The organism is uncultured Ruminococcus sp. (assembly GCF_934476685.1).
In the GTDB taxonomy this organism is placed as follows: domain Bacteria; phylum Bacillota; class Clostridia; order Oscillospirales; family Ruminococcaceae; genus Hominimerdicola.
In genome coordinates this window covers 57,672-173,014 of the sequence record NZ_CAKSNX010000002.1, presented here as the reverse complement: position 1 = coordinate 173,014, position 115,343 = coordinate 57,672, and the positions used below count along the sequence as shown (strand labels likewise).

Annotated in this window: 94 protein-coding genes, 3 tRNA genes, 1 other RNA gene, 1 pseudogene and 1 CRISPR repeat array (2 of these 100 cut by a window edge); of the genes and pseudogenes, 44 read left to right on the top strand and 55 right to left on the bottom strand. The window is 42.3% G+C overall.

The window, feature by feature from the left end:
- Together dapA and dapB are read left to right on the top strand one after the other, a co-directional pair.
- A protein-coding gene (gene dapA, locus Q0E19_RS03305; RefSeq protein WP_294407407.1) for a 4-hydroxy-tetrahydrodipicolinate synthase crosses the window boundary here: on the top strand, positions 1–118 show its end. The gene continues 773 nt to the left of window position 1, outside the view; the window shows 118 of its 891 coding nt (coding positions 774–891); its start codon lies beyond the left edge, outside the window; the stop codon is at positions 116–118.
- A 65-nt stretch (positions 119–183) separates the two neighbouring features.
- Positions 184–942 carry a 4-hydroxy-tetrahydrodipicolinate reductase gene (gene dapB / locus Q0E19_RS03300; RefSeq protein WP_294407405.1) on the top strand — a complete coding sequence of 253 codons (759 nt, stop codon included), beginning with the start codon at positions 184–186 and terminating at the stop codon, positions 940–942.
- Positions 943–1,005: 63 nt separating this feature from the next.
- On the opposite strand, the gene Q0E19_RS03295 is transcribed toward dapB, so the two are convergent.
- Positions 1,006–2,304 (bottom strand): hypothetical protein, encoded by a 1,299-nt coding sequence (locus Q0E19_RS03295; RefSeq protein WP_294407402.1) that lies wholly within the window; start codon positions 2,302–2,304, stop codon positions 1,006–1,008.
- Between the two features lie 226 nt (positions 2,305–2,530).
- Between Q0E19_RS03295 and Q0E19_RS03290 the strand changes: the two genes are divergently transcribed.
- From Q0E19_RS03290 to Q0E19_RS03260, 7 genes are all read left to right on the top strand, one after another.
- Entirely contained in the window at positions 2,531–3,502 is a 972-nt protein-coding gene (locus tag Q0E19_RS03290) for a PhoH family protein (protein WP_294407398.1), read from the top strand.
- A complete protein-coding gene (gene ybeY / locus Q0E19_RS03285; protein ID WP_294407396.1) occupies positions 3,495–4,007 on the top strand; it encodes an rRNA maturation RNase YbeY in 513 nt (170 codons plus the stop codon). The genes Q0E19_RS03290 and ybeY overlap by 8 nt, the downstream gene beginning before the upstream one ends.
- Entirely contained in the window at positions 3,979–4,482 is a 504-nt protein-coding gene (locus Q0E19_RS03280) for a diacylglycerol kinase family protein (RefSeq protein ID WP_294407394.1), read from the top strand. The genes ybeY and Q0E19_RS03280 overlap by 29 nt, the downstream gene beginning before the upstream one ends.
- A gap of 28 nt (positions 4,483–4,510) precedes the next feature.
- On the top strand, positions 4,511–5,416 hold the full coding sequence (era, locus tag Q0E19_RS03275) for a GTPase Era (protein ID WP_294407392.1): 906 nt from the start codon (positions 4,511–4,513) through the stop codon (positions 5,414–5,416).
- Between the two features lie 79 nt (positions 5,417–5,495).
- Positions 5,496–5,654 carry a hypothetical protein gene (locus tag Q0E19_RS03270; protein WP_294407389.1) on the top strand — a complete coding sequence of 53 codons (159 nt, stop codon included), beginning with the start codon at positions 5,496–5,498 and terminating at the stop codon, positions 5,652–5,654.
- A complete protein-coding gene (gene recO, locus Q0E19_RS03265) occupies positions 5,617–6,369 on the top strand; it encodes a DNA repair protein RecO (protein ID WP_294407386.1) in 753 nt (250 codons plus the stop codon). The genes Q0E19_RS03270 and recO overlap by 38 nt, the downstream gene beginning before the upstream one ends.
- Before the next feature lie 40 nt (positions 6,370–6,409).
- On the top strand, positions 6,410–8,809 hold the full coding sequence (locus tag Q0E19_RS03260) for an endonuclease MutS2 (protein WP_294407383.1): 2,400 nt from the start codon (positions 6,410–6,412) through the stop codon (positions 8,807–8,809).
- Between the two features lie 139 nt (positions 8,810–8,948).
- On the opposite strand, the gene gatB is transcribed toward Q0E19_RS03260, so the two are convergent.
- From gatB to ligA, 4 genes are read right to left on the bottom strand one after another with little or no spacing between them, the layout of a single operon-like run.
- Entirely contained in the window at positions 8,949–10,388 is a 1,440-nt protein-coding gene (gene gatB / locus Q0E19_RS03255) for an Asp-tRNA(Asn)/Glu-tRNA(Gln) amidotransferase subunit GatB (protein ID WP_294407380.1), read from the bottom strand.
- Between the two features lie 17 nt (positions 10,389–10,405).
- Positions 10,406–11,863, bottom strand: a complete 1,458-nt coding sequence (gene gatA / locus Q0E19_RS03250; protein WP_294407375.1) for an Asp-tRNA(Asn)/Glu-tRNA(Gln) amidotransferase subunit GatA — start codon at positions 11,861–11,863, stop codon at positions 10,406–10,408.
- 12 nt (positions 11,864–11,875) lie between these two features.
- Complete coding sequence (gene gatC / locus Q0E19_RS03245; RefSeq protein WP_294407372.1) at positions 11,876–12,145, bottom strand: Asp-tRNA(Asn)/Glu-tRNA(Gln) amidotransferase subunit GatC; 270 nt, start codon at positions 12,143–12,145, stop codon at positions 11,876–11,878.
- Positions 12,146–12,167: 22 nt separating this feature from the next.
- Positions 12,168–14,147 carry an NAD-dependent DNA ligase LigA gene (gene ligA / locus Q0E19_RS03240; protein ID WP_294407368.1) on the bottom strand — a complete coding sequence of 660 codons (1,980 nt, stop codon included), beginning with the start codon at positions 14,145–14,147 and terminating at the stop codon, positions 12,168–12,170.
- Positions 14,148–14,542: 395 nt separating this feature from the next.
- On the opposite strand from ligA, the gene mgtE reads away from it, so the two are divergent.
- Positions 14,543–15,907: a magnesium transporter gene (gene mgtE / locus Q0E19_RS03235; RefSeq protein ID WP_294407366.1), complete on the top strand. Its 1,365-nt coding sequence runs from the start codon at positions 14,543–14,545 to the stop codon at positions 15,905–15,907.
- A gap of 64 nt (positions 15,908–15,971) precedes the next feature.
- Here mgtE and Q0E19_RS03230 read toward each other — a convergent pair whose 3' ends face one another.
- Together Q0E19_RS03230 and Q0E19_RS03225 are read right to left on the bottom strand one after the other, a co-directional pair.
- Complete coding sequence (locus tag Q0E19_RS03230; protein WP_294407365.1) at positions 15,972–16,973, bottom strand: helix-turn-helix transcriptional regulator; 1,002 nt, start codon at positions 16,971–16,973, stop codon at positions 15,972–15,974.
- 220 nt (positions 16,974–17,193) lie between these two features.
- Positions 17,194–18,258 carry a branched-chain amino acid aminotransferase gene (locus Q0E19_RS03225; protein WP_294407360.1) on the bottom strand — a complete coding sequence of 355 codons (1,065 nt, stop codon included), beginning with the start codon at positions 18,256–18,258 and terminating at the stop codon, positions 17,194–17,196.
- A gap of 239 nt (positions 18,259–18,497) precedes the next feature.
- On the opposite strand from Q0E19_RS03225, the gene Q0E19_RS03220 reads away from it, so the two are divergent.
- Positions 18,498–19,808, top strand: a complete 1,311-nt coding sequence (locus tag Q0E19_RS03220; RefSeq protein WP_294407355.1) for a fibronectin type III domain-containing protein — start codon at positions 18,498–18,500, stop codon at positions 19,806–19,808.
- 59 nt (positions 19,809–19,867) lie between these two features.
- Here Q0E19_RS03220 and recR read toward each other — a convergent pair whose 3' ends face one another.
- From recR to Q0E19_RS03190, 6 genes are all read right to left on the bottom strand, one after another.
- Positions 19,868–20,470: a recombination mediator RecR gene (gene recR / locus Q0E19_RS03215; protein ID WP_294407352.1), complete on the bottom strand. Its 603-nt coding sequence runs from the start codon at positions 20,468–20,470 to the stop codon at positions 19,868–19,870.
- The gene (locus Q0E19_RS03210) at positions 20,470–20,820 is read right to left on the bottom strand and encodes a YbaB/EbfC family nucleoid-associated protein (protein ID WP_294407349.1); all 351 of its coding nucleotides are present in this window, start codon (positions 20,818–20,820) and stop codon (positions 20,470–20,472) included. Before Q0E19_RS03210 ends, recR begins: the two co-directional genes overlap by 1 nt.
- Before the next feature lie 19 nt (positions 20,821–20,839).
- Complete coding sequence (gene dnaX, locus Q0E19_RS03205; RefSeq protein ID WP_294407345.1) at positions 20,840–22,432, bottom strand: DNA polymerase III subunit gamma/tau; 1,593 nt, start codon at positions 22,430–22,432, stop codon at positions 20,840–20,842.
- Between the two features lie 40 nt (positions 22,433–22,472).
- Positions 22,473–22,572, bottom strand: an RNA gene (gene ffs, locus Q0E19_RS03200) — signal recognition particle sRNA small type.
- 292 nt (positions 22,573–22,864) lie between these two features.
- The gene (locus Q0E19_RS03195) at positions 22,865–23,749 is read right to left on the bottom strand and encodes a chemotaxis protein CheX (protein ID WP_294407343.1); all 885 of its coding nucleotides are present in this window, start codon (positions 23,747–23,749) and stop codon (positions 22,865–22,867) included.
- The gene (locus Q0E19_RS03190; protein ID WP_294407340.1) at positions 23,750–24,130 is read right to left on the bottom strand and encodes a response regulator; all 381 of its coding nucleotides are present in this window, start codon (positions 24,128–24,130) and stop codon (positions 23,750–23,752) included. It abuts the gene before it with no gap.
- 203 nt (positions 24,131–24,333) lie between these two features.
- Between Q0E19_RS03190 and Q0E19_RS03185 the strand changes: the two genes are divergently transcribed.
- Positions 24,334–24,420, top strand: a tRNA-Leu gene (locus Q0E19_RS03185).
- A 440-nt stretch (positions 24,421–24,860) separates the two neighbouring features.
- Here Q0E19_RS03185 and tadA read toward each other — a convergent pair.
- From tadA to Q0E19_RS03120, 13 genes are all read right to left on the bottom strand, one after another.
- Positions 24,861–25,355, bottom strand: a complete 495-nt coding sequence (gene tadA, locus Q0E19_RS03180) for a tRNA adenosine(34) deaminase TadA (RefSeq protein ID WP_294407337.1) — start codon at positions 25,353–25,355, stop codon at positions 24,861–24,863.
- Positions 25,355–26,512, bottom strand: coding sequence for a type II CAAX endopeptidase family protein (locus Q0E19_RS03175; protein WP_294407334.1), 1,158 nt, complete (start codon positions 26,510–26,512; stop codon positions 25,355–25,357). The genes tadA and Q0E19_RS03175 overlap by 1 nt, the downstream gene beginning before the upstream one ends.
- 139 nt (positions 26,513–26,651) lie before the next feature.
- On the bottom strand, positions 26,652–27,851 hold the full coding sequence (gene tuf / locus Q0E19_RS03170; RefSeq protein ID WP_294407332.1) for an elongation factor Tu: 1,200 nt from the start codon (positions 27,849–27,851) through the stop codon (positions 26,652–26,654).
- Between the two features lie 110 nt (positions 27,852–27,961).
- Positions 27,962–30,043 (bottom strand): elongation factor G, encoded by a 2,082-nt coding sequence (fusA, locus tag Q0E19_RS03165; protein WP_294407329.1) that lies wholly within the window; start codon positions 30,041–30,043, stop codon positions 27,962–27,964.
- A gap of 21 nt (positions 30,044–30,064) precedes the next feature.
- Positions 30,065–30,535: a 30S ribosomal protein S7 gene (gene rpsG / locus Q0E19_RS03160; protein ID WP_294407328.1), complete on the bottom strand. Its 471-nt coding sequence runs from the start codon at positions 30,533–30,535 to the stop codon at positions 30,065–30,067.
- 185 nt (positions 30,536–30,720) lie between these two features.
- A complete protein-coding gene (gene rpsL, locus Q0E19_RS03155; protein WP_294407327.1) occupies positions 30,721–31,146 on the bottom strand; it encodes a 30S ribosomal protein S12 in 426 nt (141 codons plus the stop codon).
- A gap of 143 nt (positions 31,147–31,289) precedes the next feature.
- Positions 31,290–32,885, bottom strand: coding sequence for a hypothetical protein (locus tag Q0E19_RS03150; RefSeq protein ID WP_294407326.1), 1,596 nt, complete (start codon positions 32,883–32,885; stop codon positions 31,290–31,292).
- A gap of 12 nt (positions 32,886–32,897) precedes the next feature.
- Positions 32,898–33,365 carry a sigma-70 family RNA polymerase sigma factor gene (locus tag Q0E19_RS03145; RefSeq protein ID WP_294407324.1) on the bottom strand — a complete coding sequence of 156 codons (468 nt, stop codon included), beginning with the start codon at positions 33,363–33,365 and terminating at the stop codon, positions 32,898–32,900.
- A 119-nt stretch (positions 33,366–33,484) separates the two neighbouring features.
- Positions 33,485–37,063, bottom strand: a complete 3,579-nt coding sequence (gene rpoC, locus Q0E19_RS03140; protein ID WP_294407321.1) for a DNA-directed RNA polymerase subunit beta' — start codon at positions 37,061–37,063, stop codon at positions 33,485–33,487.
- Positions 37,064–37,154: 91 nt separating this feature from the next.
- Positions 37,155–41,000, bottom strand: a complete 3,846-nt coding sequence (gene rpoB, locus Q0E19_RS03135) for a DNA-directed RNA polymerase subunit beta (protein ID WP_294407319.1) — start codon at positions 40,998–41,000, stop codon at positions 37,155–37,157.
- Positions 41,001–41,296: 296 nt separating this feature from the next.
- Positions 41,297–41,812, bottom strand: a complete 516-nt coding sequence (locus Q0E19_RS03130) for a hypothetical protein (protein WP_294407316.1) — start codon at positions 41,810–41,812, stop codon at positions 41,297–41,299.
- Positions 41,813–41,966: 154 nt separating this feature from the next.
- Positions 41,967–43,496: a YifB family Mg chelatase-like AAA ATPase gene (locus tag Q0E19_RS03125; RefSeq protein ID WP_294407314.1), complete on the bottom strand. Its 1,530-nt coding sequence runs from the start codon at positions 43,494–43,496 to the stop codon at positions 41,967–41,969.
- The gene (locus Q0E19_RS03120; protein ID WP_294407312.1) at positions 43,496–44,458 is read right to left on the bottom strand and encodes an alpha/beta fold hydrolase; all 963 of its coding nucleotides are present in this window, start codon (positions 44,456–44,458) and stop codon (positions 43,496–43,498) included. Before Q0E19_RS03120 ends, Q0E19_RS03125 begins: the two co-directional genes overlap by 1 nt.
- Before the next feature lie 223 nt (positions 44,459–44,681).
- Between Q0E19_RS03120 and Q0E19_RS03115 the strand changes: the two genes are divergently transcribed.
- Positions 44,682–46,397, top strand: coding sequence for a phospho-sugar mutase (locus Q0E19_RS03115; protein ID WP_294407310.1), 1,716 nt, complete (start codon positions 44,682–44,684; stop codon positions 46,395–46,397).
- Positions 46,398–46,457: 60 nt separating this feature from the next.
- Here Q0E19_RS03115 and Q0E19_RS03110 read toward each other — a convergent pair whose 3' ends face one another.
- A complete protein-coding gene (locus Q0E19_RS03110; RefSeq protein WP_294407308.1) occupies positions 46,458–47,114 on the bottom strand; it encodes an HAD family phosphatase in 657 nt (218 codons plus the stop codon).
- Between the two features lie 144 nt (positions 47,115–47,258).
- Here Q0E19_RS03110 and Q0E19_RS03105 point away from each other — a divergent pair, with 144 nt between their 5' ends.
- Positions 47,259–48,284 (top strand): PP2C family serine/threonine-protein phosphatase, encoded by a 1,026-nt coding sequence (locus Q0E19_RS03105; protein ID WP_294407306.1) that lies wholly within the window; start codon positions 47,259–47,261, stop codon positions 48,282–48,284.
- Positions 48,285–48,354: 70 nt separating this feature from the next.
- On the opposite strand, the gene Q0E19_RS03100 is transcribed toward Q0E19_RS03105, so the two are convergent.
- The 3 genes from Q0E19_RS03100 to Q0E19_RS03090 all read right to left on the bottom strand — a co-directional run bounded on the left by Q0E19_RS03100 (position 48,355) and on the right by Q0E19_RS03090 (position 51,744).
- Positions 48,355–49,503: a hypothetical protein gene (locus Q0E19_RS03100; RefSeq protein WP_294407302.1), complete on the bottom strand. Its 1,149-nt coding sequence runs from the start codon at positions 49,501–49,503 to the stop codon at positions 48,355–48,357.
- Between the two features lie 58 nt (positions 49,504–49,561).
- Positions 49,562–50,131: a sigma-70 family RNA polymerase sigma factor gene (locus Q0E19_RS03095; protein ID WP_294407299.1), complete on the bottom strand. Its 570-nt coding sequence runs from the start codon at positions 50,129–50,131 to the stop codon at positions 49,562–49,564.
- Between the two features lie 125 nt (positions 50,132–50,256).
- Positions 50,257–51,744, bottom strand: a complete 1,488-nt coding sequence (locus tag Q0E19_RS03090) for a sodium-dependent transporter (protein ID WP_294407297.1) — start codon at positions 51,742–51,744, stop codon at positions 50,257–50,259.
- A gap of 190 nt (positions 51,745–51,934) precedes the next feature.
- Between Q0E19_RS03090 and Q0E19_RS03085 the strand changes: the two genes are divergently transcribed.
- Both Q0E19_RS03085 and Q0E19_RS03080 read left to right on the top strand, forming a co-directional pair.
- Positions 51,935–52,585, top strand: a complete 651-nt coding sequence (locus Q0E19_RS03085) for a hypothetical protein (RefSeq protein WP_294407293.1) — start codon at positions 51,935–51,937, stop codon at positions 52,583–52,585.
- A gap of 311 nt (positions 52,586–52,896) precedes the next feature.
- Positions 52,897–53,766 carry a radical SAM protein gene (locus Q0E19_RS03080; RefSeq protein WP_294407291.1) on the top strand — a complete coding sequence of 290 codons (870 nt, stop codon included), beginning with the start codon at positions 52,897–52,899 and terminating at the stop codon, positions 53,764–53,766.
- Positions 53,767–53,771: 5 nt separating this feature from the next.
- On the opposite strand, the gene Q0E19_RS03075 is transcribed toward Q0E19_RS03080, so the two are convergent.
- Entirely contained in the window at positions 53,772–55,115 is a 1,344-nt protein-coding gene (locus Q0E19_RS03075) for an MATE family efflux transporter (protein WP_294407289.1), read from the bottom strand.
- Positions 55,116–55,418: 303 nt separating this feature from the next.
- On the opposite strand from Q0E19_RS03075, the gene Q0E19_RS03070 reads away from it, so the two are divergent.
- The gene (locus Q0E19_RS03070; RefSeq protein ID WP_294407287.1) at positions 55,419–57,779 is read left to right on the top strand and encodes a phosphoketolase family protein; all 2,361 of its coding nucleotides are present in this window, start codon (positions 55,419–55,421) and stop codon (positions 57,777–57,779) included.
- A 100-nt stretch (positions 57,780–57,879) separates the two neighbouring features.
- Here Q0E19_RS03070 and Q0E19_RS03065 read toward each other — a convergent pair whose 3' ends face one another.
- The 5 genes from Q0E19_RS03065 to Q0E19_RS03045 all read right to left on the bottom strand — a co-directional run bounded on the left by Q0E19_RS03065 (position 57,880) and on the right by Q0E19_RS03045 (position 61,838).
- On the bottom strand, positions 57,880–58,509 hold the full coding sequence (locus tag Q0E19_RS03065; RefSeq protein ID WP_294407285.1) for a sugar O-acetyltransferase: 630 nt from the start codon (positions 58,507–58,509) through the stop codon (positions 57,880–57,882).
- 108 nt (positions 58,510–58,617) lie between these two features.
- Complete coding sequence (locus tag Q0E19_RS03060) at positions 58,618–59,391, bottom strand: sulfite exporter TauE/SafE family protein (protein ID WP_365904566.1); 774 nt, start codon at positions 59,389–59,391, stop codon at positions 58,618–58,620.
- 149 nt (positions 59,392–59,540) lie between these two features.
- Positions 59,541–60,296: a tRNA threonylcarbamoyladenosine dehydratase gene (locus Q0E19_RS03055; RefSeq protein WP_294407280.1), complete on the bottom strand. Its 756-nt coding sequence runs from the start codon at positions 60,294–60,296 to the stop codon at positions 59,541–59,543.
- Between the two features lie 134 nt (positions 60,297–60,430).
- Positions 60,431–60,628 (bottom strand): hypothetical protein, encoded by a 198-nt coding sequence (locus Q0E19_RS03050; RefSeq protein WP_294407278.1) that lies wholly within the window; start codon positions 60,626–60,628, stop codon positions 60,431–60,433.
- Between the two features lies 1 nt (position 60,629).
- A complete protein-coding gene (locus Q0E19_RS03045; RefSeq protein ID WP_294407274.1) occupies positions 60,630–61,838 on the bottom strand; it encodes an RtcB family protein in 1,209 nt (402 codons plus the stop codon).
- A gap of 570 nt (positions 61,839–62,408) precedes the next feature.
- Between Q0E19_RS03045 and pdxS the strand changes: the two genes are divergently transcribed.
- The 5 genes from pdxS (at position 62,409) to bsh (ending at position 67,619) form a co-directional block, all read left to right on the top strand.
- Complete coding sequence (gene pdxS / locus Q0E19_RS03040; protein WP_294407272.1) at positions 62,409–63,284, top strand: pyridoxal 5'-phosphate synthase lyase subunit PdxS; 876 nt, start codon at positions 62,409–62,411, stop codon at positions 63,282–63,284.
- A gap of 1 nt (position 63,285) precedes the next feature.
- A complete protein-coding gene (gene pdxT, locus Q0E19_RS03035; protein ID WP_294407270.1) occupies positions 63,286–63,852 on the top strand; it encodes a pyridoxal 5'-phosphate synthase glutaminase subunit PdxT in 567 nt (188 codons plus the stop codon).
- Positions 63,853–64,146: 294 nt separating this feature from the next.
- A complete protein-coding gene (locus Q0E19_RS03030) occupies positions 64,147–65,478 on the top strand; it encodes an MATE family efflux transporter (RefSeq protein ID WP_294407268.1) in 1,332 nt (443 codons plus the stop codon).
- Positions 65,479–65,490: 12 nt separating this feature from the next.
- Positions 65,491–66,609 carry a metallophosphoesterase gene (locus Q0E19_RS03025; protein WP_294407266.1) on the top strand — a complete coding sequence of 373 codons (1,119 nt, stop codon included), beginning with the start codon at positions 65,491–65,493 and terminating at the stop codon, positions 66,607–66,609.
- A 35-nt stretch (positions 66,610–66,644) separates the two neighbouring features.
- Positions 66,645–67,619, top strand: a complete 975-nt coding sequence (gene bsh / locus Q0E19_RS03020; protein WP_294407262.1) for a choloylglycine hydrolase — start codon at positions 66,645–66,647, stop codon at positions 67,617–67,619.
- Positions 67,620–67,659: 40 nt separating this feature from the next.
- Here bsh and Q0E19_RS03015 read toward each other — a convergent pair whose 3' ends face one another.
- Complete coding sequence (locus Q0E19_RS03015) at positions 67,660–69,006, bottom strand: MATE family efflux transporter (protein WP_294407260.1); 1,347 nt, start codon at positions 69,004–69,006, stop codon at positions 67,660–67,662.
- A 632-nt stretch (positions 69,007–69,638) separates the two neighbouring features.
- Between Q0E19_RS03015 and Q0E19_RS03010 the strand changes: the two genes are divergently transcribed.
- Positions 69,639–72,188, top strand: coding sequence for an EAL domain-containing protein (locus Q0E19_RS03010; protein ID WP_294407257.1), 2,550 nt, complete (start codon positions 69,639–69,641; stop codon positions 72,186–72,188).
- Between the two features lie 70 nt (positions 72,189–72,258).
- Here the strand turns inward: Q0E19_RS03010 and Q0E19_RS03005 are convergent, their stop codons facing one another.
- Positions 72,259–73,440, bottom strand: a complete 1,182-nt coding sequence (locus Q0E19_RS03005) for an iron-containing alcohol dehydrogenase (RefSeq protein WP_294407254.1) — start codon at positions 73,438–73,440, stop codon at positions 72,259–72,261.
- A gap of 244 nt (positions 73,441–73,684) precedes the next feature.
- On the opposite strand from Q0E19_RS03005, the gene potA reads away from it, so the two are divergent.
- The 7 genes from potA to Q0E19_RS02970 all read left to right on the top strand — a co-directional run bounded on the left by potA (position 73,685) and on the right by Q0E19_RS02970 (position 81,884).
- Positions 73,685–74,728 carry a spermidine/putrescine ABC transporter ATP-binding protein gene (gene potA / locus Q0E19_RS03000; protein ID WP_294407250.1) on the top strand — a complete coding sequence of 348 codons (1,044 nt, stop codon included), beginning with the start codon at positions 73,685–73,687 and terminating at the stop codon, positions 74,726–74,728.
- A gap of 4 nt (positions 74,729–74,732) precedes the next feature.
- Positions 74,733–75,539 (top strand): ABC transporter permease, encoded by an 807-nt coding sequence (locus Q0E19_RS02995; RefSeq protein ID WP_294407248.1) that lies wholly within the window; start codon positions 74,733–74,735, stop codon positions 75,537–75,539.
- Positions 75,540–75,551: 12 nt separating this feature from the next.
- On the top strand, positions 75,552–76,352 hold the full coding sequence (locus Q0E19_RS02990; protein ID WP_294407245.1) for an ABC transporter permease: 801 nt from the start codon (positions 75,552–75,554) through the stop codon (positions 76,350–76,352).
- 3 nt (positions 76,353–76,355) lie between these two features.
- The gene (locus tag Q0E19_RS02985; protein ID WP_294407243.1) at positions 76,356–77,639 is read left to right on the top strand and encodes a spermidine/putrescine ABC transporter substrate-binding protein; all 1,284 of its coding nucleotides are present in this window, start codon (positions 76,356–76,358) and stop codon (positions 77,637–77,639) included.
- 373 nt (positions 77,640–78,012) lie between these two features.
- On the top strand, positions 78,013–79,956 hold the full coding sequence (locus Q0E19_RS02980; protein ID WP_294407241.1) for a cellulase family glycosylhydrolase: 1,944 nt from the start codon (positions 78,013–78,015) through the stop codon (positions 79,954–79,956).
- A 137-nt stretch (positions 79,957–80,093) separates the two neighbouring features.
- Entirely contained in the window at positions 80,094–80,549 is a 456-nt protein-coding gene (locus Q0E19_RS02975; protein WP_294407239.1) for an HIRAN domain-containing protein, read from the top strand.
- Between the two features lie 237 nt (positions 80,550–80,786).
- Entirely contained in the window at positions 80,787–81,884 is a 1,098-nt protein-coding gene (locus tag Q0E19_RS02970) for a glycerol dehydrogenase (RefSeq protein ID WP_365904460.1), read from the top strand.
- Positions 81,885–81,954: 70 nt separating this feature from the next.
- Here the strand turns inward: Q0E19_RS02970 and Q0E19_RS02965 are convergent, their stop codons facing one another.
- Positions 81,955–82,569, bottom strand: a complete 615-nt coding sequence (locus Q0E19_RS02965; RefSeq protein ID WP_294407236.1) for a DUF6796 family protein — start codon at positions 82,567–82,569, stop codon at positions 81,955–81,957.
- Positions 82,570–82,755: 186 nt separating this feature from the next.
- On the bottom strand, positions 82,756–83,079 hold the full coding sequence (locus Q0E19_RS02960) for a helix-turn-helix domain-containing protein (RefSeq protein ID WP_294407234.1): 324 nt from the start codon (positions 83,077–83,079) through the stop codon (positions 82,756–82,758).
- 267 nt (positions 83,080–83,346) lie between these two features.
- Here Q0E19_RS02960 and Q0E19_RS02955 point away from each other — a divergent pair, with 267 nt between their 5' ends.
- The 7 genes from Q0E19_RS02955 to Q0E19_RS02925 all read left to right on the top strand — a co-directional run bounded on the left by Q0E19_RS02955 (position 83,347) and on the right by Q0E19_RS02925 (position 89,007).
- Complete coding sequence (locus Q0E19_RS02955; RefSeq protein ID WP_294407231.1) at positions 83,347–84,138, top strand: hypothetical protein; 792 nt, start codon at positions 83,347–83,349, stop codon at positions 84,136–84,138.
- 145 nt (positions 84,139–84,283) lie between these two features.
- A complete protein-coding gene (locus Q0E19_RS02950) occupies positions 84,284–85,207 on the top strand; it encodes a DUF1848 domain-containing protein (RefSeq protein ID WP_294407229.1) in 924 nt (307 codons plus the stop codon).
- A gap of 21 nt (positions 85,208–85,228) precedes the next feature.
- Positions 85,229–85,978, top strand: a complete 750-nt coding sequence (locus Q0E19_RS02945) for a protein-ADP-ribose hydrolase (RefSeq protein WP_294407227.1) — start codon at positions 85,229–85,231, stop codon at positions 85,976–85,978.
- Complete coding sequence (locus Q0E19_RS02940; RefSeq protein WP_294407224.1) at positions 85,929–86,795, top strand: Sir2 silent information regulator family NAD-dependent deacetylase; 867 nt, start codon at positions 85,929–85,931, stop codon at positions 86,793–86,795. The genes Q0E19_RS02945 and Q0E19_RS02940 overlap by 50 nt, the downstream gene beginning before the upstream one ends.
- Before the next feature lie 213 nt (positions 86,796–87,008).
- Entirely contained in the window at positions 87,009–87,464 is a 456-nt protein-coding gene (locus Q0E19_RS02935) for a flavodoxin (protein ID WP_294407779.1), read from the top strand.
- A gap of 42 nt (positions 87,465–87,506) precedes the next feature.
- Positions 87,507–88,379: a LysR family transcriptional regulator gene (locus Q0E19_RS02930; RefSeq protein WP_294407222.1), complete on the top strand. Its 873-nt coding sequence runs from the start codon at positions 87,507–87,509 to the stop codon at positions 88,377–88,379.
- Positions 88,380–88,389: 10 nt separating this feature from the next.
- Positions 88,390–89,007: a hypothetical protein gene (locus Q0E19_RS02925; RefSeq protein WP_294407220.1), complete on the top strand. Its 618-nt coding sequence runs from the start codon at positions 88,390–88,392 to the stop codon at positions 89,005–89,007.
- A 504-nt stretch (positions 89,008–89,511) separates the two neighbouring features.
- Here Q0E19_RS02925 and Q0E19_RS02920 read toward each other — a convergent pair.
- From Q0E19_RS02920 to rsmA, 15 genes and pseudogenes are all read right to left on the bottom strand, one after another.
- Complete coding sequence (locus Q0E19_RS02920) at positions 89,512–91,416, bottom strand: ABC transporter ATP-binding protein (RefSeq protein WP_294407218.1); 1,905 nt, start codon at positions 91,414–91,416, stop codon at positions 89,512–89,514.
- Positions 91,409–93,283, bottom strand: a complete 1,875-nt coding sequence (locus tag Q0E19_RS02915; protein WP_294407215.1) for an ABC transporter ATP-binding protein — start codon at positions 93,281–93,283, stop codon at positions 91,409–91,411. Before Q0E19_RS02915 ends, Q0E19_RS02920 begins: the two co-directional genes overlap by 8 nt.
- 100 nt (positions 93,284–93,383) lie before the next feature.
- Entirely contained in the window at positions 93,384–94,109 is a 726-nt protein-coding gene (locus Q0E19_RS02910; RefSeq protein WP_294407211.1) for a GHKL domain-containing protein, read from the bottom strand.
- On the bottom strand, positions 94,106–94,681 hold the full coding sequence (locus Q0E19_RS02905) for a hypothetical protein (RefSeq protein ID WP_294407208.1): 576 nt from the start codon (positions 94,679–94,681) through the stop codon (positions 94,106–94,108). The genes Q0E19_RS02910 and Q0E19_RS02905 overlap by 4 nt, the downstream gene beginning before the upstream one ends.
- A gap of 5 nt (positions 94,682–94,686) precedes the next feature.
- Positions 94,687–95,391, bottom strand: a complete 705-nt coding sequence (locus Q0E19_RS02900) for a LytTR family DNA-binding domain-containing protein (RefSeq protein ID WP_294407205.1) — start codon at positions 95,389–95,391, stop codon at positions 94,687–94,689.
- A 333-nt stretch (positions 95,392–95,724) separates the two neighbouring features.
- Positions 95,725–96,622: direct repeats of the CRISPR family, unit length 32 nt; unit sequence CTCGTATTTTACACCTATGAGTAAGTTGCAAT.
- A 164-nt stretch (positions 96,623–96,786) separates the two neighbouring features.
- The gene (locus Q0E19_RS02895) at positions 96,787–98,007 is read right to left on the bottom strand and encodes a transposase (protein WP_294407778.1); all 1,221 of its coding nucleotides are present in this window, start codon (positions 98,005–98,007) and stop codon (positions 96,787–96,789) included.
- Positions 98,008–98,595: 588 nt separating this feature from the next.
- Positions 98,596–98,760, bottom strand: a pseudogene (locus Q0E19_RS02890) (transposase); the annotation flags it as partial.
- Between the two features lie 276 nt (positions 98,761–99,036).
- Positions 99,037–99,120 (bottom strand) — tRNA-Leu (locus tag Q0E19_RS02885).
- Positions 99,121–99,162: 42 nt separating this feature from the next.
- Positions 99,163–99,238, bottom strand: a tRNA-Lys gene (locus Q0E19_RS02880).
- A gap of 242 nt (positions 99,239–99,480) precedes the next feature.
- Positions 99,481–100,893 (bottom strand): glycogen/starch synthase, encoded by a 1,413-nt coding sequence (locus Q0E19_RS02875; protein WP_294407203.1) that lies wholly within the window; start codon positions 100,891–100,893, stop codon positions 99,481–99,483.
- A gap of 102 nt (positions 100,894–100,995) precedes the next feature.
- The gene (gene glgD, locus Q0E19_RS02870) at positions 100,996–102,123 is read right to left on the bottom strand and encodes a glucose-1-phosphate adenylyltransferase subunit GlgD (protein ID WP_294407201.1); all 1,128 of its coding nucleotides are present in this window, start codon (positions 102,121–102,123) and stop codon (positions 100,996–100,998) included.
- Positions 102,124–102,140: 17 nt separating this feature from the next.
- Positions 102,141–103,343 (bottom strand): glucose-1-phosphate adenylyltransferase, encoded by a 1,203-nt coding sequence (locus tag Q0E19_RS02865; RefSeq protein ID WP_294407198.1) that lies wholly within the window; start codon positions 103,341–103,343, stop codon positions 102,141–102,143.
- Positions 103,344–103,380: 37 nt separating this feature from the next.
- On the bottom strand, positions 103,381–105,426 hold the full coding sequence (gene glgB, locus Q0E19_RS02860; protein WP_294407194.1) for a 1,4-alpha-glucan branching protein GlgB: 2,046 nt from the start codon (positions 105,424–105,426) through the stop codon (positions 103,381–103,383).
- A 181-nt stretch (positions 105,427–105,607) separates the two neighbouring features.
- Entirely contained in the window at positions 105,608–107,929 is a 2,322-nt protein-coding gene (locus tag Q0E19_RS02855) for a SpoIIE family protein phosphatase (RefSeq protein WP_294407192.1), read from the bottom strand.
- Positions 107,930–108,033: 104 nt separating this feature from the next.
- On the bottom strand, positions 108,034–108,912 hold the full coding sequence (gene rsmA, locus Q0E19_RS02850) for a 16S rRNA (adenine(1518)-N(6)/adenine(1519)-N(6))-dimethyltransferase RsmA (protein WP_294407189.1): 879 nt from the start codon (positions 108,910–108,912) through the stop codon (positions 108,034–108,036).
- Between the two features lie 252 nt (positions 108,913–109,164).
- On the opposite strand from rsmA, the gene Q0E19_RS02845 reads away from it, so the two are divergent.
- From Q0E19_RS02845 to purN, 7 genes are all read left to right on the top strand, one after another.
- Positions 109,165–109,395: a hypothetical protein gene (locus tag Q0E19_RS02845; RefSeq protein WP_294407187.1), complete on the top strand. Its 231-nt coding sequence runs from the start codon at positions 109,165–109,167 to the stop codon at positions 109,393–109,395.
- A 437-nt stretch (positions 109,396–109,832) separates the two neighbouring features.
- On the top strand, positions 109,833–110,330 hold the full coding sequence (purE, locus tag Q0E19_RS02840) for a 5-(carboxyamino)imidazole ribonucleotide mutase (RefSeq protein WP_294407185.1): 498 nt from the start codon (positions 109,833–109,835) through the stop codon (positions 110,328–110,330).
- A gap of 53 nt (positions 110,331–110,383) precedes the next feature.
- Positions 110,384–111,100, top strand: a complete 717-nt coding sequence (purC, locus tag Q0E19_RS02835; RefSeq protein WP_294407183.1) for a phosphoribosylaminoimidazolesuccinocarboxamide synthase — start codon at positions 110,384–110,386, stop codon at positions 111,098–111,100.
- A 3-nt stretch (positions 111,101–111,103) separates the two neighbouring features.
- Positions 111,104–112,525 carry an amidophosphoribosyltransferase gene (locus Q0E19_RS02830; RefSeq protein ID WP_294407181.1) on the top strand — a complete coding sequence of 474 codons (1,422 nt, stop codon included), beginning with the start codon at positions 111,104–111,106 and terminating at the stop codon, positions 112,523–112,525.
- 6 nt (positions 112,526–112,531) lie between these two features.
- Positions 112,532–113,962 carry an amidophosphoribosyltransferase gene (gene purF, locus Q0E19_RS02825; protein ID WP_294407178.1) on the top strand — a complete coding sequence of 477 codons (1,431 nt, stop codon included), beginning with the start codon at positions 112,532–112,534 and terminating at the stop codon, positions 113,960–113,962.
- Between the two features lie 82 nt (positions 113,963–114,044).
- Positions 114,045–115,085, top strand: a complete 1,041-nt coding sequence (purM, locus tag Q0E19_RS02820) for a phosphoribosylformylglycinamidine cyclo-ligase (RefSeq protein ID WP_294407176.1) — start codon at positions 114,045–114,047, stop codon at positions 115,083–115,085.
- Positions 115,086–115,327: 242 nt separating this feature from the next.
- On the top strand, positions 115,328–115,343 hold the 5' portion of the coding sequence (purN, locus tag Q0E19_RS02815) for a phosphoribosylglycinamide formyltransferase (RefSeq protein WP_294407174.1). It continues 617 nt past the right edge of the window; only the first 16 of its 633 coding nucleotides appear in the window; it begins with the start codon at positions 115,328–115,330; the stop codon falls past the right edge of the window.

Below are 115,343 nucleotides of genomic sequence, written 5' to 3'. Positions count from 1 at the left end.
AGCACTTAATCTTATGGGATTTGAAGTTGGCGAATGCAGACTCCCGCTTATCAAGATGAGCGACGAGAAGATCGCTGCGCTGAAAGATACAATGACACAGATAGGTCTTGTAAAGTAAAAAATAGCAAAAGGGCGGAGAAATTCGCCCTTTTATAAATTTTGATCGCAAAGGAATGATTAAAAATGACAGATATAGCTATATGCGGAGCAGGCGGAAAAATGGGCAGAGTTATTGCCGATGTTATAAGCGGCAGAGATGACTGCACAGTAGTAGCAGGCATTGATAAATTTGCCGAGCAGTACGCAGAGTTCCCTATTTACAAAAATATAGCTGATATGAAGGAAAAGCCACAGGTAATCATCGACTTTTCTCATCCGTCAGCTCTTGACGATCTGCTTAACTACTGCCTTTCAAACGGCACAGCTCTTGTTGCAGCAACAACAGGCTATAATGATGAACAGATCGAGCAGATACACAAGGCAGCAGAGCAGATACCTCTGTTCTTCACCTTCAATATGTCTTTGGGCATAAATCTTATGGCTGATCTTGCAAAGAAAGCCGTTAAGGTACTTGGCGGACAGTACGACATCGAGATCATTGAAAAGCACCACAATCAAAAGATCGACGCTCCGTCAGGCACAGCTATAATGCTTGCTGACGCTATCAATGAAGAGCTTGATGAAAAGTACAATTACGTTTATGACAGACATTCAGTAAGAGCGAAGAGAAGCCAGACTGAGATAGGCATACACTCTGTAAGAGGTGGAACTATCGTAGGTGAGCATGAAATAATTTTCGCAGGACGTGACGAAGTTATCTCACTAAAGCATGAGGCACACTCAAAGCAGGTATTTGCAGTAGGTTCTGTAAATGCGGCTGTGTTCCTTGCAGGCAAGCAGGCAGGTCTTTACGCTATGAGCGATCTGCTTAAAGAACTTTGATTTAATATTTATAAAAAAAATTCCGCAGAAAGATCTGCGGAATTTTTTGTTTATCTTGATATATTATTTTGACTTTGAAGTGTACTCTGTCTGTAAGTCATAAACAGCAGTAGGAGTATATCTCTTTATAGCGTCCTTGTTTTCTGATATCTTTAACTTTTCTACCCAGCCGTCGATAAGAGTCTGGAAATCGTCGGACTTCATAGTCTGAACCATGCTGTCATGATTTTCAGTTGCATACTCTGCACTTCTTTCAGTGATATCGCCCTTTATAACAACATAGTAGTTATTATCGTCCTCATAAGCCTCAGCAACACCAATTTCAAGTCCGTTAGCTTCCTTGGCAAGCTTTATGCTGTCAGTTTCCTCAGCGTCCTCATCTATCTGTCCTACATTGTAAAGAACTTCGTTCTTGTATGGATCTTCTGAGGTAGTTCCAGATGTGCTTTCTGAGTCAGCTGATGAAGAATCAACTGCTGAACTGTCAGTTTCAGACTCTGTACCTGCGACACTGCTGTCTGCTGCTGAATCAACACTGCTCTCATTTGATGCCTGACTGTCGTCAGATGATACAGAAGATGAACTGTCATCTGAAGCTGCGCTGTCTGTACTGCTGTCAGCTGATGAGCTATCGTCAGCGGTAGAATTCTGACTTGCAACATAGTCATTATACTCATTGATTATTTCATCGAACTCGTCAAATGAAACACCCTCTGCCTTTGCAAGGTACTCATCTCTGAGAGCCTCGTTTTCCTTATCCTCTTCGGCAGCTGCGCTTTCATCTTCATTTGTGCTTTTGGCAATGGTGATGGTCTTGTACCTTACATAATTATCATTAAGATACTGCTCGATATCAGAATCCTTGACTTCCTCGATACCGCCCTCGGCATAGTAGTAATCAAATATCTTGTCACGCATCTTTGAAGCCTTATTGACAAGCTTTACTGAATCTCTTGAGATACCCTCTTTTTCAAGCAGCTCGCTGCTGTTCTCCCAAAGATCTCTTACAGTATCGTTTATGTCGCTGAGTTCATCATCTGTAAGCTCCAGTCCAAGCTTCTCAAACTCAGAAACGATAGCACAGTATTCCTTAGTAGCCGTCATAGCTCTGTCGGAAAGATAATCAGCAAACTTCTTGCCGTCAACTTCCTGATCGAAATACTTTTCTTTAATGCCCTGAGTGTAGTACATCATAGTCATCTGATAAGACATCTCGCTGTACATATTGTAAATATAAACACCGGCAGGGATCTTATTTCCGTCGTATGTCATAACATAGCTGGTATCAGTACAGCCTGCAAGGCTCAGTGTCATTGCCGCAGCAGCTGAACACGCCGCAATTTTCTTTTTAATATCTGCCATATTTAAAAGTTCCTTTCTGAATTGATCGGATAATTCCGTCTTTGGCGAAAGATAACGCACAAAGTTCAAAATACATCTTAACCAATTTATTATACACTAATTTTTGTATTAAGTCAAGTCCTGCGGCGCAGAGATGAGCATATAAAAATTTTTTAATCGGTTGCAATTTCTGTGAAAATGTGCTATACTACTCTTATATAGGATTTTAAGACAGGACGGTAGTTAAATGGCTGAAAAAATTATCAATGTCGAAAGAATGGACGCTGTGTTGAGTCTGTTCGGGAATTATGATGAAAACATCAATCTTATCCAGCGTGAATACAATGTTGTCATACTCGGCAGGGGCGAGGATATAAAGATCACAGGCGACGAAGAGGCTGTTTACAAGGCGTCTGAGGCGATAAAAAGTCTTATTGCCCTTATAAACAAGGGTGAACAGATCAATGAGCAGGTCATCAGATATGTTTTCTCGCTTGTCAGAGAGGATAAGCAGTACGAGATAAAGAATATGTCCGACGGCGGGATATGCGTCACAATGAGCGGCAAGGTTGTAAAGCCTAAAACTCTGGGACAGAAAAGATATATCGACTCCATACGCAAAAATACTATCGTACTTGGCGTTGGTCCTGCCGGTACAGGAAAGACGTATCTTGCGGTAGCTATGGCGGTAAAGGCATTCAAGGCTCATGAGGTCGAGAAGATAATCCTTACAAGACCTGCGGTGGAGGCTGGCGAAAAGCTGGGATTTCTTCCCGGCGATCTTCAGAACAAGGTCGATCCTTATTTAAGGCCGCTGTATGACGCACTTTTCGAGATGCTTGGTCCTGAATCTTTTGCAAGACAGCAGGAACGTGGCTGTATCGAGGTCGCTCCTCTTGCGTATATGAGAGGAAGAACACTTGATGATGCGTTTATCATACTGGACGAAGCGCAGAACACAACTCATGAACAGATGAAAATGTTCCTCACCCGTCTGGGATTTAATTCAAAAATAGTTATTACAGGTGACATAACGCAGATAGACCTGCCCGATCACAGAAAATCGGGACTTGTTCAGGCAATGAATATTCTTAAAGACATTGACGGTATCGCCATTAACCGTTTTTCAGAAAAAGATGTTGTTCGGCATAAGCTTGTGCAGGATATCATAATGGCTTACGAAAAAAACAATAGAAGGAATGGAAAAAGCAATGGGTAAAGCAAAAGTAATGATCGTGAACAATCAGACAGAACTTAAGATCCCAGTGGGGATAAGAATGCTTGTCAGACGCTGCTGCCATGCAGTTACCGAATATGAAAAGTTTGAAGGCGATTTTGAAGTTTCGGTATCCTTTGTGAACGATAAGGATATCCACGAGCTTAATCTTGAGCATAGAGGGATAGACCGTTCGACCGATGTGCTGAGCTTTCCTTTAGGTGAGAACGGCGAATATGACATAAACTACGAAACGGGAGCATACCTTTTGGGCGACATAGTGATAAGCCTTGAAACTGCTTTCAGACAGGCTCAGATATATGGTCACTCGCTGGAGCGTGAGGTAGGCTTTCTTACGGTACATTCCATGCTGCACCTTCTCGGATACGATCATGAGGAAAGCAGTCTTCAGGAGCGCATAATGAGAGAAAAGGAAGAAGCGATACTTGGAAACCTCGGTATTTCAAGGGACGCTACATTTGTGGGCGAGCATGCACATAAGGACTAATTTAAAAAAGTTTTTCAAAGGATTTACTTATGCAGGCAAGGGACTTTTGTACTGCGTCAGAACTCAGCGCAATATGCGTTTTCATGTGGGATTTGCTGTTCTGGTAATGATGCTTGCTCTCATATGCGGGGTCAGCACAACAGAAAGCTGTCTGCTGTTCATTTCGATAGGCGGAGTGTTTGCGCTTGAATGTATAAACACAGCAATAGAAAGCGCTGTGGATCTTATAACGGACGGCAGGAGGCACAAGCTTGCAGGGATAGCAAAGGACTGCGCTGCGGGTGCTGTACTGGTGTTCTGCATTTTTACAATATGCACAGGAGCGGCTGTATTTTTCAGCAGAGAGCGTATCGACATCATACTGGGATATTTTAAGGGCAAGCCATATTCTGCTGTATTGACAGGAATATTTATCGTTCTGTGGATAATATGGGTGCTGACGGCAGACGCAAAAGAGAATAAAAAAGATAAATAACTTAATAAGATAGGAAACAGGGAAAATTATGAAAGAAGTTTCAAAGAACATATTTGTTACAATAGCAGGGCGTGCCAACGCAGGAAAATCATCTCTGCTCAACGCTCTTGTGGGAGAAAAAATAGCCGCAGTAAGTGATAAGCCGCAGACTACAAGAACAAAGATCACAGGAGTTCTTACAGAGGGCGGTACTCAGTTCGTATTTATGGACACACCGGGTATGCACAAAGCAAAGAACAAGCTTTCTGAGCATATGATAAACACAGTAAACGAGTCTGTGACAGGTGTTGATGTGATAATTCTTATGTGCGACTGCACAAAGAAGATATCTGACAATGAAAAAAATCTTATCAATGAATTCCGTTCGACAAAGAGCAAGGTCATACTTCTGCTCAACAAGATAGATCTTATTGATAAAAAAGAACAGCTTATCGGAAAGCTTGCAGAGTATTCTGCGCTGTACGATTTTGCTGAGGTCATACCTGTCAGCGTACTTACAGGCGAGGGACTTGATGTGCTTATGAACGTGCTGAGAGATAATGCGGCGGAAGGTCCGCATTACTTCCCTGATGATAAGTTTACGGACCAGCCTGAAAAAGTGATAATGGCTGAGATAATCAGAGAAAAGGCTCTTAGAAATCTTAACGAGGAAGTTCCCCATGGTATTGCTGTAACTATTGAACAGCTTAACGAGCGTGAGGACAGGAACGGCGAACCGATACTTGACGTAACGGCTACTATCTTCTGCGAGAGGGAGTCACACAAGGGCATAATCATCGGAAAAGGTGGTTCAATGCTTAGAAAGATCGGTCAGGAAGCAAGAGCTGATCTGGAAGAATTTTTTATGATAAAAGTCAATCTGCAATGCTGGGTAAAGGTAAAAGAGGGCTGGAGAAACCGTGAGGGCATGATAAAGAACTTCGGTCTGTCCTGATACAAGCTGCGCTGAAAAAATTTCCGCTCATAATTTAAAGGCTGCTGAAAACACTAATCGCTGAAAGGCGGCGGTCAAAATGGAGCAACCGGATATAACCTGCTTATGGGAAAAATTCTGTTCAAGCGGAAAGATCGAGGACTACCTTAACTACTCACATTATTCACACTACGACGTATCTGAGAAAGAGGTAACGGCAGATGAAAACCATAAAGGGACTTATACTCAGAGAGGCTGATCGAGGCGAGGCAAGCAAGTCGATATGCGTACTTACGGCGGAGCTGGGTGTGATATATGTTTATGTGCGGGGCGGAAAGAAAAGCTCAAAGACATCATCGTCAACGCAGGCTTTCACCTACTCTGCACTCTGCCTTGAAGAAAAGAAAAATGCTAAAGGACAGGTAAGCTACTTTTTAAACAGCAGCGAGCCTGTCAAGCTGTTTTATAATATAAGGCTTGACGCAAAAAGGCTTGCGCTTGCGTCGTACTTTTCAGAACTCATCATATACACAGGAACGGAAAGTGCGGGTATAGATGAGGTAATGCGGCTGGCACTGAATACATTTTATTTTCTCAACGAAGGGAAAAAGGATATGGAGCTGTTAAGATCCATATTTGAATTCAGGCTGCTGTGCGAGATAGGGTTAAGACCTGACCTTATCGGCTGCAAAAAATGTTTCTGCTACGAATCTGACAAAATGCATTTTAACTTTATGTCAAACAATCTTGAATGTGATGACTGCTGCTATAATCCCGACAGCATTTACGATCATGTTATGGACAGGACGATGCTTTACATAGTGCGCTTTATTGCGCTGACGGAATATGAAAGGCTGTTCGCATTTACAATAAGTCCGAGATATCAGCAGCTTTTGACAGAGTTTACGGAACGTTTTGTGAGATATCACCTAAAAAGCAATTTCCCTACACTTGAATTCTACAAAATGCTTTGATCGAAAGGAGAATGCCGCAGATCGGCGGCTTATATAGAAAATGGAGAATAAAAACTACGAAACACTTGAGCTTGACAAAGTGCTGGATATGCTGGCAAACAAATGCTCAAATGATGACAGTAAAAAAATTGCGCTTTCCACTGTGCCAAGCTGTGATCTTTTCACGGTGAAACAGGAGGTAAAAAAGACAGCAGAGGCTCTGGAGATGTCGGTAAAATACGGCACACCCGGGTTTTACAGCATACACAATGTATCGGCTTCACTTAACAGGGCAAAGGCGGGAGGAATACTTTCGCTGTCGGAACTGCTGGAAATAAAAAAGGTTCTGGGACAGACGTATGAGCTTTACCGCTGGTATGAGCAGGCAGAAAACAAGGACACTTCCCTTTCATACCTTTTCGACAGCCTGTTTCCAAACAAATATCTGTGGCAGAGGTTAGAAACAGCCATTATAGACAGCGAACGTCTTTCTGACGACGCAAGCCCTGAACTGAGAGCAATAAGACAGAAGATAACACGTTCGGGTCTTAAAATAAGAGAAACTCTTGACAAAATGGTTAAGTCACCTGCTGTACAGAAGTATCTTCAGGAGTCTATCATAACTATAAGGGACGGACGGTTTGTTCTCCCTGTAAAGACTGAGTTCAAGGGCAATGTAAGCGGTCTTGTACACGATACATCTTCAAGCGGTTCTACTTTGTTTATAGAGCCTATGTCCATAGTTGACGCAAACAACGATATAAAGATACTTGAGGGAAGAGAGCAGGACGAGATACACCGCATACTTACGGAATTTTCAAAAGAATGTGCGGATATGAGCGAGCAGATAAATTCAAGCTATGACGCTGCGGTAAAGCTCAATGTTTATTTTGCTAAGGCAAATCTGGCGGCTGATATGAGGGCAATGACTCCTGAAATATCAGATGACGGGGTAATAATCCTCAACAAGGCACGTCACCCGCTTATAGACAAGGAAAAAGTCGTGCCGATAAACTTTTCTATCGGTGAGAACTATTCATCACTTATAATCACAGGTCCTAACACAGGCGGTAAGACGGTAACGCTAAAAACAGTAGGACTGCTCACACTTATGACAATGTGCGGTATGCTTATACCTGCGTCTGACGGCAGCAGGATATCAATATACAGAAATATACTTGTTGACATCGGCGACAGGCAGTCTATTGAGCATAACCTTTCCACATTTTCTTCTCACATCAACAGAGTAAAAGATATACTTGATGAGGCAGACTGGCAGAGCCTTGTGCTTATAGACGAGCTTGGTTCGGGTACTGACCCTGTGGAGGGTGCGGCGCTTGCGGTTTCAATCATCGAAAGACTCAGACAGCTTGGCGTTACACTTGTAACTACAACTCACTATCAGGAGCTTAAAATGTATGCCCTCGATACTGACGGTGTGGAGAATGCCTCCTGTGAATTTGATGTCAACACGCTGAAGCCTACATACAGGCTGATAATCGGCTCACCCGGTAAGTCGAATGCTTTTGCAATATCGTCAAGTCTTGGCATTGATGATGATATCATAAAATATGCGAAGTCACTTATTTCGGAGGATAACAGACGTTTTGAAACTATCATAGATAACCTTGAAAGCGCAAGAGTGGAGCTTGAAAAGAACAACAAGCTTGCCGAAAAATACCGTCATGAAGCTGAACGTCTGAAAAATGAACTTGAAAAGCAGCGTGAAGAATTTTACGAGCAGAAAGAGGCGGAACTTGAAAAGGCAAGACGTGAGGCAAGCGACATAGTCCGCCGTGTTCAGAGAGAATCGCAGGCGCTTGTGGACGAGTTAGACAGTCTGAGAAAAGAAAAGGAACAGAGCAGCTTTACGCAACGTGCAATAGACGCACGTCACAAGCAGAAATCTGTTATGAACAAGCTTTATCTTGAAGCTAACCCTGTTACTGCTCAGCATGACGACAGCTACGTTCTTCCACGTCCACTTAAAAAGGGCGACACCGTTCTTATGACGGACACAAAGAGAAACGCTATCGTTATCACACCGCCTGATGATAAGGGTATGTGCTTTGTTCAGGCAGGCATAATGAAAACGAAGATAGATGTTAAAAAGCTTAGACTTATTGAAAAGCAGCAGCCGCAGAAAAATACATCTAAAAAGCCTGTTAAGGGCAGGGGTGTTTCGGCAAAGGGCGTTGAAAGCAGAATGACAAGACGCTTTTCAACCGAGCTTGATATAAGAGGATATGCCTCAGATGAGGGTATACACGAAACTGACAGCTTTATCGACAACGCTGTAATGTCCGGAATAACGATGCTGACCATTATTCACGGAAGAGGTACAGGCGTACTCAAAAATGCTATCCGTGCGCACCTTAAAAGACACCCGTCGGTAAAATCATTCCGTCCGGGAGTATATGGCGAGGGTGAAGACGGTGTAACTATCGTTGAGCTTAAATAAAAACTGAATAACTGATAAACGATCCTGAGAGAAAAAAATTCTTCTCAGGATCATTTTTTTACAAAGAAAAAGTCACTTGTGATGCACAGCACCAAAAGTGACTTTAAATAAGCTTTTATTAAGATCGCTCGATTTTTGATTATCCCTCGATCTTTTTCAGAATGATCTCTTTCATTTTTCCCGGATTTGCCTTGCCCTTTGAAGCCTTCATACACTGACCGACAAGGTAGCCGAGAGCGTTTGTCTTTCCGCCCTTATAGTCATTTACCGACTTCTCATTTGCTGCGAGAACTTCGTCTGCTATCTTCTCCAGAGCACCCTCGTCTGAAACCTGAGCAAGTCCCTGCTCCTTGATAATTTCAGCAACAGGCTTATCCTCTTCAAGCAGTACAGCGAATACCTTTTTGCCGCCTGCATTTGAGATAGTCTTGTTCTCGATAACTTCTGCAAGGTCTGTAAGATTATCAGGTGTAAGCTTTGTATCTGCAAGAGTCTTTCCTGTTTCGTTCATGAACTTTACAAGCTCTCCCAGTATCCATGTGGTATAGCACTTTGCAGCAAACTTGCCCTTAGCCATACAAGCGTCAAAGAATCCTGCAAGCTCAACTGACTCAGCAATGAATGTTGCGTCCTTTATATTAAGACCAAATTCCTTAACATATTTGAGTATCTTTATGTTCGGCAGTTCAGGGATAGTAGCTTTCAGCTCGTCCACTCTCTCCTGCTCGACCACGATAGTCAGCAGGTCTGGCTCTGGGAAGTATCTGTAATCCTGTGCGTCCTCCTTTGAACGCATAGAAATGCTCTCGCCCTTTACATCGTCCCAACGTCTAGTTTCCTGAATGATAGTTCCGCCTGCTTCAAGGACAGCTATCTGTCTTTCAACTTCGTAGTCGATGCCTCTTACAGCAGCGGAGAAGCTGTTTACGTTCTTCATCTCAGAACGTGTACCCATAGGCTCACCGGGCTTATGAACAGACACGTTTACGTCGCATCTGATAGAACCCTCCTGCATCTTACAGTCGCATATGCCGAGATACTGGAGAATTGATTTGAGCGTTTCAAGGTAAACCTTTGCCTCGGCAGATGATCTCATATCAGGCTCTGATACGATCTCGATAAGCGGTACGCCGCAGCGGTTAAGGTCAACAAGTGAAACTCCGTCGAATTTATCTGAGTGGAGCAGCTTTCCTGCGTCCTCCTCGATATGGATCCTTGTAACGCCGATCCTTCTTTCCTCGCCGTCCACAAGAATATCCACATATCCGTTTTCACAAAGCGGAACTTCAGCCTGTGATATCTGATATGCCTTTGGCAGGTCAGGGTAGAAATAGTTTTTTCTGTCCTGCTTGCATATTCTGTTTATGGAACAGTTAAGAGCGTGTCCCATTCTTATAGCATAATCAACGACTTTTTCATTAAGTGTCGGCAGCGTACCTGGCATACCCATACAGATAGGGCAAACCTGTGAGTTTACCTCAAGACCGAACTGGTTTTTACAGCTGCAGTATATTTTTGTTTCGGTATTAAGCTCAGCGTGAACTTCAAGACCGATAACGACTTCATAGCCTTTTACCATTATAATGACCTCCTATCTTAAAGCTCAGGCATTTTAAATCCGCCTACAATATTTTCGTAAGCATAAGCGGTATTCAAAAGCGTCTGTTCTGTGAACCTGTTGCCGATAAGCTGAAGACCGACAGGAAGTCCGTTGTTGTCATATGCGCATGGAATGCTCATTGCAGGAAGTCCTGCTATATTTACTGTTACTGTGCATATATCGGTAGCGTACATCTTAAGAGGATCACCTGTATTTTCACCGATCTTGAATGCAGTTGAAGGAGTTGTCGGAGCAGCGATAACGTCGATATCCTCAAACTGCTGAGCGAACTCAGACTGTATCCTTCTCTGGAGCAGCTTAGCCTTTTTATAGTAAGCGTCATAGAAACCTGAGCTGAGAACGAAAGTACCGAGCATTATTCTTCTCTTTACCTCGTCGCCGAATCCCTCTGAACGTGTTCTTTCGTACATATCTGTAAGTCCGTCGAACTGTTCGGCTCTGAAACCGTATCTTACGCCGTCATATCTTGCAAGGTTTGATGATGCCTCGGCTGATGAGATGATGTAATATGATGAAAGCGCATAGTCTGTTGACGGAAGCGATATCTCCTTTACAACAGCGCCCTGCTTTTCCATTTCCTTTACTGCGTTAAGTACAGACTGCTTTACAAAAGGATCTATTCCCTCGCCGAAATACTCCTTAGGAAGACCGATCTTAAGTCCCTTGAGGTCAGCCTTGAGCTGTGACTCATAGTTAGGGTACTCTCTGTAAGCAGAGGTAGCGTCAAGCTTATCATGACCTACGATAAGCGACTGAACCATAGCAACGTCCTTTACGCACTTGCCGAGAGGTCCGATCTGGTCGAGAGATGATGCGAATGCAACAAGACCATATCTTGAAACAGCGCCGTATGTTGGCTTAAGACCAACTACACCGCAGTATGACGCAGGCTGTCTGATAGATCCGCCTGTATCTGAACCGAGGGTAACTACTGCCTCTCCTGCTGCAACAGCGGCAGCTGAACCGCCTGATGAACCGCCTGGTATCCTGTCTGTATCGAAAGGATTTTTTGTAGGCTTATAGTATGAGTTTTCTGTTGAAGAACCCATAGCGAACTCGTCCATATTAAGTTTTCCTGTTATCACTGCACCGCTGTCAAGCACCTTTTCCATTGCGGTAGCGTTGAACGGAGGAACATAATTTTCAAGCATTCTTGATGCACAGGTAGTTCTGAGTCCCTTTGTTGTGATATTATCCTTTATTCCCACAGGTATACCTGCCAGCGGAGAAAGCTCCTCCCCTGCGGCAAGCTTGCTGTCGATATCGGCAGCCTGTGCCATGGCATTTTCTTCATTAAGTGTGAGGTAAGCGTCTACCTTGCCCTCAACCGCTTTTATTCTGTCAAAAACTGACTTTGTAAGCTCTGTTGAGCTGATCTCCTTATTTTTCAGCATTTCAGAAAGCTCACAGGCATTTTTCTTAAATAGTTCCAACTTCAACACTCCTTACTCAACTGTTTTAGGCACGACCAGACAGCCTGCCTTTACCTTAGGAGCGTTCTGCATAAGCTCCTGTCTTGTAAACTTCTTGTCGGCAACCTCATCCTTACGAAGCTTCATAGGATTGCTTGCGTCAAGTACAAGTTCATCGTTGATATCAGGAAGTTTTTCCACCATATTTACAATGCCCTGCATTTCTGACTCAAACTTTTCAAGCTGATCGTCTTCTATACGCAGACGTGCAAGCTTTGCGATGTGTTTAATGTCAATGTTCATTTTACATTCCTCCTAATATATATTATTTTATCATATCGAGAAATTGATCCTCTGTGATTATCTCTATACCGAGCTGCTGAGCCTTGTCAAGCTTGCTGCCTGCCTCCTCACCTGCAAGAACGTAGGTGGTTTTTTTAGACACCGAGCCGCTTGCCTTTCCTCCGAAACGCTCTATAAGCTCTTTAGCCTCGCTGCGTTTCAAAGTAGGAAGAGTTCCCGTCAGCACAAAAGTCATATTTTCAAATCGGCTGTCCTGCTGTATCTTCTCATATTTAGTGTTAAGACCGCATTCTTCGAGCCGTTTTACAAGCGCAAGCATATGCTCCTCATGGAAAGCCCTGCATACGCTCTGAGCCATTATTTCGCCGAAACCGTCTATCTCAGCTATCTCTTCGGCAGAGGCATTTATGATATTATCCAGATCCCCGAACTTTTCACAAAGCAGCTTTGCGGAAGTCTGACCGATATTTCTTATGCCCAGTCCGAACACCAATCTGTCCAAAGAATTGGACTTTGAGTTCTCGATAGCGTTAAGAAGATTGCTTACCGATTTCTCTTTGAAGTTTTCAAGTTCCAGCAGTTTGTCAGCAGTAAGCGCATACAGATCAGCCACCGAGCTTATAAGCTTATTGTCAAGGAGAGTTTTAACTATCTGCGGGCCAAGTCCGTCAATGTTCATTGCACCCTTAGACGCAAAATGAACGATACTTCTGAATATCTGGGAAGGACATTCAACGTTCGGACATCTAACCGCCGCCTCGTCCTCAGACTTTACAAGCTTTGTGCCGCAGTCTGGACAGTTTTCGGGGAGAGTATATGCACCTTCGCTGTGTTTCTCCACCGCTCCGAGGACTTCAGGAATAATATCCCCTGCCTTGCGGACTTTGATAATATCGCCGACAGAAATATTCTTTTCGTTGATAAAATCCTGATTATGGAGCGTTGCCCTCGACACGCTCGTTCCTGCCAGAAAGACAGGTTCAAACACCGCCACAGGAGTTACAGCTCCCGTTCTTCCAACGTTAAGTTCTATATCAAGCAGCTTTGATGTTTTTTCCTCCGGCGGGAATTTATACGCCACCGCCCACTTAGGAACTTTTGCTGTTGCGCCGAGTATCTCACGCTGAGCAAAATCATCTACCTTGACTACCACTCCGTCGATATCATAAGGCAGTTCAAAACGCTTTTCGCCTATCTCATTTATTCTTTCGATTATCTCATCAGCGGTATTCACCAGACGATAATCGGGAATAGTTTTAAATCCCAACTCTTTCAGGTAATCAAGCGACTGCTTATGTGAAGTAAGTTCTTTCCCCTCTATACGCTGAACATTAAAAACAAAAATATCCAACTTACGCTTTGCGGCTATCTTCGGATTTTTCTGTCTTAACGAACCTGCAGCAGCATTTCTCGGATTTTTAAATGTCTGCTCACCGTTTTCCTCCTGCTGTTTTATAAGCTTAAGGAAAACATTTTTCGGCATATATGTTTCACCTCTGACCTCGATAAGCGGCAGCTTTTCGGGAATGCTCAGAGGTATTGAATTTACAGTTTTAAGGTTTTCCGTAACGTTCTCACCGATAAATCCGTCGCCACGGGTAGAACCTATAACAAACTCGCCGTCATGGTATTCAAGTGAAACGGAAAGTCCGTCTATCTTAGGCTCAACAACGAACTTCGGATCGTCAACGGTCTGCCTTACAGTATCAACAAAACTTCTGACCTGTTCAAAAGAAAAAACGTCCTGCAATGATCCCATCTGAACGGTATGTTCGACCTTTTCAAATATGGATATCGCCTCGCCGCCAACACGCTGAGTCGGCGAATCCTTACGGATAAACTGCGGATATTTTCCCTCAAGCTCCCTCAATTCCTGCTGGAGCATATCGTAGTCATAGTCAGAGATCTCGTTTCTGTCCTCCACATAGTACAAATGTGCATGATAATTAAGCTTTTCAACAAGCTCATCTATCCGTATTTTTGCGGAGCTTTCATCTATCATAAAAATATCTGCCTTTCACAAAATTATAAAATTATTATACCATATTTTCTTGCGAATTACAAGTGCCGACAGAGAAATCCCTTAAAAAGACATACTGTTTTATTTTTGTTCACATCTGGCATATCAGCGGAACTTGTGAAAATATTGCGCTGATTTTAAATTATTTTGAACTTAGTGTATTCCGTTGACAAAACTGTCTTTTGGGGTTATAATTAAATAGTATGCGATATATGGTGTTTACAGCTTTATATCTGCAAATAACTGTTAATTAAGGAGTGTGTTTTTTAGTGGACGATGCCTGTAATAGCCGATTACCCCGAATACAGAGCAGCAGCGTCTGCTTGTGATTCACAGTAATCTGCATGGTGATCCTACAAAATCGGGAGGGTTAAGTTATGTATGATAATGTGTTAAAACTACTTAACGACAGAAATTTCAAAAAGATCCGTGAGATATTCATTGATATGAATGAAGCGGACGTTGCTGCGCTTTTGCAGCGTTTTTATGATGACCACGAGGCTGAAACTCACGAGCTTATAGTGCTTTTCAGACTTCTCAATAAAGATGTTGCCGCTGACGTATTTTCATATATGGACAGCGATATGCAGATGATTCTCATCAACTCCTTTACTGATAAGGAGCTGCAGGACGTTATTGACGATCTGTATGTGGACGATACGGTTGACATGATCGAAGAGATGCCTGCGAATGTTGTATCCCGTATCCTTAAATCTGCTGACGCTGAAACAAGAAAGCAGATAAATCAGATACTTAAATATCCGAAGGACTCTGCGGGTTCTATCATGACCACAGAGTATGTGTATCTCAAGCAGGAGTATACCGCAAAAGAGGCTCTTGACTGGATACGCCATGTCGGAATGGTAAAGGAAACTGTTTACACGCTGTATGTAACGGAGAACAGAAAGCTTATCGGCGTTCTTTCGGTGCTGGATCTTATCACAGCTGATGAAGAGGATAAGATCTCTGACATAATGGACACAAACATAATTTCTGTTGACACACTAGAGGACAGGGAGCTTGTTGCTGCAAAGTTCGCAAAATACGACTTTGTCGCAATGCCTGTTGTTGACAAGGAAAACCGTATGGTGGGAATCATTACTTACGATGACGCTCTGGACGTAATTCAGGAAGAGAACACAGAGGACTTTATGAAGTACGCAGCCGTTGCCCCCAGTGACGATTCTTACTTCAAGACATCGGTTTTCACTCACGCTAAAAACAGAATAGTATGGCTGCTTGTACTTATGCTTTCGGCTACCATTACAGGTGCTATCGTAAACAGGTATCAGGAAGCCTTTGCGGCAGTACCTGTGCTTGTATCATTCCTTTCGATGCTGAGCGGAACAGGCGGTAACTGCGGTTCGCAGACATCGACTCTGGTTATCCGTGGTATGGCTTTGGGCGAGATACGAATGCGTGACTTTTTCAGAGTTATGTTCAAGGAATTTCGTGTTGCAATACTCTGCGGAATAATTCTTTCCATAGTCAACGCAGGAAGGATCATACTTGTATACCACAACAACCCGACAGTAGACTGTTACAAGCTTGCGTTCACTGTAAGTGCAGCTATAATGCTGACAGTAGTGCTTTCAAAGCTTATTGCGGCAATGCTGCCTATGGCTGCTAAGAAGCTGAAACTTGACCCTGCTATAATGGCTGCACCGCTTATCACAACTATCGTTGACACCTGTTCAACCCTTATGTTCTTTGCGCTGGCAACTGTTGTATTTGATATCTAAAAATCAACGGACGGAGAAATCTAAAATTCTCCGTCCGTTTTTGTGTATCATATTATCCGTTTTATTATTGCTCTTTCTTTTTCACAAATTTTAAAACTGCTCCTACAGCTGCCAGTACAGCCGCAGCTGACATTATTATAACGCTGGCAAGCACACTTCTGTCTTTGCCGTTAAACTGCATAAAAACTATCTGATTTTTAGCATCAACTGCGTTAAGCACTATGTCAGCAGCGATCATATACACACCTGCTGAGGCGATACATACCGCCGCTTTGAAAAAGCCGCTGACTTTCAGATAACGTATAACTGCGAACCATATCCAGCAAAGAGAGCAAAGCACGGCTGCTGTAATAAGTCCGCTTTTCATTGCTGAGGCTGAACCATATTTCCATGTTCCGTAAGCAATAACAGCGAAAAGCGCAAAAGTATCCGCAGTAAAGCATATAAGACCTTTATTGCCTCTGACATATTTCTCAAAAATATCTGACCTTAATATGAAAGGCAGGAACACTATGCACACAGCAAGCAGTATTCCGAGAAATGCCATCAAGAACCAATCTCCGCCGCTGTACAGACAGCCTGCCGCAAGCAGCAGGTCAAGAGATATATAAAAGCTGCCGAAAACAGCAAGTGCTGTATGCTTTCTCACAAGAACAGGTATGTTCACTACTGAAAATGTCATCATAAGAGAAGTCAGAAGAATGAAAAACCACCCTGCCGTTTTGTTGCTTATGAAATTATATATAAAACTTGGTATGATAGCCGCAAGGTAACAGGCACCTGTTATAACCGTATATCCTTTTACAAATCGTTTATAGCTTTTTGCCATAAGTTCAGTTTCTCTCTGCTGATAGTCCTCGCTGGCGGTACAAAGTTCGTGTTCAGATATATTAAGCGCACTGCATATTCCTGATATCATTGTTATATCTGGATAGGATATTCCCCTCTCCCACTTGCTTACGGCTGATTCCGTAACATACAGCTTTGCGGCAAGCTCCTTCTGAGATAGATTATTTTCCTTTCTTTTTGTCTGTATAAATTTGCCCAGAGTTTTTTTATCCTCCATTTTTGACCATTCCTTTCGTGGTTATGCTCGGAACCATTGCAATGTCATTTTCCGTATTTTCATTATACTTTGCCCCGCCTTTTTAGTCAAGGAAATCAGGCAAATTTACAGGTAGACTGTTAGTCAAGTCCCGATTTTACGGTGTTTCAGAGCTTTTGCGCCACACAAAAAAAGCGGCGGAAAATCTCCGCCGCTTTACGCTTGAACTTACTTATCAAAATCAGATCTTTACTGTCCAGCCGTACTCATCAGGGATCTTGCCCCACTGAATACCTGTCATTGTATCATAAAGCATCTGTGAAATAGGTCCTATCTTGTTATCGTTGATAGTCATTACCTTGTCGCCCCACTTAAGGTGACCAACAGGTGAGATAACAGCTGCTGTACCTGTACCGAATACCTCGTCCAACTTGCCCTCGTCATAAGCCTTTGCGATCTCTTCGATAGAAATTCTTCTCTCGGAAACCTTATAGCCCTTGTTCTTGCAGATCTCAAGAGCAGACTTTCTTGTGATACCAGGAAGAACAGAACCTGTGAGCTTTGGTGTGATAACTTCTCCGTCGATAACAAAGAAGATGTTCATTGAACCGACCTCTTCAACATACTTCTGCTCAACGCCGTCGAGCCAGAGTACCTGCTCATAATCCTGATTATGAGCCTCGTCCTGTCCCTTAAGGGAGATAGCATAGTTTGCTGCAGTCTTAGCAAAACCTGTACCGCCTCTTACAGCTCTTACATACTTCTGCTCAACATAGATCTTAACAGGGTTAAGTCCTGTTGAATAGTAAGCACCTGATGGTGAGAGAATTATCATAAAGAGATAATGGTCAGCAGGTCTTACACCAACATATGGATCAACTGCAAAAATAAAAGGTCTGATATAAAGTGAAGCTCCGTCTGTGTGCGGTACCCAATCTTCTTCGATCTTTACAAGCTTCTTGAGCGCTTCTACCATAAATTCTTCATCTATCTGAGGAATGACCATTCTTTCAGCAGATACATTCATTCTCTTGAAGTTCTCCTGAGGTCTGAACAGCTGAACGCTGCCGTCAGCAGTTCTGTAAGCCTTAAGACCTTCAAAGATCTCCTGTCCGTAATGCAGACACATAGCAGCCGGAGAAAGTGAGATCTCACCGAAAGGAACGATCCTTGCATCGTGCCAGCCCTTACCTGTGTCATAGTTCATAACGAACATATGATCTGTGAAAACATGACCAAATCCAAGCTTAGTTTCATCCTGTGGCTTTTCCTTTGGATTTTTAGTCAGTTCAATTTTGATTTCCATAACAAAAATCCTTCTTTCTTAATTTTCATTTCTTTTATTATAATACTTTTTATCTTAATTTTCAAGAGGTTTTAAAAATTTTTTCAAGTGGTTTTGAAAAATTTTTTCACATTGTTGGCATTTTAACGTGACATTTGTGATAAATATTAGGTTTAAAAGCCTTAATTTTCGGATTCTATTGACAAAATTCTGCTAAAATGATAAAATAATGATGTAAATATTTTTTTGGAGTGATAAAAATGAGCATAAAAAGTAAGATCACAGCAGCCGCAGCTGTCTGCACAGTTTTTGCGGTCGGTGCAACAGGTCTTGGCGGAACGCTGTACATGAGCGGAATTACTGCCAGCGCAGACAGTGCATATTCCGTAAAGGCTGTTTCAGTCAGCAAGCCTGTTATCAAGACAGGATACACAGCAGCTGAAAGAAGTATACAGATCAGCTGGAACAAGGTTTCAGGTGCAGACGGATACTATATCTACCGCTACGGTGAAAACTGTCCGAGGTGGCTCAATGTCGGCAAAACAAATTCAAAAACCGTTTCTTTTAAAAGCGACGCTCTTCCCGGTCTGAAATACAAATTTAAGATCAAAGCATACAAGCTTGTAAACGGCAAGAAGGTTTTCAGTGATTACAGCAGCGAGATCAAAACGGTTTCAAAGCCTGGTCAGTGCATAATTATTTCAGCCTCAAAGACTAACAGTTCTGTTACCCTTATATGGAACAAGCTCAGCGGAACAGGCTACGAAATTTTCATGCGTGAAAAAGGCAGCTCCGACTGGAGAAAGGCTAAGACTATAACCGATAAGAACGTAAATACATACAAGATCGGCAATCTTTACGCAGGAACATCATATGAGTTCATGGTAAGATCCACAGCAGTTGATGAGAACGGCAAAAAGGCTTACGGCACATACAGCACCATAAGAACTGTAAAGACAACAGGTGTAAGCTTTAACTACGTTCCAAGTGCGTCAAAGTTTCTTTCACGTCTTAACTCTGCGACTACTACTTCCACAAGAAAATCATACAAGCTCTACAACAGACAGGGCAAAAAGACTGTTACAACAACAGAATACCTTTCAAGCGCTGATATACAGACACTCAAGAGATTTGCCGACGAGCATTTCACTTCATCTATGACTAAGGGTGAAAAGGTAGATTACACACTTCAGTGGATAAACAAGAATGTTGTATACGCTGACGGAAAGAATGGACATCCTCAGTACAGTGACATATGGGCAAAATCTTATGTTGACGCAGTATTCAACAGCAGAGCAGGTCAGTGCGTACAGTACAACGGTGCTCTCGTCGCTATGATGTGTTACCTCGGCTATGACGCTAATCTTGTTCAGGGTTATCGTGGATATGAAAACGGCAGCCAGTGGCAGCACTTCTGGGGCGAAGTTAAGATAGGCAGCACTTCATATCTTATGGAATGCGGCAACTACGGTCAGGACGGTGACTGGTACTACTGCTGCGTGAAGTATTCCGAGTCAAACCCATGGGGCGGAGCTTCATACATTATGAACGGCAAGGCAGCAGACAAATAAAAAATAAATTTGCATAACATACGAAAACGGCTTCGGAAAATATCCGAAGCCGTTATTTTTTATATTTCGTTGCGGTTTTCCAAAGCCTTATAAAGTGTTACCTCGTCCGCATACTCCAGTATTCCGCCGATAGGCAGACCGAATGCCAGACGTGTGACCTTTACTCCCAAAGGTTTCAGCAGCTTTGAAATGTACATAGCCGTAGCCTCACCCTCAACAGTAGGGTTGGTCGCCATTATTACTTCCTGCACTCCGTCCTTGCCGATCCGTGCAAGAAGTTCCTTGATCTTGAGCTTGTCAGGTGTAATGCCGTCGATAGGCGAGATCAATCCATGAAGTACATGGTACACGCCTTTATACTCCTTTGTACGCTCAAAAGCAGAAATATCCTTCGGACTTTCCACCACGCACACAGTAGTATGGTCACGCCTTGTATCAGAACAGACAGGACAAAGTTCCTTATCCGTATAATTCTGACAGCATGAGCATAGATGGACCGTTTTATGTACATTCACGATAGCGTCTGCAAAAGCGTCAGCCTCAGCCTCGCTCATAGACATGACATAATAAGCCAACCGCTGGGCAGACTTCATACCTATTCCCGGCAGCTTTGCAAACTGCTCAGTAAGAAGAACAAGGGGAAGCGCATTAGTTTCTGCCATTAGAACAGACCTGGGAATGAAACTCCGCCTGTAAGCTTCTGCATCTCTGCGTCACTTACTTCATCAAGGTTAGCAACAGCTGCGTTGAATGCGCTCATGATAACGTCCTGAAGTGTTTCTACGTCCTCAGGATCAACGATCTCAGGCTTGATATCCAGCTTAAGAACGTTTCTCTTGCCGTTGATAGTTACTTCAACAACTCCGCCGCCAGCTGTACCTGTGAACTCTCTCTGTTCGAGGTCAGCCTGAAGAGCTGTGATCTCGTCCTGCATCTTCTGTGCCTGCTTAAGCATCTGATTCATATTGTTTGAAGGACCTTTGCCCATTCCGTTTGGTATTCTTGCTTTCATTGCAATAAACTCCTTATATTTATTTTTTTATTTCAACTTCCATATCAAGCTCTTTAGCCTTTTTAAGCAGCTTGTTGATAGGATTTTCGGTATCCTCCGGAGCTACGTTCTTGGCCGACTTCACCTTGATTGCGAAAGTTTGTCCAAAATTATTTTTAAGCACACCGTTTATAACGGCAGGTGCATTCGACTCCTTGAAAAGTTTCAGGAAAAAATCGTTGTCCACAATAAGGAAGAGCGTATTCTGCATTCTGAACGCTCTTGACTTTTTAAGAAATCCGCTTATCGACGGGTCTTTCTCACTTATCTGAGCGACGATAGAATCCCACTGTTCAAGAGGCTGAACTTCATCGGTATTGACCTTTTTAAAATCAGGGTCAGGCTGCGGTCTTACAGGCTGTTCCGCCTGCTGCACAGGTTTGCCGAGAGGTTTTCCCTCAGCCGCTGCACTTTCAAGCTGCGAAACTCTCTGCATAAGAGCCTGCATCTCTGCCGAACCTGCTGCACGGCCTCCCCCATTCTTTCCGACAGGTTTGTTGCCGCACATTTTGATTATGCACATTTCAAGCTCTATCCTCTTAGAAGTGCTTTTAGCAAAACGTTCCGAGCTTTCCTGCAAAATCGCAATATTGCTCAGTATCTCATCAAGGGATATCTGCTTAGATATTTTCAGCAGTCTGTCATACTCGTCAGGCAGACAGGTAATAAGATCCTTGCTGTTGTCGATAGTTGACGCAAGCATAAGATTACGCATCTGCTCCAGCAATTCCCCTGCAAGGACTTTAAGATCCTTTGACATACTGTAAAGTCTGTTGACGATACGCAGAGCCTCGGCTGCATTTTTCTGTGAAACACACTCGATGATATCAAAAAGATAATCTCTTCCCGCAATACCCGATGCAGATGAAACGACATCAAGGGTTATATCATCGCTGAATGCAACGCACTGATCCAGCAGCGAAAGCGCATCTCTCATACCACCGTCCGAAAGTCTTGCGATAAGCTCGGCAGCGTCCTGAGCAAGAGTAAAACCTTCCTGTTCAGCAATATAGCTGAGCCTTGCAACGATATCCTCATTGCGTATGCGGTTAAAGTCAAAATGCTGACATCTTGATATAATGGTAGCAGGGACTTTATGGATCTCCGTTGTGGCAAGAATAAACTTGACATGAGGAGGAGGTTCTTCCATTGTTTTCAGCAATGCATTGAACGCACCTGCAGAAAGCATATGAACCTCGTCGATTATATACACCTTATATCGGCACATTTCAGGAGTAAACATTACCCCTTCACGAAGTTCTCTTATATCGTTGACGCTTGCGTTAGAAGCAGCGTCTATCTCGATTATATCAGCCAGCGAGCCGTTATCGGCATTTTTACAGATATCACATTCAAGGCAAGGCTCTCCGTCCTTTGAATGTTCACAGTTGATAGCTTTCGCAAAAATTCTTGCGCAGGTAGTTTTACCCGTACCCCTTGAACCTGTAAACAGGTAAGCATGGGCAGTTTTGCCGCTGATTATCTGATTTTTCAAGGTCGTTGTAATGTGCGGCTGAGAAACAACGTCATCAAAAGATTTCGGACGCCATTTTCTATATAGTGCCTGATACATTAACTCACATCCTTAAAATAAAAAATCAATCCGACATATAGGCATGCAGGCGAAACTGTAACACACGAAACAGACCGCTTAATGCTGCTCGGTTCCCCGCCTGACATGGTTCACAGCGTTTCATTGTACAGGACCCGCACACCTATATCTCGGATTGATGAGGAACATTCCGAAACATATTTCTATTATTTCCGCAATGATTTCAGCCTTAAAAGACTTACATCAAATCACTTAATAAATTATAGCACATTCTTCTGAAAATTTCAAGCTTTTTTCAGAAAAAATTTTATTTGTTACAAAATTTATTAAAATCATGGAAAATCGCACCCGCATCGGGCAGTCAGACACGCATTTCATGAAAATCTGCGGACGTTTTCACACCCGCAGACTTCACAAAATATAATGCCGATATCAAATACAGTAAATATAAAATTATTCGATAGAAATAATGAACACTATCTCACCAAAGCTGAATGCAACAGGAATGCTGAAAGCAGCCTTTTCAAAAACGATCTTTCCGTCAGAAGATCTTGTCTGAGGAGTCATAGTAAGCTCCAGACCGTTTTCATTTGACTCATTAACAGCAAACAGACCGTTCTGTATATTAAGGAACTCGCCTACTGTTTCATTTACGAAATCATCGACTTCAGTAAAGCTTTCGCCTGCAAATCTCTTAGCAAACTCAAGATACTCAGCAGAATCCGCAGCTATGCAAGTTATACCATTCACGCCGCCTGTGATCTTCTGAGTAACAAGATAGTTTGCAGAAAAATCTCTTACAGCGGAAGATGTCAGCGGAGTAAAGTCACTGCCGACAAATCTTACGATATTTTTGAAGAGCATCGAAACATAATTTGTCAGCACACGGGCATTTTCAGCCTTTTCAAGGTGATAGAATACGGAAACAAGCTTAGAGATAGACTCAGATGTATTTTCAACAAGATCCTCATCGCTGAACTGGTTTGATGCTTTATAGTCATTGATCGCAGCCTCAAAGTCACTGTTTGACAATGCGCCGTTATTTACAAGTGTCTGACCGAGAAGAAGATACTCGGTAGGCTGCTGAGCAAGCAGTTCCTCAACCTGATCTTTTGTTATGTAGCCAAGCTCAACGGCAAGGTCGCCGAATCTCTTGTCAACGCTTTGCTGAGCCACATTTACATACTCGACCTGTTCAGCGGTCATAAGTCCTGCATTTATTGCAAGGACACCAAGACGCATACGAGTCTTGTTCTTATCCTCAAAAGCCTGTGTCAGCTCTTCAGGAGTAACAAGTTTTTTGTTAAGGAGATATGCTCCGAAAAATTGTGCAAACATTTATAAAACTCCTTTCGCAGCATTTTCAAGAATTGTCTTTGCGTCATCATCAGCAATAGGCTTCTGCAGAAAATCAGCTGCACCTGCCTTAAGAGCCTCTTTCAGATGACCCTGAGTACCAACAGAAGAAGCCATTACGACTTTAGCGTCTGGGTACTTATCAATTATCTGTCTGAGAGCATCCAGACCTGTGATCTTTGGCATAATGATATCCATAAACACTACGTCAGGCTCATACTCACAATACTTAGCAACAGCCTCTTCTCCGTCGGCTGCCTCGTAAATCTCTTTGACTCCGAATCCTGCGATAGTCATATTAAGCTTCTTTCTCGCAAACATTGAGTCATCACATATCAGAACTTTAAGATCCTGTATATTCATTAAAAATCCTCCCTTTCACAGACAAATACCATCGTCTTTATACATTTTATCATATTTCAAGTAAAAAATCAATACGTTTTTTGGTCAAAAATAATAGTAAATGTGCATAATTTTTTCATATATTTTTTTAAGTGAAAAATTACCTGTATTTTGAATTTTGCTTGACAAAGAGATATGATTGTGGTATAATTATAAAGTTAAATGCCGGTGTGATGGAATTGGCAGACGTGTCGGACTCAAAATCCGATGGTAGCGATACCGTACCGGTTCGACCCCGGTCACCGGCACCATAGGTCCTAAGGGCGGACGGCCCAATTCCCGATATTACTTATGTAGTATCGGGTATTTTTGTGTCCGCTGGGAAGGTTCGTAATAACTTACACTAAGTTAGTCCTAAGGGCGGACGGCCCGATTCCCGATATTACTTATGCAGTATCGGGTATTTTTGTGTCCGCTGGGAAGGTTCGTAATAACTTACACTAAGTTAGTCCTAAGGGCGGACGGCCCGATTCCCGATATTACTTATGCAGTATCGGGTATTTTTGTGTCCGCTGGGCAGGTTCGTAATAGCTTACACTAAGTTAGTCCTAAGGGCGGACGGCTCGATTCCCGATATTACTTATGCAGTATCGGGTATTTTTGTGTCCGCTGGGGAGGTTCGCAATAATTTTAAAGCAAACCGTACATTTCTTAATATTACTATATAATGATAAATTAAAAGCTCCCGATATCACTTTTCAGCATCGGGAGCTTTCTTATTAAGCTTTTTGATTTTACGCAGTTTTGAAAAAAACTCAGAAAGAACGGCTGAACATTCCGTTTCAAGCACTCCCCCGACAAGTTCGGGTTTGTGGTTATAGGGCAGTTCAAACAGATTCACGACTGAACCGCACGAGCCTGCTTTTTTATCATATGCACCGAAAACAACTCGCTCAACTCTTGAATTTATAATTGCGCCGGCGCACATGGGGCATGGTTCAAGTGTCACATAGAGTTCACAGTCTATCAATCTCCAGCCGCCAAGTTTTTTGCTTGCCTGATCTATGGCGATTACCTCGGCATGAGTCAGCGGAGATTTTCCATATTCACGGCGGTTGAAACCTCTTCCAACTATCTCGCCGGTTGACTTTTTGACAACTATTGCCCCGACAGGTACTTCAAGCTGTTCAGCAGCGATTTCTGCAAGCTCCAAAGCCTTGCGCATATAGATCTCGTCACGATCCATCACAATATCCTCGCCATAAAAATTGTCATTATTACACAGCCAACTATCCAGAAAGCAATAGTATTAGTCAGCAGCATTACTTTAATTTTTTTCGAAAAAGGCATTAGTGAGTGGTCGGACATTATGTTAAAACTCCAGTTTTTCTTTTCATTAAGCTTTGAAAACGCTGCAATAGCGGCGGCTGTGATAGTAAGACAGCACACCATTTCCAGCAGCCGCCCCGTTGAAGTATTGGTAAGTGCAATGGCAGAAAGCACATAATTACACGATGTAGAAACAATGTGCATAAATATCGGCACATAGACTGAGCCTGTTCTGATAGTAAAAATACCAAGCAGAGCGGAACAGCTGATGGCATAGCAGATATAAGGAACGTCATAAAAAGTAAGCCCGCAAACAAAGCATGATACAATAATAGCAAAAGAATCTCCAAACTGTCTGAAAGTCTGAAGCACAAAACCCCTGAAAAACATTTCGCACAGCACAGGAAGAGCAATGCAATTAAGCACAGCAGACAGTATTCTGACCCTGTAATCACTGCTTTGGAACATAAAAACATAGATATTATCAACATTGACCAATGCGGAAATGCGTGACATTACATAATTTGCGCACCTGCCGATGACCACGATCATAAACATTATAGCCACAGCATTCAGTGATATCTGTGACGAAACTTTTGTGTACACCAAAGCAACTTTATTTGGAATTTTAGTAGCGGCTTTGAACACCAGCATAGCAGTAAGATATTTCAGAATAACAATAATCGAAAAGATGCAGGCGGCGCTGAATGGAACATCAGCGGCAGGCATAGTTTTCTGCGAAAAATACACAAAGTTGCCTGTACATTCAGAAAAGAATATCTGCATAACTGCATAATTGACGGCATCAAAAGCCAGCATAATAAGCATTATTACACCAAGCAGTCCCAGACATTTGTACAAAGCTATATGTTCCGCAACGTCTGGTCTGCGTTTTAAGAAACCCTCACCTGCCACATAAGAATGTTCTCTTGTATCATGAACAAAAGAATATGCATACGGATTAGCAGGGTCAGAACGCCAAGCTGCATAGGCTTTATTATACTCATCATTCTGATTTTGATATGTACGGTCATTAGCGACATCTATAACAAAGCTGCTTTTATTATCAGCCAAAAAAAATACCCCCAAATCATTTATATGCTAATTATAGCACAGATTCAGGGGTAAATAAAGAATATAACTGGTAATTTACTTATTGTTAATAAAAATATAAAAAAGCCAGATCAAATGACCTGGCTTTAATATTTATAGATTATTCGTTGATAGCTGTAACAACGCCTGATCCTACTGTTCTGCCGCCCTCACGGATAGCGAAACGAAGACCTTCTTCGATAGCGATTGGAGTGATAAGCTCAACATCCATTGTTACGTTATCGCCAGGCATACACATTTCCTTATCAGCAGGAAGTGAGATGATACCTGTAACGTCTGTTGTTCTGAAATAGAACTGTGGTCTGTAGTTGTTGAAGAATGGAGTATGACGACCGCCCTCTTCCTTCTTCAGAACGTAAACCTGACCAGCGAACTTTGTGTGTGGGTGGATAGAACCTGGCTTACAGAGAACCTGTCCTCTTTCAACCTGATCTCTTGTAACACCACGGAGAAGAGCACCGATGTTGTCACCAGCCATAGCGCTGTCAAGAGTCTTTCTGAACATCTCGATACCTGTAACAACTGTGTTCATCTTCTCTTCCTTAAGACCAACGATTTCAACAGCCTCACCAACGTTGAGAACGCCTCTTTCTACTCTACCTGTAACAACAGTACCACGACCGGAAATTGTCATAGTATCCTCAACAGGCATAAGGAAAGGCTTAGCGTCATCTCTCTCAGGAGTTGGGATGAACTCGTCAACAGCGTCCATAAGGTCAAGGATTGGCTTGTAAGCAGGATCGTTAAGATCGTCGCCAGCCTCAAGAGCTGCAAGTGCAGAACCAACGATGATTGGTGTATCGTCGCCAGGGAAATCATATGAAGAAAGAAGATCTCTGATATCCATCTCAACGAGTTCGAGAAGCTCAGGATCGTCTACCTGGTCAGCCTTGTTCATGAAAACAACGATAGCTGGAACGCCAACCTGACGAGCGAGAAGGATGTGCTCTCTTGTCTGAGCCATAGGACCATCAGAAGCAGCAACTACGAGGATAGCGCCGTCCATCTGAGCAGCACCAGTGATCATGTTCTTTACATAGTCAGCGTGGCCTGGGCAGTCAACGTGAGCATAGTGACGGTTCTTTGTCTCATACTCAACGTGAGCTGTATTGATTGTAATTCCTCTTTCTCTCTCTTCTGGAGCAGAGTCAATGTTTGAATAATCCTTCTTCTCTGCAAGACCCTGCATAGCGAGTGTCTTTGTGATAGCAGCAGTAAGAGTTGTCTTACCATGGTCAACGTGACCGATAGTACCGATGTTTACGTGTGGCTTGGTTCTTTCAAAATGTGCCTTTGCCATAGGAATTTTCCTCCTTAAAATAAATTATTTTCAAATTAACATACCGTAGTATAATTATATCAAATATTTCTGTGAAATGCAAGAGCTTTTTAAAAGTTTTTACACAAAACTTATTCGCCCTTATTTCTTGAAGACATGATCTTCTCAGAAATTGACTTAGGAACCTGTGTATAGCTGTGAGGCTCCATTGAGTACTGTCCACGACCCTGTGTCTTTGAACGGAGGTCGTTTGAGTAACCGAACATTTCAGAAAGTGGTACAAGTGCGTCAACCTGAACAGCACCTGTTCTCTGTTCCTGACCAAGGATCTGTCCACGGCGAGAGTTAAGGTCACCGATAACAGTACCGAGATAATCATCAGGAGCGATAACTGAAACCTTCATGATAGGCTCAAGGATGATTGGGTTAGCCTTTCTCATAGCTTCCTTGAACGCCATAGAACCGGCGATCTTAAATGCCATTTCTGATGAGTCTACTTCGTGGTAAGATCCATCATAAAGCTCAACCTTACAGTCAACTACCTGGAAGCCAGCGAGTACACCGCTTTCCATAGCGCCCTTGATACCAGCGTCAACAGCAGGGATATATTCCTTAGGAATTGATCCGCCGACAACCTTGTTTACAAACTCGTAGCCTGCACCAGACTCGTTAGGGAATACATTGATCTTAACGTGACCGTACTGACCCTTACCACCTGACTGCTTAGCATACTTGTAGTCAACATTAGCTTCCTTAGTGATTGTTTCCTTATAAGAAACCTGAGGAGCACCAACGTTAGCCTCTACCTTGAACTCACGGAGAAGTCTGTCTACGATGATTTCGAGGTGAAGCTCGCCCATTCCGGCGATGATTGTCTGTCCTGTTTCTTCAGAAGTATAAGTTCTGAATGTTGGGTCTTCTTCTGCAAGCTTTGCAAGAGCAATACCCATCTTTTCCTGACCAGCCTTAGTCTTAGGCTCAATAGCCAGCTGGATAACAGGCTCAGGGAATTCCATAGACTCAAGAATTACAGGGTTCTTCTCATCACAGAGAGTATCACCTGTTGTTGTATTCTTAAGACCGATAGCAGCACCGATGTCGCCTGCGTAAATTGTATCGATATCTTTTCTGTCGTTAGAGTGCATCTGAACGATTCTTCCGATTCTCTCGTCCTTGTCCTTTGTGGAGTTGTAAACGGTAGAACCAGCTGTAAGCACACCAGAGTAAACTCTGAAGTAGCAAAGCTTACCTACGAATGGGTCAGTTGCGATCTTGAATGCAAGAGCTGAGAATGGCTGATTGTCACCGGAAATTCTCTCGCACTCCTCACCTGTATCAGGGTTAACACCCTTGATGTGAGGTACATCGATCGGAGATGGCATATAATCAACAATAGCATCGAGAAGCTTCTGTACGCCCTTGTTCTTATATGAAGTACCGCAGGTTACAGGTACCATTGTATTGTCAATAGTACTCTTTCTGATAACCTTCTTCATCTCGTCGATCGTGATCTCTTCATCAGCAAAGTACTTTTCAGCGATATCATCGTCAACCTCAGCGAGGTGCTCGATAAGATCTGTATGATACTGCTCTGCCTTTTCTCTGAGATCCTCAGGAATCTCTTCCTGACGGATATCCTTTCCGAGATCATCATAATAGATATATGCCTTCATTTCGAGAAGGTCGACAATACCCTTAAAATCATCTTCTGAGCCGATTGGGAGCTGGATAGGAACAGCATTGCACTGAAGTCTTTCATGAAGCATATTCAGAACATTGTAGAAGTCTGCACCCATGATATCCATCTTGTTTACATATACCATTCTTGGTACCTTGTAATTATCAGCCTGTCTCCAAACGGTTTCAGTCTGTGGTTCAACACCGCCCTTAGCGCAAAGAACTGTTACAGAACCATCAAGAACTCTGAGGGATCTTTCAACTTCGACTGTAAAGTCAACGTGACCTGGAGTGTCGATGATGTTAAGTCTGTGACCCTTCCAGTAGCAAGTAGTAGCAGCAGAAGTAATTGTGATACCTCTCTCCTTCTCCTGTGCCATCCAGTCCATAGTTGAAGCTCCGTCATGAGTTTCACCTATCTTATAGTTTACTCCAGTATAAAACAGGATACGTTCTGTAGTAGTTGTTTTACCGGCGTCGATGTGTGCCATGATACCGATATTACGGTAATCCTGCAATTTACATTCTCTTGCCATATATATCCTCCTTTTATACTATTACCATCTGTAATGAGCGAAAGCCTTGTTTGCTTCTGCCATCTTGTGTGTGTCGTCACGCTTCTTGCATGAACCGCCAACGCCGTTAAGAGCGTCAAGAATTTCAGCTGCAAGTCTTTCCTTCATTGTCTCCTCGTTTCTTTCACGAGAATACTTTGTTATCCATCTCAGACCGAGAGTCTGACGTCTGTCAGGTCTAACCTCCATTGGTACCTGGTAAGTTGCACCGCCCACACGGCGAGCCTTAACTTCGAGCTCTGGCATAATGTTATCCATTGCTTCTTCAAATACCTCAAGTGCTGGACGACCTGTCTTTTCTTCAACGATTTCAAATGCTCCGTAAACGATCTTCTGAGCTACGCCCTTCTTACCGTCGAGCATGATGTTGTTTACAAGACGTGTTACAAGCTTAGAATTGTATACTGGATCCTGAAGCACGTCTCTCTTAGTAACTCTACCTCTTCTTGGCACTTTAATTCCCTCCTTCACAAATAATGAATTCATAGGTACTCGCTCTGCAGCCATACCGAAATACGCTGCAGCCCCGTCAGTTCCTTGCAGAGCTACTTAATCTATGTTAATCACTCCACTTAAACTGTGGTCTCCGCTTATGCGGCAATGAGTTATTCCTTTAAATATCGAGCTATTTCAGTAAATTACTTGGCTGCTCCTGCCTTTGGTCTCTTAGCGCCGTACTTGGATCTAGCCTGCATTCTCTTTGCAACGCCCTGTGCATCGAGTGTACCACGGATGATGTGATATCTTACACCAGGGAGGTCCTTTACACGTCCGCCTCTGATAAGAACAACTGAGTGTTCCTGAAGATTATGTCCGATACCAGGGATATAAGCAGTTACTTCGTAACCGTTTGTAAGCTTAACTCTGGCAACCTTTCTCATAGCTGAGTTAGGCTTCTTAGGTGTAGCAGTTCTTACAACTGTGCATACGCCACGCTTCTGAGGACAGCTCTGATCGATAGATGTCTTCTTCTTTGAGTTGAATCCCTTCTGAAGAGCAGGTGCTGTTGACTTGTCTGCGAGGACATTTCTTCCCTTTCTTACTAACTGGTTAAAGGTTGGCATGTTTTCTCTCCTTTCATAAAATTATAGTATACGCCCTTTTTGCATCAGCGTACTTGCTTATTATACACCATACAATAAGGCTTGTCAATAGCTATTAAATCAAATTCTAATAAAAATTTTCATTATATTAATATTTAAAGTTTCTATTTCTGTACGAACTGCAATATTGGTGTGATATCAGCTATATCTGCGTCAGAAGTATTTATCTTAAGATCAAAAGTGATATACTGCACAGTATCATTATAAAAGCCTTCTGTGGAGATAACATATGCCTCTGAATCTATTGCATTGTTTTCATTATCCGCACAGGTAATATTCATTTGCCATATCTCATCATTGAATTTCAGCTCAGATGTCCTATTATTGGATGTCATATTGTTCAAAGGATCATTAGATTCCAGTTTTATAACATAATTAATGGTTCGTACTTTGCCATTTTCATCGTCATAATATAACAGGCTTCTTCTCACACATTCAGCACTGAACCCTGCATTATCAGGTACATCAAGTTCAATTTTCGGAAGTATCTTGCCGTTGTCAAGCTCTGCATTCTTATCCTGATAACAGTAGTCAATTACACATTCGCTGAGAACATCTCCTACTTCATCATCTGCTATTACATTGTCAATGTCATTGCTGCCAAAATAGAAAGCAATATCTGCATATGTGAAATATTCTGCATGGCTTCTTGGAGTTACCTCCGCTTTCAGGTAAACAGCTGTATCGTCCTTTAGATCTTTCATTACGCTGTATTGAATACTTGCATTCATTCCGCTGATATCCGCTGCTGCGGAAAATGTTGCTTCGGTATTCTGACTGTTCATTATGATCTGGACAGCATTTCCCTCCATATTTTCGATCTCGCCTTTTATCGCACCGCCGTTTGTTTCTTCTATTCTGAAAATATAAACCATTCTGTAAACATCATTATATTCTTTGCTGCCGCTGTTATCATGATACCAAATACTTATCGCACTCATAGGCTTTATATTGTATGAAGATGTCTCATATGTTATCAAAGGCTGGAGCTGCATATGCTGTCCAAAAGTATTTATAACTATATCGTCTTTTGTCTGATCGTAATATGTTTCTTCTCCATTGTTAGTCAGCAGATCTGCTGTTTCTATGACTCCATCAAGTATAGGGTCATTTCCTGCTCCCAGATCGGCATAACCCTCTGCTGTATCATCTCTCATATCATCTGTGTTGCTGAAATTCATTCCAAATACAGCAAGGTTGCCAATATTTTTTTCAATTCCCACAAGACCGGAAGTTTTTGAATTTTCTGTATAAAGCCAGCCTGTTGGCTGTATGCTTAAATTTAAAATTTGTCCTTCTAATATTGAAGCATTAACATTTGCCTCAGCTTTTTCTGTAACATATACAGTAATTTGTGAGGTATTTTCATTGCCGCCCAGTATTAGACCCGTGACAACACAGTCAAAGTCACTGCGCATTCTCTCTACGATCCGCTTTTTTACATTTGACTGGTCGATACTTTTATCTGTTGACGAATCATACAACTCAGATTCAGGTCTTTCAGGCTGATTTGCATACTGATATGCACTATTAAGATAAGGAAGCATGACCATACATAATATAACTGTACAGGTAGTGCACACTGCTGCCGCAAACTGCCAGCGTTTAAGTTTTGGTTTACCTTTATGCGGATTTTCAAGAGCTTGTCTTTTCCATTCTTCTGGTGTCGTATACCTGTCAAAAACCGTTAGCTTTTTCATAATGCGCTCCTTTCATTCTTCAAGAAGACCTTTCAGCTTTTCTCTTCCTCTTTTAAGCTGCGACTTCACTGTATTTTCTTTTGTTCGTGTTACTGACGATATCTCTTCTATCGTCAGTTGTTCATAATAGTAAAGGTAAATTACATCTCTGTATCTCGGCGGAAGTCCGTAAATAAGCTCCAGCATTTCAAATTCTCTTTTATCTTCTGCGGCAGCTGTTACCTCGCTGATATTTACTGTATTTTTTCTTAGCCGATACCTCAGCACACTTCTGCATTCATTAAGAGTGACTTTTATAAGCCATGCTTTTACATTGGGGATACTTCCTTTTTCGAGAGCATTGAACAATTTGAAGAAAACATTCTGATAACAGTCTTCGGCGTCTGTAAAATTTCCCGTATGTACGATACAAAGCCGTGTGACCATATCAGAAAACTCCTCAACTATATCAGCATATATTTTTTCGGATTTTTTATCCATCTTCATCACCCCTTACCAATTAAAACGCACGAACAGCATAAAAGGTTGCATTGCATTATAAAAAAGAGCCGCCGCATTTTACTGCAGCAGCTCTGATTAAATTTGATTTGGACAGGTTATCAGATGTAAGATTCAGGTGTGCTGTGTGCAGCAGCGCTTTCATTCTTAACGATCTGAACGTTATTGTAAACGTCCATACCTGTTCCGGCAGGGATAAGCTTACCGATAATAACATTTTCCTTAAGACCCTGAAGCTTATCAGTCTTACCTCTGATAGCAGCGTCTGTAAGAGCCTTTGTTGTTTCCTGGAAGGAAGCAGCAGAAAGGAATGAATCGGAGTAGCTTGATGCCTTTGTGATACCCTGAAGTACAGGAAGTGTAGTGATAAGTCTTGCATTGACATCACCGGCATCGATCTTAGCCTGAATATCCTCGTTAAGTCTTGCGATCTCGTTTCTGTCAACAAGCGAACCTGGGAGCAGGTAGCTTGAACCTGAATCATCGATCTTGACTTTACGCATCATCTGACGAACGATAACCTCGATATGCTTATCGTTGATATCAACACCCTGCAGACGGTAAACCTTCTGAACTTCTGTGATGATATAGTTCTGAACAGCCTTTGCACCGTTTACTGCAAGAATATCAGCAGGATTTATCGAACCTTCTGTAAGCGGTTCACCGGCGGCAACATTCTGACCGTCACGGACCTTGATCTTGTATCCGTAAGGGATAACATAAGATTCCTGCTCAGGATTTTCTGTATCAAGGCTTGTAACAACGATCTGCTTTGTCTTCTTGACCTCTTCGATCCTAACCACACCAGGAATGCGTGTGATGATAGCTGCGCCCTTTGGACGTCTGCTCTCGAAAAGTTCCTCGACTCTAGGAAGACCCTGTGTGATGTCTTCTGCAGATGCGATACCACCTGTATGGAATGTTCTCATTGTAAGCTGTGTACCAGGCTCACCGATAGACTGAGCGGAAATTACGCCTACAGCCTCGCCGACCTGTACGATGTTTCCGTTTGCAAGGTTAGCGCCGTAGCACTTAGCGCATACGCCGTTCTTAGCCTTACACTGGAGAACTGAACGGATCTGGATAGATTCCTTGCCGTCAGCTTCAAGTGCAGCAACGATCTTCTTAGCGTCATGTTCACTGATAAGCTTGTTTCTTGAGCAGATCATCTCGCCTGTCTTAGAATCCTTAAGATCCTCAACAAGGTATCTGCCTACAAGTCTTTCAGACAGAGGCTCGATCATTTCGTTGCCGTTCTTGATATCGAATATCTCGATACCAACGTGAGTACCGCAGTCCTCTTCACGGATGATAACGTCCTGTGATACGTCAACAAGACGTCTTGTAAGGTAACCTGAGTCAGCCGTTCTAAGAGCTGTATCGGCAAGTCCCTTTCTCGCACCTCTGGAAGAAATGAAGTATTCCAGAATGTTAAGGCCTTCACGGTAGTTAGCTCTGATAGGCATCTCGATAGTTGAACCTGATGTATTGGCGATAAGTCCACGCATACCTGCGAGCTGTCTGATCTGGTTGATAGAACCACGGGCACCTGAGTCAGCCATCATATGAATTGGGTTATTATCCGTATCATATCCGGCCTTAAGAGCCTCAGTTACTTCATCAGTAGCATTGTTCCAGATCTCGATGAACTTCTTGGACTTTTCTTCTCTTGAAATATAACCACGCTTGTACTGCTTGTCTACCTTATCAACAAGAGCGTCAGCCTTTGCAAGTATATCCTTCTTAGACTCAGGGATCTCAGCGTCGCATACAGCAACGGTGATAGCTGATTTTGTGGAATACTTATATCCGAGTGCCTTGATGTGGTCAAGAACTTCGGAAGTAGCTGTTGTGCCGTGGCGCTGTATACATCTGTCAATGATATCGCCGAGCTGCTTCTTCTTTACTAGGAATGAAACTTCAAGATCAAACTGCTTGTCAGAATTTGTACGGTCAACATAACCGAGGTTCTGAGGAATGATCGAGTTGAAGATAAGTCTGCCGACAGTAGCGTCGATTATCTTTGATACCTGCTTATCTCCGATCTGCTTTGTAATTCTTACCTTGATAGCAGCGTGGAGTGAAACTACGTGCTCATTGTAAGCCATAATAGCTTCATCAACATCTCTGAACACCTTGCCCTCGCCAGGCTCGCCCTTCTTTTCAAGAGTGAGGTAGTAAGAACCGAGCAGCATATCCTGTGAAGGAACAGCAACCGGTCGTCCGTCTGAAGGCTTGAGCAGGTTATTAGCAGCAAGCATAAGGAATCTAGCCTCTGCCTGAGCCTCAACTGAGATAGGCAGATGAACAGCCATCTGGTCGCCGTCGAAGTCGGCGTTGAACGCTGTACAAACCAGTGGGTGAAGCTTGATAGCACGTCCCTCAACGAGTATCGGCTCGAATGCCTGAATACCAAGTCTGTGGAGCGTAGGCGCTCTGTTGAGCATTACAGGGTGACCCTGAATTACGTTTTCGAGAGCGTCCCAAACTTCCGGCTTTGCTCTCTCAACCATTTTTCTAGCTGACTTGATGTTTATAGAAGGATTTGTGTCAACGAGTCTTTTCATAACGAAAGGCTTGAAAAGTTCGAGAGCCATTTCCTTAGGAAGACCGCACTGATACATTTTCAGCTCCGGTCCTACGACGATAACAGAACGTCCTGAATAGTCAACACGCTTACCGAGAAGGTTCTGACGGAAACGTCCCTGCTTACCTTTAAGCATATCGGAAAGTGACTTGAATGCTCTGTTGTTAGGACCTGTTACAGGTCTGCCGTGTCTGCCGTTGTCGATAAGAGCGTCAACAGCTTCCTGAAGCATTCTCTTTTCATTTCTTACGATGATGTCAGGTGCTTCAAGCTCCAGCATTCTCTTAAGACGGTTATTTCTGTTGATAACACGTCTGTAAAGGTCATTAAGGTCACTTGTTGCATATCTACCGCCGTCCAGCATTACCATAGGTCTGATATCAGGCGGGATAACAGGAACAGCGTCAAGTATCATCCACTCAGGTCTGTTGCCTGAAGTTCTGAAAGCCTCAACGATCTCAAGTCTTTTAAGGAGCTTGATCTTCTTCTGTCCTGCAGGAAGATCCTTAAGTTCTTCCTTAAGTTCGTTTGAAAGCTGATCGAGGTCGATCTGTTCAAGCAGTTCCTTGATAGCTTCTGCGCCCATTCCTGCCTTGAACTCGTTCTCGTCATACTTTTCGAGCATATCGTTGTATTCCTTTTCGGTAAGGAGCTGACACTTTACAAGCTCTGTATTACCTGGGTCTACAACTATATATTTTGTGAAGTAAAGAACTTCTTCCAGTCTTTTCTGTGATACTTCGAGCATCTGACCGATCCTCGAAGGTGTTCCCTTGAAGTACCAGATGTGGGATACAGGAGCAGCAAGCTCGATATGTCCCATTCTTTCTCTACGAACCTTTGCTCTTGTTACTTCAACTCCGCAGCGTTCGCAGACCTTGCCCTTGAAACGGATCTTCTTATACTTTCCGCAGTGACACTCCCAGTCTTTCTGAGGTCCGAAGATCCTTTCGCAGAACAAGCCGTCCTTTTCAGGTTTCTGTGTACGATAATTTATTGTTTCAGGTCTTGTTACCTCTCCGTAAGACCACTCACGGATTTTTTCAGGTGAAGCCAGACCGATCTTTATTGATTCAAATACATTAAAATCCAACAGCAGTACCCTCTTCCTGTTTTAATTGAACACGTTTGTATGAAAGGCGCACGGACGGGACATACCGTCCGCTGCCTGTATGATCTGTTTATCAGTCAAGGAACAGATCAGAATCGTCGTCGCTGTAATCGTCAAATTCGCCGTCAGCTGATGCTGAATCCAGTTCTGATACGCCGTCCTCGTCCTCAGCCATAAAGCCTTCGTCGAAGTCGCCTGAATCAGCAGCTGTCATAGATGTGTTATCATCTGCATATGCTGCAGGTACGAAATCATCATCGTCGTCGAATTTCTGCTTGAGGTCGATCTCCTCATTATTGATATTAAGCACCTTGATATCAAGACAGAGTGACTGAAGTTCCTTGATGAGGACCTTGAATGCCTCAGGTACGCCAGGCTTAGGAACGTTCTGTCCCTTAACGATAGCCTCATATGTCTTAACACGTCCGTTAAGGTCGTCAGACTTAACAGTAAGGATCTCCTGAAGAGTATAAGCTGCGCCGTATGCTTCAAGAGCCCAAACTTCCATTTCTCCGAATCTTTGTCCGCCGAACTGAGCTTTACCTCCGAGAGGCTGCTGAGTTACCAGTGAGTAAGGACCAACTGAACGTGCGTGGATCTTATCGTCAACGAGGTGGTGGAGCTTGAGGTAGTACATATAACCTACTGTAACACGGTTATCGAACTTCTCGCCTGTTCTTCCGTCATAAACGGTAAACTTTCCGTCCTCGCTCATGCTGATAGCATTAGGATTGATAACGTCTGTCATCTTGTGGATCTCGAAATCATCATCCTTATGCTCAAGATAATTCTGCTGCGCCATTCTGAAGCATTCTCTGATGTCTGCCTCGTGAGCGCCGTCGAATACAGGTGTCATGATCTTCCAGCCAAGTGCCTTTGCAGCCATACCAAGATGAACTTCAAGAACCTGACCGATATTCATACGTGAAGGTACGCCGAGAGGATTAAGACAGATATCAAGCGGTGTACCATCTTCAAGGAACGGCATATCTTCCTGTGGAAGTATTCTTGAAACGACACCCTTGTTACCGTGACGTCCCGCCATCTTATCTCCGACAGAGATCTTTCTCTTCTGAGCGATATAGCATCTTACGAGCATATTAACTCCGGGAGAAAGTTCGTCGCAGTTCTCTCTTGTGAATATCTTAACATCTATAATAGTACCTGCCTCGCCGTGAGGTACCTTAAGTGAATTATCTCTAACTTCTCTTGCCTTTTCGCCGAAGATAGCTCTGAGGAGTCTTTCCTCTGCTGTCAGCTCAGTTTCACCCTTAGGAGTTACCTTACCAACAAGGATATCTCCCGAACGTACTTCAGCACCGATTCTTATTATACCATTCTCGTCCAGATCCTTAAGAGCGTCCTCACCAACGTTAGGGATATCTCTTGTGATCTCCTCAGGTCCGAGCTTTGTATCTCTAGCCTCAGTTTCAAGGTCTTCGATGTGGATAGATGTGTACTTATCCTGCTTTACAAGGTTTTCATTAAGAAGAACGGCGTCCTCGTAGTTGTAACCTTCCCATGTCATGAAGCCGATAAGTGCATTCTTACCGAGTGAGATCTCACCGTTTGAAGTAGCAGGACCGTCACCGATGATCTGGTGAGCCTCGATCCTCTCGCCTTTTTCAACGATAGGTCTCTGGTTCGTACAAGTACCTGCGTTTGATCTCTTGAACTTTGTAAGCTCATATGTGCGCAGATTTCCGCTGTCCTCACGGATAACGATCTTGTCTGCGTCAACGCTTTCAACAACGCCTGCTTCCTTAGAAACTACTGCAACACCTGAGTCGATACAAGCCTTGTATTCCATACCTGTACCAACGATAGGTGACTCTGTCTTAAGCAGCGGCACAGCCTGTCTCTGCATGTTCGCACCCATAAGAGCACGGTTAGCGTCGTCGTTTTCAAGGAACGGGATACAAGCAGTAGCTACTGAAACTACCATCTTAGGAGAAACGTCCATGAAGTCGATCTTTTCTCTTTCGATCTCAAGGATCTGATCTCTGTATCTGCCGTTTACCTTTGCCCTTGCGAACTTGTGATCCTCTGTAAGAGGTTCGTTCGCCTGAGCTACCATGAAGTTATCTTCAACGTCAGCTGTCATATAAACAACTTCGTCTGTTACCACGCCTGTTTCCTTATCGACCTTTCTGTAAGGAGCTTCGATAAAGCCGTACTCATTGATCCTTGCGAAAGATGCAAGATATGAGATAAGTCCGATGTTCGGTCCTTCAGGAGTCTCGATAGGACACATTCTTCCGTAGTGTGTATAGTGAACGTCACGAACCTCAAATCCGGCACGGTCTCTTGAAAGGCCTCCAGGTCCGAGGGCTGAAAGACGTCTTTTATGTGTCAGCTCAGCAAGAGGGTTGTTCTGGTCCATGAACTGTGACAGAGGTGATGAACCAAAGAACTCTCTGATAGCTGCTGTGATAGGTCTGATATTGATAAGAGCAGTAGGTGTAACTACCTCTGAATCCTGTGACTGAATGTTCATTCTTTCACGGATAACTCTTTCCATTCTTGTAAAACCGATCCTGAACTGGTTCTGGAGCAGCTCACCAACTGAACGGATTCTTCTGTTTCCGAGGTGGTCTATATCATCGACAGTTCCCACTCCGTCGCAGAGGTTAAGGAAATACGAAACAGTAGCAACGATATCGTCAATTATGATATGCTTAGGAACAAGCTCGTCAGCTCTTGACTTGATAGTTTCGATAAGTTCTTCCTCATTGTCGCCGCACTCTTCAAGGATCTCCTTCAGAACAACGAATGAAACCTTTTCATTGATGCCGCAGTCAGCAGGATCAAAGTCAACGTATGCAGAAAGGTCGACCATTCCGCTTCCGATGATCTTAACTTCCTTATCTACCATCTTGGTTACAGTTTCGCCTGTCGGAGCAGTTTCATACTCCTTGACTTCAACTGTTACGAAAGCTTCCTTAACACCGGCTGTTTCGATCTCCATAGCCTTATCGTAATTGATAAGTTCGCCTTCCTCAGCCATGATCTCGCCTGTCATAGGGTTGATGATAGGTCTTGTGATCCTGTGGCCTGAAAGACGTGAGCCTACGCCCAGCTTCTTGTTATACTTATATCTTCCGAATCTTGAAAGATCGTATCTCTTAGCGTCAAAGAAGAGATTGTTGAGGTGATTTTCAGCAGACTCAACTGTTGGAGGCTCGCCCGGACGGAGCTTCTGATAAACCTGAAGAAGTGCCTCTTCTCTGTTTGCAGTCTGATCCTTCTGGAGGATAGTCTGTGAAAGTCTTTCGTCAACGCCGAAAGTATTTTCGATATCTTCATTTGTACCGAATCCCAGTGCTCTTATAAAGGTAGTGATCGGTATTTTTCTGTTTTTGTCGATTCTTACATAGACAACGTCGTTTGAATCCATTTCGTACTCAAGCCAAGCACCTCTGTTAGGGATAACTGTGGTCTTGAAAAGATCCTTACCTGTCTTGTCCTTGTCAAAAGCGTAATAAACGCCAGGGGAACGTACCAGCTGTGAAACGATAACACGCTCTGCACCGTTGATAACGAAAGTACCGCTGTCTGTCATTTTCGGGAAATCGCCCATAAATACTTCAGACTCTTTGATTTCGCCGGTCTCAATGTTGTTCAGTCTTGCTGTAACTCTCAGCGGAACAGCATATGTTGCGTCCCTCGCCTTGCACTCTGCGATTGTGTACTTGGACTCTTCGTCAAAGCGGTAACCAACAAAGGTCAGCTCCAGATTGCCGTTGTAGTCTGTGATTGATGAAACATCTCTGAAAACCTCTTTCAGACCCTCGTCCATAAACCACTGATACGAGTTCTTCTGTACCTCGATAAGGTTAGGCATTTCCAAGACTTCATTGATCTTAGCAAAGCTTTTTCTGGTATTCTTACCAAGTTTTACGTCCTTGACATTCACCATAGGCTCGATCACTCCTTAATTTATTTCAAAACTTGATGTGTTGATCTGCACAAAAACTGTGATTTTCAACTGATTTTGACACCATTATATATAAAGAAAAGGTGTAAAAATCCATTATGATACAGTATACAATTATAGCATACCGCACAAGACCTGTCAAGACTTTTACACCTTACAAATATTCTGTTTTAACGATTTTCTGCGTTTTGAACAAAAAGCAGTATTTTACATACGAAAAGTTCTACAATTACCATTCCGTGAGCATTTCGTAAATTTTTAATTAACGCAGTGCCGTATCAAAACTTTTCAGCAACCATTTTATATAGTTCATTATAACTGTCACTGCTGCATTTCATCCTGCGAACTGTATCAGATCGCTTGTCAAAAAGCATTACCTCACTGTAATCATCATTATCATTGTCAGCATCAACATTGCTCATAAGATACATTTCTGAAACAGCATTTCCGTTATCACATTCTTCGATAACATAATACAGACCACCATAGCTGTCTGTGATTTCGTTAGCTGAACTTTCGGATATCATTTCCCATGTATCACAGACATTTTCGTAATATTCAGAAAAAGTTTTGATATCTTCATCTGTCACATTAGTTTTTTCGTCAGGGTTACTGCTGTGGAAAAGTCTGAACTCATTATTTTGAGTTTCATCAACTTCGACTTTGTCCGCTGACTTATTTGTGCCGACATTAGTATTCTCTGATTTTTCTGCTTTTGAGTCACTCTCAATATTTCCGCAGCCTGCCAAAGCAAGAATCGATAATGCTAATATAGAATAAACTATTCTTTTCATTGTGTTCCCTCTTTTCTTCTTTACTGTCAAATCCAAACAAATGTCCATTAAGTTGTTATACTAATATTTTTCTATCTATGGCACATTATATCATATACAGCAAAGATTAACAATATCGGTTATACACAAAGTTTATTTGCCATTCTTGTATAAATTACCCATTCCAGTATTTTCTGTCCAAACTTCTGTATTGAACCGCAAGGGCAATATGCTTTTTGTCTATTATCTCTGCGCCGTCCATGTCGGCAGCTGTTCTTGCAACTTTCATTATTTTGTCATAGGCTCTTGCAGACAGACCAAGCTTATCAAAAACATTTCTGAGCAAAGCCTCCGCCTGTGAGGTAACAGGGCATACCTCATGGAGCATATCAGGGGTTATCCTTGCGTTGCAGGTGATATGTGTTCCTTTGTATCGCTTGTTCTGTATATCTCTTGCCGCCTGCACTCTTGCCCGTATGTCAGCTGAGGATTCTTCCTTTGCTGTTGACGAAAGGTCGGAAAATTCCACAGGGGCAACTTCAAGATGTACATCGAAACGATCCAACAATGGTCCGCTGACTTTATTAAGATAGTTTGCGACCTGCTTGTGTGAGCATATACACTTCCTTGTGGGGTGACCGTAATATCCGCAGGGGCATGGGTTCATTGCGCCGATAAGCATAAATGAACTTGGATATGTAATGCTGCCCGAAACTCTCGATATAGTGACCTGCTGATCTTCCATAGGCTGACGGAGTATTTCTAGAGCAGGTCTTGAAAATTCCGCAAGCTCGTCAAGAAAAAGCAGACCGTTATGCGCAAGAGATATCTCACCCGGTTTCGGAACAGAACCGCCGCCTGCAAGACCTGCCGCAGAAACGGTATGGTGCGGCGATCTAAAGGGTCGTTCTGTCACAAGCGGACTTTGTTTATCGAGCAGTCCTGCGACAGAATGTATATTTGTGGTTTCAATAGACTCTTCAAATGTCATTTCAGGCAGTATGGACGGCATACGCTTTGCAAGCATAGATTTTCCCGAACCCGGAGAACCTATCATAAGAGCATTATGACCTCCTGCGGCGGCAAGCTCCAGTGCTTTCTTTGCGGCAGCCTGTCCCTTTACATCTGCAAAATCAAGTGCGCCGTTCCTGTTCTGCTTTTCGGGGACATATGTCTGAGCAGGCACAATTTCAGCCTTTTCCGCAAGATGAAAAACAAGCTCACCTATGGAGGCAACCCCATAACACTTTATGCCCTCCACCACGCTTGCTTCTCTGAGATTCTCGATAGGAACATATATCTCTTCCATTCCGCTTTTCTGAGCTAAGATAGTCATAGGCAGAACGCCCTGAACGGCTCTTATCTCGCCGCTCAACGATACTTCGCCGATAAAAACTGATCTTTTCAGACGCTCATCATCGGAAAATCCCATAACCCTCAGCAAAGCCACCGCAATGGCGAGATCATGGACAGAGCCTGTCTTTTTCACATCGGCAGGGGCAAGATTTATCATAACTTTCTGATGCGGGAAATTCAGTCCGCAGCAGCGGAAAGCGGAACGTATCCTCTCCCTGCTCTCCCTTACGGCGGCATCTGCAAGACCTACTATATCAAAGCTTGGTATTCCCTTTGACGCTTCCACCTCAACATAAACAGGGAAAGCATTAAGTCCCAGAAGTCCCAGACTGTTTATACTTGCAAACATCAGATATCGTCCTCGTTTCCGTCATTTACAACAGATCCAATAAAGCTGAGTACGTCCTCATAGACCTCCTGCTTGTTGGTTTCGTTCAGAAGTTCGTGCCTTGCGCCTCTGTAAATCTTCATTTCAACATCGCAGTTCTGCACGAACAGACGATTGAACACACTCAGCACACCTTTTCCGTAATTGCCCACAGGGTCAGCGCTGCCCGCAATAAGATATGTGGGAAGATCCTTCGGATATGTTTCAAACCACTTGTCATCAGACACATACCACAATACTTTCATAAGGTTCTCAAAACCGTTAAGTGAGAAAATAAATGTACACTTATCGTCCTTTGCGTATTTATCAACTATCTTTTCATCACGGGACAGCCAATCGTATCTCGTTCTGTGAGGTTTTATTTTTGCATTGTAAAGACCGAAAGCCAGCTTATCAAGCAGTCTGCTGTGGAAATTATCCGAGAAAACGCTCTTCATCATCTCAATAACTGCGAGGAGTGCAGGTATGCCTTTCATCTCTCCCTTTGTTCCGCAGAACACCGCTGCGTCAAGCATACTGCCGTGCCTTGTCACATAGGCTCTTGCAAGGAAGCTGCCCATACTGTGACCAAGAAGTATATACGGCTTGTCCGAAAATCTCTCCTTTGCAAGCTTAGTCAGGGCATACATATCCTCGACGGCATTCTGCCAGCCGTTTTCCTCAGAAAAATATCCATACTCGCTCGAATCATTTACACTGCCGCCATGACCGAGATGATCGTTTCCGCATACGGCATATCCATGTTCGCAAAGATATGCTGCAAATTCGGTATATCTCTCAAAATACTCGCACATTCCGTGAGCTATCTGCACCACTCCCCTGACCTCTCCGTCGGGTATGAACATGGTGTAGAATATATTGTGTTCGCCGTCAGCTGACGGGTAAAAACTGTTCAGTCTGATATATCTGCATTCGGGATCCATAACAAAAGCCTCCATACATTAAATTATATGGATTATTATATCACAATGATTGACAATAATCAAGCTGATTTATAATAACTTTTTGTCATATTGCTAAAAAGTGGTCCGTAAACGTTTATAATTGTTAAATAATTATTACGCCCCTTGTCAAAAATCTAAAATGTGTTATAATAAAAGTATGATAATTTGTTCATATTGAAAAAACATTTATGAGGTGAATACAATGACAGAAATGGAACTTTACAAACTTTGGTGCGAAAAGGCTGTTGACGACGCTGATCTTCAGACTGAACTTAAGTCTATCGAGGGCGACGAAGCCGCTATTCAGGACAGATTTTACAGAGATCTCGAATTCGGTACAGGCGGACTCAGAGGCGTTATCGGCGCAGGCGCATACAGACTCAACGTTTATACTATCAGAAGAGCTACACAGGGTCTTGCTGATTATGTAAACGGTGCATTTGAAAACGGCAGCGTTGCTATCGCATACGATTCAAGAATCAAGTCTGACGTTTTCGCTAAGGAAGCTGCTGCTGTTCTTGCAGCAAACGGCATCAAGGTATATATCTACTCCGAGCTTATGCCTACTCCAATGCTTTCATGGGCTGTAAGAGAACTTAAGTGTCAGGCAGGTATCGTTATAACTGCTTCACACAACCCTGCAAAGTACAACGGATACAAGGTATACGGCGAGGATGGCTGCCAGATCACTCTTGACGTTGCAAATACAGTTATCGGCAAGATCAATGCTGTTGAAATGTTCGGCGGCGCTAAGGTCATCAAGTTTGAGGACGGTATCGCAAACGGCAGCATCGAGTACATAAAGCAGGAAGTTATCGACAAGTACCTCGACAAGGTATCTGAGCAGGGCGTTCACACAGACCTCGTTGCTGACAGCGGTCTTAAGGTAGTTTACACTCCTCTCAACGGTACAGGAAACAAGCCTGTAAGAGCTATCCTTAAGAAGATCGGCATCAAGGAAGTTACAGTTGTTCCTGAGCAGGAAAATCCTGACGGAAACTTCCCTACCTGCCCATTCCCTAACCCTGAGATCAAAGAGGCTCTTGCTAAGGGACTGGAGCTTTGCAAGACTGTAAAGCCTGACCTTCTCCTTGCAACAGACCCTGACTGCGACAGAGTTGGTATCGCAGTTCCTGATCCTGACGGCAACTATGTTCTTTTCAGCGGTAACGAAGTAGGCGCTATGCTCCTTAAGTACATCTGTCAGGAAAGAACAGCTCTCGGCACAATGCCAAAGAACCCTGTTGCTGTAAAGACTATCGTTACAACAGATATCTGCAAGAAGATCGCTGCTGAATATGGCGTTGAACTCAGAGAAGTTCTCACAGGATTCAAGTTCATCGGCGAGCAGATCGGATTCCTTGAAAAGGACGGCGAGGACAGCAGATACATCTTCGGTTTTGAAGAGAGCTACGGCTACCTTGCAGGTTCTTATGTAAGAGATAAGGACGCTGTTGTTGGTTCAATGCTTATCTGCGAAATGGCTGCATTCTACCGCACAAAGGGCATCTCACTCCTCGAAGCCAGAGAGGCTATGTATAAGGAATACGGCAACTACCTCCACAGCCAGAAGTCATTCCAGTGCGAAGGTGCAAGCGGTATGGAGAGAATGAAGGAGATCATGTCTGACCTCAGAACAAACGGTCCTAAGGAGATCGGCGGACTTAAGGTCATCTCTGTTGCTGACTACATCGCATCTGAGGAAACAGCTGCTGACGGCACAAAGACAGTTCTCACACTTCCTAAGTCTGACGTTCTTGCGTTCAAGCTTGAACAGGGTGCAAGCGTTATCATCAGACCTTCAGGCACAGAGCCTAAGATCAAGGCTTACTACACAACTATCGGCGAAACAAGAGCTGACGCTGAAAAGCTTGAAGAGAAGATCGCTGACGATTTCAAGTCTATCCTCGGTTTCTAATTTAACTCACATAAAAAATTTCGGGACAGTATTTAGATACTGTCCCGTTTTTTGTACATATCAGCTATTAAGCTTTTTAAGAACATCAATTACCTGTGAAAGATCATCGCATTTTTCATACATTATTTTCGCCGTTTCATCATCGGGCTGTGAAAGATCGGGAATCATTACAGGAACGCAGCCTGCTGTAAATGCCGATCTTATCCCGTTAGGTGAATCCTCCAGTGCCATACATTCCCCACATGGCAGTTCAAGCTCTCCTGCCGCTGTGATGTATATATCAGGCGCAGGCTTGCCGTTTTTTATCATATCGCCGCAGACTATCTTATCAAACCTGTCATATACTCCGATAGAAGTAAGATACATCTTTGTGCGTTTTCTGTCTGTCGCCGTTGCAACTGCTTTTTTCAGTCCCACTTCATCAAGATAGTCGAGCAGTTCGTCAAGACCTTTCTTTTTCTCTATGCCGTTCTCTGCTATGTAAGCGTTCATAAGTTCAATGCGCTTTGTCCTTACGTCAAAGTAGTTAAAATCATCTCCGAATATGCCTTTAAGATGCGGTTCAGCATATTTTGCCGCAAGCGAACGTATGCCTAAAACGTGTTCTTTAGTCATATTCCAGCCGTAAAACTGTGCCGCCTCACACCAAAATCTCGTTAGCAGCTTTTCGGTATCTATCATAAGTCCGTCCATATCAAATATTACGCCTTTTATCATTTGTTTTGCCTCCCGTACTCATTTGAAATAATTATACAATTTTTTCTGCATAATTTCAAGAGATAAATTGACTTTTTGCTCGCAGTATGGTATTATTTATATAGTTGAATTCAGACAATAATTTTTATCGGGGCGTTTTTTTCTATGAATTACTATATATATGGCTACACCGACGTGGGAAGCTACCGTGAAAATAATGAGGACGCTGTGCTGGTGGATCATCAGGTACTTAACAGCGGCAGCGCAGAGGCTGCTGTTAGTGCACCGTTCATAGCCGCCGTATGTGACGGAGTGGGCGGAGAAAATGCAGGTGAGCTTGCGTCAAAGCTGTGTCTTCAGCACCTTTCTATACTTGAATATTCTTCGGCTACGGATATGAAGCAGAAGCTTATGACCATACACGGCAAGATCAAAAGGAGCGGAGTTTACAATGACAATGCTGTCAATATGCAGACTACCTTATGCGCTCTTGCAGTCGATGAGAACGGCAAGGCTCTGTGCGTAAATGTTGGCGACAGCAGAATGTACCGCTTTGTAAATGGTTCCATAAGACAGATATCCATTGACCAGTCATACGGCAGATTTCTTTATGAACACGGAAAAATAGAAGACCCCGACGATCTGTCGCCGGAATATCAGAATGCAATAATCTCATCAATAGGAAGTACAAAAAACGAACCTGAGATATCTCAGACTCCCCTTGTGAATGAGTTCGGTGCAGAGCCTGACGATATGATAATAATAGTTTCGGACGGCATATCCGATTATGTAAGCGAAAATGAATTTGAAATAGGACTTGCTATGGATCTCCCTATTTCTGAAAAGATAACTGCGCTGGCAAAGCTGGCTATAATGAACGGAAGTACGGATAATGTTTCTATCGTAGGCATAAAGCCGTATATCGACAAGGAAGAGCTTGAGGCGCTGACAGTCAAGGAAACTGTGGAAAAGACGGTGAATATCGCCGAAGTCCTTGCAGAGGCGGAGTCATTGGGTGATATACTTAATATAGACGTAAATGAAATAGTTCAGAACGGCAAGGAAAAAGAGCAGTCCAAAAAGGAACATATGCGCAAAGAAGAGATCGACCTTGAAACACACGATCTGTTTATGCAGGCACAGGCAAGCCTGAGCAAGCTTTCCGCTATGTTCAGAGATGATACAGAATAAATAAAGTAAAACAAATCCCATTGGATCACATGACCCAATGGGATTTTTAGTACATTTTATCGTACAGCTGTTATTCTGGTGTATAAGCTGATGTGTTAGCAGATGAAGGCGCTTCATCAATATCATACTGTGCGTCATCATAAAACGGTTCTTCTTCCGTTGACTTGCTGCAATTCTGTTCAAGATACTGAACGATAGCGTTTATCTTATCTGTGCCAACATAAAACGATGCACCTGTCATAGCGATATTTGTATTTATATATCCGTCCTCAGTAAAGCCGATAGTACCTCTAAGCAGGTCACTGTCTATATCCAGCTCATAATCCCAGTAGAACTCTTCCTTATGCTCACTTCTGACGCCACCTATGTCAGAAAACAGAATATCAAAAAACTTTCCGCTGTCACTTATCTCATATGTGTCGGTAATAAACATCTCTTCGTCCTCTAGGGAATAAAAGTGACTTACGTTCTTTATAGTGATTAAATTTTTCAGATCTGTATCAGCAAGAAAACTCTCTATATCCTGCGGAACATAGTCAATGTTTTCGCAGAAATAATATTCCTCTGTACCCTCATATTTTATCGCCGCAGCAAAATTGTCAGACATATTATTTACAGCAAATAATTCTGCATTTATCCTATGCGTTTCTTCTGTGTAATAATCATAACCTTCCACAGTAATGCTGCCAAGACTTTCGCCTACCTGTGTGCTGCTGTCAAGCGGCTTGCCACTGACAAAATATTCTTTTGAATCGAGCTGAAAATTGCTGTACTGTTCAGTTATGGTCATATCTTCCCAATGCTCCACCAAGGCAGTATCAACTTCATACTCTTCACTGTCATCTGAATTTTTTTGAGATGTATTACTGTTTTTTCCCACATCAGTTGAATGATCCTCAGATGCCGTTTCCGATGACATACCGGTGTCCTCTTCGTTAGCTATTAACTCATAACTGCTGTCTTTTCCGCCGTATTCCTGCGTTGAAGTATCTGACGTGCTGCTGTTTGTACAGCCTGCCGTTTTTTCTGTCTGCGGAGTTTTGCCGTTAAGCATAACAAATGCTGTCGCCGCAGCGGCAATACAAACGCAGGCAGCCGCTGCCGTTATCCACTTCCCTTTTACGGATACAGCCGCCTTTTTTGCAGAATAGCTGTCACATTCGGCTATGATCTTTTCATCTATATCTCCCATAGCCTCAAAAATATCTTCCGATCTCATAATACCGCTCCTTTCTTTCATAACTTATTTCACTTCGGATATTGAATTTTTTGTTTTGTTATATCCCGATCTTTTCAGATTCGAGGACTCTTTTCATTTTCTGTCTGCTCCTTAAAAGGCTTGATTTTACTGTGTTGATATTAAGTCCGTACTGCTGCGATATCTCTTTTATAGGCTTTGCGTAATAATATCTTGCCACGAAAACAGCCTTGTCCTTTTGTGAAAGCTCCAGCAGGAATTTGTCTATTATCTCACGCAGAAAGTTCATATCCGTCTGCTCCTCCGTATCCGAGCGGTCGGGTATGCATTCGTCAAGTTCGTGGAGGACAAGTTCAATTTCTCCGCCGCCACGTTTCTGACGCTTGCTGCTTTTATATCTGTCCAGAGCTATACAGCGGGTGATCTTACCCAGAAAAGCACCGAGTTTGACAGGATTTTTAGGCGGTATAGAATTCCATGCCTTCAGCCATGTTTCATTCACACACTCCTCAGCGTCCTCATTACTGTACAAAATATTGTACCCTACCGAGTAGCAGTAAGCTCCGTATTTCTCCTGCGAACGGAGCAGAGCTGTTTCATTCCTGTCAAAATACAGCTGAACAATATCGCCGTCGCTGATCTTGTCCACCCGATCACCCCCATTGATCTTTGAAAGTCCTTTCATATATACAGACGACTTTTTATACAAAAAGGTTTTGCAAAATTATAAACCTGCGCTACTTTATCAAAAATAACGCAGGTTTGATACAACTATCAGTTTTCCTGAGGTTTCTTGCTCTGTGTGAAAGATGCCCACAAAACCAAGGCCAGCAGCAGTACTGCAACGGTCATCCAGAAACAAAGTTCAGGCAGACTTCTCTGTGAAAAGGTATCATAATATCCTTTGAGATAGATAACACATATGAGCAGCGGAACTGCATAGGTCATATATCCACGCAGACCGTCAGGTATATGCTTTCCTACTCCCGCATTAGCCTCTTTTATAAAGTTATCCCAGCCCCAGCCGTTCTTTCTGACACAGAAAAGAACTCCGACAAGCGAGCCGAGCGGAAGAAGATTTGACGATACAAGAAAATCTTCAAAATCCATTATGGTAGTACCCTCACCGAGAGGATGAACTCCCGAAAGCACACTGAATCCTAGTATTGCAGGTACTGAAAGGACAAGAATAAGCACAAGGTTCACTATAAGCGATCTCTTTCTGCTCCAACCGCCAAGCTCTACGGTCATGGTGATGATGTTCTCAAAAACAGCTATGACAGTTGAAAGTGCTGCAAAGGACATAAACATAAAGAAACAGCTGCCCCATACATTGCTTGAACCCATATGATGAAAAACGTTCGGGAGGGTTATGAATAGCAGCGACGGTCCTGAATCAGGCTGTATACCATATGCAAAGCAGGCAGGGATAATTATAAGTCCCGCTACTATCGCCACAGCGGTATCAAGGATAATGACATTTACAGACTCGCCTATAAGTGTGCGGTCTTTTTTAAGATAGCTGCCGAATATCTCCATTGTGCCGATACCAATGCTTAGGGTAAAGAAAGCCTGCGTCATAGCAGCAAAAAGCACCGATGTGACACCTTTTTCAAAAAGCCTGTCAAAGTCAGGCACAAGGTAAAATTTAAGTCCCTCGCCTGCGCCTTTCAGACGTATCGAGTTTACCGCCAGCACCACCATAAGCGCCATAAGGAGTATCATCATAACTTTTGTTATCTTTTCGATACCGTTCTGAAGTCCCAGTGCACATACGCCAATGCAGAGGACTATAACTGCCGCCGCAAATATAAGCATAAGTCCCGGCGACTGCTGCATCTGGGTAAACGCTGCGGCTGTTGCCTCTGTGCTTGAACCGTCTATCGAACCTGTGGCATAGCGGAACGCATAATACAGCATCCAGCCTGTTACCATGGTATAGAACATCATCAGAAGATAGTTTCCTGCTATGCTCGTGTATTTTGTCATATGAAAACGGCTGCCCTTCTTTTCAAGACGGTTAAATGCCTGAGAAAGGCTTCGGCTGCTTCCACGTCCGATAGCAAACTCACATATCAGTATAGGCAGTCCCAGCAGCACAAGGCAAAGCAGATAAAGCACAAGAAAAGCTCCGCCGCCGTTCTGACCGCAGACGTATGGGAACTTCCAGACGTTTCCCAATCCTATTGCGCAGCCTGCCGACACTAAGATAAAGCCCAGCCTTGAATGAAAGGTCGCTCTGTTTTTTGTTGTTTGTTCCATTAAATTATTCTCCTAAAAAAAATATACAATGATTATTATATATTAACTTTTGTGTTTTGTCAATTCCAAAATCTCGAAATAGTTTATAAGTTCCTAATTTGACAATCTTAGTCAAATGTGTTATACTTCTGATTATAAATATTTAATGCAAACCACAATATGCATACTTTGTCAAGAAAGGGAGAGAAATATGGGAGAGAAAGTTAAGAAGCTGAAGAAGTGGCAGAAGATCGTAATTGTTGTGTTGGCGATTGTGTTGGTGGTAGTCGGAGGATTTTTCGTTTTTAGGAAACAAATTGCAAGAGCCATACTCAATGACGATCAATGGGCATTATTGAATATCTATTATGATTCACAAAAAATATTAGAATATAGTGATTATAATTATAATATTTATAAATTAATAGGTGTTAAAAGTTATTATGCAGATTCTACGTCATTTAATAATTACAGTTATGTCTATTATCAATCACAAGAATCAGCATGTATTTTTTCGCAATATTATTCTACAAATCCATTTTTCAAAAATTCAACGGAATGCAGAACAAATGATGATACCTTATATTTAAAATGTAATATAACGAATAAAGATTTTTACGAAGATGACGAGGGATACTTTGGTTCTGCAAATGCATCTAAAAAAATTGTAAAATTTGAAACTTTTGATGATGTGGATAATTCAAATAATATATGTAAAAGTTATTATAAAGAACAACTTAATACACTGAGTCAGTATCAAAATGACACAGATAGGATAGATTTTCCGGAAGAAGATTCGTATACTAGGCTTAATATAGAAATAATTGAGCTTCCATCATATATTCTTTTTCTATTTGGTTAAATTCTCACAAAACACCAGACATTAGATTCTTTAAAAAATATACCAAATGGAATTAGTAATTGGTGGAATAGTAGCAAAACTAGCACTCAAGTTTTTGAACTACCGGCAAAAATTTCAATAGAGGATGCAGAAACTCAAATAGCAGCTTTACAGAAATCAATAAGCGAAGGTAATACACTTGAGGACTTCTTCAAAATTCCAGAAAATCAAAATACTCATAGAAATAAAAAGCACATTCGTTCTGATTTGCATTGACAAGTAAGAACAAATGTGCTATATTTGTATTGACATTATATTATAAGGAGATAAAAATGCATTTCACTAAAGTCAAGGGAATTCTTTCAGCTAAGAACGGAATGAACCTTTACCGTGGCTGTACGCACGGCTGCATTTACTGTGACAGCCGCTCAAAATGCTATCACATAGAGCATGACTTTGAAGATATCGAGGTCAAGGAAAACGCTGTTGAATTGCTTGAACAGGCACTAAAACGCAAGCGCAGCAGATGTATGATAGGTATGGGTTCAATGTGCGATCCGTATATGCAGGCAGAACTTACAGTAAGATCTACCCACAAAAGTCTTGAGCTTATCGAGAAATATTCCTTCGGTGCATCTCTTATAACAAAATCGGACAGGATAATGCGTGATATTGACCTGATAGAACGGATAAACAGCAAAGCTAAAGCCGTCATACAAATGACGCTCACCACCGCCGATGAAGAGCTTTGCAGAATAATAGAGCCGAATGTCTGCACCACAGCAAGACGTTATGAAGTTCTTAAAGAGTTTCAGAAACGCAGTATACCAACCGTCGTATGGCTCACACCTATACTTCCATTTATAAATGACACCGAGGAAAATCTCCGCCGTATCCTTGATTACTGCTTTGACGCAGGCGTAAAAGGGATAGTATGCTTTGATTTCGGCGTAACGCTCCGTGAGGGTGACAGGGAGTATTTTTATGAAAATCTGGACAGGCATTTTCACGGTTTAAAAGAAAAATATGTACGCAGATACGGAGATTCATACATCTGCACCAGCGACAATAATGACAGACTTATGCGGATATTTACTGAGGAATGCAGAAAGCATAATGTTTTATACAAGCCTGACGAAGTATTTTCATATATAAAAGAATTTGATGAAAACAAAGATCAGCTTAGTTTTTTCGATATGTAGTATTCTCAGGCAAGATCAGAACGCCTCATCATATGGTAATAAACAGGTATAAGCAGCGCACACGCACCTATCCAAGCAAGCGGGCTGGCGATACAAACTGCCTTATAGCCTATTATTGCGGACAGCCAAACAGTTGCGGCAATACGCATTACAAGCTCTATCATGCAGGCAGCAAATGGTACAGCGCTGTTTTGCATACTCTGAATAGATGTGCGGTAAACTGCCAGCAGACCAAGCACAACATAAAAAGGCGCAACGCCAATAAGATAGCCGTCGGAATAATGATATATCTGCTGGCTGGGGTCGTCAAGAAAAAGTCTGACTATCGGGTGACGCAGCAGAAGGATACCTGCGCACATTATTACATTAAGCAGTTCTGTCTGTAAAAGGCAGGCACGAACTCCCGAACGGATACGGTCTTTAAGTCCTGCGCCGTAATTCTGTGCAACATAATTTGATATAGCCGTCATCATCGCATTGTTCACAAGGACAGATACCTGATCCGCTTTTGTGGCAGCGGTATACCCTGCTACCGCCGCTGTTCCAAGGGAATTTACAGCCGCCTGCATAGCAAGCTGACCTATACACATAACGGACATCTGAAATCCCATAGGAAAACCTGTTGCGAGATGACTTTTGATAGTACCGCCAAGGTCTTTGAAATCATTCTTTGTAATATGCAGTACGGAAAATGATCTCAGACCTACTATCAGACTTAGCAGTCCCGATATGAACTGCGACAGGACTGTTGCCCATGCCGCTCCTGCAACTCCCATATGCAATGGTACAATGAAAAGGATATCGAGGAATATGTTCAGCACAGATGAAAATACAAGAAAGTAAAGCGGCGTTCTGCTGTCGCCCAAGGCTCGGAGAATGTTTGATATCATATTATAGAAAACAGTTGCCGCTGTTCCAAGAAGTACGGCAAACATATAATCGTAAGCCTGATCGTAAATATCTTTCGGTATATGCATCCAGTTCAGTATGGGGTGCGAAAGCAGGCAGCAGACCAGCGTAAGCAATACGGTAAACGATACGCTCAGCAAAGCCGACGCAGCTATACTTTTTCGCATACCTTTTTCGTCCTTTGCGCCAAAGCTTTGCCCTAAACATATGCCGAAACCGCCTGTAAAGCCGTTGATAAAACAGAAAACAAAATATATTATTATGCTTGTCGAACCTACCGCCGCCAATGCGTTTTCGCCAAGCGTTTTTCCAACTACAACAGAATCGGCAAGAGTATAGAAAAGCTGAAATATATTGCCCAGAATAACAGGTATGGAAAATTTCACAAGACAGCTGAAAGGGCTGCCCACAGTAAGATCCATTTCCTTTGAGCTTGCCATTTAGAATACCTCCGTTTTTACATTTTTACTGATATTATTTGCGAAATAAATATTACCACACAAGTTCCTCTATTTCAATGTATCAATCGTGAACAAATACGATATATTTTCTGACGCATTTTATGTAAAGCACAAGCGCCATATATAAATTTATATATGCTATGAAAGATAAGTAATTTAGTATAAAATTCTAAATTAGTTTCATATTCTTTTCTTGCAAAAATTTGAACCCTGTGATATAATTTTTAATGAAAACGTTTACTGTTTTCAACCATACTGAAAAATGTATATGGAGGTATTGCAATGTCAGACACAAAAAACATTTCTCCTGAGCTTCTGGAGAAAATGAACAGATACTGGGACGCTGCCAACTATCTTTCCGCAGGTCAGCTCTATCTGCTTGACAATCCTCTTCTTCGTGAGCCGCTCACTATGGATCACGTCAAGAAGAAAATCGTTGGTCACTGGGGTACAGTTCCGGGACAGAACTTCATTTATGTACACCTTAACCGTGTTATCAAAAAATACGATCTCGATATGATCTATATTTCCGGCCCTGGTCACGGAGGAAACTTCATGGTAGCAAATACATACCTTGAAGGTTCATATTCTGAGGTTTATCCGAATATTTCAAGAGATGTTGAGGGTATGCAGAAGCTGTTCAAGCAGTTCTCTTTCCCAGGCGGAATCTCTTCACACGTTGCTCCTGAAACACCGGGTTCTATCAACGAGGGCGGTGAGCTTGGATATTCACTCGCTCACTCATTCGGCGCTGTATTTGACAACCCTGACCTTATCACGACCTGCGTTGTCGGCGACGGTGAGGCTGAAACAGGTCCTCTCGCAACAGCTTGGCATTCAAACAAGTTCCTGAATCCTAAGACTGACGGAGCCGTACTTCCTATTCTCCACCTTAACGGTTACAAGATATCCAACCCTACTGTTTTCTCAAGAATCTCACATGATGAGATAAAGAGTTTCTTTGAGGGTTGCGGCTGGAAGCCTTACTTTGTCGAGGGCGACGATCCTATGACAATGCACAAGCTTATGGCTGAAACACTTGACACTGTTATCGAAGAGATAAAAACTATACAGAAAAACGCAAGAGAAAACGGCGTTACTGAAAGACCAATGTGGCCTATGATAATCTTCCGTTCACCAAAGGGCTGGACAGGTCCTAAGGTAGTTGACGGAAAGCAGATCGAAGGCACTTTTAGAGCGCATCAGGTCCCTATGACAATGGAGGCTCCTGAGCATCTCAAAATGCTGGAGGACTGGCTCAGAAGTTATCACCCTGAAAAGCTATTCACAGAAGAGGGCAGACTTATCCCTGAACTTGAAGAACTTGCTCCGACAGGCGACAGAAGAATGGGCGCAAACCCACACGCAAACGGCGGACTTCTGCTGAGAGATCTCAGACTTCCTGACTTCAGAAAGTACGGCATCGACGTTCCTGCTCCAGGCGCAGTTGAGGCACAGGATATGATCGAGCTGGGCGGTTTTGTAAGAGATATTTTCAAGCTCAATGAAGAGAGCAAAAACTTCCGTATCTTCGGACCTGACGAAACTATGTCCAACCGTCTTGGCAAGGTATTCGAGGCTACCAACAGAGATTGGAACGCTGACAAGATCGACAATGACGAGTTCCTCGCATCAGACGGAAGAGTTATGGACTCAATGCTCTCCGAGCATATGTGTGAAGGCTGGCTGGAAGGCTATCTGCTCACAGGCCGTCACGGATTCTTCGCAAGCTACGAGGCATTCATCAGAATAGTTGACTCAATGTTCTCACAGCACGCAAAGTGGCTCAAGGTAACATCACAGCTCCCTTGGCGTCAGAAGATCGCATCTCTCAACTATATCCTTTCTTCAAACGTATGGCAGCAGGATCACAACGGATTTACTCATCAGGATCCTGGATTCCTCGATCACGTTGCAAACAAGAAAGCAGACGTTGTAAGAATGTATCTCCCGCCTGACACAAACTGCCTGCTGTCATGCTTCGATCACTGCATACGTTCAAAGAACTATGTAAACGTAATGGTAACTTCAAAGCACCCAAGGCAGCAGTGGCTCACTATGGAACAGGCTGTAAAGCACTGCACACAGGGTATCGGTATCTGGGAATGGGCATCAAACGATCAGGGACAGGAGCCTGACGTAGTTCTTGCCTGCTGCGGCGACACTCCTACTCTGGAGGCTCTTGCTGCTGTTACAATCCTCAGAAAGAATCTGCCTGACGTAAAGATCAGATTTATCAACGTTGTTGACCTGTTCAAGCTTCAGCCGCAGTCAAAGCATCCTCACGGACTTTCCGACGCTGATTTCGACGCACTCTTCACAAAGGATAAGCCTATCGTATTCGCATTCCACGGCTATCCGACACTTATCCATGAGCTGCTCTATCACCGTCATAACCGCAATCTTTATGTATGCGGCTATAATGAAGAGGGTACTATCACAACTCCGTTCGATATGAGAGTTCAGAACGAGATAGACCGTTTCCACCTTGTTATGGAGATCATCAAAAGACTTCCGCAACTCGGAAACACAGGTGCTTATCTCCACCAGCTCATGCAGGACAAGCTTGTTGAACACAAGCAGTATATTGCTGAGTATGGTCTTGATATGCCTGAGATCAGAGATTGGAAATGGGATATATAATACCTGACGTATTCACGAATATATAAATATACCAGAAACGGGATCTCCGAAATATATCGGAAGTCCCGTTTTGCTTATGCTATAAAAATTATTTGCAGCTTTAAAGCTTGCTGACCTTATCCCAGTTTATTTTACGATCTCTGTAATAATATTCTCTGTCACGGTCGCTTATCTCTCTTATTACCCTGCATGGGTTTCCAACTGCAACAGAATTTGCAGGGATATCCTTTACAACAACGCTGCCTGCTCCGATAACGGAATTATCCCCGATAGTCACTCCCGGAACAACTACTGTGCCTGCACCGAGCCAGCAGTTTTTGCCTATGCGTACAGGAAGATTATACTGCAAAGCCTTTAATCTAAGCTGCGGCAGGATAGGATGATTAGCAGACGCTAAGGTAACATTTGGTCCGAACATCGTATTGTCGCCAACATAGATATGTGTATCATCAACACAGGTCAGACAGAAATTTGCATAAACGTGATCTCCGAAATGTACGTGTCTGCCGCCCCAGTTTGCATAAAAAGGCGGCTCGATATAGCAGCACTCACCTACCTCAGCAAACATTTCTTTAAGCAGCTGTGTTCTCTTTTCGCCCTCTGAGGGACGGGTATGGTTGAAATCATACAGTTTTTCAAGGCATTTTGCCTGTTCAGAAATAAGATCTTTATCCCCCGGATCGTATATATCTTCTCCGTGCAAAAGCTCTTCATTTTTTATACTTTTCATAATTTACACCTCTAACAAAAAAATATGGGCTGCCGTTTTTTATCGGTATTGCCCATATTATATCACTCTGTTATTCGATTTTCAATACTGATAATCGTAAAATAAATGTTACTTTGAAATAATATTTACCGCAAGTATTACCACACCGAGTATAACAAGAACTACTCCCGTTGCACGGTTAAGAGTCTTTGCAGACACCTTATTTGCTATGGTTGAGGCTATAAGCGCAAACACAAGGGTGCTTGCCACACAAATTATCAGCGCCGTAAGATCAGGCATACCACCGATAGCGAAATGGCTTACTGAACCTGTTAAAGCTGTTGCAGCCATTATGAAAACGCTTGTGCCTACTGCTGTTTTAAGCTCATATCCGAGAACGGAAGTCAGCACCAACAGCATCATCATTCCGCCGCCTGCACCGATAAAACCGCAGATAAAACCTACCATTGCTCCGCACAGCAGGGAACGTACTGCCTTTTGCTTTGCGGTGGCATTTTCAAAACGTGCTTTAGGCTCCATAACCGGCTTGACGATAAACTTCACACCAAGCAGCAAAGTCATAAATGTAGAAAAGCTGCCCATGGTCGCACCAGGGACTATGCTTGCTATATAGCTGCCGAAAAGGGTAAAACACAGCACAGCCGCCATCATAATAAGTCCGTTGCGTATATCAAGATTTTTATTTTTAGCGTATGTATAGGCAGAGGCTGCGCTGGCAAGCACATCACTCGCCAAAGCTATTCCCACAGCCTGATACGGCTCGATACCGAGGAAAGTTATGAGCATAGGACTTATTACCGCTGCTGCACTCATGCCTGCAAAACCTGTTCCAAGTCCTGCGTCCAGACCTGCTATAATGCAGATGATTATATTAAACATAATTTTATTCTCCTTTAAAATAAATAAGACAGCAAAGGCCTTAAAACGCCTATGCTGTCTTATAATATTAGCACAAAACTTTCTGATTTGCAATACGAAAAATAAAATAGTTACATAAAGTCAAATAATTTTACAGCTTTTACTATTAAAAGTTATTTCTTTGCCAGATCCTTTATTACCTCGCCCGCCACAATAAGTCCAACAACAGATGGAACGAATGCAGTTGAACCAGGTATATCTCTTCTAGCTGTGCATTTTCTCGCCGTACCCGGAGGGCATATGCAGTGCTGACGGCAGGATATAGCCATATCCTCGATAGGTCTGATAGGCATCTCCTCAGAATAAACCACCTTAAGCTTCTTTATGCCAAGCTTTCTCAGCTCTCGGCGCATTACCTTTGCCAGTGGGCATACAGATGTGCTGTAAATATCTGCGACCTTGAAAGCTGTCGGATCAAGCTTGTTTCCTGCGCCCATAGAAGAGATTATCGGCACATTTACAGCCTCGGCACGTTTTATCAGCTCAAGCTTTCCTGTTACGGTGTCGATAGCGTCTATAACATAATCATACTGCGTAAAATCAAACTGGTCTGCCGTATCTGGCATATAGAAACATTTATAAGTATTGACCTTTATATTCGGGTTTATATCCTTTACACGCTGCTCGGCAACATCGACCTTATATTTTCCTACTGTGCTGCGTGTTGCGATTATCTGACGGTTAATGTTTGTAAGACAGACCTTGTCGTCATCTATAAGATCAAGCTCTCCCACTCCGCTGCGTGCAAGAGCCTCTACTGCATATCCGCCTACTCCGCCGATACCGAAAACAGCAACTCTGCTGCCTTCAAGCTTTTCCATAGCCTCTTTGCCGAAAAGCAGCTCGGTCCTTGAAAATTGATTAAGCATATTCAACACTCCCAAAGTAATCATAGTAAAACAATACAAATAGTATGATACCACAGATCAGCCGAAATTTCAAGGACTAAAACAAAATGTTAAATGAATATTTTGTTTTTCCGTCATCTCTGTCTGCTCTGACCTTATTCGCTGTCAGATAAAAGCCGCAGATCCTTTTTATGTTTCTGCTTTCTGTTATACGCTTTCAGCTTTTCACTGGGTATGACCTTTGTGGCAGGATCTACGCCATGCCAGCTGCCACGTCTGATAAGGTCAATTTTCCGCTGTTCCTTTTTGCTGAGTTTTTCATAGGGGATAAACTTCTTCTTTTCACCTTCCATATCAGTCCTCCTCCCCTGCTTTGAAATTGTATACAGGTTTGATGATATCAATGATCTCAGCGGTGTCTCCGATATTGCTTACTATATCGTCCATATTTTTATAAGCCATAGGGCTTTCGTCAAGAGTTCCTGCATTTACAGAGGTGGTATATACGCCCTTCATCTGCTTTTTGAATTCAGATACAGTAAAGTTCTCCTTTGCGGCTGAACGTGAAAAAAGTCTGCCTGCGCCGTGAGGTGCGGAAAAATTCCAGTCCTCATTTCCCTTTCCGATACAGATAAGACTTCCGTCACGCATATTGATCGGGATTATAAGCTTTTCGCCTTTCTGTGCGGAAACCGCCCCCTTTCTCAGTATCATATTATCTGTGTCGATATAATTGTGGATAGTTGTGAATTGCTCCTTTACATGAAGTCCCATACCCTTTATTATCTCGTCCATAATGGCATGGCGGTTAAGCATAGCGAACTCCTGCACTATCTTCATATCGTGTATATACTGTTCAAAAAGCTCACCCTCAGCATAGGCAAGATCTTTTCTTACACCTGTGCGCTTTGTGTTTACAAGCTTTTTTATCTCATGCTGTATCTTGTTCTGTCTGCCCTGCGCTTTAAGCTCTGCGCTAAGCTGATCTACTTCCTTTTGTGAAGATCCGTTAAGACGGCTGTAAGCCTCGTTCTGATAATACTTCGCTACCTCCGTACCGAGATGACGTGAACCCGAATGAACAACGATATACACAGAGCCGTCAGAACCCTTATCCGCTTCAATAAAATGGTTTCCGCCGCCCAGAGTGCCTACGCTCAGCTCTGCCCGCTGGGCGTTTATCTTATCATAGCAGAAAAGCTTTGTAAGATCTATCCTGCTCACATATCTGTGCGGCTTTTTCCTTATGGCAAAGCCTGAGGGAACAGAGCGGTATATAAGCTTATCAAGCTGCTGGACTTCGATATGCTTTTCTTTAAGCTTAACAGTTTCCATTCCACAGCCTATGTCAACGCCAACAAGATTTGGCACAGCTTTATCGGTTATAGTCATAGTTGTGCCGATAGTACAGCCTGCGCCTGCGTGTACGTCAGGCATTATGCGTATTTTCTGACCCTGAACAAATTCCTGATCCAGCATGGTCATTATCTGTGATACAGCGCCCTCGTCTATAATGTCAGTAAAGACCTTTGCGCTGTTAAATTTTCCTCTTAATTCTAACATAAGTTGATCTCCTTATAATTTTAAAATTTTGTCTGCCGTTCGGACGCAAAAAAGGACGTTTCACAACAAAAGAAACGTCCGATGATATCCGAAAAAAATTATGGATCAACGTTTTCCGAAACGGCAAACCTTCTGCTGACAACTATACGATATTATATTATACTTGATGCTTGAAATTTTACGCATGAGATCCACCGTCCTTTCTTAGAATTTTACTTATTATAATACACAAAGCAAATTTTGTCAAGCATTTTTTTATCGGCACAGAAAAACTATTTGTTCTGCTATGAAAATTTTGATCGTAATATTGATTTTCTACTAATGCATCAAAAAGCATACCATTCATATATGATTAATTTGTGCAGATTTTACATATGCGATTTTTGAGCAAAAATGCAGGCAAAAAGCATTGTATAAACTGCTTGATTTCTATAATATAAAGTGGTTGTAGTTTGTGCTGTATCAATAAAACGCAGTATAAAAATCTAAGTTTTCTCTAATTTGAAAATACGATAAAATGGGAGTATAATTTTGATACAGTAAAAAATATCTGAAAGGAACTGATATAAAATGGCAAACGAAAGATTTGAACTTAACAAAAATCTCGCTCAGATGTTAAAGGGCGGAGTTATCATGGACGTTACAACTCCTGAACAGGCTAAGATAGCTGAGGCTGCAGGTGCTTGTGCTGTTATGGCACTTGAGAGGATCCCTGCTGATATCCGTGCAGCAGGCGGCGTTTCAAGAATGAGCGACCCTAAGATGATAAAGGGCATTCAGGAAGCAGTTTCTATCCCTGTTATGGCAAAGTGCCGTATTGGTCATTTTGCTGAAGCGCAGATACTTCAGGCTATCGAGATAGACTACATTGACGAGTCAGAAGTTCTTTCCCCTGCTGATGACAAGTACCACATTGACAAAAGACAGTTCGACGTACCTTTCGTTTGCGGCGCAAAGGATCTCGGCGAGGCTCTCAGAAGAATAAACGAGGGCGCATCTATGATAAGAACAAAGGGAGAGCCAGGTACAGGCGACGTTGTTCAGGCTGTACGTCATATGAGAATGATGCAGAGCGAGATCAGAAGACTTACTTCAATGTCTAAGGACGAGCTTTATGAGGCTGCAAAGGTTCTTCAGGTCCCATACGAGCTGGTCCAGTACGTTGCTGAAAACGGAAAGCTCCCTGTTGTAAACTTTGCCGCAGGCGGAGTTGCAACTCCTGCTGACGCAGCTCTTATGATGCAGCTTGGCGCAGAGGGCGTATTCGTAGGCTCCGGTATCTTCAAGTCAGGCAATCCTGAAAAGAGAGCTCAGGCTATCGTAAAGGCTGTAACAAACTACAATGACGCTGCTCTTCTTGCTGAACTTTCAGAGGATCTCGGCGAGGCTATGGTAGGTATAAACGAGCAGGAGATCGCACTGCTTATGGCTGAAAGAGGTAAGTAAAATGGCTGTTATCGGCGTACTTGCACTTCAGGGTGCTTTTGCTGAGCATATAAAGAAGCTTTCAGAGCTTGGAGCGGAAAGCTTTGAGATAAGGCAGCTTAAAGATCTTGACAGAAAGATGAACGGACTTATTATCCCCGGCGGAGAAAGCACCGTTCAGGGCAAGCTTTTAAGAGAACTTGACCTTTTTGAACCTATAAAAAAGCTTATCGAGGACGGTATGCCCGTTTTTGGAACTTGTGCGGGAATGATACTTCTGGCAGAAAAAACTGAGAACGACAGCCGCAGCTATTTCGGCACAATGCCTATGACTGTCCGCAGGAATGCATACGGCCGTCAGCTTGGCAGCTTTTTCACAAAGGCGGATTTTGACGGCAGAGAGATACCGATGACATTTATCCGTGCGCCTTACATAAGCGACGAAGGCAGCTGTCAGATACTTGCTGAAACAGGCGGTCATATAGTTGCCGCAAGATATGAAAATCAGCTTGCAGCGGCTTTTCATCCGGAACTTAATGATGATAATTATGTTCATCAGTATTTTCTTGATATGATCGGCAAAGCTTAAAGGAAGTAAACAAAAGAAAATTTTATATAAAAGCAGGTGTGAGATTTATCATACCTGCTTTTGCTTTTAAAGAAATACTGCTATTATCCGATATTCAATGCTGTATTTATATAATTAAAAATATTGAGCAGAATATTAGTATTGCTATATTAAATATAAATTAAAAACATACGAAAATTCTTATGTCCGCCTTGACAATATGTTCGGCAAGGATTATAATACCCCTTATAAGTAAACCATTTTAATTACTATATAATACAAGATAATACAAAAACAGGAGTAGAGAAAATAATTTTGGAAATACGTTTGTCAGATCATTTCACATATAAAAAACTGCTGAGGTTCGTGCTGCCGAGCATAGTAATGATGCTGGTCACAATGATATACGGTGTGATTGACGGATTTTTTGTGTCGAATTTTGCAGGAAAGAATGCTTTTGCGGCAATCAATCTCATTATCCCCATACTTGTCGTCGTTGCGTCATTCGGATTTATGATAGGTGCAGGCGGCAGCGCACTTATTTCTTTTATGATGGGCAAAAACGATGAGCAGAAAGCAAGGGAGGTTTTTACCTTCATAACTGTTCTGCTTTTTGTTTTCGGAGTAATTGCGTCGGCTGTTATGTTTATTTTTATGGAACAGATAGCCGATCTGGTGGGAGCGAAAGGCGAACTTGCTCACTACGGCATACTTTACGGCAGGATACTTATATGCTTTACACCGCTGAATATGCTGTTCAACGCTTTTCAAAGCCTTATGGTCACGGCGGAAAAGCCTAAATTCGGACTTCTTATCTCAGTTATTGCAGGCATTACAAATGTGGTATTCGATTTTCTTTTTGTCTATGTTATGAAATGGGGCATTGCAGGAGCTGCTGCGGCAACGGCTATGAGCTGGTCGGTCGGCGGAATAATACCCCTTGTATACTTTTTGAAGAAAAGAAGTTCTGCGCTTTATTTCACAAAATTCAAACCCGACTGGCGGGCGCTGGGAAAGGTATGCTCAAACGGCTCTTCAGAAATGGTAACGAACATTTCTACTTCCATTGTTGCTATGCTGTATAACTTCCAGCTTTTGCGTCTGGCAGGTGAAAACGGCGTTGCGGCATACGGAGTTATAATGTATGTAAGCTATGTTTTCCTTGCAATATCAATGGGTTATTCTGTGGGCGCTGCACCTGTTGTGGGATATCATTACGGAGCAGACAACACAGACGAACTTAAAGGCATACTCAAAAAAAGTCTTTTTATAATGCTTATATCGGGCATAATCGCTACCCTGCTGTCGGAAATACTGACGGACGTTATGGCAAAAATATTCGTAGGCTATGACGCTGAGCTTTGCGATATGACTTCATATGCATTAAGAGCTTATGCCATTTCATTTATTATCAGCGGATTTAACATTTTCGGTTCTGCCTTTTTCACAGGACTTGGCAACGGAGCGGTATCAGCGGCAATATCATTCCTGCGTACATTTTTATTCCAGATCGCAGCGGTATTCATTCTGCCTATTATGTTCGGTGTAAACGGCATATGGTTCGCAGTTGTTGCGGCGGAGGGACTGACGCTGATAGTTACTGCCATTATGTTTGTGGTATACAGGAAAAAGTACAAATACTGTTAAGGAGGATAAAAAATGCTTTGGGCAATAATTTTCATACTGGTAATTCTGGGCTTTGGAGCTGCCGTTATATATCTCATAAACAAGATATCAAAATTCGGCTTTATTAAAAAGCTTTCAAAGGACAGCAAAAAACTTGGATATCTGTTCAGTGCTATTCTGACTGCTGCTGTGGCGGCGGTGATATGGCTGCTGATAGGCTCAGTAAATGCCATAATATGCATACTTCATCTTGTGATATTCTGGCTCATATTCGATCTGGTGTTCTTTATTATAAAAAAGGCCGGCAAAAAAGAGTTCAAGCGTGATCTCAGAGGTTTTTTTGCCTTGGGAACTACCATAATATATCTTTCTGTCGGCTGGTATCTTGCATACAATGTATGGGAAACGGATTACTCCATAAAAACGGACAAGGCTGTGGGCAACATAAAGATAGTTCAGATAGCAGACTCCCATGTGGGAACAACATTTGACGGAAACGGCTTTGCTGAACATATCAAGGAGATACAGAAGCTTGAACCCGACGTTGTGCTTATAACGGGAGATTTCGTAGACGATGACACCACAAAGGAAAATATGATACTTTCCTGCAAGGCTCTCGGTACGCTCAAAACAAAATACGGAGTATATTTCTCATTCGGAAACCACGATAAGGGATATTACGGCGCAGATTACAGAGGATACAGCGGTGATGATCTTATTGCAGAACTTAAAAAGAACAATGTAACCGTTCTTCAGGATCAGAGCGTTCTTATTGACGATCGTTTTTACATAGTCGGCAGACAGGATCTTTCGGAAGAGGTCGAAAACGGCAACGGCAGAGCGTCAATGGAAGAGCTTATGAAGGATCTTGACAAGGACAAGTTCACTATCGTTATGGATCACCAGCCATGCGATTATGACGCTCAGGCTGCGGTGGGCGCAGACCTTGTGCTTTCGGGTCACACTCACGGCGGACAGCTTATACCGATAAATCTTATCGGTACTCTGGTAAGCAGCAATGACAGAACATACGGCTATGAAAAGCGTGAAAATTCAAACTTCATCGTTACTTCCGGCATATCAGACTGGGCGATAAAGTTCAAGACAGGCTGCAAATCTGAATATGTTGTTATCGACATATCCGAAAATTAATGATATTAAAATGAGATTATTGGAGGAAAGGAATTATGTGTACAGCTGCAACATACAAGACAGAAGATTTTTATTTTGGCAGAACACTTGACTATGAAAGCTCCTACGGAGAAGAGATAGTTGTTATGCCTAGGAATTTCAGACTTGATTTTCTGAATATGGGCGTATATAAAAATCACTACGCTGTTATAGGCACAGCACACATTGCTCAGGGTTATCCCCTTTTCTATGACGCTGTGAATGAAAAAGGGCTTGCAATGGCAGGCCTTAACTTTGTGGGAAATGCTTATTACGGCAAAAATATTGACGGCAGGGACAATGTTGCGCAGTATGAATTTATCCCTTGGATACTCAGCAGATGTTCAAGCACAGCTGAGGCAAAGGATCTTATTTCAAGGATAAATATTACTGACACGCCTTTCAATGAGCATATGCCTGCCGGTCAGCTGCATTGGATAATCGCAGACAGCGAGCAGACTATTACTGTTGAGTCCGTTCGTGACGGAATAAAAGTCTATGACAACCCTGTGGGAGTGCTTACGAATAATCCGCCATTCAATGAGCAGATGTTCAGGCTCAATGATTATATGCACCTTTCGCCAAAACAGCCGCAGAACAATTTTTCAAGCAAGCTTGATCTTAAAACATACAGCAGAGGTATGGGCGCGATCGGTCTTCCGGGAGATCTTTCATCACAGTCAAGATTTGTGAGAGCCGCATTCGTAAGAGCAAATTCCGTTTCGGGCAGCTCAGAAACCGAAAGCGTAAGCCAGTTTTTCCACATACTCGGTTCGGTAGATCAGCAGAGAGGCTGCTGTGATGTGGGAGAGGGACGGTATGAGATAACGATATACACTTCATGCTGCAATGCTGACAAGGGAATATATTACTACACCACATACAACAATCATCAGATATCCGCCGTTGATATGCACAAAGAAGATCTTGACGGCAGCCGACTTGTAAGCTACCCTATGATAACCGATGAACAGATAAACAGACAGAACTGATACAAAAAGAGCGTTTGCCGTTAAGCGAACGCTCTTTATTTTATGACATTATCTCACGGTTTTGACGATAGGATAATTTTTTCATATACAGATATCCAACTATATCTGCAAGCAGCCAGCCTATTGGTATGGATATCCATATTCCGAAAACGCCCACCGCTTTAAATAGCGAAAGAAAATATGCAAGGGCAACTCTTGTGCCTAAGGATATAACGGTCAGCACCAGTGACATTTCGGGTTTATTTATTCCCCTGTAATAGCCATAAAGCAGGAAAAGCAGACCTATGCCGACATAGAACGAACCCTCTGTCACAAGATACTGAACTCCCGTATGAATTATATCCGTTTCACTGCGTTTAACAAATATCATCATAAGCTGTTCAGAGAAAACAACAACAGCGGCTGAAACGATAATGCAGAAAACAGATGTCAGCTTAACTGATCTTTTAACACATTCTTTTATCCTGTCATGTTTATGAGCGCCGAAATTCTGAGAAATGAACAGTGAAAATGCATTGCCGAATTCCTGCGCAGGCATATAAGCTATCGTATCTATCTTCACCGCTACCGTAAAGGCTGCCATTACAGTTGTTCCAAAGCTGTTTACAAGTCCCTGTATCATAAGTATACCGAAATTCATTACCGACTGCTGTACTGAGGCGGCAAAGGTCATTCTCAGCACTTCTATAACTTCACCTGCATTGAAACGCATACCCTTCAATGAAATTCTGAGGTCTTTTTCCTTTATGAGCGTATATACAGCAAGTCCCGCTCCCGAAAAAGCCTGCGCTATTAGGGTGGCATATGCCGCTCCTTTTACCCCCATATCACAGTACACAACAAAAACTATATCAAGTATTATGTTTATAACTGACGCTGCGCCGAGAAATATCAGCGGGATGATAGAATTTCCCACTCCACGGAGCATATAGGCATAAAAGTTACACAGAAATATAAATATGATGCCCGAAAGGATTATTTTTACATAATCTTCGGTCATACCCATTATATTTGCAGGCGTTCTCAGCAGCCGCAGTATACCCGAAGTTGTACACAGGGTGATTATTTCAGCCGCCGCAGCGACCGCACATATAAGGACAAAGGATATATTTACGCAGGATCTCATTTTCTGCATATTCTTTTCACCGCAGCAGTACGATATCAACGCTCCGCCGCCCATACACAGACCTATTATTATAGAATAGAGAAATGTAGTGAGTGTATATGTACTTCCCACCGCCGCAAGGGCATTTTCACCAAGGCAGCGTCCTACTATAAGAGTGTCGGCGATATTATAAACCTGTTGGAGCAGATTTCCTATTATCATAGGGCCTGCAAAAGCCAGCAGAGTTTTTGTTATATTCCCCGATGTAAGATCTTTTTTCATATTTCATCTTCTTTATACTGATTTTTTATCATTATACCATATTTTCAGTTTTAAATCAATCTGTACTCAACACGCAAAAAACTGACGTATACAGATATTATGCATACATCAGTTTTATATAAGCATTATGATTTTTATCTTCTGCGTGATCTTGCCTTCGGCTCGATACATAGAGAATAAGCCCCTCCTGTTTTTGTACTTTAAGTGCATTTATATTATAATATGAATATCCGCCCCTGTCAATATATTATGAACAATTTTTAGATAAGGTTTTGCATTTTTCTCAACATATGTACAAAATTTAAAGTAGTTTCCTCTGATTTTTTTAGCGGTTTAATGACATTTCAGGCACTTTATTACTATATGCCGAAGTTGATTACCATACAAAAATAATATGAAAAATTGAACCTCAACTGTCTAAAAAAGTAAAAAATGTGTTACAAAAACGTTTTATTCAGCTTTTTGAGTAAATGAAATAGTTTATTCCGCATTCATAATAAGTTAATACGATATTCACGCAGGGAGGTGCAAAAACGATTGAAATTTGCAGAAAATTGTAGTATACTTATGGTAGTATTCTTAAAGATGTTAAAAAGTTTATTAACACAACAAATATGAGAGGGTGACTGTGTATGGAAAGATCAAAAACGATACTTATGATTGACGACAGTATCATTAATCGTGAGATCCTCTGCGAGATCCTTAAGCCTGAATACAGGATAATTGAAGCAGAAAACGGAGCACAGGCACTTGACATACTGAAAAAGCAGGCTTCACATATAGACGCCATAATTCTCGACATAATTATGCCTGAAATGGGCGGATATGAATTTATGGAGCATATAAGAGTGAACAAGCTCTATTCACAGATACCTGTTATAATACTGACCGAAAAATCGGACAGAGCAAGTGAAAAGAAAGCTCTTGAAAACGGAGCATGGGACTTTGTTTCAAAGCCTTATGACGCTGAGATAGTAAAGCTCAGATTGAAAAATGTTATCGCAAGAAGCCAGGTTGCTCTGCTCAAGGAGCTTAACAGAATAACAAATTATGACTCGCTTACAGGTATATATTCAAAGAACAAGTTTTATACAGCTTCAAGGGCTATGCTCAATGCACATCCTGACAGGCAGTTTGCATTCCTCAGAGTGGATATAGACAGATTTAAGCTTATAAATTCATTTTTCGGAACAGCAAACGGCGACAAGCTGCTGAAATTTCTCGCAAATGGTATAAAAGAATTTGCTCAGAGCGTTGATCTTTGCACATACGGCAGGATAGGCGCTGATGTGTTCGGAATTTTTACACCGTATCTTGGTAAGGAACGTACAGAAGAACTGTTTGAAGACGCTGTGAACAGAATGAAACTGTGCAGCAATAACTACAACATTATTTTAGTATACGGAGTTTATGTTGTCAAAGACACAAGTATACCTATATCGCAGATGTGCGACCGTGCTGCACTTGCGGCAAAGACGGTGAAGGGAAATTATCTGCAAAGCTATGCTTTCTACAATGAAGATATGCGTCTTTACATTGAAAATGAGCAGACGATAATAAATGAAATGAGCGACGCTCTTGCAAATGGACAGTTCGTTCCTTTTTATCAGCCTAAGTACGATGTGAGGACAAACAAGCCTGTGGGCGCTGAGGCTCTTTCAAGGTGGATACACCCCGAAAAAGGCTTTATCTCCCCCGGTGTGTTCATACCGATATTTGAAAAGAACGGCTTTATTTCAAAGCTGGACTTTTACATATGGGAATGTGTATGCAAGCAGCTAAAGGAATGGAAAGATAAGGGTGTTCCGCTTTTCCCTGTATCTGTAAACGTTTCCCGTGTTAATCTTTACAACCCTAACCTTACAAATATAATCGTTGCGCTTACTGAAAAATACGGCATTGAGCCGAAATATTTCAACATCGAGATAACCGAAAGCGTATATACCGACAAGAACATAATGATCGACAAGGTCACAAATGATCTCAGAGAAAAAGGTTTCACCATACTAATGGACGATTTCGGCAGCGGATATTCTTCGCTGAATGTTCTTAAAGACGTAAAGGTCGATGTTCTGAAAATGGACATGATGTTTATGTTCAAGGCGAAATATGAGGGACGTGCCGAAACAATAATCGCATCGGTTATCAGAATGGCAAAGTGGCTGAATATCCCTGTTATTGCTGAGGGTGTTGACAAACGTGAACAGGTAGATTTTCTCAGAGGACTTGGCTGCGACTACATTCAGGGATTTTACTTTGCAAAACCTATGCCTGCGGCGGACTATGAAAAGCTTATCTCTAGTCAGGACGAATTTATCATGCCTGCGAAAGAGCATGGTTTCAGCGGCGAGGCGTTCTGGAGCAAAAACAGCAGTGCTTCAATATCTATCGACACCATACTCCAGCCTGCAATGGTCATTGAATATACGCTCAACGGATCAATGGATATCGTGAGCGTGAACAAGGCTTTTAATGAAGAATTCGGATTTGCAAGCGACCTTTACGGAAAGTACAATATACTTAATTCCGTTGATGATGAATACAAAGAGCTTTTCACAAAGACTATACAGCAGGTGCTTGAAACGAAAAACGCTGCGGAGTGCGATTACAGTATGCACAATGCAGGCGGCAGGAAGATATGGCTGAACATTCATTTCAAGTATGTCAACAGGACAGATGTGAGCGTTGTGCTTATTGCGCTTATCACGGATATCACCAATACAAAGATAATGGACGAACACATCAATGCTTATCAGAAATATATCAAGGAGCAAATGAACAGAAAGTTCAATATCCTTATAGTCAGCGGTGAAGAGAACTGCAATGATCTTGAAAAGATACTTAAAGATAAGTATGCTGTCTGCAAGGCAAACACAAAGGACGAAGGTCTTAAAATACTGTCTGAAAACAAAATAGACCTTATATTCTTTGACGTTGCACTTTATGAATCGGATGATGACAAGTTTCCTTTCAATGTGGATACAGATGACGGAAGAAATATCCCTGTTATCATTATCACACCTACCCATGATGAGATAGAATGCAGACCTAATCTGAAAAACAGAGCGGGAGATTTTGTAATGAATCCGTTTGTTGCAGAAATGGTTCGTTCGAGAACGGCAAACCTGCTGACTATAAACACAACGAATATCGCAAACGCAAAATTTCTCAATAATCTTTAAAAGACATAGCAAAAGGAGCTGTATATGATTATGCAGCTCCTTTTTATTATGCATTGGTTTTTATGCCGATCTAGTCACACTGATTATAAAAATCCTTATAGCTGTCAAGCATTTTCTCTGTGACCTCAAAGGGATAATTTTTCAGTTTCGCAGGGTTTGCCAGCAAGCCCGCTGTATCCTTTCTCCAAAGCTCATCGGATATCTCTAGCCTGCCGAAAAGCTTATAGATATAATCTCTGAAAGCTGAAATATCATCAAAGCCGAGGAGATCTTCAACAACATATTCAGCAAGCTTTTTATCCCCATAATTCTTTACAAAGCCCGGCAGGAACATTCCGACTGCTTTTCCGTGTGGAACGTTGTTTTCATATGTAAGAGTATAACTCAGACCATGGGGAATACTTGTTCCTGTATAGGCGATAGAAAGCCCTGCGAGGACTGATGCCTGCATAAATACAGAAAGGTCATTTTCAGTTACCGCCGCAAAATTCTCTTCTGTCATGATAACATTCTTACAGCCTGCCCAAAGTTTAATTCCCTCTTCCGCATAGGCACGGCTGAATGAGTTTGCGTTTACGTTCATTCTCGACTCGATCATATGAGCCAGAGCATCAACGCAGGTGCTTTTCATACCGCTGAAAGATGCGGTTTTAAGATACTTTGAATCAACAAGTGCGTATGACGGATAGATCTTATGAGATATTGATTTTTTTGTTCCCATAGCGTGAGAAGTTAGAATTGAATACGGCGTTACCTCCGAACCTGTACCGCAGGTAGTCGGAACGCAGGCAACAGGAAAATATTCAAGTTCGACTGGAGTATACAGAAACTTCTCCGCAGACTGTATATCCTCCGCAGAGGCACTTTTTTCTATTTTAATGATATGATCTGATATGGTGTACTCAAAACTTTTGCTTACCACTTTGTTTTTCGCAAGCAGAGATATGGCTTTTGATGCGTCCATAGGCGAGCCTCCGCCGACAGCAACAAACATATCCGTTCCCATATCAGCAGCCGCAGATGCTGCAAGGCAGACTGTTTCCACAGTAGGGTTTTCCTCAACGGAATTGTAGATACTGTAAGCAATATTTCTGCTCTCAAGCGCCGTTATGACATCTGATAATGAACCATTGGCAGCTGACGAATGTCTGCCTGTTATTATCATAGCATTTCTGCCTAGCGAGGCGATCTCATCACTATGAGTTTTTACCGCTTCGTTTTCAATATATATATGTGTCGGAATACTTTTCATTTAAAACCGCTCCTTTGATTTTATATTGATATTATAACACAATATGCGAAAATTTTCAACAAGCTTATGCGTGCAAAGTTATACTGAATGTACATTCGACATTCGTTGACATAGTGCGATAAACGTGATATAATTTAGATATTATGCTCAGAGTACGGATGCATAAATTATGCGCAGCTTTTCTGCATAATTTATGCATATTATTTGCATATTAACATTAAGTAGTTGAAGGGTCGGGGTATTATTGGAAAATATTATTAGCCTTAAAGACATCGAAGTTGTATTTGAAGACAATGAACGCATTCTGAAAAAGATCAATCTTGATATAAAGGATAAAGAGTTCGTAACCTTTCTTGGTCCGTCAGGCTGCGGAAAGACTACCACTCTGAGGATAATCGGTGGATTTCTTGAGCCGACCAGCGGAGATATTTTTTTTGACGGAAAGCGCATAAACGGACTTCCGCCTTACAAAAGAAATGTAAACACAGTTTTTCAGCGCTATGCGCTTTTCCCTCACCTTAACGTTTATGATAACATAGCTTTCGGTCTGAAAGTTAAAAAGCTGCCAAACAAAGAGATAGTGAGCCGTGTCGGCGAGATGCTGGAGCTTGTGAACCTCAAAGGCTTTGAAAAGCGTTCCGTCAGCAGGCTTTCAGGCGGTCAGCAGCAGCGTGTTGCTATCGCAAGGGCGCTGGTAAATCACCCTAAAGTTCTGCTTCTTGATGAACCTCTCGGTGCGCTTGACCTTAAACTTAGAAAGGAAATGCAGGTAGAACTCAGAAAGATTCAGCAGGCACTGGAGCTGACTTTTATCTATGTTACCCACGATCAGGAAGAGGCGCTCACCATGAGCGACACAGTTGTGGTAATGAACAACGGATATATCCAACAGATAGGCTCTCCTATCGACATATACAATGAACCTGTCAACGCTTTTGTTGCCGACTTTATCGGCGAAAGCAATATCGTCAACGGCATTATGCCTAAGGACTGCGTTGTGGAATTTTCAGGTCAGTCATTTGAATGTGTGGATAAAGGCTTTGAGAAAAATGAAAAGGTCGATGTAGTTATCCGCCCCGAAGATATAAAGATCGTTTCACCTAAGAATGCAAAGCTTACAGGTATCGTTGAGTCGGTGGTATTCAAGGGTGTTCATTATGAAATGACCGTAGATGGAATGGAACATAAATGGATAATCCACTCAACGCTCCATGAGCCTGTCGGAACGATGATAGGTATGGAGATCGCTCCGTTCGATATCCACATTATGAAGAAAAGCGAGGACTGATAATATGAAAATGAAATGGACTTCAGCTCCTTATCTTGTGTGGATGACGGTTTTCATTGCAGTTCCCCTGCTTATGATAGCTGTGTTCGCTTTTACTACCAATGACGGAGCTTTCACAATAAAGAACATACAGGACGTAGGACAGTACGCAAACATATTTTTCAGATCAATATGGCTCTCTGTTATAGCGACGGTAATATGCCTTTTGATATCTTATCCAGTAGCATTTATCCTGTCACGAATGGAAAAACACCAGCAGGCTACTATGCTGATGATAGTTATGCTCCCTATGTGGATGAACTTCCTGCTGAGAACATACGCATGGATGACTTTGCTCGGCAACAACGGCGTTATTAACTATCTGCTTGGTCTTATGGGACTTGGGTCTGTAAAGCTGATAAATACATCGGGTGCGGTAGTGCTTGGAATGGTATATAACTATCTGCCATTCATGATACTCCCCCTCTATTCGGTAATGGTCAAGATAGACAAAAGCGTTATCGAGGCCGCATCAGACCTTGGCTGCAGCAGTATAGGAACTATTTTCAGAGTAGTTGTACCGCTTAGCCTGCCGGGAATAACTTCCGGCGTAACTATGGTTTTTGTCCCTGCTATCTCAACATTCATTATTTCAAGAATGCTGGGCGGCGGATCAAACCTGCTTATCGGAGATCTTATAGAGATGCAGTTCCTCGGCAACTCATATAATCCTCACCTCGGTGCAGCGATATCCCTCGTACTTATGGTCATCATTCTGGTCATCATGACGGTCATGAATCAGTTCAGTCCTGACGATCAGGTGCTTATTTAAGGAGGGAAAAGTATGAAAAAGCTTGGAAAGATCTATCTTGCGTTAGTTATACTTTTTCTCTATGTGCCTATATTTGTGCTTATCGTCTTTTCTTTCAACGAATCAAAGAGCCGCAGCGTTTTCAGCGGATTTACTCTTGACTGGTATAAAAGACTGTTTGAAAATGACATAATCATTTCTTCACTCATAAACACGCTTATTATCGCCGTTGCAGCAAGCATAGTTTCGACTATACTCGGTACACTTGCGGCTATCGGCATCAACAGCATGAAAAAAGTGCCTAAAACGGTCGTAATGAATATAACGAATATGCCTATTATAAACCCTGAGATCGTAACTGGTGTATCGCTTATGCTGCTGTTTGTATTCTTTGCGGCGAGAATGAACCTTGAGTTCGGATTCGTTACGCTGTTGATAGCGCACATTACTTTTGATGTGCCTTATGTCATATTAAACGTTATGCCGAAATTCCGACAAATGGATCCTCACCTTTACGAGGCGGCACAGGATCTTGGCTGCAGTCCGTTCAAGGCTTTCACAAAGGTTATCCTGCCTGAGATAATGCCGGGCGTAGTCAGCGGATTTCTTATGGCATTCACATACTCCCTTGACGATTTTGTAATAAGCTACTTTACAAGCGGTTCAACATCACAGACTCTGCCTATCACGATATACTCAATGACAAGGCGAAAGGTATCACCTGAGATCAATGCGCTGTCAACTATAATTTTTGCGGTGGTGGTTATCATACTTATCGTAAAGAATATCATCGAGAACAAACAGTTCAGACAGTCAAGAAAAAAGGAGGCATAAGCCTTGAAAAATTTCAAGAAGAAAAAATATTTTTCGCTGATCGCCGCTGCGGTCATGGCTGTGTCGCTGGTGTCCTGTTCGTCTGAAAAAGAAACTGTAACGGAAGATGAAAGTGAAAGCACAGAGGCGCAGACTTTGACAGTTTCCGATCCAGAATACTACACAAAATTCAAGGATCAGAACATCTCGATAAACGTGTACAACTGGGGCGAATATATCTCCACAGGTGCAGAGGAAGGTACACTCAACGTCAACAGCGAGTTCACAAAGCTGACGGGCATAAAGGTAAACTACACAAACTATGCCACGAATGAAGAGCTTTACGCTAAACTTAAAGGCGGCGGAGCGTCATATGATATCATTATCCCGTCGGACTATATGATAAACAAGATGATAAAGGAAGGCATGGTACAGAAGCTGGATTTTGACAACATACCGAACTTCAAGTACATTATGCCGAACTTCCGAAACCTTGAATATGATCCCGAAAATGAATATTCTGTTCCGTACACATGGGGTACGGTGGGTATAATCTATGATGAAACTATGGTTGATATCCCGCAGGACGAAATAGACTGGGATCTGCTTTGGAATGAGGATTATGCAGATAATGTGCTTATGTTCGATAATCCCCGTGACGCTTTTGCTATCGCTGAGATAAAGAACGGATTTTCCCTCAATACGGAAGACCCTGAGGAGCTGAAAGCTGCCGCAGAGGATCTTACGGCTCAGAAGAAGATAGTTCAGGCATATGTAATGGACGAGATATTCGATAAAATGGGTGCGGGAGATGCGCTTATCGCACCATATTACGCAGGCGATGCACTTGCGATAATGGAGGAAAACGATTCTCTCAATTTTGTTGTACCTAAGAGCGGAACAAATCTTTTTGTTGACGCTATGTGCATACCTGCATCATCAAAGCAGAAAGAGGCTGCGGAGATGTACATCAACTTTATGTGCGAGCCTGATATCGCATATGCAAACATAGACCATATCTGCTACTCTACCCCAAATTCGGCTGCATTTGAAATGCTTGATGAGGAAGTAAGCTCAAACCCTATCTCCTACCCTGATGATGAATTTATTGCTGACAAGACAACGGTTTTTGTAAATCTCTCAGACGAAGCCAATATGGATATGCAGACCTTATGGACGGAAATGAAGTCCGCTCAGGACGAAAATGAAAACACATGGATAATGCCTGTGTTCCTCATATGGTGCATAGTCTTTATGGTCATCGTTCAGATAAGGCGGCACATCAAGAGCAAACAGGATATATTCTGACGGCTCGGTAGATTTAATATAAAGGAAATTTTATATCGGTATATATGCTCAACGCAGCGTATATACCGATTTTTGTTTCAAAAAGTTTCTTGATTTTCTGAAATTTTAAAGCTACGTTTTGTGCACATACAACATATTATACTGCATATGTGATAAAAATTAGTCATTTTATTCAATTAATCTACGAAAAATTATGCTAAAATACGAAAATTATTTATGTAAACGTTTTACTTAAATATTCTAGTTGACTTTTTTAACTTTTAATAATATAATGTTTTATGTTGACAGAGTTAAGGCAGCAATGCACGAGGATAATAAGGTGCTGACTTAGAATACCGGTATTTAAAAATTAATTGGATAAGAGGAGCTTTTTATGGTACAGAACAAAACTTTTTCTGCAAAGGCATTACAGACTTTTGTTGCTGTAATGTTTGCCGTAATAACCTGCTTCGGTTTTATGACAACACCGACCGCAGAGGCGGCATCAGGGTTTTATGTAAGCGGTACTAGCATCTATGACGCTAACGGAAACAAGTTCGTTATGCGTGGCGTGAACATTGCTCATGCATGGTACACAGACAAGACCGAAACTTCTATCAAGGGCGCTGCAAACAACGGCGCAAATACCGTAAGAGTCGTACTTGCAAACGGCTCAAAGTACACAAAAACAAGCGCACAGGAAGTAAAGAACATCATCAGCTGGTGCAAGTCAAACAAGCTGATATGCATTCTCGAAGTACATGACGCAACAGGCAGCGACAGCACTTATGATCTCAACAAGTGCGTTGACTACTGGAAGGAAATGAAGAGCGTTCTCAGCGGTACTGAGAAATATGTTATCGTAAACATCGCAAACGAGTGGTACGGCACATGGAACGGAAGCGCATGGGCTGACGGCTACAAGTCTGCTATCAAGTCTGTAAGAAACGCAGGCATTACAAATATGCTTATGGTAGACTGCGCAGGCTGGGGACAGTATCCTGACAGTATCAAGGATTACGGTAAGTCTGTTTTCAACGCAGACTCACAGAAGAACACAGTATTCTCCATTCATATGTATGAATACGCAGGCGGAAACGCATCAACTGTAAGAAACAACATTGATAACGCACTCAACATCGGTGTGCCTGTTGTTATCGGCGAGTTCGGCGGTCAGCACACAAACGGCGACGTTGATGAGGCTACTATCATGAGCTACTGCACAAACAAGGGCGTAGGCTATCTTGGCTGGTCATGGAAGGGCAACAACTCTGACATGAGCTACCTCGACATTGCAAACTCATGGGACGGTTCAAGCCTTTCCTCATGGGGAAACACACTTATCAACGGCTCAAACGGAATAAAGGCAACTTCTAAGACCTGCTCAGTTTACAGCAGTTCAGGAAGTTCTTCCGGCGGTTCTTCATCAGGCGGTTCATCTTCAGGAACTTCAACAGATTCCAACGACGGAGTTCTCGGACTTGACGGAACATATTACATCAAGAGCGCACTCAGCGGCAAGTATCTTGACGTATACAAGGCAAAGGCTGACAACGGCACAAACGTTCAGCAGTACAGCGGTACAGGCGGAAACAATCAGAAGTTCAAGCTTGTAAGCGACGGAAACGGCTATTACACTATTTACACAGGCGCATCAAATTACAAGAGCTGTCTTGACGTATACAACTGGAGCAGGGACAACGGCGCTAACATCAACCAGTGGCAGTATCACGGCGGTGACTGTCAGAAGTTCCAGCTTGTAAAGATCGGCGACGCTTATGCTATCAAGACAAAGATCTCAGACTGCTACTCATGCCTTGATGTTTACGGACAGAGCACAGCTGACGGAGCAAATATTGACCAGTGGAGCTACTGGGGCGGAAAGTGCCAGCTTTGGTATCTTGAATCAACATCAGGTTCTTCCTCATCTTCATCAGGATCATCTTCTTCAAGCAGCTCAGGCAGCAATTACAAGTCGATCTTCTGGGGTTCTTCAACAGCATCAGCATGGGGTCAGGCTGTTTCAGCAATGACTTCAAAGAATGGCGGTGGATTCAACGCATATGACATTCAGTCAAACGGCTACTTCTACGTTGAATACTCAGGAACACAGAATCAGGTAGAATTTGTTCTTCAGAGCTGGTCAGGCGGAGCAGAGTGGGCAAAAGTCTCACCAAGCGAAACAGGCACAGCAAACGGACACTACTACGCAAAGTATTCTTACAACAACTGCAAGTCAGCATTCGGCACTTCCGATTTCGGCGGAAAGCTGGATCAGATCCACGCAGGCGCAGCAAACGGCACAGTAACGATCTACTCTGTATGCTACTGCTGGTAATCTAAGATTTTTTTCTGACTTCATACTGTTTCACAGCGGTATGAAGTCTTTTTTATGCAAAAAAGTTTTAACTGTCCAAAAAAAGTTACCACAAATATTTTAGTATGTGCTATAATGTAGTCACGCTGAGGGAAACAATGAAAATAATAAACGAAAGGACGGTCAGCTTTATGGAGGACACCTATTATGTAACTATCACAGGCATAAATCACTACTACGGAAAAAAGCCTTTTGAGATAGGAAGGATATTCAGACTTGTCAAGGACAAAGATAACGAATATGACAGCGAGGCGATAGCCGTCGTACTCCCATTTATCGACAGGATAGGATATGTTGCAAACAGCACATCAACTGTATATTCAGGTACTTGCAGTGCAGGCAGGTTATATGACAAATTCAAAGGATACACCTACGCAAGAGTAATGTTCGTTACTCACTCCTCTGCCATAGCGGAAGTGCTGGACAGGGACGAGGTAGAGGGCATAGACGACTATGATGATGAAATTTCTGAATCCGAACCTGAGGAGCGTATCAAACCCAAGACAAGAAAACGCACAGCAAAACAAAAACAGGCGATAGGATTTAAAGGATAAGATAGGCTTTTTCTATTGTGGATAGTATACAATCAGCATACGCTTTGTATGCTATAACACAAGCACATACAACATAATTCAATATATTTATTACAATTAAAAAAATCAATATATATTCATAAAACATTAAATATTTCCTGCTTTTATAATTCAGACAAAGTGCTATAATCATCTTAGAATTCGGAACATTATGTTGCGTGTTCATAAATATAAAACTTAAATTGGAGGTAATGTTTTATGATGGGAAGACTAAGAGCGATGCGTGAACCGCTCAAATATGTACAGGGAAGAGATGCTCTTCTGAAGTTCCACGAGGAAATGGGATATATGGGAAAAAGATGGCTGTTTGTCTGTTCCAACAGCGGTTACAAAGCATGCCACGATAAGATAGAGAAAAGTTTCGGCGATCTGGACGATTACAGACGCTATGAGATCTTCGGCGGTGTATCCAGCAAGGGCGAGATCGCAAAAATGGAGGCTATCGTAAATGAAGACAAGATCGACACAGTAGTTGCAGTCGGCGGCGGAAGCGCTGTTGATACCGCAAAGGCAACTGCATATTACACAGGAAAGCATATAGTTATCGTTCCTACCGTAGCTGCTACCGACGCTCCATGTACAGGTCTTTCAGTAATATACAATGACGATCACAGCTTTGATAAATACCTCTTCTACCCTACCAACCCTGACGCTGTAATGGTAGACTGCACAGTTATTGCAAACGCTCCTGTAAAATTCCTTATTGCAGGAATGGGCGACGCTCTCGGTACATATTTTGAGGGACGTGCATCTATCCGCACAGAGTCCGCAAGCCTTGAAGGCACAGGTATCACAAGAGCAGGACAGGCACTTGCACGTCTTTGCTATGACACTCTGCGTACATACGGCAAGCAGGCTGTTGAGGCTTGCAAGGTACACGCTGTAACGCCTGCCCTTGAAAACATCATTGAGGCAAACGTTTATCTTTCAGGAGTTGGTGCAGACAATGTAAACTGCGCTGCTGCACATTCATTCTACAATGGCGTTACTTCCCTTGGAATAGCTCATGCAGATCACGGCTGCTGCGTTGCGCTCGGTACACTCGTTCAGCTTGTTCTTGAGGGTGCAACTAAGGAAGAATTCAAGGAAGTACAGGATTTCTGTCTTGAAGTAGGACTTCCTGTAACTCTTGAAGAGATCGGTGTAACAACACCTGAACAGGTTGAGATCATTGCTAAAAATGCTTGCGTTGAGGGAGAAACTATCCACAACCTTGCAGGCGATGTACAGCCTGTCGAACTTTACGACGCTATCATGCAGACTGACGCTATGGGCAAAATAGCTCTCGGAAAGTAAAAAACAAACAACTGAAATAAAAAAGGATCTCCGAACACACAAAGCAGTTTCGGAGATCTTTTTTATGCAATTATACAAGAAACAGCAGACCTGCAAACATCAGCGCACCGATCACGTTTGCTTTGGCAGGCAGCTTGGTCGGCAGGATAACCACTGCAAGCGGCAGGAGATTGAATATGCAGCCCCACCTCGGCATAGGAGTATGCCCCGTTACAACGGCTATAAGGAAAGCGGCGGAAAAAACTATCATGGCTATATAGCCGATATACATTGTGTATGCGGTTGATTTAAAGAAATCCCACACCGCATTCAAAGCCTCTTTCGTTAAACCGAGCTTGACGAAAAACCACTCGCACAGACAGCAGAAAAGATGATGCAGCGGAAGCGAGATAAACATTACAAGTGCAGACACATACATTACCCAGTAGGCATTGGGAGAATAGTCCTTTATCCAGTCGCATATCGCCAGATAGCCAAAAAGCTCCATAGTCATTGCTATAACGCCCAGCAGCATTGCAATAGTCAGATTTTTAAGCGGCATTCCTTTAAAAGAAACGCTGGATTTTTCATAATCCTTAAAATCTGTCAAATTCACCTTTCCGTTCGGAGCGTATGTCAGCAGGCAATCCGATATACCGCACAGAATATGTCCGATGATATCCAGAACAAAAAATACTTTTATCATGATACCAATTATCCCCCTGATAATATGTTCATTTTTTTATATTATATCATCAACAGGAGTATTTTGTCAATCGTCTTGCAAGTATAAAATTATTACTTTTTATCTTATTCTGCGGCATATATCATTGGTATAAAATAATGTTCATAAGTTAATATTGTCTTACTATCAAAATATAGTCGGTCCGTACTACAAACCTTTTTTATACTCTGTACCCCATTTTGCCATAGCGTCAAGAATAGGTTCCATACTGTGTCCCAGTTCTGTAAGAGTATATTCGACTCTAGGAGGCACTTCGGGAAAAACCGCTCTTGTAAGCAAGCCGTTTTCCTCCATATCACGGAGATTGGAGGTCAGCACCTTTTGCGATATACCCGTTACTGATTTTTTCAGTTCGCCGAAACGTTTTGTTCCTTCTTTCAGATCACGCAGGATAAGTACCTTCCACTTATCCCCTATAAGCATCAATGTAGTTTCCACAGGGCAGGCTGGAAGTTCTGCTTTGTTTATCATAAAGTCAGCTCCTTTAGTATCAAAAAGTAAGCAATATGCTTTCAGATACATTTTAGCATATTCGGGATAAAAAATCAATAAAAAAATTTTTTTGCAAATTTCTCCCGAAACAGCGCATTAGTTACTTTGAGGTAACTATACCACAAAAAAGTGCCTACTTTACAAGAAGTCAAAGCTGTGTTATCATAGGATCAAGGAAAGAGATCAAGCGCTTGTTCTTCCCAAAAGCCAGTTAAAATAAATACAACTTTCAGGAGGAATATTACTATGAATAAGAACACATTTACAGCTGTTAAGCTTGCAAAGGGCGAAGTTAACGTTTATGATTTCGGCGGCATAAAGCTCCACGCTTACAAGACCAACGACTTTATTGATAATGAGGTATTTATCGTTGAGAAAAACGGAAAAGCAGTTATCATTGAATCTCCATGCTTTTTCGATAACATCAAGGAACTTACAGAGTATCTGAAAGACCTTAAGGTCGAGGGTATGCTCGTTGCATATCACGGTGCAGGTGCAGAGTTTCTGCCTGACGTTCCGAAATATGCAACTCAGAATGCCGTTGAATATTCAGAAAACGGCGGCGGAAAGGCTCTTATAAACAACTTCACAAATGCTTTCGGCGACATCTTTGACAAGTCCGTACACAAGATAACAAATGTTATTGAAGAAGGCAAGGTAACTATCGGCGGAATCGACTTTATCATTAAGCAGACTGATGAGGCATTCGATATCGAGATCCCTGAGATCAATGCTGTATACACTCATATGCTCGGTCATGACTGCCACTCTATCGTTGCAGGTGCAGGTCACGCAGATGCTATCAAGGCTCAGCTCAATGATTACATTGCAAAGGGTTATGATCTTATCCTCACTTCACACTACACACCTGAGGATCTTAAGGACGCTCAGACTAAGATCGACTATCTTGAAAATCTGAAAGAAATTGCCGCAAACTGCGATAATGCAGAAGCTTTCAAGGCAGAGGTACAGAAAAAGTATCCTGATTACAGCGGCGGAAACTATCTTGATATGACAGCAGGATTTTTCTTTGAATAATCAAGCATAGCAAACACAGGGATTGTCAATGTCGGCAATCCCTGTATGTGTTGACAAATGAGTAGGAAAATCGTATAATATCAGATAGAACTATTGTTCGTCATGTTCTTTTTATTATAAAAAGCTCTGCGGGAGAGATAATACTATGATCTTACAAACAGGAATGAGAACAGATATCCCTGCATTCTACTCAGAATGGTTTATGAACAGAATAAAAGAGGGTTATGTGCTGGTGCGAAATCCCTATCATCAAGAGTTGGTAACACGATATGAGATAAACCCTGACGTTGTTGACCTTATAGCTTTCTGCACGAAAAATCCTTATCCTATGATAAAGCATATGGAAAAGCTGAAAAAGTATGGGCAATACTGGTTCGTCACCATCACTCCCTACGGCAAAGACCTTGAGCCGAATGTTCCCGATAAGGACTTTGTAATAAATTGCTTTCAGCAGCTTTCAAAAATCGTCGGGATAAATTCAATGGGCTGGAGATATGACCCAATCATAGTCAATGGCAAATATTCTGTGGAATATCATATCTCAGCTTTTGAAAAAACAGCGTCACAGCTTGCAGGCTGTACGGAAACTTGTATTATCAGTTTTGTTGACCTTTACGAAAAAGTAAATCGCAATGCTCCCGAAATACGAAATGTTACAAAAAACGAACAGATCACCATATCAAAAGCTTTTGCTGAGATAGGCAGAAAATACGGCATTACTGTCAAAGGCTGTCACGAAAGTTCTGCCCTTGCAGATTATGGTATAGATATGAGCGGCTGTTTAAATCAAAAGGTTTATGAAAAGGCTTTAGACATTTCGCTTAAAATGCCCAAAAGAAAATCTCAGCGTGAATGCAACTGCTTTTTTGGAACAGATATAGGGGCATACAACTCCTGCGGACATTTTTGCCGATACTGTTATGCAAATGCAGATGTCAGTTCTGTAAAGCGAAATATGGCTCGGCACGATCCTATGTCACCATTTCTGATAGGCGGTCAAATGCCTGACGATATTATCAGACAAGCTGAACAGTACAGCTATATAGACGGTCAGCTCAGTTTATTTTAGGAAAGAGAAATCAAAGAGATCATGAAAAAGCTTATAGAATATTTATTGAATGAAGATACAAGGTACAAGGACATCACTATTCCGACTTCTGAAAAAGAGCAATTTGACCTTTACCGCAGTTTGGTTAATATCCGCCCTGCAAAGAAAATTTCTGCGGAATATCTCAAAGCCGAGGACGAATTTCTGCAAAAGATGACGACACGGAAAGGAATTACCGACATTGCCGACTTACAACCTGTTGAGGAAAATATTTATCTTTGGAAAGGTGACATCACAACGCTGAAATGCGATGCGATAGTTAATGCCGCAAATTCAGGAATGACAGGGTGCTATCACCCTTGCCACAACTGTATAGACAACTGTATCCACACCTTTGCAGGCGTTCGCCTGCGGCTGAAATGTGCGGAGATAATGAAAGCACAGGGACATGAAGAACCGACAGGTACAGCTAAAATCACTCCTGCATACGATCTGCCATGCCAATATGTTATCCATACAGTCGGACCGATAGTGCAGGGCAGACTGACAGAAAAGCACTGCGAACTGCTGAAAAGCTGTTATCAGAGTTGTCTTGAACTTGCAGTACAAAGCGGAATAAAAAGCATTGCGTTCTGTTGTATTTCCACAGGTGTGTTTGGCTTTCCGCAGGATAAGGCGGCGGAGATCGCTGTGCAGACGGTGAGAGAATTTTTGTTGCCCCATGATATAGAGGTGATATTCAATGTTTTTACAGAGAAAGACTACAAGATCTACAGCAGGCTTCTCGGTTGAGATAGAACGTTTGAAAAATGAAATAGAAACCGCTGACGCCATTGTCATTGGTGCAGGAGCAGGACTTTCCACTGCGGCAGGTTTTACATACAGCGGAGAGCGCTTTGAAAAATATTTCTCGGATTTTATTGAAAAATACAACTTTCGGGATATGTATTCGGGTGGATTTTACCCCTTTGAAACTTTGGAGGAACACTGGGCATACTGGTCGAGATACATTTATATCAATCGCTATATGGACGTTGACAACGGTACTTACAAGGAACTTTTTGAACTTGTGAAAGACAAAGATTATTTTGTGCTGACAACCAATGTAGACCACCAGTTTCAGAAAGCAGGTTTTGACAAGCACAGACTTTTCTACACACAAGGTGATTACGGACTTTTTCAATGTTCAGAACCATGCTGTCAGAAGACCTATGACAATGAGGATATTATCCGAAAAATGTATGCTGAACAGGAAAATATGCGTATACCCACGGAACTTATCCCTCGCTGTCCGAAATGCGGAAAACCTATGACAATGAATCTTCGTGCAGACGATAAATTTGTTCAGGACGACGGCTGGTACAAAGCTAATGACAGGTATAATGACTTTATCCGTCGGCATAAGGATATGCACATTTTGTTTTTGGAGCTTGGTGTGGGATATAACACTCCCGCTATCATCAAGTATCCATTCTGGCAGATGACAGCGAAAAATCACAAAGCGGTCTATGCCTGCGTAAATTACGGCGAGGCTTTTTGTCCAGATGAAATTTCATCAAGATCAATTCTCATCAACGCAGACATAAGACGGACTCTTAACAGCATATGATACATACAGATCGGCAGGCACTTGAATTACAATGTGCCTGCCGATATTTTTAGTATACATAAGAAAAACTTATATATGAAATTAGAAATCAAGATTGATTGCAGTGAAATTATGTGATATAATAAAGTCATAAAAGAAACGGAGGAGATCACAATGGCAAAAATACTTATCGTTTATTATTCACGCAAGGGAGAAAACTACTGAAACGGTTCTATAAAGGAACTTTCCAAAGGCAATACCGAAATTGCGGCAGAGTTTATTCAAAAAGCTGTCGGCGGAGACCTCTTTAAGATCGACACAGCAAAGCCTTACTCAACAAGCTATATGACCTGCATTGAAGAGGCAAAGGCTGAACTCCGTGCAGACGCACGTCCTGAACTAAAGGCTTACCCCGAAAATTTTGAAGACTATGACACGATCTTTGTCGGCTATCCTAACTGGTGGGGCACAATGCCTATGTGTATGTTTACAATGCTTGAAAAGTACGATACGACAGGCAAAACTATCATTCCTTTCTGCACAAATGAAGGCAGCGGTATGGGTTCAAGCGAACGTGATCTGAAAAAGCTTTGCGGCGGAGCAGTTATCAAAAAGGGTCTTTCGATTCACGGTGCGGAAACTCAGCATAGCGAAAGCAAGATCGCAGAATGGGCAAAGAGATCAGTATAACAGCTATACGAATAAATTAAATTTACATAAAGGATCATAATTATGTTTAAACAGATCAGATATTTTCAGTCGGTAGTACAGCTAGGCAGCTTTACTGCGGCTGCGGAGAAACATTATATTTCTCAATCTGCAATATCACAGCAGATAAAAGCGTTTGAAGATGAACTTGGCGTACCGCTGCTGAACCGCAGAAAGCGCAGTTTTACCCTTACGGAGGCAGGCGAATATTTTTACAAGAAAAGCCTTGTGCTGGTTTCAGATTATGATTTCATATGCCGTGAGCTTCAGCGCATTTCGGGGCAAAAGGGCGAACAGCTGCATATTGGTGTGCTGAAAGGCTACTGCGGCGCTGAATTTCAGAATGCTGTATCGGAATTTACGGCACAATTCCCAGATGTGACAATAGATGTTATGTATGATAATCATGATGCGCTTTATGAACTTCTGCGAAACGGCGAACTTGATATTGTGCTTAATGATCAGCGGAGAGCATTTTCAGATGAATATGTAAATATCGTGCTGGATATCCGTGAATACTGTGCTGAGATATCGGCGAACAGTCCCATTTCCCAACTTGATGAGGTGGATATTGCCGATCTGAAAAACACGCCGATCATACTGCTTTCCTCTCCCGAACAGCAGGAAACCGAACGCAGATTTTATTGTCAGGATCTTGGCTTTAAAAGTGAGATATGCTTTACGGAAAATATGGACGATGCTCACATACTTGTCATTCAGGGCAAGGGATTTATGCCGATAGAGGGCAGCTGTGATTCCTTGCAAAAAGCAGTAAAAACCGTAAAGCTTCTTAGAAACGGACAGCCGATAATAAGGCGGTACTGTGCATTTATGAGAACGGACAACCCGACTAAACATACGCAGGAATTTATTGAGGTATTAAAAAAACAATTTTGAGGGGAATAAAATGAAATCAACAAAACTTAGTCATAAAGCAGCAGGTGTTATTATGAAATTAAACAAAAGGTGTCCATGGTGCGGCGAAGAATTAAATGGCAGATTTTTTCAAAGAGGTCATTATCATTGCCCTAACTGTGGTAATTATAGCAAAATATATAGATACGGTTGGATCTATGGGTTAGGAGCCATTGTCGGTTTGGCTTTTATTATTTTTTTAAAATATGTGTTTGCAATTTATAGTATATTTATATTTTGGATCATCTACTCTATTATCTGTATAGCTTTGCCCTTGGAGATGGAAACGAAACATTTCATACCTAGGAAAAAAGGCACTGCGAATTTTACTTTGATAAAAGATTTTTCGTTGATCAAACGAAAAATCTTGTTTTCAGAAAAACGAATTTTCCCTATTTGCTTTGTAGATATAAATGATAAGCCTATTTCACATACTTTTTGTATTTCGATAGAAGATGTTAAATTTATATCATCAGAGTCTTTTGACGCTAATATAAAATCCATTCCTATATCAGATCGCAATATTGACTTCAATAAAGGAGAAAGATTTTATATGTTTTATAATAATGAAAAAGTTGCTTATTGTGAACTGAAAAGCGATATTGAATAACTTGGAAATTAGATCCTTAAGCAATAATACGATCGCCATACAAATCAAGAGCTGCAATTAAAAATAGGAATCTATGCAGAAAGTAGAGAAGGTGAACAGAACTGACCGTCAGAATTGAATGCTCCGAAAATAGCAATAGATATGAAGAAGCGACGATAAAGATTTAATAGAAGTTTGTTACTTATATCAAATGTGGAAGATTATCTTTACACTCGTACAAATTGATGACAATATCTCAAACTTAATAATGTTCCTAAAGACAGCCGTACTCATAATGATAATGAGTGCGGCAGGCTGAAGCTCCTGTTCGCAAGTTCGACGCTTCTCATAGACGGCGGAGCAACTGCAAGCTATTTTTACGGACCGTTAAGACCGACAGAAAAGCAGTAAGAATTTCTGTTGATTATATAATTTAAACCCCGCCTCCTGTGGTATAATAGAAATACCATGAGAGATGGGGTTTGTGATATCTCGGATAAATTGATAACCTAAATGCTGCTCCATCTATACGAACAATTCGCCTGCGGTGTCTTTGTAGTATTCGGCCTGCGCAAACCACATTGCAGAATATATGTCGCCATGTGATATAAGCTCATCATGCGTACCACGTTCTGCTATACTGCCGTTGTCAAGGACGGTTATATCGTCACAAAATCGGCAGCTTGACAGCCTGTGAGAAATATATATCGCTGTGCGAGTGCCGACAATACTATTAAATTTAGTGTAAATGTCGTATTCGGAGATTGGATCAAGAGCGGCGGTGGGCTCATCAAGGACTATGAACGGCGAACCTTTGTAGATCGCCCTTGCAAGGCAGAGCTTTTGCGCCTCGCCTCCAGATATCTCCACGCCGTTTTCATTGAAGTCTTTATAAATGTAAGTGTTTATGCCATCGGGCATTTTGTCAAGTCGGTCGGAAAGTCCTGCTTTTCTGACGCAGGATTCAACAAGATCGCTGTCAAACTCGGTATCGGCGGCAACGTTTTCTGCAAGGCTGAATGAGAACAGCTTTGAATCCTGAAAGACTACGGAGAAAAGCTGCATATAGTCCTCATAGGAGTACTTGCGGATATCAATACCGTTGAGTGTTATTTCCCCCTTTGTTGCGTCATAGAGCCTGCAAAGGAGCTTTATGAGCGTGGATTTGCCCGAACCATTCCTGCCCACAAGTGCCATTTTTTCACCGATACGCCATTTGAGGTTGACATCCTTTAGCACATACTCTTCGCTGTTTGGGTACTTGAACCAAACGTGTTTGAACTCAAATTCGTATTCGTTATCATCACGCTTTTCTGTGGGGATAGTGCCTTTGTACTTTTCGTCGGGGATATCGAGAAAATCAAAATATTTCTTGCAGAATGTCGGCGTGATTTTAAGCAGTCCGTAAAAGTCAGAAAGCTCTGACACGCCTGCGGATATCTTTTCAAAATACAGCGCAAAGGCTATCACCTCGCCTGGGGATAACATTCCGCTTGCCGCCCTCATAACCGCAAAGCCGTACATAAGCGCCTTTGTGAGGATATTGACCAGCTGACAAAGAAAATTCGGCAGCATAGCGGACTTAAATGCTTTTAGCCAGCCCTCTGATATCTCATCTCGTGCTTTGTCAAGCTCTTTTTCAATGAGCTTTTGCTGAGAATATATTCTTATCTCTTTGCCGTTTCGATAGTTGCCGAGAATGTAATTACCAAAAAAGCCCCCTGCACGATTTGCCTGAATGATCTTTTTGTCATTATATACCTTTTCAAAACCAAGTATCGCTTTAGGGTTTATGACCAAAGATTTAAGCATTTCAAGCAAAGTGATAATTACCACAACCGCAAGAAAGCCCCATATCGACTGAACAAAACCGCTGAAACCCGTTGTAGTGACAGGCTTTACAAAAGCCATTGGTATGATAAGTATAACGCCTGTTATTATCAAAAATATTCCGCCGATCGAATATCTGACATAGCCGCACACGGCTGGTATGCCGGCGTTATTATTATCGACCTGATTATCTGCGTTTGAAAATCTGTTTTGTGTATCGGTGCTTTCAAGGTGGATAAAATCCATTGTCATTACTTTTTGCCAAAGGTTTTTATGCAGATTTGTACTTCTGGCAAAAGTCTGAGAACTTGAACGTCTTAAAAGAAACAACTTTATCATAAATATCACAGCCTGCACGCCAACGACTATCGCCGCATAAGAAAGAAGAGTTCCAACAGGTTTTGACTGCGTAATGCCGTCGATAACAAGGGCAGACAGATATATAAAGATAAATTCTGTAACAAGACCCAGCACATATTCGATGGTATCTCTTATGAGATAACCGCTGTCGGCGACCCTTACAGCTTTCAGCGTTCGCTTAATTATCTCACGTTTTTCCTTTGCAGAAAGCTTTTCTTCGTTGTTCTCATTCTTACTCATTTATCTGCACCCCCTTATCATTGTAATAGGAACTTTGAAGCTCAAAAAGTTCAGCGTATTTTCCGCCCTGTGCCATAAGCTGGGCATGAGTGCCTGTTTCCGTCAAAGTACCGTTTTCTATCATTATTATCCTGTCGCAGAACCTTGTTGAAGCAAGGCGGTGCGATATGAAAACGCTTGATTTGCCTTTGGTGAAATCGGCGTATTTCAAATACATTTCCTGCTCTGCGATAGGGTCAAGGGCGGCTGTCGGCTCGTCAAGAAGGAGTATCGGTGCGTCTTTGTATAATGCCCTTGCAAGAGCAAGCTTTTGCGTTTGACCGCCCGAAAGCTCGGTGGCATTTTCAAAAACTGACTTCACAAGCCTTGTGTTTTCCTTTTCGGGCAGGCTCATAACTTTGTCATAAAGTCCTGCATTTTTTAGGCAATCATAAACCCTTTCACGGTCAAAATTATCCACGTCTGCACCTGCGATATTTTCAGCAATAGTCACCGCAAGCAAGGCGATATCCTGAAAAACTGCGCCGAAAAGTGTAAAATATTCATCTCTGTTATAGCTGTTCACCGGCTTGCCGTTTAGCAATATCTCGCCCTCTGTGGGGTCGTAAAGTCCGCACATAAGCTTTATGAGCGTGGTCTTTCCTGCGCCGTTAAGTCCCACAAGGGCAAGCTTTTCGCCCTTATGCAGGGTAAATGAAACATTCTGAATGGTAGGCTTTTCAGCGCCTGAGTATGTATAACTTACGTTTCTAAATTCAAGCTCGCACTCCCCTGTGGGAAGTTTTTCTCCCTTGCCACGATTGGTCTTATCAGGCATATCGAGATATTCTCTCGCATATGAAGTGTTGTTTGAAAGCCACTTGAAACCCGAAAATTTGTCAAATGCCACTCTGATAGAATGACCGAAATTCCATATGGAATTGAAATAAAGCACGAAATCGCCTGCACCGATATTGCCTTTAACTACCATATAAATAACATAAGCATAAGCGGCAAAATCTGCAAGCCGCAAGATGATAATTGACACCACATTGTGACGGAATATCCATTCGTCCTGCTGTTCATACCAGTTCAATCGGTTTGCATATGAGCGATCAAAAATTTTTGTGAACCATTTATCCATTCCGAAAATGCGTACATCTTTTGCCGAAGAAAAATCTCCGCCTGCATTGCTGATATAATTAAGCTCACGGTCATACTGCTGCCAATTATCCGCCATATTCCATATCCACTTCATTTTGTGCCGCTCAAGATAATAGACCGTAATGGCAGGAACGCCGACGATAAGGATCATTATAGGGTCAAGCATTGAAAGTATACCGCCGTATGCTGCAAGCTGTATCAGCGCCATAAGAAAATCTTGAATGGTATCAACTGTCCGATAGGTTATGTAGTCTGAGCCTGTCTGCGCCTTTTGCATCAGGTTGCTGTTCTCGCAGCTTTCGTTGTTCTCATAGTCAGTCGACATATGCTTGCGCTGCATTTTTCGCAGCATATGATTTAGAAAAATGAAGTTGCCCCTATATCCACGATAATCGTTGGTCTCATTTTCGATATACTTTGACATACGCTCGCCGACTATAAGCAGCAGGCATATGACTGCAAGCCTTGTGCGTGATGAAGTTCCCAGCGCAAGCTCAACAACATATTTGCTTGTGAACGTATTAAAAAGTGTGGCGGCGACACTTGAAAATATATGCAATACGATCAATATCAGCATTATCGGCTGGCTTTTCCAAAGCTCATAAAGAGTATAGCGCATATTTTCAAAGGTCTTGTACTTTATTTTGCTTTGCTCTTTATTGTACTTGTCCCTCGCTTTCTGACGTTTTTCTTTTGTGTACTTTGCGATTTTTACACGTTTCATATTCTCACCTCTTTATCTGATGATATCACAAAAAAGGCCGCTTGTGTTGATTTCTGCACGAACGGTCGATATATTGCACGAAAGGTAAAATTGTTATGGTTTATACTGCATTTTTCAACGGCAGCATTATCTCCGTGGCGAAAATGCCCTCCTCATTCTGTCGATTGACATATCCGCCGTACTTTTTGGCTATGCGGTCGATACGGAAAAGACCGTAGCCGTGTTCACCCTCTTTGGTGGAGCGGTACACTCCGCCAACTTTGTTTACGCTGCCTGCGGCGTTCTGAACAGATATGTAAAACTGCCCTTTAAGCTTGCTTATATACACACGCAGAAAGCGTTCCTCTTCCGCAAGCTTTTCACAGGCTTCCGCCGCATTGTCGAGAAGATTTCCCAAAACAGCACAAAGTTCAACGTCAGTAAGGGGAATATTTTCAGGTATTACCACCTTGACAGTGGTTTTGATATTAAGCTTTTCGGCAACGCTCAACTTGCTGTTAAGCACAGCGTCTGCCATTATGTTGCCTGTTTTTATGACTGTATCAACGGTGTTCAGATCTTCCGCAAGTTCATCAAGATAGCTGTCGAGCTTGATATAATTATTCTCGGAGAGGAGAATTTTCATATTCTGTATATGGTTGCGGTAATCGTGCCGCCAGCCACGCACCTGACGATACATATTCTGAATTTCGTTGACCTGCTTTTCGATAAGTTCACTCTGAAAGCGCTCTATGCGGCGGTCGACCATGTTGTAGAGTGTGCGACGGAGAAAATAATACGCTAAAAATAAACCTATCAATATAAGTATTAAAATAATTATAATCATTTATATGTCCTATCATCTACCGATATTGATTTATCTTTGTTTATCAGTTTTAAATTCACTTCATTTTCACCTATTAATACAGCTATTCCATATTTATACTTATACCCGTTATTTTCGTTAATAAAGGCTTTAATTTTTTTTATATCGTCTTCCTGATTATCATTCCAGTATGTTTTAAATTCCATTACCAACAAATTATTATCATTACTACCTCTTTTATGAATTATCAAATCGGGATATACATTTTTTCCTAAAGAATCAATAAATTTGGGGCCATATCCATTACGATTATACTCGCAGTCCAAATTATAGTCAGTATATAAATTACGCTCATCAAGAATTTTTTGTAAATAATAAGCAAAGCGAAAAACAATTGATCTTTCTCCAACGTGGTGATTTAAACCTATAAATGCTTTATCATTTTCAAGCTCTATTTTAGGTTTATTTGATATAAGATATTTATCATATATATACAGTTTTGAAAAAGCCTCCAATATTGCTTTAGCTAATTCTTTATCTTCTTGCATATAATTTTCAATAGTATCTTTTGGATACATATTTACATTCGCCATAATATTTATCCTTTCGTATAAAACTCAATAAACTTCTCATTAACTTCCTTATAAAGCCGCCGTGAAAGTGGGATATTTTCACCGCTGTCAAGCACTATTTCCGTCTTGCCAATGCTCCGAACATACCGCATATTTATGATATACGAACGGTGACAGAAAGCAAATCCTACTGGCAGCATATTTTTTATAACGCTTATCCCCACATTGCAGATAATAACCTTATCACACAAATGCACATAAGTTTTCTTACCCATAGCTTCGCAGAAAACGATCATATCGGAAGAAATGTGTATACTACCCTCATCACCGGTAAGCACTATTTCATTTTCAGAAGCATGACGTTTGATATATCGGTCAAGTACTGCAAAAAATTTTGATCTGTCAATGGGTTTCAGCAGATAGTGAAGTGCTTCAACTTCGTATCCGTCGCTCATATAATCCGAATATCCCGTAATGAAAATTATCGGAAGCATATTGCCGTCCGAACGCAGCTTTCTGGCAAGCTCCATACCATTCAGCTGTTTCATTTCGATATCCAACAAAATAAGATCGCATGGTTTGTCAGCATAAGAGAACAAGAAACTTTCTGCACTTATGTACTCATCAATATTAAGTGCAAATGGCTTGTCAACAGACCATTCTCCCAAAAGTCTGCGCAGTTCTTTGATCTGATCTTCATTATCGTCACAGATCGCTATTGTCAGCGGCATAGAGTTCACCTCGATTCAAATAATATTATAACATAAAATGCTAAGAAGTTCAATATAAAACCTTTTAAGGAGATTGATGCTTTTCTCATATTTATTGTTGAAAAATCAAAAGCTGTTTTCCGCTAAAATTTTCGCATAAAAAAGAGAACCTGATCTTTCAAGTCCTCTTAAAAATAACATATTAAATCTTTTCCGAACACTCTATATGGTTGCTCTCATTACCTAGCCTGTTGCAAGAGTATGTTTTTCAAACAGTGCGTTTAACACTATCGATAAAAAAATATTGTTTTGCTAATTAGTCCTTTTTTTATTTATGTTCCCATTATACTCGATCTTATAGTTTACACCTATGAGTAAGTTGCAATTTGCTGTCAAGCTTTATTGGAAGATAATATTGTCCTCGCGTATTTTACACCTATGAGTAAGTTGCAATCAGATTACCCTAACTTTTTTGAAAGTTATGAAACCTCGTATTTTACACCTATGAGTAAGTTGCAATTAGAGGGAGTTGACATCTGCGGTAGTTCCATTGTCTCGTATTTTACACCTATGAGTAAGTTGCAATCACACAAAGTTAAAACTATATAATCTTCATACCGTCTCGTATTTTACACCTATGAGTAAGTTGCAATTTAACAAAGGCGTATACCCAGTTTCAGTAAACACACTCGTATTTTACACCTATGAGTAAGTTGCAATTAAGGATAATCAGAATCGGTTACAACACCCTTAACTCGTATTTTACACCTATGAGTAAGTTGCAATCAATGATAGGAGCGATAAAGATGATAACTAAAAAACTCGTATTTTACACCTATGAGTAAGTTGCAATCCCTCGAAGTGAGCGTCAACATATGACCCCACCACTCGTATTTTACACCTATGAGTAAGTTGCAATTTTACAATTTTGAAAATAGTCTTATTCTCATTGATCTCGTATTTTACACCTATGAGTAAGTTGCAATTAGACCTAGGTATTATAAGTATTTTGACAGTTTTCTCGTATTTTACACCTATGAGTAAGTTGCAATCAAGCGACTATCACACAGAAATGTCAAGCGACTATCTCGTATTTTACACCTATGAGTAAGTTGCAATGTTGTAGCCGTAATATCTTTAAGTCGGGTGAATTTCTCGTATTTTACACCTATGAGTAAGTTGCAATCCGCTGAAATTTCTGTATATGTTGGGTCACTCTTCTCGTATTTTACACCTATGAGTAAGTTGCAATTGCAAAAATGCACAAAAGTGTAACCCTGTTACACGGATTATTATGTGTACGTTCATACCTTACCGAGAGTATTTACTGCTTTTAATTAAAGACTTATGTATACTTTCTCGATTTTAGGACGCCGAGTCGCCCTTGATAGGTGCGAATGTCCCATGTGTTTTTATTTACTTGGGATTCGCACCACTGATTTTTAATTCTTTTGCTATTATCTTATCAATATTTTTTATGCCGATATTCTGACTTGCGTTATAATCAGCATTTGCTTCAAAACCACAATTCTGACATCTGAACTTTGCCTGAGCAGGTCGGTTGTCTTTATGGATATATCCGCATTTACTGCATCTCTGACTTGTAAATTCAGGTTCGATATATACAACTTTTATTCCTGCCTCATTCGCCTTATTTTCTATTTTCGTTTGAAGATCATAATAAGACCATTGTTTCAGAAAATGATTGGAATCAGCTGTAATCCCTGTAAGCCTTTCCATTTGAATAGTTCCACAGCCTTTTCTGACAGCATACTCTATTAAAGCTCTGCTGTATTTGTGGTTTGCTGTATCACGAAATCTTGCGATTTTGTCGCTGATTTTTAATGCAGGTTCAGTACGCTTTTTTCTGCCATGACCCATCCGCCCATCACCACAGAATTTCGTCTGCTTAAGAACAGAGCGCTTACGAGCTTCTATGCGTTTTCTGAACGTTTCAATTTCACCGCCGTTGATCGTAAAACGGTCATAATCACCAGCAACAGAAGCGACCATAGGACAATGAATACCAACATCAATACCAAGTATTTTATCGACATCAAGATTTGAAACACTATGATTCTCAAAATCGTAACACAAATTAAGCTTCCATAACCTTTTCTTCTTATCGTACAAAAGTTTGCTTGCTCTTATTTTGTATTCATCTATGTCTATGCAGCGTTCAAGAATGGTTTTAGTGGAATTATCTTTTACAATCATCTTGAAATAAAAACCACTATTGATGTTATACTTTTTCATACCTGCTTTGTTCAGAAGACTAAGCCTGACATAAAATTCATTGTTTTTATATTCAAGTTTGATCGACTTATCATGTAGATCAATAGGCTGATCTGCTTTGTATGAATTGATCGACCTCTCGCCCTTGATAATTTCCTTTTTGGATTTGTTAAAGGTCTTGCAGGTTTGCATTAAAGAGGTAGAAAGATTGCCGGAATTTAAGTCAAATCCTGTTTTTAAACGACTGTTTATGTATCCGCTTAAAGTATAATCGAGAATATCTTTATCTTTAGGATATACCCCATTCGCTTTGGAATAGTCGCTGGAAAAATTATTCCACTCCCAACAAAGCTGGACAGTTTTATTCTTGATTTCCCTAGTCTGTTTCTGTAAGTCCCACAGTATTTTATTGACCTCTTTGAAATCAACTTTATTCCCGTCATTGTCAAGCTGTTCACTAATAAGATAGATCTTTACAACTTTAGTCAGTCACGTCACCCCATTTCATAGTATAATTATATTATACATTATAACATAAAAGTATTATTATGTAAATTGGCAAAAAGGACAAACTAACTGCTTGATTTTAGGTATATTAACGACTGTAAGATATAATTTAAAACAAAATATTGTACAAAGTTAGTATGTCTGCTTTCAGTTCGTAAAGACAGCCTTTAAGTCTATTATACCTATTATAAAAGTACACAGATGATCTTCACTGATACAACAGCTATATGAAGGCGATTAATTCTCGATTTGGATGCAACATTCTAAGATTTAAAACTCTTGAAGCGTGAATAGATAACGTCACTCTCTGTGAGTTCAGAGGGTGATGGTGATATATAAGAAATAAATATCACACCGGCAAAGCCGGTGGTTTTATATCAGCCCTAAAAGGGCTCTTCACTAGCCGCCCCTAAAGGGGCATATAATAAGCTAAAGCTACCTACCGCATTCACGATTACTCTTAATATTTTACGTTTTTAAATGGATCTTCACATGTTTTATTTCACACATTTCTCTCAAAATTGCTCCTATATCTTTTTTAGCTTGCCATATATTGCTCTTCTCCGATACTTTAGTGCAAATATTATATGGTATTGACATTTCCATCTTGTATGTGATAGACTATATATCATTAGCCTTGTTATTCATTCTAATGCTCCTCCTTGTTTTTTAGTTATGCGGTTGATAGCCTCATTCCTATTCTATATCAAAGAGTTTTTTGTCCATAGATCGTTCCTATTAGGCTGTAACTAAAATCTGTACATTCCACCTGCATAGCAGGTAGTTTTTACGGGTACAAAAAAGCGGCTGGGATTGCTCTCAGTCGCTTTTTCGTGTCATATTTTGTGTCATATATTTATAATTTTTGAGCATAATAAAAACCGCCTATCTACGGGGTTTTGCGTAAATAGGCGGTTTTTACGTTGGTGCGGGTGACAGGACTTGAACCTGCACGGTGTTGCCAATAGAACCTAAATCTATCGCGTCTGCCAATTCCGCCACACCCGCATTATATAAAAACCGCTCTCGGCTTATGCCGAAAGCGATTTTTGGTGAGCCATTGGAGATTCGAACTCCAGACCCTTTGATTAAAAGTCAAATGCTCTGCCAACTGAGCTAATGGCTCGTGCGCTGTTAAGTTATCCTCACATGCGACTATATTATTATATCATCTTTTATTCGTTTTGTCAAGACTTTTTTGAAAAATTATCTTTTTTATTTGCCTGTTCATTTATATTCCACAACATCTTTTCCAACATTCGGAATACTGTATTCAATTTGTCCAAATTTTTCTGAAATATACCGTTACAAACAACAGCTCAGCCGCAGGAAAAACTCCCTTAGCTGAGCCGCCGTTCATATTGGTGATTAGTGAATGTCGTTATAAAGATTTATATACTGCTGTGCAGATTTCTTCCAGCTGAAGTCCTGCTTGAATGCATTGTTCACAAGTCTGCCCCACTTCATTCTGTCATCATAATATACTCTTGCTCTCAGACAGGCATCGAGCATATCCTGTGCATTATATGTCTTGAAAGTGAATCCGTTTCCGCCCTCTGCGCCTGCGTCGCTTATGCTGTCACGCAGACCGCCTGTTTCTCTGACGATCGGGATAGTTCCATATCTCAGTGCTATCATCTGAGCAAGTCCGCAAGGCTCGCTCTGGGAAGGCATAAGGAACATATCTGCGCCTGCATATATCTTTCTTGACAGTTCGGGAACAAAGCCTATGGTAAGACCTACCCTGTCCGGATATCTGTAATGCATCTCGCTGAAAAAGTCCTCGTATATCTTTTCACCCGATCCGAGAATAGCAAACTGATAACCAAGTCTGATTATATCCTCGAAAACGTATTTGATAAGATCAAGTCCCTTATGAGATACAAACCTTGTAACGATTCCTATAACAGGTGATTTTCCTGTGGACATACCCATTTCAAGCTGCAGCGCTCTCTTGCAGACAAGCTTTCCGGACTTGTCCTCAAGGCTGTAATTGCGCTCGATATTCTTATCTGTGGCAGGATCGTAAATAGTCTGGGAAATGCCATTAAGTATACCGCTGAGCTTATGCTGATGATGAACAAGCTCTCTGTCGAGAGAATGTGAGTACCATGGGTCAAGTATCTCCCATGCATAGCTCGGAGAAACTGTTGTAACTCTGTCACTTGTTTCAATGGCAGCCTTCATAAAGTTTACGTCGCCGTCATATGAAAGCATATCCGTATGATAAAGCGGGATACCCATAAGATCATTTATAAGCTCCAGACCATACTGTCCCTGATACTGGATATTATGGATAGTGAACACAGTTTTTATATCCTCATAGCCCTGCTGATAACGATAAAATACGTCATAATATACAGGTACAAGAGCCGTCTGCCAGTCATTTGCGTTGATGATATCAGGCTTGAAGTCGATATATCTCAGCAGTTCAAGCACAGCACGGGAGAAGAAGATAAATCTCTCTGCGTCATCATAAAATCCGTACAGACCGTTTCTCATAAAGTAATATTCATTATCGAGGAGATAATATGTAACGCCGTTTTCAACGCCCATAAAAACTCCGCAGTACTGATTTCTCCATGCTACGGGAACGGTAAAGTTAGTCACATAGGTAAGCCTGTCTTTAAGTTCCTGCTTTATGCTGCCATAATAAGGTATCACAACTCGGCAGTCGTGTCCCTCTGCATTTATAGCCGCAGGAAGTGAACCTGCAACGTCAGCCAGTCCGCCTGAGGCGATATAAGGCAGCGCCTCACTTGCTGTATAAAGTATTTTCAATATTATTACCCCCTTTTGTGAGAGAAATTAAAAGCAATGCCGCACAACCGCTGAACGGTATTGTGCGGCACAGAAATTCAATGTTCTGAGATATCAGTTTTTTTAAACCTTTGCACCTTTTGCAACATACATTGGATACTCGGTAGAGCTTGTCAGGATATGCTCGCTGTCAACAGTAACATTCTTATCAGTGATGATATTATTGAGCTGAGCGTTGCTTCCGACCTCTGTTCCCTGCATAAGGATACAGTTCTTGACCTTTGCGCCCTTGCCTACCTTAACACCTCTGAAGAGAACGCTGTTCTCTACCTCGCCCTCGATGATACAGCCGTCAGCAATAAGAGAATTCTTTACTGTGCAGTTGATGTCATACTTTGCAGGAGCGTTGTCGCTAACCTTTGTGTAGATAGATCTCTTAGGTACGAAAAGCTTTCTTGCATTAACAGGGTTAAGAAGCTCCATATTAGCCTGCATATAGCTGTTAGGGCTAGTAAGCTTGCTGAAATAGTTGTCATATTCATAAGTCTTGATCTTAAGATCTCTGCACTTGCTCTGGAGGATATCCTTTTCAAAGCTTACAAGACCTCTTGCGATAGAATCTCTTATCATATCTGTAAGGAATTCCATTGACATTACGAACATATTAAGGCTGATGGTGCAAGTACCGCTGAGTTCAGGCTGGATAAGTACAGAAGATACTCTTCCCTCTCCGTCAACGTTGAATACGGTAGATGTCTTTATATCCTCAGCAGCGTAAACGCCTGTATGAACAACAGCTGTGATATCAGCGCCGCTTTCTACGTGCTTTTCGATGATCGGCTTATAGTCGATATTTGTGATAACGTCGCAGTCTGAAAGAACAACATACTTTGCTCTTGAATGCTTGATAAAGCTCATTGCGCCGTACAGAGCTTCGATCCTGCCTCTGTAAAGTGTGCTTTCTACATTTCCGAAAGGAGGAAGGATATAAAGTCCGCCCTTCTTTCTAGCCAGATCCCATTCTCTTGCAGATCCCAGGTGATCGAGCAGCGACTGATAGTTGGACTTTGTGATAACGCCGACTTCACAAATGCCGCTGTTTACCATATTTGACAGAGGAAAATCTATAAGACGATATCTTCCTCCGAACATTACAGAACCCATTGTTCTGTTCTTAGTCATATCTCCGAGAGTCGTGTCGTGCATATTAGCGAAAACAAGACCCAGTACATTTCCCATATTGATATCCATAGTTTACTCGGTCCTTTCTACATATTTTTATAGATGATATCCTTTGGAGCAACAACGCTGTCCGCAGAGATCATAAGATTGTTTCCTACAACAGCAACGCCCCATGAATCCTTGTCTTCGATAGTTTCAGGTCTTGCGCCTATCTGTGCATTTTCACCGATAACGGAATTTTCGCCAACGATAGCATATTCTACCTTAGCGCCCTTCTTTACAACTGCGCCCGGCATAAGGATCGAGTCGCTTACAACTGCGCCCTCTTCAACTGTAACGCCGTCTGAGATCATCGAGAAGTCAACAGAACCGTCGATCACACAACCCTCTGTTACCATAGAGTTCTGTATCTCTGCGTTCTTTCCGATGCTCTGAGGAGGCAGAACAGGGTTTCTTGAATAGATCTTCCAGCTTGTATCATAAAGGTCGATAGGGATATTCGGATTGATAAGGTCCATATTAGCTTCCCAGAGTGAGTCGATAGTTCCGACATCCTTCCAGTAACCGTCGAAGCGGTATGCAACCAGCTTTTCGCCTGCTTCTCTCATATCAGGAATGATATTCTTACCGAAGTCCTTGCTTGCGTCCTTATCGTTTTCATTAGCGATAAGATAAGCCTTGAGCTTCTTCCATGTGAATATGTAGATACCCATTGAAGCAAGTGTTGAACGTGGGTTCTTAGGCTTTTCCTCGAAGTCGATGATGTTGTCCTCATCGTCGGTTATCATGATGCCGAAACGTGAAGCCTCTTCCTTAGGAACATCGAGAACGGCGATAGTAGCGTCAGCGTTCTTTTCCTTATGATAGTTGAGCATTTTATTGTAATCCATTTTATAGATATGGTCACCTGAAAGTACAACTACATACTCAGGATCATATCTGTCAACGAATGCAATATTCTGATAGATAGCATTTGCTGTACCTGAATACCAGTCAGCTCCGCTTGCCTTCTGATATGGAGGCAGCACATGAACTCCGCCGTGTATTCTGTCGAGGTCCCATGGCTGACCGTTGCCGATATACTCATTGAGTACCAGCGGCTGATACTGAGTCAGTACGCCTACCGTATCAATACCTGAATTGATACAGTTTGACAGAGGGAAATCGATGATACGATACTTAGCGCCGAACGGCACTGCAGGTTTTGCAACGTCCTGCGTAAGGGCATAAAGACGGCTTCCCTGACCGCCTGCCAGCAGCATTGCAACACATTCTTTCTTGTTGAACATAATAATTCACCCACCAATATTAATTTTTGTCACATATTTAATCAGCCTTTTCAGCTGCGGACTTCTTAACTGCCTTTACTGCCTTAACAGTCTTTTTTGAAGATGTTTTTGCAGCAGGTTTATGATCTGTTTTCTTTCCTGACTTTTCAGCCTTGTCTGTCTTTTCGCTCTTTGCCTTCTTTTTCTCAGGAGCTTTCTTTACTGTGAAATACATACATGAGAAAGCAGGGACATCGACGCAAATCGACTGTTCAAAGCCGTGCATACCCACATTCTGCGACTTGACTGTACCGTTTGTACACGGTGATCCGTCCTCAGATGATGAGTTGAAAACTTCAGTATATTTACCCTCGTAAGGAACTCCGAAGCAATAGGATCTCCTTTCAACAGGTACAAAGTTGCAGACAACGATTATCTCGTCACCCTTCATATCGAAACGTCTGAATATTATGATGCTCTGCTTGAAATCGTCATTGGCGATCCAGCTGAATCCGCCCCAATCGAAATCCCTCTGCCAGAGCTGAGGATGATCGAGGTAAAAATGGTTGAGGTTTTTAGAAAACTTCTGATAGTTGCGGTGATTTTCATACTCATCGACCAAGAACCATTCCAGTCCGTTCTCATAATCCCACTCTCTGAACTGAGCGAACTCAGTACCCATAAACATAAGCTTTTTGCCCGGATGAGCCATCATATAAGCTGTAAACAGCTTGCACTGCTTAAACTTTGCGTCAACGTCCGAACCGAACATCTTGTTCACAAGGGACGCTTTTCCATGAACGACTTCATCATGAGAGATCGGAAGTATGAAATTCTCTGAAAAAGCATAGAAGAACGAGAATGTCAGCATATCGTGGTGGAACGCTCTGTCGATCGGATCGTATGCCATATATTTGAGCATATCGTTCATCCAGCCCATGTTCCACTTGAAGTTGAAACCAAGACCGCCGTCGCTGACAGGCTTTGTAACCATAGGCCATGCGGTAGATTCCTCGGCTATCATAAGTGTATTTGGATTTCTTGCAAAGACCGCAGTATTCAGCTCACGGAAGAAATCCACTGCCTCAAGATTTTCATGTCCGCCGAACTTGTTAGGCGTCCACTCACCGTCACGTCTGTCGTAATCAAGATACAGCATAGAGGCAACTGCGTCAACTCTTAGTCCGTCGATATGATATTTTTCTATCCAGTACAGCGCATTTGATATAAGGAATGATTTTACCTCTCCCTTTGAATAGTCAAACACTCTTGTACCCCACGATCTGTGGTCGCTCTTCCTCGGATCATCATATTCATATGCAGGACCGCCGTCAAATTCAAACAGACCTGCCTCATCTCTCGGAAAATGTGCAGGTACCCAGTCGAGTATGACTGATATTCCTGCCAAATGGAAGAGATCTATCATTTTCATAAAGTCGTAAGGTGTGCCGAAACGTGAAGTCGGAGCAAAGTAGCCTATGCCCTGATAACCCCATGAACCGTCAAACGGAAATTCCGCCAGCGGCATAAATTCAACGTGTGTATAACCCATTTCTTTCAGATATGGGATTATCATATCTGCAAAGCGAACATATGAGAAATACTTTCCGTCCTCACAGGTCTTCCACGAGTTGAGATGTACCTCATAAATATTCATCGGGCAGCCGTAAATGTCCTTTTTCGCACGTTCGTCCTGCCATTTCTTATCGCTCCACAGATATTCGTCTATATCGAACACCTTTGAGCCTGTCTGCGGATTTACCTCCATATGCGTTCCGTAAGGGTCAGCCTTATAGTGAGTTTTTCCGTCACAGCCTTTTATGCAGTATTTATATGTATCATAGGTCTTGAGTCCTTTTATAAAGCACTCCCACACCTGTGAATCAGCTATCAGTTCCATCGGATCTGCGGTATCGTCCCAGTTATTGAAATCTCCTGTTACAGATACGCTTTCAGCGTGTGCAGCCCACACACGGAAGTAATATCCTTTTTCGCCGTTCTTTTCGCCCTTATGGCAGCCAAGAAATCTGTATGTTTCATAGTTGGTGCCGTTATGGAAAAGATACAGCGGTATCTCATAATCCTTAGGGATCTGATCTATCATAATTCAGCCTCCTTTGCAATACACGCAATGCGTATATTTTACTACAATTATATTTTAACCTTTTTTGAACATTTTTTCAAGTAGTTTAGTGACCATTCTCAGTTTCTCACATATTTAAACCGTATATTTTATGCAATATGCATATTTCAGTTAATATATTAATTAAATATATTAATAGCTTTTATTCATCACAGCCTGCCGTTATTCTTGCGGCAATAATGGTAAGATCGTCCTTGTTTTTGCTGTTATACAGGGCAGTTTCGCCCATTTTTCTGACAAGCTTTTCAAGATCCTCACCGCTGTTTTCTGCGGCTATCATAGCTATTTCGTCGGCGGTTTCATCATCAGCTCCGTCAGAAGTCATAACGATCATATCGCCGTCAAAAAGCTTTATCTCGGTTACATTCGGTATGCAGTCGGGCAATATTCCTGCCGGATAAGCCTGACCGCCTATGCGGCTGACGCTTCCGTCACGGCATAATCTGCTCTGAACTGCTCCCGATTTCAGCAGCTTTGCACAAGCGCCGTTAAGGTCTATCTTCATAAGGTCCATAGTGGCAAAGGATTCCTCCCAGCCTTTGACCCTGAGCATAGAATTTATAAGCCTGTGAGCTGTACTCATTGAGATGCCCGAACAGATAAGCTTTTTTGCAAGACTCACTGTGAATACAGAATCCAGCCTTGCACGTTTGCCTGTACCCATTCCGTCTGACAGCAGGATATATTTTTCGCTGCCGTTGAGATCGAATACATCAAAACTGTCACCAGAGTATTCCTCTCCTGCCGAGGCTGTAAAGCTGGCAGTTGTGACGGTGTATGACGCAAGTTCCGCAAAAGATATCCTTGTCAGTCCGTCATGGCTAAGCACGTCAGGCATACCCATATCGCAGTCGAGTATCGAAGATACCGCCGCCGTTATCCTGACAATATCACCGCTGAACCCTGAAGTTACAAAGACATCGGCACGTCTGCAAAGATTTTCGTCTACATAAACGCAGGCTTTTGCTCCTCTTGAACCAACAGAAGCAAAATAATCCTTTAGTTTTGCCGACAGCGCAGGGTCTATGTTCCTCACCTGAGATGAGCGGAAAGAAAGATCGTTCAGTATATCCTCCATGGAAGAAAGCTGTTCATTGAGAAATCCTCTCAGCTCCCTCATTCGGATATTTTCGGATTTTTCCTCCACAAGTCTTGCGTAAAGATCGGTGAAAGCCGCCGCCACTGTCTCAGGCTTTGCACAGCATTTAAGCTCCTGCCTCACCTGCTGAGGATCAATGCCGCCGTGGACTGTACACAGCTGTTCAAATCTGAAAAACGCTCTGCCGCCCATATCTGACTTTCCAAAACAGAAATCGCAGGCTGAACATTCATTGCAGACGCATCTTTTCACATCATCTGCAACAGATCTTGCCGCACAGCGTTTATCCATTGCATTCGTCACCATTTCAAGCTGATGACGTATGCCGCCCAGCGTATCCCCTGCAAGAGCAAGCCTTGAAGAGGTAGTCTGTCCCACTATATCAAGTGAACTTCTGAATCCTGATATCTTCTTGCCGAATTTCTTTATGACCTGTACAGGCACTGCAATAAACAGAGCCGAACCTGTCACAAGATCAGCAAACATACAGTATGTATCTCCATTCACTCCCACAGCAACAAGACTGAGAAGCGACGCTGCCAGAAAAACAAGTACAGTCAGCAGTGTGCCGAACTGAATGAACGCTCCGCAGATAAGTCCAGATGCCGCAAGCAGGAGCGTATTTCTTGAAAGCTCAGGCTCGCATATCAGCACTCCGCAGGCGGTAAGCGCTCCGATGACCGCTCCGCCAAGTCCACGGTATTTTCTCACAGCCTGCAAAAGGATAAAAACTCCGAATATGCGGCCTGCATTGAAAGAAAATGCCGACACCGACGAAAGCGACGAAATAAGCATTATGTAAATAATAGAAATGAATACGCCGTTTATTCCCGTAAGGTCATAAACGCCTTTTCTGCTCCTGCTGACGTAGATCGTTCTTGCTATAAAAACGACACAGCCGCAGAGCAGCGAATTTATCATACGCATTGAAGCGGTATACACATCTGACGGAACAGCCGCCGACATCACACAGCCGAAAAGCATGAGCGATCCGGCAGTCATTAGCGCCATATACATCGGCTCGTCCCTATGCTCTCCAAGGGGATTGACCGCTCTGAGCGCCGCTATGACAAGTATGGAACAAAGCTGGATTATCCCGCCCTCAAAAGAACCTTTGAAAACAAAGGCAAGAGCTGCACCGATAAAAGCAGGGATTATGAAGTTCCCCGAAAGCGCAGCCACAGCCACACACATATATGACGGAAATCCCAGCACAGTTGCAAGCCCTGTTACAAAAGCCGCAGCCGCACTTGCGAATATCCCCAAAAGTCTTTCAAGAGCCTTATGCTTATGCCCTTGTGCTGACTTTCGCTTAAATACTGATTTTTTACCGTCCCTGAGATCGTCTTTGAGATTAGCCGACACATTTACCACATCCTTGATATTGATAATAATTAAAACAAATATATTCTAACATTATCGGTATGTGAAAAATGTCGCATCAAAGCACAGCTGTCCCGAAAAGAGCCTTATTGCTGACCTTTTGAGTTCACAGCAGAGAGCAGATTTTCAGAGAATGATATAAGCTCCTCCATAGAAAGCTTTTCAGGTCTTACATCTGCTTTCAGACCGCTTTTTGAGATGGCCTCAAGCACGTACGCCTTATCGATTTTCATTGACGATGAAACCGAGTTGGCAAGCGTTTTTCTGCGCTGCGAGAACGCTCCCCTTGCAACTCTGAAAAAGAATTTTTCATCTGTAACTCCTTCAGGAGTTTTCTCATTTATATCAAAACGCATTACGCAGCTGTCAACGTTCGGTGAAGGCATAAAACTGCCCCTTGAAACGTTAAAAAGTATTTTAGGTGTGGAGAAATAGTTCACCGCCACCGTTACCGCACCCATATCTCTTGTACCCATAGGAGCGCACAGCCTTGCGGCAGCCTCTTTCTGCACCATTACAGTTACAGATTTTATAGGCAGACGCTCTTCAAGGAGCATCATAAGTATAGGCGAGGTTATATAGTATGGTAAATTTGCGCAGACCGCCACGTCAAGACCTTTAAACTCTTCATCAATTATCTTATGAAGATCGGTTTTCATAACGTCTGCATTTATTACCTTTACATTATCATATTCAGCAAGAGTTTCTTCAAGAACAGGCAGCAGCCTGTCATCTATCTCGATAGCCACGACCTTGTCCGCTCTTTTAGCCAGCTCATTGGTCAGAACGCCTATGCCTGTGCCTATCTCTATTACGCCGAAGCCTTTTTTCGCATTGCCCATTTCGGCTATTTTCGGGCATACTGAAGGATTTATAAGAAAATTCTGTCCCAGAGCCTTTGAAAATGTGAAATTATGCCGCTCCAGAACGTCCTTGATAACACCAATATTCGACAGATTATCCATCTGCACACCGTCCTTAAAAATTGAGATTTACATAAAAAATAGTCAATAATATTTTAACATTTAAAAATGATTCTGTCAATACGATTTCACCACTTTTACGGCATTTTTAACAAATGTTTAAAATGTCAAGCACAGCCAACTTTTAATTAAAACAATTTCCGAAATATTTTCCAAGTATAAAGAACTTTTTGACAGGGAAAAATAGCGGTATCGGGATATTTCCCGGGAAATTTTTTATGGGAGCTGATATAAATGAACATTTCAGACAAGAAGAATTATTCTGAGGGACAGAGCCTCCCTCTCGGACTTTCAATGGCTATGGCTCAGAATCCCCTCGCTTTTGACTACTTTGCAAAGCTTAACTCTGCCGACAAGCAGAATGTCATAAACGCATCAAAAAATGTACGCAGCAGACGTGAGATGAGCGAGCTTACGGATATGCTTGCACACGGCGAAATGCCACACAACACAAGCTTCAGATAACGCATATACCGCATTTTCAGAGAGTGCCGACATTCTTTACAGTACAGCACTCCTATGTGAAATGCTGCATAGTTAATTTTCACAATAAATTCAATATTAATCATAATAAATTTTATATTAAAAAGTGTTGAAATTCCGCTGATTATATTGTACAATATTAATGTAAGGATTCCCTGCCCGCTTTTGAAAAATTCGGGTAAAAAGTCGGAGTCGCTTATAATCTGTGCGGCGCAGCCGTCAAAGCGGGAGAATTATATGATCAAAAATGAAAGAAGTTTTACGGCGCTTTCTTTATCTTCATATTCATTCAGCGGATCTCTGGGTCTTCTCGGATACCGTCTTAGCGCTCTGCACTCAAATTGTATTTTTTTGTATAACATTGGTTAAAACTGCAACGGGTTTGTTGCAGTTTTTTGTTGTTTATAGGAGGGATTTCATTGAAAAAAGTTGCTGTAATAATGGGTTCAGACAGCGATCTGCCGGTTGTTAAAAAGGCTGTTGACGAGCTTAAGGCTTACGGAGTGCCTTATGAATGTCACGTTATGTCCGCCCACAGAACACCTCAGCTGGCTTGTGGATTTGCCGCTAACGCAAAGGCTAACGGTTTTGGCGTTATCATCTGCGCTGCCGGAATGGCTGCTCACCTTGCGGGCGTTATCGCGGGTCACACAACTCTGCCTGTTATAGGCATACCATGCAAGTCGTCTAACCTTGACGGACTTGACGCACTTCTCGCTACCGTTCAGATGCCGAGCGGCATACCTGTTGCTACTGTTGCTATCGACGGCGCAAAGAATGCGGCTATACTTGCGATCCAGATGCTTGCGCTTTCAGATGACGGACTTGCTTCACAGCTTGAAAAGGCTAAGCAGGATATGATCGACGGCGTTGTTGCAAAGGATAAAAAGCTGCAGGAAACTCTTAAAGAGATCTGATAAAGCTATCAAATGACATTATTGATAATATATTAAAAACGGAGGATATCATTATGGAAAACATCGTAAAGACAGAACAGCTCTATGAGGGCAAGGCTAAGAAGGTATACGCTACAAACGATCCTGATCTCGTTATCGTAGATTACAAGGACGATGCTACCGCTTTCAACGGCGAAAAGAAGGGTACTATCGCAGGCAAGGGCGTTATCAACAACAAGATGACAAACTATATGTTCAAGCTCCTCGAAAAAGAGGGCGTTCCTACTCACCTCGTTGAAGAAATTTCTGACAGAGAAACTATCGTTAAGAAGGTAGAGATCGTTCCTCTCGAAGTTATCGTAAGAAACGTTGCAGCAGGCAGCTTTTCAAAGAAGCTCGGCATCGCTGAGGGTACTCCGCTCAAGCAGCCTACACTTGAATTCAGCTATAAGAACGACGATCTCGGCGACCCATTCATCAATAAGTACTATGCACTTGGTCTTGACCTTGCTACTGAAAAGGAGATCGAGGATATCACAAAGTACGCTTTCAAGGTAAATGAGTTCATGCTCGGATTCTTCAAGAACATCGGCATCGACCTCATCGACTTCAAGATCGAGTTCGGCAGATTCCACGATCAGATAATCCTTGCAGACGAGATCTCACCTGACACCTGCCGTTTCTGGGATTCAAAGACACACGAAAAGCTTGACAAGGACAGATTCCGCAGAGATATGGGCGGCGTTGAAGAAGCATATCAGGAAATGATAAAGAGAGTAATGGGAGAGTAATTTATGGGAGGATTTTTCGGAGCAGTTTCATCTAACGATTGCATACAGGATGTTTTTTTCGGAACCGACTACCACTCCCACCTCGGCACAAGAAGAGGCGGAATGACTTCATTCTCGCCTGAACTTGGCTTTCAGAGAAATATACACAGCATTGAAAATTCACCATTCAGAACTAAATTTGAAAAAGACGTTGAAAAAATGAGAGGAACGATCTGTATCGGCTGCATAAGCGATACGGATCCTCAGCCGATAATGGTCCGTTCAAAACTCGGACTTTATGCGGTCTGTTCCATAGGCATAATCAGAAATGCCGAGCAGCTTTCTCAGGAACTTCTTGAAAAAGGCTGCGCAAACTTTGAAACTATGAGCAGCGGTGCGATCAATTCCGCAGGACTCATAGGTGCGCTCATCGCACAGAAAGACACCTTTACAGAGGGCATAAGATATGCTCAGGATAAGATAGAGGGTACAATGTCGCTTGTTATAATGACCGAGGATTCGATCATCTGCGCAAGGGACAAGTTCGGAAGACTTCCGATCATCATCGGCAAGCGCTCCGACGGCTACTGCTTCTCTTTCGAGTCATTCGCATATCAGAAGCTTGGCTATGACACCTGCCATGAGTTAAAGGCGGGCGAGATAACTAAGCTTACAAAGGACGGCTACGAGATACTTGCAGAGGGTACGGACGATATGAGGATCTGTACATTTCTTTGGACATATTACGGCTATCCCAATGCCTGTTACGAGGGTGTGAACGTTGAGGCTATGAGAACCAGAAACGGCGAGATCATGGCTGAAACTGATATAAAGAACGGCAGACTTCCTGACGTTGACTACGTCTGCGGTGTGCCGGATTCGGGAATACCACACGCAATAGGCTACGCTAACAAAAGCGGCATCCCGTTCGCAAGACCTTTTATAAAGTACACTCCTACATGGCCGAGAAGCTTTATGCCGACTAACCAGTCCATGAGAAACAAGGTGGCTAAAATGAAGCTTATCCCTGTTCACGAGCTTATCGAGGGCAAAAAGCTGCTGTTCGTTGACGACAGTATCGTAAGAGGTACTCAGATGAGAGAAACCGTTGAGTTTCTTTATGAGAACGGAGCGAAAGAGGTACACATGAGATCAGCCTGTCCTCCGATAATGTACGGCTGCAAATACCTCAACTTCTCTTCCAGCCGCTCAGAGCTGGAGCTTATTGCAAGACAGATCATCGATGAAAATGAAGGCATCGAGGGCATCAAATATATTGATGAATACAGCAATTCCAACACTGAGCGAGGCAAGCTTCTCAGAGATGAGATATGCCGCAGACTTAAACTGACATCACTCGAATTCCAGTCACTGGAGGGTACGGTAAGGGCTGTCGGAAAGCCTGAATGTCAGCTTTGCTCATACTGCTGGAGCGGAAGGGAATGATTTCACTTGGTTACAGGACTCCATGAAGAATGCGGAGTATTCGGTATTTACACAGACAAAACAAGCGATGTGGCTGCACAGACATATGTTTCACTTTATGCACTGCAGCACAGAGGACAGGAAAGCTGCGGAATAGTCGTAAATGACGACGGAGTTTTCAAGTATCACAAGGCTCTGGGACTTGTCAACAAGGTTTTTGACAAGGACACTCTGGCTTCGCTGGGACAGGGCAACATCGCAATCGGACACGTAAGATATTCAACAACAGGCAACAGCGTCGCTGCAAATGCGCAGCCGCTCGTTGTAAGACACATCAAAGGCCCTATGGCTATCTCACATAACGGCAATCTTACAAACGCAAGAGAGCTGAGAGAACAGTTTGAAAACAAGGGCATGATCTTCCACACAACCAACGATACCGAGGTTATTTCTTATACTGTAACCGAGGAAAGATTAAACGCACCGTCTATACAGACTGCCGTTGAAAGGGCAATGTACAGGATAAAGGGAGCATATTCCCTGCTTGTAATGTCACCCACAAAGCTTATTGCTGCGAGAGATCCTAACGGATTCAGACCTCTCAGCCTTGGTAAGGTAGACGGCGGATATGTGGTTTCATCTGAGACCTGCGCCTTTGACAGCATCGGTGCTGAGTTCATCAGAGATATCAAACCGGGAGAGATCGTTGTTATCGACAAAAACGGCGTGAACTCTATCACTACCCACTGCGGAAGCAAGGGTACGATATGCGTATTTGAATATGTATATTTCGCAAGACCTGACTCGGTCATCGAGGGGTCGAGCGTACATATGGCAAGACTGAGAGCCGGAAAGTATCTTTGGAGAGAACACCCTGTTGACGCAGATATCGTCATAGGCGTTCCCGATTCGGGACTTGACGCTGCACTGGGATTTTCTCTTGAAAGCGGAATACCTTACGGTATCGGATTCATAAAGAACAGATACATCGGCAGAACATTTATCCAGCCTTCACAGACGGAAAGAACAAATTCAGTAAAGATAAAGCTGAATGCTATCTCAAACACCGTCAAGGGCAAAAGAGTCGTTATGATCGACGACAGTATCGTAAGAGGTACGACTTCAGGAAGAATAGTAAAGCTGCTCAGAGATGCAGGAGCAAAGGAAGTCCATGTAAGGATATCTTCACCTGCGTTCATTGCACCATGCTATTTCGGAACGGATATCGACAGCAAGGAAAACCTTATTGCCTGCAAAATGACCAATAAGGAAATATGCGAATATATCGGTGCAGACAGCTTGGGATACCTTTCAGTTGAAAGCGTTAAAAGGCTGGCAGGAAACTCCGACTGTGATTTCTGCGTCGGTTGCTTTACTGAAAAATATCCGATAGAAGTTCCAAAGGAAATGCCTAAGGACAAGTTTGAGAGCAAGATATCTGAAAATGCGTCAAAATAATTTTTGACTGATTTATCCTATGGGGAATATGAAAAAGTAAGAAAATGAAGAAAATATAAATCAAAAACGAAAGGACAAGACCATGAATACAAACAGCTTTTCTAACAGCTATAAGGAAGCAGGAGTAGACGTTACCGCAGGCTACAAGGCTGTGGAGCTTATGAAGCAGTATGTTGCAAGAACTACCACAAGCGGAGTTCTCAGCGGCATCGGAGGCTTCGGAGGACTTTTCGAGCTTGATATGACAGGTATCACAAAGCCTGTTCTCGTATCAGGTACAGACGGCGTAGGCACAAAGCTCAAGATCGCTTTCCTCCTTGACAAGCATGATACAGTAGGTATCGACTGCGTTGCAATGTGCGTAAACGACATTATCTGCTGCGGAGCAAAGCCGCAGTTCTTCCTCGACTACATTGCAGTCGGCAAGAATTATCCTGAAAAGATAGCTCAGATCGTTTCAGGCGTTGCAGAAGGCTGCGTACAGTCCGGATGCGCACTTATCGGAGGAGAAACAGCAGAAATGCCTGGTTTCTATCCTGTTGACGAATATGATCTTGCCGGTTTCTCGGTAGGCGTTGTTGACAAGGACAAGATCCTCCAGCCTGACACTCAGAAAGCAGGAGATGTTATGATCGCTATCAAGTCAAGCGGCGTACACTCAAACGGTTTCTCACTCGTAAGAAAGGTTTTCGACGTAAACGAAAAGAACCTCAGCGTTCACTATGACGAGCTGGGCGCAACACTTGGCGAAACACTCCTCACACCTACTAAGATCTATGTTAAGGCAGTTATGAGCCTGCTTGACGCAGTTAAGGTAAAGGCTATCTCACACATCACAGGCGGCGGATTCTATGAGAATATCCCACGTTCACTTCCAAAGGGACTTTCCGTAAAGATCGCAAGGAGCGATGTTCAGGTACTTCCTATTTTCGACGTACTCGCAAAGACAGGCAATATCCCTGAGAGAGATATGTTCAACACATTCAACATGGGCGTTGGTATGACCGTTGTTGTTGACAAGGCTGACGCTGACAAGGCTGTTGAGGCTATCAAGGCAGCAGGCGAAGAGGCTTATGTTCTCGGCGAACTGGTTGACTCTGATATGGGTGTTATCATCTGCTAAAAACTGGTACAGATACGGCAGACAGCGGCGGTATATCCGCTTATAAGGTCAGCTGTATAGTATTGCTGAAATTTACTTTGATCCGCTTTGTATAGTTTTTACACAAAGCGGACAAATGTATTTATTAATGTATTATCATTCGCACTCGGCACAATATGTTTCGATACTTGTGCTGTATCGGCTAAGACCGACCTTTGGCTGATTTAATGCCAAAAAGGCTGAGATCAAGAGGAAGATAATTTATGAAAAAAATATGCG

Coding starts and splice junctions, on each gene's coding strand:
- rpoB (WP_294407319.1), bottom strand. CDS start 41,000: ATGGTGAATGTCAAGGACGTAAAACTTGGTAAGAATACCAGAAAAAGC.
- Q0E19_RS03220 (WP_294407355.1), top strand. CDS start 18,498: ATGAGCATAAAAAGTAAGATCACAGCAGCCGCAGCTGTCTGCACAGTT.
- Q0E19_RS03190 (WP_294407340.1), bottom strand. CDS start 24,130: ATGAATATACAGGATCTTAAAGTTCTGATATGTGATGACTCAATGTTT.
- era (WP_294407392.1), top strand. CDS start 4,511: ATGAAAGAAGTTTCAAAGAACATATTTGTTACAATAGCAGGGCGTGCC.
- Q0E19_RS02920 (WP_294407218.1), bottom strand. CDS start 91,416: ATGAGTAAGAATGAGAACAACGAAGAAAAGCTTTCTGCAAAGGAAAAA.
- purM (WP_294407176.1), top strand. CDS start 114,045: ATGAATACAAACAGCTTTTCTAACAGCTATAAGGAAGCAGGAGTAGAC.
- Q0E19_RS02970 (WP_365904460.1), top strand. CDS start 80,787: ATGATGGGAAGACTAAGAGCGATGCGTGAACCGCTCAAATATGTACAG.
- recO (WP_294407386.1), top strand. CDS start 5,617: ATGAAAACCATAAAGGGACTTATACTCAGAGAGGCTGATCGAGGCGAG.
- Q0E19_RS02960 (WP_294407234.1), bottom strand. CDS start 83,079: ATGATAAACAAAGCAGAACTTCCAGCCTGCCCTGTGGAAACTACATTG.
- Q0E19_RS02865 (WP_294407198.1), bottom strand. CDS start 103,343: ATGTTCAACAAGAAAGAATGTGTTGCAATGCTGCTGGCAGGCGGTCAG.
- Q0E19_RS02900 (WP_294407205.1), bottom strand. CDS start 95,391: ATGCCGCTGACAATAGCGATCTGTGACGATAATGAAGATCAGATCAAA.
- Q0E19_RS03225 (WP_294407360.1), bottom strand. CDS start 18,258: ATGGAAATCAAAATTGAACTGACTAAAAATCCAAAGGAAAAGCCACAG.
- purC (WP_294407183.1), top strand. CDS start 110,384: ATGGAAAACATCGTAAAGACAGAACAGCTCTATGAGGGCAAGGCTAAG.
- rpsL (WP_294407327.1), bottom strand. CDS start 31,146: ATGCCAACCTTTAACCAGTTAGTAAGAAAGGGAAGAAATGTCCTCGCA.
- gatB (WP_294407380.1), bottom strand. CDS start 10,388: ATGGTAAAAGGCTATGAAGTCGTTATCGGTCTTGAAGTTCACGCTGAG.
- Q0E19_RS02945 (WP_294407227.1), top strand. CDS start 85,229: ATGAAAAAGCTTATAGAATATTTATTGAATGAAGATACAAGGTACAAG.
- Q0E19_RS02955 (WP_294407231.1), top strand. CDS start 83,347: ATGAATAAGAACACATTTACAGCTGTTAAGCTTGCAAAGGGCGAAGTT.
- Q0E19_RS03120 (WP_294407312.1), bottom strand. CDS start 44,458: ATGGATCCCGAATGCAGATATATCAGACTGAACAGTTTTTACCCGTCA.
- Q0E19_RS03110 (WP_294407308.1), bottom strand. CDS start 47,114: ATGATAAAAGGCGTAATATTTGATATGGACGGACTTATGATAGATACC.
- Q0E19_RS03045 (WP_294407274.1), bottom strand. CDS start 61,838: ATGTTAGAATTAAGAGGAAAATTTAACAGCGCAAAGGTCTTTACTGAC.
- glgB (WP_294407194.1), bottom strand. CDS start 105,426: ATGATAGATCAGATCCCTAAGGATTATGAGATACCGCTGTATCTTTTC.
- Q0E19_RS03075 (WP_294407289.1), bottom strand. CDS start 55,115: ATGGCAAGCTCAAAGGAAATGGATCTTACTGTGGGCAGCCCTTTCAGC.
- Q0E19_RS02950 (WP_294407229.1), top strand. CDS start 84,284: ATGATCTTACAAACAGGAATGAGAACAGATATCCCTGCATTCTACTCA.
- Q0E19_RS03070 (WP_294407287.1), top strand. CDS start 55,419: ATGTCAGACACAAAAAACATTTCTCCTGAGCTTCTGGAGAAAATGAAC.
- pdxT (WP_294407270.1), top strand. CDS start 63,286: ATGGCTGTTATCGGCGTACTTGCACTTCAGGGTGCTTTTGCTGAGCAT.
- Q0E19_RS03150 (WP_294407326.1), bottom strand. CDS start 32,885: ATGAAAAAGCTAACGGTTTTTGACAGGTATACGACACCAGAAGAATGG.
- Q0E19_RS02995 (WP_294407248.1), top strand. CDS start 74,733: ATGAAAATGAAATGGACTTCAGCTCCTTATCTTGTGTGGATGACGGTT.
- Q0E19_RS02930 (WP_294407222.1), top strand. CDS start 87,507: ATGTTTAAACAGATCAGATATTTTCAGTCGGTAGTACAGCTAGGCAGC.
- Q0E19_RS02915 (WP_294407215.1), bottom strand. CDS start 93,283: ATGAAACGTGTAAAAATCGCAAAGTACACAAAAGAAAAACGTCAGAAA.
- Q0E19_RS03295 (WP_294407402.1), bottom strand. CDS start 2,304: ATGGCAGATATTAAAAAGAAAATTGCGGCGTGTTCAGCTGCTGCGGCA.
- rsmA (WP_294407189.1), bottom strand. CDS start 108,912: ATGGATAATCTGTCGAATATTGGTGTTATCAAGGACGTTCTGGAGCGG.
- Q0E19_RS02975 (WP_294407239.1), top strand. CDS start 80,094: ATGAAAATAATAAACGAAAGGACGGTCAGCTTTATGGAGGACACCTAT.
- Q0E19_RS03230 (WP_294407365.1), bottom strand. CDS start 16,973: ATGGAGGATAAAAAAACTCTGGGCAAATTTATACAGACAAAAAGAAAG.
- tadA (WP_294407337.1), bottom strand. CDS start 25,355: ATGGATCGTGACGAGATCTATATGCGCAAGGCTTTGGAGCTTGCAGAA.
- Q0E19_RS03025 (WP_294407266.1), top strand. CDS start 65,491: ATGCTTTGGGCAATAATTTTCATACTGGTAATTCTGGGCTTTGGAGCT.
- Q0E19_RS03145 (WP_294407324.1), bottom strand. CDS start 33,365: ATGGATAAAAAATCCGAAAAAATATATGCTGATATAGTTGAGGAGTTT.
- Q0E19_RS02845 (WP_294407187.1), top strand. CDS start 109,165: ATGAACATTTCAGACAAGAAGAATTATTCTGAGGGACAGAGCCTCCCT.
- Q0E19_RS03085 (WP_294407293.1), top strand. CDS start 51,935: ATGGGAGAGAAAGTTAAGAAGCTGAAGAAGTGGCAGAAGATCGTAATT.
- Q0E19_RS02830 (WP_294407181.1), top strand. CDS start 111,104: ATGGGAGGATTTTTCGGAGCAGTTTCATCTAACGATTGCATACAGGAT.
- ligA (WP_294407368.1), bottom strand. CDS start 14,147: ATGATAGATGAAAGCTCCGCAAAAATACGGATAGATGAGCTTGTTGAA.
- glgD (WP_294407201.1), bottom strand. CDS start 102,123: ATGGATATCAATATGGGAAATGTACTGGGTCTTGTTTTCGCTAATATG.
- mgtE (WP_294407366.1), top strand. CDS start 14,543: ATGTATGATAATGTGTTAAAACTACTTAACGACAGAAATTTCAAAAAG.
- gatC (WP_294407372.1), bottom strand. CDS start 12,145: ATGAACATTGACATTAAACACATCGCAAAGCTTGCACGTCTGCGTATA.
- pdxS (WP_294407272.1), top strand. CDS start 62,409: ATGGCAAACGAAAGATTTGAACTTAACAAAAATCTCGCTCAGATGTTA.
- Q0E19_RS03080 (WP_294407291.1), top strand. CDS start 52,897: ATGCATTTCACTAAAGTCAAGGGAATTCTTTCAGCTAAGAACGGAATG.
- Q0E19_RS03090 (WP_294407297.1), bottom strand. CDS start 51,744: ATGGAACAAACAACAAAAAACAGAGCGACCTTTCATTCAAGGCTGGGC.
- Q0E19_RS03115 (WP_294407310.1), top strand. CDS start 44,682: ATGACAGAAATGGAACTTTACAAACTTTGGTGCGAAAAGGCTGTTGAC.
- ybeY (WP_294407396.1), top strand. CDS start 3,495: ATGGGTAAAGCAAAAGTAATGATCGTGAACAATCAGACAGAACTTAAG.
- dnaX (WP_294407345.1), bottom strand. CDS start 22,432: ATGTATCAGGCACTATATAGAAAATGGCGTCCGAAATCTTTTGATGAC.
- Q0E19_RS03005 (WP_294407254.1), bottom strand. CDS start 73,440: ATGAAAAGTATTCCGACACATATATATATTGAAAACGAAGCGGTAAAA.
- Q0E19_RS02990 (WP_294407245.1), top strand. CDS start 75,552: ATGAAAAAGCTTGGAAAGATCTATCTTGCGTTAGTTATACTTTTTCTC.
- Q0E19_RS03015 (WP_294407260.1), bottom strand. CDS start 69,006: ATGAAAAAAGATCTTACATCGGGGAATATAACAAAAACTCTGCTGGCT.
- Q0E19_RS03125 (WP_294407314.1), bottom strand. CDS start 43,496: ATGTTTGCAAGTATAAACAGTCTGGGACTTCTGGGACTTAATGCTTTC.
- Q0E19_RS03130 (WP_294407316.1), bottom strand. CDS start 41,812: ATGAAAAGAATAGTTTATTCTATATTAGCATTATCGATTCTTGCTTTG.
- recR (WP_294407352.1), bottom strand. CDS start 20,470: ATGGCAGAAACTAATGCGCTTCCCCTTGTTCTTCTTACTGAGCAGTTT.
- Q0E19_RS02910 (WP_294407211.1), bottom strand. CDS start 94,109: ATGATTATAATTATTTTAATACTTATATTGATAGGTTTATTTTTAGCG.
- Q0E19_RS03050 (WP_294407278.1), bottom strand. CDS start 60,628: ATGGAAGGTGAAAAGAAGAAGTTTATCCCCTATGAAAAACTCAGCAAA.
- Q0E19_RS03100 (WP_294407302.1), bottom strand. CDS start 49,503: ATGAGATCGGAAGATATTTTTGAGGCTATGGGAGATATAGATGAAAAG.
- Q0E19_RS03065 (WP_294407285.1), bottom strand. CDS start 58,509: ATGAAAAGTATAAAAAATGAAGAGCTTTTGCACGGAGAAGATATATAC.
- Q0E19_RS02925 (WP_294407220.1), top strand. CDS start 88,390: ATGAAATCAACAAAACTTAGTCATAAAGCAGCAGGTGTTATTATGAAA.
- Q0E19_RS03055 (WP_294407280.1), bottom strand. CDS start 60,296: ATGCTTAATCAATTTTCAAGGACCGAGCTGCTTTTCGGCAAAGAGGCT.
- Q0E19_RS02965 (WP_294407236.1), bottom strand. CDS start 82,569: ATGATAAAAGTATTTTTTGTTCTGGATATCATCGGACATATTCTGTGC.
- fusA (WP_294407329.1), bottom strand. CDS start 30,043: ATGGCAAGAGAATGTAAATTGCAGGATTACCGTAATATCGGTATCATG.
- Q0E19_RS03270 (WP_294407389.1), top strand. CDS start 5,496: ATGGAGCAACCGGATATAACCTGCTTATGGGAAAAATTCTGTTCAAGC.
- Q0E19_RS03195 (WP_294407343.1), bottom strand. CDS start 23,749: ATGTTTGCACAATTTTTCGGAGCATATCTCCTTAACAAAAAACTTGTT.
- dapB (WP_294407405.1), top strand. CDS start 184: ATGACAGATATAGCTATATGCGGAGCAGGCGGAAAAATGGGCAGAGTT.
- Q0E19_RS02980 (WP_294407241.1), top strand. CDS start 78,013: ATGGTACAGAACAAAACTTTTTCTGCAAAGGCATTACAGACTTTTGTT.
- Q0E19_RS03290 (WP_294407398.1), top strand. CDS start 2,531: ATGGCTGAAAAAATTATCAATGTCGAAAGAATGGACGCTGTGTTGAGT.
- Q0E19_RS03105 (WP_294407306.1), top strand. CDS start 47,259: ATGAATTACTATATATATGGCTACACCGACGTGGGAAGCTACCGTGAA.
- Q0E19_RS03010 (WP_294407257.1), top strand. CDS start 69,639: ATGGAAAGATCAAAAACGATACTTATGATTGACGACAGTATCATTAAT.
- Q0E19_RS02905 (WP_294407208.1), bottom strand. CDS start 94,681: ATGGCGAATGTAAATATGTATCCAAAAGATACTATTGAAAATTATATG.
- Q0E19_RS03210 (WP_294407349.1), bottom strand. CDS start 20,820: ATGAAAGCAAGAATACCAAACGGAATGGGCAAAGGTCCTTCAAACAAT.
- tuf (WP_294407332.1), bottom strand. CDS start 27,851: ATGGCAAAGGCACATTTTGAAAGAACCAAGCCACACGTAAACATCGGT.
- bsh (WP_294407262.1), top strand. CDS start 66,645: ATGTGTACAGCTGCAACATACAAGACAGAAGATTTTTATTTTGGCAGA.
- Q0E19_RS02940 (WP_294407224.1), top strand. CDS start 85,929: ATGTTTTTACAGAGAAAGACTACAAGATCTACAGCAGGCTTCTCGGTT.
- Q0E19_RS03260 (WP_294407383.1), top strand. CDS start 6,410: ATGGAGAATAAAAACTACGAAACACTTGAGCTTGACAAAGTGCTGGAT.